At 72.0% G+C, this 115,343-nt stretch carries 89 protein-coding genes and 1 riboswitch (1 of these 90 running past the window's edge); of the genes, 50 read left to right on the forward strand and 39 right to left on the reverse strand.

The genetic code is table 11. The features are described from left to right. Positions 1–207 precede the first annotated feature (207 nt). Both ACZ6QO_RS01635 and ACZ6QO_RS01640 read left to right on the forward strand, forming a co-directional pair. Positions 208–2,136, forward strand: a complete 1,929-nt coding sequence (locus tag ACZ6QO_RS01635; RefSeq protein WP_465846621.1) for a xanthine dehydrogenase family protein molybdopterin-binding subunit — start codon at positions 208–210, stop codon at positions 2,134–2,136. 127 nt (positions 2,137–2,263) lie between these two features. Beyond that, complete coding sequence (locus ACZ6QO_RS01640; protein WP_465846623.1) at positions 2,264–3,184, forward strand: FAD binding domain-containing protein; 921 nt, start codon at positions 2,264–2,266, stop codon at positions 3,182–3,184. On the opposite strand, the gene ACZ6QO_RS01645 is transcribed toward ACZ6QO_RS01640, so the two are convergent. From ACZ6QO_RS01645 to ACZ6QO_RS01670, 6 genes are all read right to left on the reverse strand, one after another. Then, positions 3,144–4,220: a sirohydrochlorin chelatase gene (locus ACZ6QO_RS01645; RefSeq protein WP_465846624.1), complete on the reverse strand. Its 1,077-nt coding sequence runs from the start codon at positions 4,218–4,220 to the stop codon at positions 3,144–3,146. The genes ACZ6QO_RS01640 and ACZ6QO_RS01645 overlap by 41 nt on opposite strands. Beyond that, positions 4,202–4,930: a phosphoadenylyl-sulfate reductase gene (locus tag ACZ6QO_RS01650; protein WP_465846626.1), complete on the reverse strand. Its 729-nt coding sequence runs from the start codon at positions 4,928–4,930 to the stop codon at positions 4,202–4,204. Before ACZ6QO_RS01650 ends, ACZ6QO_RS01645 begins: the two co-directional genes overlap by 19 nt. Positions 4,931–5,006: 76 nt before the next feature. Continuing rightward, entirely contained in the window at positions 5,007–5,150 is a 144-nt protein-coding gene (locus ACZ6QO_RS01655) for an Insertion element protein (protein WP_380840495.1), read from the reverse strand. Between the two features lie 37 nt (positions 5,151–5,187). Next, positions 5,188–6,870 carry a nitrite/sulfite reductase gene (locus ACZ6QO_RS01660; protein ID WP_465846628.1) on the reverse strand — a complete coding sequence of 561 codons (1,683 nt, stop codon included), beginning with the start codon at positions 6,868–6,870 and terminating at the stop codon, positions 5,188–5,190. A 363-nt stretch (positions 6,871–7,233) separates the two neighbouring features. Beyond that, positions 7,234–8,037, reverse strand: a complete 804-nt coding sequence (locus tag ACZ6QO_RS01665; RefSeq protein ID WP_465846630.1) for a TIGR03084 family metal-binding protein — start codon at positions 8,035–8,037, stop codon at positions 7,234–7,236. Between the two features lie 263 nt (positions 8,038–8,300). Beyond that, positions 8,301–9,443 carry a TetR/AcrR family transcriptional regulator C-terminal domain-containing protein gene (locus tag ACZ6QO_RS01670; RefSeq protein WP_465846632.1) on the reverse strand — a complete coding sequence of 381 codons (1,143 nt, stop codon included), beginning with the start codon at positions 9,441–9,443 and terminating at the stop codon, positions 8,301–8,303. A gap of 156 nt (positions 9,444–9,599) precedes the next feature. On the opposite strand from ACZ6QO_RS01670, the gene ACZ6QO_RS01675 reads away from it, so the two are divergent. The 5 genes from ACZ6QO_RS01675 (at position 9,600) to ACZ6QO_RS01695 (ending at position 15,512) form a co-directional block, all read left to right on the forward strand. Then, positions 9,600–10,721, forward strand: coding sequence for an FAD-dependent monooxygenase (locus ACZ6QO_RS01675; protein ID WP_465846633.1), 1,122 nt, complete (start codon positions 9,600–9,602; stop codon positions 10,719–10,721). Positions 10,722–10,908: 187 nt separating this feature from the next. After that, the gene (locus ACZ6QO_RS01680; protein WP_465846634.1) at positions 10,909–11,940 is read left to right on the forward strand and encodes a YihY/virulence factor BrkB family protein; all 1,032 of its coding nucleotides are present in this window, start codon (positions 10,909–10,911) and stop codon (positions 11,938–11,940) included. Positions 11,941–11,945: 5 nt separating this feature from the next. Next, positions 11,946–12,029: riboswitch (ZMP/ZTP riboswitch) on the forward strand. Between the two features lie 22 nt (positions 12,030–12,051). Further along, entirely contained in the window at positions 12,052–13,305 is a 1,254-nt protein-coding gene (glyA, locus tag ACZ6QO_RS01685; RefSeq protein WP_465846635.1) for a serine hydroxymethyltransferase, read from the forward strand. Positions 13,306–13,541: 236 nt separating this feature from the next. Then, positions 13,542–14,651, forward strand: a complete 1,110-nt coding sequence (rsgA, locus tag ACZ6QO_RS01690) for a ribosome small subunit-dependent GTPase A (protein WP_465846637.1) — start codon at positions 13,542–13,544, stop codon at positions 14,649–14,651. A gap of 204 nt (positions 14,652–14,855) precedes the next feature. Continuing rightward, the gene (locus tag ACZ6QO_RS01695; protein WP_465846639.1) at positions 14,856–15,512 is read left to right on the forward strand and encodes a phosphoribosyltransferase; all 657 of its coding nucleotides are present in this window, start codon (positions 14,856–14,858) and stop codon (positions 15,510–15,512) included. Positions 15,513–15,751: 239 nt separating this feature from the next. On the opposite strand, the gene ACZ6QO_RS01700 is transcribed toward ACZ6QO_RS01695, so the two are convergent. The 3 genes from ACZ6QO_RS01700 to ACZ6QO_RS01710 all read right to left on the reverse strand — a co-directional run bounded on the left by ACZ6QO_RS01700 (position 15,752) and on the right by ACZ6QO_RS01710 (position 19,039). Next, on the reverse strand, positions 15,752–16,063 hold the full coding sequence (locus tag ACZ6QO_RS01700) for a WhiB family transcriptional regulator (protein WP_093171423.1): 312 nt from the start codon (positions 16,061–16,063) through the stop codon (positions 15,752–15,754). 120 nt (positions 16,064–16,183) lie between these two features. Next, positions 16,184–17,095, reverse strand: coding sequence for a sucrase ferredoxin (locus tag ACZ6QO_RS01705; protein WP_465846642.1), 912 nt, complete (start codon positions 17,093–17,095; stop codon positions 16,184–16,186). Between the two features lie 315 nt (positions 17,096–17,410). Beyond that, on the reverse strand, positions 17,411–19,039 hold the full coding sequence (locus tag ACZ6QO_RS01710; protein WP_465847225.1) for a glycerol-3-phosphate dehydrogenase/oxidase: 1,629 nt from the start codon (positions 19,037–19,039) through the stop codon (positions 17,411–17,413). 146 nt (positions 19,040–19,185) lie between these two features. Here ACZ6QO_RS01710 and ACZ6QO_RS01715 point away from each other — a divergent pair, with 146 nt between their 5' ends. Together ACZ6QO_RS01715 and ACZ6QO_RS01720 are read left to right on the forward strand one after the other, a co-directional pair. Continuing rightward, positions 19,186–20,781 (forward strand): FAD-binding oxidoreductase, encoded by a 1,596-nt coding sequence (locus tag ACZ6QO_RS01715; protein ID WP_465847227.1) that lies wholly within the window; start codon positions 19,186–19,188, stop codon positions 20,779–20,781. A gap of 157 nt (positions 20,782–20,938) precedes the next feature. Next, positions 20,939–22,579, forward strand: coding sequence for a metallophosphoesterase family protein (locus tag ACZ6QO_RS01720; protein WP_465846643.1), 1,641 nt, complete (start codon positions 20,939–20,941; stop codon positions 22,577–22,579). Between the two features lie 79 nt (positions 22,580–22,658). On the opposite strand, the gene ACZ6QO_RS01725 is transcribed toward ACZ6QO_RS01720, so the two are convergent. The 4 genes from ACZ6QO_RS01725 to ACZ6QO_RS01740 form a co-directional block, all read right to left on the reverse strand. Continuing rightward, positions 22,659–25,202 (reverse strand): serine/threonine-protein kinase, encoded by a 2,544-nt coding sequence (locus ACZ6QO_RS01725; RefSeq protein ID WP_465846644.1) that lies wholly within the window; start codon positions 25,200–25,202, stop codon positions 22,659–22,661. A gap of 137 nt (positions 25,203–25,339) precedes the next feature. Then, the gene (locus ACZ6QO_RS01730; RefSeq protein ID WP_465846646.1) at positions 25,340–26,722 is read right to left on the reverse strand and encodes a YlbE family protein; all 1,383 of its coding nucleotides are present in this window, start codon (positions 26,720–26,722) and stop codon (positions 25,340–25,342) included. Beyond that, a complete protein-coding gene (locus tag ACZ6QO_RS01735; protein WP_465846648.1) occupies positions 26,719–28,101 on the reverse strand; it encodes an FdrA family protein in 1,383 nt (460 codons plus the stop codon). Before ACZ6QO_RS01735 ends, ACZ6QO_RS01730 begins: the two co-directional genes overlap by 4 nt. A 373-nt stretch (positions 28,102–28,474) precedes the next feature. Further along, positions 28,475–29,374: an oxamate carbamoyltransferase subunit AllH family protein gene (locus ACZ6QO_RS01740; protein WP_465846650.1), complete on the reverse strand. Its 900-nt coding sequence runs from the start codon at positions 29,372–29,374 to the stop codon at positions 28,475–28,477. A 158-nt stretch (positions 29,375–29,532) separates the two neighbouring features. Between ACZ6QO_RS01740 and ACZ6QO_RS01745 the strand changes: the two genes are divergently transcribed. Continuing rightward, on the forward strand, positions 29,533–31,098 hold the full coding sequence (locus ACZ6QO_RS01745; protein WP_465846652.1) for a PucR family transcriptional regulator: 1,566 nt from the start codon (positions 29,533–29,535) through the stop codon (positions 31,096–31,098). A 155-nt stretch (positions 31,099–31,253) separates the two neighbouring features. Continuing rightward, complete coding sequence (locus ACZ6QO_RS01750) at positions 31,254–31,406, forward strand: hypothetical protein (protein ID WP_465846653.1); 153 nt, start codon at positions 31,254–31,256, stop codon at positions 31,404–31,406. Between the two features lie 60 nt (positions 31,407–31,466). On the opposite strand, the gene ACZ6QO_RS01755 is transcribed toward ACZ6QO_RS01750, so the two are convergent. Next, positions 31,467–31,799, reverse strand: a complete 333-nt coding sequence (locus tag ACZ6QO_RS01755; protein ID WP_465846655.1) for an STAS domain-containing protein — start codon at positions 31,797–31,799, stop codon at positions 31,467–31,469. After that, a complete protein-coding gene (locus ACZ6QO_RS01760; RefSeq protein ID WP_465846657.1) occupies positions 31,799–35,959 on the reverse strand; it encodes a SpoIIE family protein phosphatase in 4,161 nt (1,386 codons plus the stop codon). The genes ACZ6QO_RS01755 and ACZ6QO_RS01760 overlap by 1 nt, the downstream gene beginning before the upstream one ends. 455 nt (positions 35,960–36,414) lie before the next feature. Between ACZ6QO_RS01760 and ACZ6QO_RS01765 the strand changes: the two genes are divergently transcribed. The 3 genes from ACZ6QO_RS01765 to ACZ6QO_RS01775 all read left to right on the forward strand — a co-directional run bounded on the left by ACZ6QO_RS01765 (position 36,415) and on the right by ACZ6QO_RS01775 (position 38,676). Beyond that, positions 36,415–36,771, forward strand: coding sequence for an STAS domain-containing protein (locus ACZ6QO_RS01765; RefSeq protein WP_465846658.1), 357 nt, complete (start codon positions 36,415–36,417; stop codon positions 36,769–36,771). A 374-nt stretch (positions 36,772–37,145) separates the two neighbouring features. Next, positions 37,146–37,577: a hypothetical protein gene (locus ACZ6QO_RS01770; RefSeq protein WP_465846659.1), complete on the forward strand. Its 432-nt coding sequence runs from the start codon at positions 37,146–37,148 to the stop codon at positions 37,575–37,577. Positions 37,578–37,839: 262 nt separating this feature from the next. Then, positions 37,840–38,676: an oxidoreductase gene (locus tag ACZ6QO_RS01775; protein WP_465846660.1), complete on the forward strand. Its 837-nt coding sequence runs from the start codon at positions 37,840–37,842 to the stop codon at positions 38,674–38,676. Positions 38,677–38,704: 28 nt separating this feature from the next. On the opposite strand, the gene ACZ6QO_RS01780 is transcribed toward ACZ6QO_RS01775, so the two are convergent. Next, positions 38,705–38,890 carry a hypothetical protein gene (locus tag ACZ6QO_RS01780; RefSeq protein ID WP_465846661.1) on the reverse strand — a complete coding sequence of 62 codons (186 nt, stop codon included), beginning with the start codon at positions 38,888–38,890 and terminating at the stop codon, positions 38,705–38,707. A gap of 150 nt (positions 38,891–39,040) precedes the next feature. Between ACZ6QO_RS01780 and ACZ6QO_RS01785 the strand changes: the two genes are divergently transcribed. The 5 genes from ACZ6QO_RS01785 (at position 39,041) to cutA (ending at position 45,367) form a co-directional block, all read left to right on the forward strand. Next, on the forward strand, positions 39,041–39,721 hold the full coding sequence (locus ACZ6QO_RS01785; RefSeq protein ID WP_465846663.1) for a hypothetical protein: 681 nt from the start codon (positions 39,041–39,043) through the stop codon (positions 39,719–39,721). A gap of 484 nt (positions 39,722–40,205) precedes the next feature. Next, on the forward strand, positions 40,206–41,576 hold the full coding sequence (locus ACZ6QO_RS01790) for a uracil-xanthine permease family protein (protein ID WP_465846665.1): 1,371 nt from the start codon (positions 40,206–40,208) through the stop codon (positions 41,574–41,576). Continuing rightward, positions 41,573–42,469: an FAD binding domain-containing protein gene (locus tag ACZ6QO_RS01795; protein ID WP_465846667.1), complete on the forward strand. Its 897-nt coding sequence runs from the start codon at positions 41,573–41,575 to the stop codon at positions 42,467–42,469. The genes ACZ6QO_RS01790 and ACZ6QO_RS01795 overlap by 4 nt, the downstream gene beginning before the upstream one ends. After that, complete coding sequence (locus ACZ6QO_RS01800; RefSeq protein WP_465846669.1) at positions 42,462–42,980, forward strand: (2Fe-2S)-binding protein; 519 nt, start codon at positions 42,462–42,464, stop codon at positions 42,978–42,980. Before ACZ6QO_RS01795 ends, ACZ6QO_RS01800 begins: the two co-directional genes overlap by 8 nt. Continuing rightward, positions 42,977–45,367 (forward strand): aerobic carbon-monoxide dehydrogenase large subunit, encoded by a 2,391-nt coding sequence (gene cutA, locus ACZ6QO_RS01805; RefSeq protein ID WP_465846670.1) that lies wholly within the window; start codon positions 42,977–42,979, stop codon positions 45,365–45,367. The genes ACZ6QO_RS01800 and cutA overlap by 4 nt, the downstream gene beginning before the upstream one ends. 21 nt (positions 45,368–45,388) lie before the next feature. Here cutA and cydB read toward each other — a convergent pair whose 3' ends face one another. The 3 genes from cydB to ACZ6QO_RS01820 all read right to left on the reverse strand — a co-directional run bounded on the left by cydB (position 45,389) and on the right by ACZ6QO_RS01820 (position 48,678). Next, on the reverse strand, positions 45,389–46,315 hold the full coding sequence (cydB, locus tag ACZ6QO_RS01810; protein ID WP_465846671.1) for a cytochrome d ubiquinol oxidase subunit II: 927 nt from the start codon (positions 46,313–46,315) through the stop codon (positions 45,389–45,391). A gap of 9 nt (positions 46,316–46,324) precedes the next feature. Further along, positions 46,325–47,764, reverse strand: a complete 1,440-nt coding sequence (locus ACZ6QO_RS01815; RefSeq protein ID WP_465846673.1) for a cytochrome ubiquinol oxidase subunit I — start codon at positions 47,762–47,764, stop codon at positions 46,325–46,327. 179 nt (positions 47,765–47,943) lie between these two features. Beyond that, positions 47,944–48,678, reverse strand: coding sequence for a polysaccharide deacetylase family protein (locus ACZ6QO_RS01820; RefSeq protein WP_465846675.1), 735 nt, complete (start codon positions 48,676–48,678; stop codon positions 47,944–47,946). A gap of 531 nt (positions 48,679–49,209) precedes the next feature. Between ACZ6QO_RS01820 and ACZ6QO_RS01825 the strand changes: the two genes are divergently transcribed. From ACZ6QO_RS01825 to ACZ6QO_RS01840, 4 genes are all read left to right on the forward strand, one after another. Then, positions 49,210–50,055: a Crp/Fnr family transcriptional regulator gene (locus tag ACZ6QO_RS01825; protein ID WP_465846677.1), complete on the forward strand. Its 846-nt coding sequence runs from the start codon at positions 49,210–49,212 to the stop codon at positions 50,053–50,055. 110 nt (positions 50,056–50,165) lie between these two features. Then, positions 50,166–50,930: a hypothetical protein gene (locus ACZ6QO_RS01830; RefSeq protein ID WP_465846679.1), complete on the forward strand. Its 765-nt coding sequence runs from the start codon at positions 50,166–50,168 to the stop codon at positions 50,928–50,930. Positions 50,931–51,349: 419 nt separating this feature from the next. Next, on the forward strand, positions 51,350–52,054 hold the full coding sequence (locus tag ACZ6QO_RS01835; protein WP_465846681.1) for an SRPBCC family protein: 705 nt from the start codon (positions 51,350–51,352) through the stop codon (positions 52,052–52,054). Between the two features lie 110 nt (positions 52,055–52,164). Then, entirely contained in the window at positions 52,165–53,067 is a 903-nt protein-coding gene (locus ACZ6QO_RS01840) for a hypothetical protein (RefSeq protein WP_465846683.1), read from the forward strand. 116 nt (positions 53,068–53,183) lie between these two features. Here the strand turns inward: ACZ6QO_RS01840 and ACZ6QO_RS01845 are convergent, their stop codons facing one another. The 3 genes from ACZ6QO_RS01845 to ACZ6QO_RS01855 form a co-directional block, all read right to left on the reverse strand. Continuing rightward, complete coding sequence (locus ACZ6QO_RS01845; protein WP_465846685.1) at positions 53,184–54,560, reverse strand: glycosyl hydrolase family 28-related protein; 1,377 nt, start codon at positions 54,558–54,560, stop codon at positions 53,184–53,186. An 82-nt stretch (positions 54,561–54,642) separates the two neighbouring features. Next, positions 54,643–55,305 (reverse strand): thymidine kinase, encoded by a 663-nt coding sequence (locus ACZ6QO_RS01850; protein ID WP_465846687.1) that lies wholly within the window; start codon positions 55,303–55,305, stop codon positions 54,643–54,645. Between the two features lie 72 nt (positions 55,306–55,377). After that, positions 55,378–56,709: a hypothetical protein gene (locus ACZ6QO_RS01855; RefSeq protein ID WP_465846689.1), complete on the reverse strand. Its 1,332-nt coding sequence runs from the start codon at positions 56,707–56,709 to the stop codon at positions 55,378–55,380. 133 nt (positions 56,710–56,842) lie between these two features. Between ACZ6QO_RS01855 and ACZ6QO_RS01860 the strand changes: the two genes are divergently transcribed. From ACZ6QO_RS01860 to ACZ6QO_RS01875, 4 genes are all read left to right on the forward strand, one after another. Continuing rightward, positions 56,843–58,906, forward strand: coding sequence for a hydantoinase/oxoprolinase family protein (locus ACZ6QO_RS01860; RefSeq protein WP_465846691.1), 2,064 nt, complete (start codon positions 56,843–56,845; stop codon positions 58,904–58,906). Beyond that, positions 58,903–60,744: a hydantoinase B/oxoprolinase family protein gene (locus ACZ6QO_RS01865; protein WP_465846692.1), complete on the forward strand. Its 1,842-nt coding sequence runs from the start codon at positions 58,903–58,905 to the stop codon at positions 60,742–60,744. Before ACZ6QO_RS01860 ends, ACZ6QO_RS01865 begins: the two co-directional genes overlap by 4 nt. A 443-nt stretch (positions 60,745–61,187) precedes the next feature. Further along, positions 61,188–62,765, forward strand: a complete 1,578-nt coding sequence (locus tag ACZ6QO_RS01870) for a PQQ-dependent sugar dehydrogenase (protein WP_465846694.1) — start codon at positions 61,188–61,190, stop codon at positions 62,763–62,765. A gap of 189 nt (positions 62,766–62,954) precedes the next feature. Further along, positions 62,955–63,623 carry a cytidylate kinase family protein gene (locus ACZ6QO_RS01875; RefSeq protein WP_465846696.1) on the forward strand — a complete coding sequence of 223 codons (669 nt, stop codon included), beginning with the start codon at positions 62,955–62,957 and terminating at the stop codon, positions 63,621–63,623. Positions 63,624–63,696: 73 nt separating this feature from the next. Here the strand turns inward: ACZ6QO_RS01875 and ACZ6QO_RS01880 are convergent, their stop codons facing one another. Beyond that, positions 63,697–67,356, reverse strand: coding sequence for a WD40 repeat domain-containing protein (locus ACZ6QO_RS01880; protein ID WP_465846698.1), 3,660 nt, complete (start codon positions 67,354–67,356; stop codon positions 63,697–63,699). 880 nt (positions 67,357–68,236) lie between these two features. Here ACZ6QO_RS01880 and pip point away from each other — a divergent pair. The 5 genes from pip to ACZ6QO_RS01905 all read left to right on the forward strand — a co-directional run bounded on the left by pip (position 68,237) and on the right by ACZ6QO_RS01905 (position 77,042). After that, positions 68,237–69,202 (forward strand): prolyl aminopeptidase, encoded by a 966-nt coding sequence (gene pip / locus ACZ6QO_RS01885; RefSeq protein WP_465846699.1) that lies wholly within the window; start codon positions 68,237–68,239, stop codon positions 69,200–69,202. Between the two features lie 566 nt (positions 69,203–69,768). After that, a complete protein-coding gene (locus tag ACZ6QO_RS01890) occupies positions 69,769–69,909 on the forward strand; it encodes a hypothetical protein (RefSeq protein ID WP_465846700.1) in 141 nt (46 codons plus the stop codon). 79 nt (positions 69,910–69,988) lie between these two features. Further along, positions 69,989–70,711: a hypothetical protein gene (locus ACZ6QO_RS01895; protein ID WP_465846701.1), complete on the forward strand. Its 723-nt coding sequence runs from the start codon at positions 69,989–69,991 to the stop codon at positions 70,709–70,711. Between the two features lie 119 nt (positions 70,712–70,830). Further along, entirely contained in the window at positions 70,831–73,626 is a 2,796-nt protein-coding gene (locus ACZ6QO_RS01900) for an AfsR/SARP family transcriptional regulator (RefSeq protein ID WP_465846703.1), read from the forward strand. A 536-nt stretch (positions 73,627–74,162) separates the two neighbouring features. Continuing rightward, positions 74,163–77,042, forward strand: a complete 2,880-nt coding sequence (locus ACZ6QO_RS01905; RefSeq protein WP_465846704.1) for a glycosyl hydrolase family 95 catalytic domain-containing protein — start codon at positions 74,163–74,165, stop codon at positions 77,040–77,042. A gap of 171 nt (positions 77,043–77,213) precedes the next feature. Here ACZ6QO_RS01905 and ACZ6QO_RS01910 read toward each other — a convergent pair whose 3' ends face one another. Beyond that, a complete protein-coding gene (locus ACZ6QO_RS01910; RefSeq protein ID WP_465846705.1) occupies positions 77,214–77,684 on the reverse strand; it encodes an ATP-binding protein in 471 nt (156 codons plus the stop codon). A 177-nt stretch (positions 77,685–77,861) separates the two neighbouring features. After that, positions 77,862–78,764 carry a hypothetical protein gene (locus tag ACZ6QO_RS01915; RefSeq protein ID WP_465846707.1) on the reverse strand — a complete coding sequence of 301 codons (903 nt, stop codon included), beginning with the start codon at positions 78,762–78,764 and terminating at the stop codon, positions 77,862–77,864. Between the two features lie 673 nt (positions 78,765–79,437). Between ACZ6QO_RS01915 and ACZ6QO_RS01920 the strand changes: the two genes are divergently transcribed. After that, on the forward strand, positions 79,438–80,757 hold the full coding sequence (locus ACZ6QO_RS01920) for a hypothetical protein (RefSeq protein ID WP_465846709.1): 1,320 nt from the start codon (positions 79,438–79,440) through the stop codon (positions 80,755–80,757). A gap of 33 nt (positions 80,758–80,790) precedes the next feature. Here the strand turns inward: ACZ6QO_RS01920 and ACZ6QO_RS01925 are convergent, their stop codons facing one another. Continuing rightward, a complete protein-coding gene (locus tag ACZ6QO_RS01925; RefSeq protein WP_465846711.1) occupies positions 80,791–81,093 on the reverse strand; it encodes a hypothetical protein in 303 nt (100 codons plus the stop codon). A 119-nt stretch (positions 81,094–81,212) separates the two neighbouring features. Between ACZ6QO_RS01925 and ACZ6QO_RS01930 the strand changes: the two genes are divergently transcribed. Beyond that, on the forward strand, positions 81,213–81,680 hold the full coding sequence (locus ACZ6QO_RS01930) for a hypothetical protein (protein ID WP_465846713.1): 468 nt from the start codon (positions 81,213–81,215) through the stop codon (positions 81,678–81,680). On the opposite strand, the gene ACZ6QO_RS01935 is transcribed toward ACZ6QO_RS01930, so the two are convergent. Both ACZ6QO_RS01935 and ACZ6QO_RS01940 read right to left on the reverse strand, forming a co-directional pair. Next, positions 81,681–83,642, reverse strand: a complete 1,962-nt coding sequence (locus ACZ6QO_RS01935; protein WP_465846715.1) for a DUF6571 family protein — start codon at positions 83,640–83,642, stop codon at positions 81,681–81,683. A 309-nt stretch (positions 83,643–83,951) separates the two neighbouring features. Further along, positions 83,952–84,716, reverse strand: a complete 765-nt coding sequence (locus tag ACZ6QO_RS01940; protein ID WP_465846717.1) for a DUF2786 domain-containing protein — start codon at positions 84,714–84,716, stop codon at positions 83,952–83,954. A gap of 449 nt (positions 84,717–85,165) precedes the next feature. On the opposite strand from ACZ6QO_RS01940, the gene ACZ6QO_RS01945 reads away from it, so the two are divergent. The 3 genes from ACZ6QO_RS01945 (at position 85,166) to ACZ6QO_RS01955 (ending at position 88,561) form a co-directional block, all read left to right on the forward strand. Then, positions 85,166–85,321, forward strand: coding sequence for a hypothetical protein (locus ACZ6QO_RS01945; RefSeq protein WP_465846719.1), 156 nt, complete (start codon positions 85,166–85,168; stop codon positions 85,319–85,321). Between the two features lie 442 nt (positions 85,322–85,763). Further along, positions 85,764–86,921: a CaiB/BaiF CoA transferase family protein gene (locus ACZ6QO_RS01950; RefSeq protein ID WP_465846720.1), complete on the forward strand. Its 1,158-nt coding sequence runs from the start codon at positions 85,764–85,766 to the stop codon at positions 86,919–86,921. Beyond that, the gene (locus tag ACZ6QO_RS01955; RefSeq protein ID WP_465846722.1) at positions 86,918–88,561 is read left to right on the forward strand and encodes a carboxyl transferase domain-containing protein; all 1,644 of its coding nucleotides are present in this window, start codon (positions 86,918–86,920) and stop codon (positions 88,559–88,561) included. Before ACZ6QO_RS01950 ends, ACZ6QO_RS01955 begins: the two co-directional genes overlap by 4 nt. A gap of 112 nt (positions 88,562–88,673) precedes the next feature. On the opposite strand, the gene ACZ6QO_RS01960 is transcribed toward ACZ6QO_RS01955, so the two are convergent. Genes ACZ6QO_RS01960 through ACZ6QO_RS01985 form a run of 6 tightly spaced genes read right to left on the reverse strand, consistent with a single transcriptional unit; the run spans position 88,674 to position 93,161 of the window. After that, the gene (locus tag ACZ6QO_RS01960) at positions 88,674–89,897 is read right to left on the reverse strand and encodes a hypothetical protein (RefSeq protein WP_465846723.1); all 1,224 of its coding nucleotides are present in this window, start codon (positions 89,895–89,897) and stop codon (positions 88,674–88,676) included. After that, positions 89,890–90,402 (reverse strand): sigma-70 family RNA polymerase sigma factor, encoded by a 513-nt coding sequence (locus ACZ6QO_RS01965; protein ID WP_465846724.1) that lies wholly within the window; start codon positions 90,400–90,402, stop codon positions 89,890–89,892. The genes ACZ6QO_RS01960 and ACZ6QO_RS01965 overlap by 8 nt, the downstream gene beginning before the upstream one ends. Then, complete coding sequence (locus ACZ6QO_RS01970) at positions 90,399–90,827, reverse strand: hypothetical protein (protein ID WP_465846726.1); 429 nt, start codon at positions 90,825–90,827, stop codon at positions 90,399–90,401. Before ACZ6QO_RS01970 ends, ACZ6QO_RS01965 begins: the two co-directional genes overlap by 4 nt. After that, positions 90,824–91,282, reverse strand: a complete 459-nt coding sequence (locus ACZ6QO_RS01975) for a hypothetical protein (protein WP_465846728.1) — start codon at positions 91,280–91,282, stop codon at positions 90,824–90,826. Before ACZ6QO_RS01975 ends, ACZ6QO_RS01970 begins: the two co-directional genes overlap by 4 nt. A gap of 10 nt (positions 91,283–91,292) precedes the next feature. After that, positions 91,293–92,132: a carbon-nitrogen hydrolase family protein gene (locus ACZ6QO_RS01980; protein ID WP_465846730.1), complete on the reverse strand. Its 840-nt coding sequence runs from the start codon at positions 92,130–92,132 to the stop codon at positions 91,293–91,295. 9 nt (positions 92,133–92,141) lie between these two features. Further along, positions 92,142–93,161, reverse strand: coding sequence for a DUF418 domain-containing protein (locus ACZ6QO_RS01985; RefSeq protein WP_465846732.1), 1,020 nt, complete (start codon positions 93,159–93,161; stop codon positions 92,142–92,144). Positions 93,162–93,318: 157 nt separating this feature from the next. On the opposite strand from ACZ6QO_RS01985, the gene ACZ6QO_RS01990 reads away from it, so the two are divergent. After that, complete coding sequence (locus ACZ6QO_RS01990; protein ID WP_465846734.1) at positions 93,319–94,488, forward strand: pyridoxal phosphate-dependent aminotransferase; 1,170 nt, start codon at positions 93,319–93,321, stop codon at positions 94,486–94,488. Positions 94,489–94,616: 128 nt separating this feature from the next. Here ACZ6QO_RS01990 and ACZ6QO_RS01995 read toward each other — a convergent pair whose 3' ends face one another. After that, positions 94,617–95,291: a TMEM175 family protein gene (locus ACZ6QO_RS01995; protein WP_465846735.1), complete on the reverse strand. Its 675-nt coding sequence runs from the start codon at positions 95,289–95,291 to the stop codon at positions 94,617–94,619. A 63-nt stretch (positions 95,292–95,354) separates the two neighbouring features. After that, complete coding sequence (locus tag ACZ6QO_RS02000) at positions 95,355–95,693, reverse strand: hypothetical protein (protein WP_465846737.1); 339 nt, start codon at positions 95,691–95,693, stop codon at positions 95,355–95,357. 253 nt (positions 95,694–95,946) lie between these two features. Between ACZ6QO_RS02000 and ACZ6QO_RS02005 the strand changes: the two genes are divergently transcribed. The 10 genes from ACZ6QO_RS02005 (at position 95,947) to glgX (ending at position 106,245) form a co-directional block, all read left to right on the forward strand. Then, the gene (locus ACZ6QO_RS02005) at positions 95,947–96,855 is read left to right on the forward strand and encodes a carbamate kinase (RefSeq protein ID WP_465846739.1); all 909 of its coding nucleotides are present in this window, start codon (positions 95,947–95,949) and stop codon (positions 96,853–96,855) included. Between the two features lie 120 nt (positions 96,856–96,975). Continuing rightward, complete coding sequence (gene bar / locus ACZ6QO_RS02010; protein ID WP_465846740.1) at positions 96,976–98,082, forward strand: barbiturase; 1,107 nt, start codon at positions 96,976–96,978, stop codon at positions 98,080–98,082. A 150-nt stretch (positions 98,083–98,232) separates the two neighbouring features. Continuing rightward, entirely contained in the window at positions 98,233–98,826 is a 594-nt protein-coding gene (locus ACZ6QO_RS02015; RefSeq protein WP_465846742.1) for an SseB family protein, read from the forward strand. Positions 98,827–98,862: 36 nt separating this feature from the next. Beyond that, a complete protein-coding gene (locus tag ACZ6QO_RS02020; RefSeq protein WP_465846744.1) occupies positions 98,863–99,597 on the forward strand; it encodes a prepilin peptidase in 735 nt (244 codons plus the stop codon). A gap of 205 nt (positions 99,598–99,802) precedes the next feature. After that, positions 99,803–100,981, forward strand: coding sequence for a chorismate synthase (gene aroC / locus ACZ6QO_RS02025; protein ID WP_465846745.1), 1,179 nt, complete (start codon positions 99,803–99,805; stop codon positions 100,979–100,981). Next, on the forward strand, positions 100,978–101,484 hold the full coding sequence (locus ACZ6QO_RS02030; protein ID WP_465846747.1) for a shikimate kinase: 507 nt from the start codon (positions 100,978–100,980) through the stop codon (positions 101,482–101,484). The genes aroC and ACZ6QO_RS02030 overlap by 4 nt, the downstream gene beginning before the upstream one ends. Further along, positions 101,481–102,557: a 3-dehydroquinate synthase gene (gene aroB, locus ACZ6QO_RS02035; RefSeq protein ID WP_465846749.1), complete on the forward strand. Its 1,077-nt coding sequence runs from the start codon at positions 101,481–101,483 to the stop codon at positions 102,555–102,557. The genes ACZ6QO_RS02030 and aroB overlap by 4 nt, the downstream gene beginning before the upstream one ends. Before the next feature lie 79 nt (positions 102,558–102,636). After that, positions 102,637–103,071 carry a type II 3-dehydroquinate dehydratase gene (gene aroQ / locus ACZ6QO_RS02040; RefSeq protein ID WP_465846751.1) on the forward strand — a complete coding sequence of 145 codons (435 nt, stop codon included), beginning with the start codon at positions 102,637–102,639 and terminating at the stop codon, positions 103,069–103,071. A gap of 47 nt (positions 103,072–103,118) precedes the next feature. Continuing rightward, positions 103,119–103,880, forward strand: a complete 762-nt coding sequence (locus tag ACZ6QO_RS02045; protein ID WP_465846753.1) for an SGNH/GDSL hydrolase family protein — start codon at positions 103,119–103,121, stop codon at positions 103,878–103,880. A 259-nt stretch (positions 103,881–104,139) separates the two neighbouring features. Beyond that, positions 104,140–106,245 carry a glycogen debranching protein GlgX gene (glgX, locus tag ACZ6QO_RS02050; protein ID WP_465846755.1) on the forward strand — a complete coding sequence of 702 codons (2,106 nt, stop codon included), beginning with the start codon at positions 104,140–104,142 and terminating at the stop codon, positions 106,243–106,245. A 7-nt stretch (positions 106,246–106,252) separates the two neighbouring features. Here the strand turns inward: glgX and ACZ6QO_RS02055 are convergent, their stop codons facing one another. The 3 genes from ACZ6QO_RS02055 to ACZ6QO_RS02065 form a co-directional block, all read right to left on the reverse strand. Then, on the reverse strand, positions 106,253–108,961 hold the full coding sequence (locus ACZ6QO_RS02055) for an nSTAND1 domain-containing NTPase (protein WP_465846757.1): 2,709 nt from the start codon (positions 108,959–108,961) through the stop codon (positions 106,253–106,255). A gap of 186 nt (positions 108,962–109,147) precedes the next feature. After that, positions 109,148–109,504 carry a CU044_2847 family protein gene (locus ACZ6QO_RS02060; protein WP_465846759.1) on the reverse strand — a complete coding sequence of 119 codons (357 nt, stop codon included), beginning with the start codon at positions 109,502–109,504 and terminating at the stop codon, positions 109,148–109,150. Positions 109,505–109,742: 238 nt separating this feature from the next. Further along, positions 109,743–111,875: an ATP-dependent DNA helicase gene (locus ACZ6QO_RS02065; protein WP_465847229.1), complete on the reverse strand. Its 2,133-nt coding sequence runs from the start codon at positions 111,873–111,875 to the stop codon at positions 109,743–109,745. A gap of 577 nt (positions 111,876–112,452) precedes the next feature. On the opposite strand from ACZ6QO_RS02065, the gene ACZ6QO_RS02070 reads away from it, so the two are divergent. Further along, the gene (locus ACZ6QO_RS02070; protein WP_465846761.1) at positions 112,453–114,462 is read left to right on the forward strand and encodes a hypothetical protein; all 2,010 of its coding nucleotides are present in this window, start codon (positions 112,453–112,455) and stop codon (positions 114,460–114,462) included. Between the two features lie 60 nt (positions 114,463–114,522). Further along, positions 114,523–115,343 carry the 5' portion of a Na+/H+ antiporter gene (locus ACZ6QO_RS02075; RefSeq protein ID WP_465846762.1) on the forward strand. 778 nt of this gene lie beyond the right edge of the window, so only the first 821 of its 1,599 coding nucleotides appear in the window; it begins with the start codon at positions 114,523–114,525; its stop codon lies beyond the right edge, outside the window.

A 115,343-nucleotide genomic window follows, 5' to 3' on the forward strand; every position in this document is an offset into this window, starting at 1 on the left:
CACACCGCCACGGACACGGCCGCACACACCGCCACGGACACGGCCGCACACACCGCCACGGACACGGCCGCACACACCGCCACGGACACGGCCGCACACACCGCCACGGACACGGCCGCAGACACGGCCGGAGACGCCGCCGGAGGCACCGCCGCGGTCCCGGCCGAACACAGGACCGAAGACAGAACCGGGGACACCGCCGGGGAGGTGGCCGGGGGAACCGCCGGGGAGGCGACCGGCGTGGTCGTCGACCTGCTGCCGCCCGACCGCGTCGTCCGTTACGCGGGCCAGCCGATCGCCGCCGTCGCCGCCGCGGGCCGGCGCGAGGCGCTCGCGACCGCGGCGACCGTAGAGATCACCTACGAGCAGCTCCCCGCCGCGCTCGACGACGCGCCCGGCGCGCCGTCCGTCTACGACGAGGACGAGCGGAAGCGGGCGCCCAGCCATGCCGAGGGGATGACCCTGCCGGCCCCCTGGAACGGCAACGTGCACGGTCCCTTCACCCGGATGAGCAGGCGCGGGCGCACCGCGGCGCGGCGCGTCCAGGACGCGCGGGCGGCCGGCGACCCGCGCCTGGTGACCGGCGCGTTCACCACCGCCGTGCAGGTGCACACCCCGCTGGAGCCGCACGCGTGCGTGGCCCGGTGGGACGGCGGCGACCTGCACCTGCACGTCTCCACCCAGGCCGTGGGCGTGGTCGCCGAGCAGGCCGCCAAGCGGTGGAGCCTGGCGCCCGGCCGGGTGCACGTCGTCGCCGAGCACGTCGGCGGCGGGTTCGGCGCCAAGGTGGGGATGACCGTCGAGACCGTCGCGGCCGTCGAACTGGCGCGGGCCTGTGGCGCGCCCGTGCGCGTCGTGCTCGGCCGCGACGAGGAGCTCGCCGCCGCCGGCAACCGGCCCGGCACCCGCACCGACATCGCCCTGCTCACCGACGACGAGGGGAACCTCGCCGCCCTCACCATGGACGTGCACGGCCGCGGCGGCGTGGCCGTCGGGTCGGGCGTCGCGATGCAGGCCCGGCTGATGTACGGCACGGCGCCCCGCCGGCTCCGCGACTTCGACGTGGTCACCAACGAGCCGCCCGGCGCGCCGTTCCGCGGCCCGGGGGCGCCGCCCATGCTGTGGGCGCTGGAGCAGGCCGTGGACGAGGTCGCGCACCGCCGCGGCGAGGACCCGATCGCGCTGCGCCGCCGCTGGGACGGCAACCGTAAGCGGCAGGCCCTGTACGAGTGGGCCGCCGCGCTGCCGGTGTGGGCCGGCCGTCCGGCGACCGGCGCGCAGTCGGGGCGCTTCCGCCGGGGCGTCGGGGTGGCCGCCGCCAACTGGTTCTACGCCGTGGACCCCGCGACCGAGGTGGAGCTGAGCGTCGAGGACGGCGTGGTAGTGGCCCGCACCGCCACCCAGGACGTCGGGACGGGCGTCCGCGGCGTGATCGCCGCCGTGCTGAGAGAGGAGCTGGGACTGCCCGCCGAGCGCGTCCGCGTCGAGATCGGCAGGACCGGCGCCGTGCACGGTCCCCTGGCGGCCAGCAGCCGCGGCACGGCGTCCGTGGCGCCCGCGGCGCGCGACGCGGCGCTGCGGCTGCGCCGCCTGGGCCTGACCGACGGCGCCCGAGTGGTCGGCAGGCGGCGCCGTGACCGGTACGGCTACCTCACGCCGTTCCCTGTGGGCGGCGTGGCGCTCGGCCGGGGGCTCAGCGGCGCGGTCCACGTCACCGAGGTGGAGGTCGACACCCGTCTCGGCGCCGTCCGGCCGCTGCGCGTCTGGGCGGGCGTCGCGGTGGGCCGCGTCTACGCCGAACGCCTGGCGCGCGGCCAGTGCGAGGGAGGCGTCGTCCAGGGCATCGGCTACGCCCTGTACGAGGAACGCCACGTCGACCCGGTGACCGGCGTCGTCCTCACCACCAGTCTGGACGACTATCACATACCCGGCATCGGCGACTGCCCGGAGATCGCCGTGCACTTCCACCGCGACGGATGGGACCACGTCAACGGGCGCGGCGTCGGGCTCGGCGAGGTCTCCACGATCGGCGTGGCCGCCTCGGTGGGCAACGCCGTCCACAACGCCACCGGCTGGCGCCCACGCGACCTACCCATCCGCCCCGACCGCCTCCTGCAAGGACTCCAAGGCCGATGACCCCCGCCCCGGCCAGCCCCTGGAGAAGATCGAAGGTCGATGGCCCTCCGCCTCGACCGGCTCCTGGAAGGGATCCAAGGCCGATGATCCTTCGTCTCGACCAGCCCTTGGAAGGGATCGAAAGCCGATGACCTCCCTTACCGACATCGGAGGGGCGGCGCTGCTCGGTGGCGAGTTGCGCGCCGGCGGCACCGACCTGATGTCGCGCCCCTCCGCCGGCCCGCACATCGACCTGAGCGGCCTGCCCGAGCTGTCCGGCGTCACCTGGCGGGCCGACGGCACGGTCCGCGTCGGCGCGCTGACCACGATCGCCGACCTGGCCGCCGACGAGCGGATCGCCGCCGCCCACCCGTCCCTGGCGCTGACCGCGGCCGCGGTGGCCACCCCGCAGATCCGCCGGACGGCCACGGTCGGCGGCAACCTGCTGCAACGCAACCGATGCGCCTACTTCCGCAACCCGGCGTTCTCCTGCTACCAGAGCGGCGGCGACGGCTGCCCCGCCCGGCGCGGGCTCACCCTGCGCACCGCCGTCGTGCACACCGGGCCGTGCGTCGCCCCGCACCCGTCGTCGCTGGCGATGGCGCTGCTCGGGTGCGAGGCGACGGTCGAGGTCAACAGGGAGGATCCGTTCCCCGTCGAGCGGCTGTACGGGGACGGCGCCGACCCGACGCGCGATCACCTGCTCGCTCCGGGATCCGTCCTGCTGGCCGTCGTCCTGCCGCCGCCGCTACCGGGGGAGCGTGCCGCCTACCACCGGGCGACCTCCAGGGCGCACGGCGAGTGGCCGCTGGTGGAGGCCGCGGTGCGGCTGGTCGTGGACGACGGGCGCGTCACGTTCGCCCGGGTGACCGCGGGCGGCGTCGCGCGCGTGCCTCTGCGCCTGCCCGAGGTCGAGGACGCCCTCCTGGCCGGCGAGCCGCCGGACCGCGCGGCCTCCCTGGCCGCCGCCCGCTGCACCCCGGCCCCCGAGAACGCCTACAAGGTCACCCTGCTCACCGGGACCGTCCTCACAACCCTGGAACAGGCCTGGCCCCCGCCGGCGCGGTGAGGTCGCGCCCGAAGGCGTCCACAGCCTGGGCGTGGCGTTCGAGCAGGACGGTGACGAGTTCGGGGGCCGGGCCGAGGGGGGCGGCGACCGTGTGGGCGCCGGCGGCCAGGGCGGTGTGCCGGACCTTGTCGGCGAAGTGGCCGGGGGCGAGCAGGTAGGGGGCCACCACCACGCGGGACGGGCGTTCGGGACGGGCCGGGCCGAGGCGGTCGCCGCCGGGACTCGGCGGCGGGGAGCCGTGCGGGTCGTCGATGGGTGGCGGCGGGAAGCCGTGCAGGTCGCCGGCGGGCGGCGGCGAAGAGTCGCGCGGGTCGTCGATGGGCGGTGGCGAGGGCGGGTGGGTGGCCAGCAGGCGGAGGACGGCCTGTTCCGGGGTGGGGGAGGCCGCGGAGGCGTAGGCCGGGGTGACCGAGTGCCAGCCGCGGGCGCGGCCCCAGTCGCGGGCCATCGCGGCGATCACCGCGTTGGCGCCCGCGTCGCTGGAGCCCGCCGAGACCAGGACCACGGCCGTGCCCGGGTCGCCGATCTCGACGCCGGCCTCGGCGAGCCGCCGCTCCAGCGCGGTGATCAGCAATGGGTGCGGTCCGAGCGCGGCGCCCTGGTGGACCCGCAGCGGCGGACGCGAGCGGCGGGGACGGGCCGATTCCTCGCGCGGGAAGGCGCGCCGTTCGCACTCCTCCGGCGCGGAGGGAGAGACGCGGTACGCCGGTTCCCGCAGGCGGGCGGCGCGGCGGGCGCGTTCCTCGCGCAGGGCGGCGGGGATGTCGACGCGGGTGTGGTAGGCCTCGGTGAGCAGCAGGGGGAGCACGACGGCGTCGTCCAAGGGGGCGAGCGCCTCGCGCAGCGAGGGCCGGGAGTGGTCGAGGTAGGCCGCGTGGACCGCCAGGCCGGGACGGGCGAGCCGCACCCGTTCGAGCAGCGCCTCCACCGTGGCGGAGGCACGCGGGTCGCGTGACCCGTGCGCCACCGCCACCAGGGGCACGCGACCCGGCAGGACGATCGAGGACCGGGGGCCGATCAGAGGTGGATGCCGCATTCGGTCTTGCCCAGGCCGGCCCAGCGGCCGCTGCGGGCGTCCTCTCCGGGGGCGACGCGGCGGGTGCAGGGCGCGCAGCCGATCGAGGGGTAGCCGTCGTAGTGCAGCGGGTTGATCAGCACACCGTTGTCGGCCATGTAGTTGTCGACGTCGTCCTGCGTCCAGCGGGCGATCGGGTTGACCTTGACCATCTGGCGCTTGGCGTCCCACTCGACGACCTTGGTGCCGGCCCGGGTGGGCGACTCGTCGCGGCGGATGCCGGAGATCCACGCCAGGTAGGGTTCGAGCGCGCGGTTCAGCGGCTCCACCTTGCGCAGGTAGCAGCACAGGTCGGGGTTGCGGCCGTGCAGGCGCGGGCCCAGCTCGCGGTCCTGCTCGGGGACCGTGCGGGACGGCTTCACGTTGATCAGGTTGACGTCGTACACCTGCTGGACGGCGTCACGCGTGCCGATGGTCTCGGCGAAGTGGTACCCGGTGTCGATGAACAGCACGTCCACTCCCGGCTTGACCCGGCTCACCAGGTCGATCAGGAGGGCGTCGCTCATCGAGGAGGTCAGACACAGCCGGTCGCCGAAGGTGGCCGCGGCCCAGCGGATGATCTCGCGGGCGGGGGCGTCCTCGAGGAACTCGGCGGCCGACTCGACGATGCCACGCAGGTCGAGCACGCCGCGCTGTCGCTCCAGGCCGGCTTCTATCTCCACCAGTGTCATGACTCGCTCACTACTCCTCGGTCTTCAATGTGTGCGGGCGCCGCCGGGCACAGGGGTGCCCGGGGCTCGCCGCTGTTCATGAACGCACGCCGATGCCGAGGAACCTCAGCTTGAAGGCGCGGGCGCACGAGCGGCAGTACCAGCCGCCGTCGCCCTCATAGGGTTCGAGGTCCTCTTCGCCGCAGTACGGGCAGTGGAACGGGACCGCGCGCTCGGTCACGCGTCCCTCCCATCTGCGGCGGGGCGGTCGGGGGTCCTCACTTGAGGTCCGCCTCCTCGGCGCGCTGCACCCATTCGGCGAAGGTCTCGTCGTCGTTCTTCTGGCTCTGGTAGTTCTTCAGGACGCGCTCGATGTAGTCGGGCAGCTCGTCCGCCGTGGCCTTGAGCCCGCGCACCTTGCGGCCGAACCCGGCGTTCACGCCGAGGGACCCGCCGAGGTGGATCTGGAAGCCCTCGACCTGGTTGCCGTTCGGGTCGGTGACCAGCTGGCCCTTCAGCCCGATGTCGGCCACCTGGATGCGGGCGCAGGAGTTCGGGCAGCCGTTCACGTTGATGGTGAGCGGGTCGGCGAAGTCGGGCAGGCGGCGCTCCAGCTCGTCGATGAGGTTCGAGGCCAGCCCCTTGGTCTCGACGATCGCCAGCTTGCAGTATTCGATGCCGGTGCAGGCCATCGTCTGGCGGCGGAAGGTGCTCGGGGTGACCTGCAGGTCGGCGGCCTCCAGGTCGGCGACGATGCCGTCCACCTTGTCCGGCGCGATGTCGAGGATGACCATCTTCTGCTCGACGGTGGTGCGGACGCGGTCGGAGCCGTACCGCTCGGCGATGTCGGCGATGAGGTGCAGCTTGTCGCCGTCCAGCCGCCCGACCTTGGGCGCGAAGCCGACGTAGAAGTTGCCGTCCTTCTGCGGGTGCACGCCCACGTGGTCGCGGCGGCCGCCGCGCGGGAGCTCGGGGGCGGGCCCGTCCGGCAGCGTGTAGCCGAGGTACTCCTTCTCGAGCACCTCGCGGAACCGCTCGACCCCCCAGTCGTTGACCAGGAACTTGATGCGGGCGCGGTGGCGGAGCCGGCGGTATCCGTAGTCGCGGAAGATGCCGATCACCCCGGCCCACACCTCGTGGACCTGGTCGGGGCGGACGAAGGCGCCGAGCCGCTTGGCCAGCATCGGGTTGGTGGACAGGCCGCCGCCCACCCACAGGTCGAAGCCCGTCTCGCCCTGCTCGTTGACGACTCCGACGAAGGCGACGTCGTTGATCTCGTGCACCGTGCAGTGGGCCGGGCAGCCGCTCATCGCCGACTTGAACTTGCGGGGGAGGTTGGAGAACGCCTTGTCGCCGATGTAGCGGGCGACGGTCTCGTCGAGCTGGGGCGTCGCGTCGATCACCTCGTCGGCGTCGATGCCGGCCAGCGGGCAGCCGAGCATGACGCGGGGGGTGTCGCCGCAGGCCTCGGTGGTCGACAGGCCGACGGCCTCCAGGGCCTCCCAGATGGCCGGCACCGACTCGACCTCGATCCAGTGGAGCTGGATGTTCTGCCGGTCGGTGACGTCCGCCGTCCCGCGCGCATAGGTGTTGGCGATGTGGGCGATCGTGCGCAGCTGCGCGAGGGAGAGCTGCCCGCCGTCGATGCGGACGCGCAGCATGAAGTAGCGGTCGTCGAGCTCCTCGGGCTCAAGGACGGCCGTCTTGCCGCCGTCGATGCCGGGCTTGCGCTGGGTGTAGAGGCCGAACCAGCGGAAACGGCCGCGCAGGTCGGCCGGGTCGATGGAGTCGAAGCCCTGCTTGGAGTAGACGTCGATGATCCGCTGACGGACGTTCAGCCCGTCGTCGTTCTTCTTGTTCTCTTCGTTCTTGTTGAGCGGCTCGCGGTAACCGAGAGCCCACTGACCTTCACCACGCGGGCGCTTGTGGTGGCGGCTGGCTGGCCGGGGCGGGCTGGTCATGGGGCGTCCTTTGCCGAGAATGGTCGTCGGGTCGCACGGACGCTCGTGAGCAGGCCGCCTGACGTCTCAAGATGTGAGACGTGAGCGCATGGAAAAGGACGCCTGTCACGCGCCCGTGCTGGCGAGAGTCAACAGGGGGCGACGGTCAACAAGCGTCACAACAGATGGCACTGCGGACACGCAGGAAGTCGACGTGACGTCGCACGACGAGAAGCGGGTCCGCTGGCATGCCCCAAACGATACCCGCCGCGTGCGCGATGTCCAATATCGGGTCCACACTTTGGGATATGGTGCCCCTTTTGGTAGGGGTCACCACGTACAGGTAGGGGTGCCGGCACCCCACTGGGGTCGCCCGCCGGCCGATCAGGTGAGGGCCTGCGCCCGGCCCGGCGGGCGGCCGTCGCCGGGCGGGCCGGCGAACGCCTGGGCCACCGACAGCCACGCGGCCGCCGTGTCGCCGCGGATCTCCAGCGAGGTGTCGGCCAGGCCGCAGCGCTGGGTCACCAGCAGGCAGAAGTCGAGGACGGGGCCGCGCACCAGGTCCGCGGCGCCCTCCGGGCCGCGGTTCCACGGCGTGCCGTCCGGGAGCGTCAGCTCCACCCGCACCGGGTCCTCGGGCGGGTCCAGGCCGCGGACCGCGAAGCCGTACGGCATCGCGCGCACGCCGAGATCGGCCACGTGCCGCAGCCGGGCGGTCGGCACCCGTACGATGCCGAGCGCGTCCGCCACGTCCTGCCCGTGCGCCCAGGTCTCCATCAGCCTGGCGGTGACGAAGGACATGGCCGACATGTCGGGCCCGTACCACGGCAGCCGCGTCTTGGGGTCGAGCTCGCCGAAGGCGTCCAGGCTCCGGGCGCGCGCCGTCCTGAACCAGTCGAGGACCTGCTCGGGCGACAGGCTGCGCGTCGCGACGGCGATCTCGTCCACCGCGGCGTCCCCCCGGGCCGTCAGGGCCGGCAGCGCGGCGCGGAAGCCCTCGGGGTCGGTCGCGGCCGTGGTCGCCGCGTCGTCGAACCACGCCAGGTGGCTGATCTGGTCGCGCACGGCCCACCCCTTCGCGGGCGTCGCGAGCTCCCAGCCCGCCGCGTCCAGCGTCCGGATCATGGCCGTCAGCTCCGCGCTCTCGGCCCGGAGATCGGTCAGCAGCTCGGACATGGAGACGGCCACGGGCACCTCCGTGTTGCATGTGCTTGCGTCAGCGTAACCGAGTGTTGTTCTAGAAGGAACAGGAGGAAAATAGGGGATGTGATCTGCGAAGAATGCAAAGATCACCGGCACGACGACTGCCGGGGCGGCTCCTGGTGCGACTGTCAGCACCGGCCCGCCGACGAGCCCCGCGAAAGCATGCTCGTCTGGTCCCACACCAGCTGACACGACGACCAAGGCGGCGCGCCGCCTCCCCGCCGTACGGCACTCGCGCCGATGGCCGTTCACGTCGGCCCGGCGGGCTTCCCTTCCGCCCGGTGCGGCGCTGCGTGCTCAAGGACGGGCGCCAGTCCGTCGAGCATGGTGCGCAGGCCGAGTTCGAAGATCGCGTCGAGGTCGAGATCGTAGCCGTCCTCCGCCAAGGCCGCCATGAGCCCGGCGAAGGCCGGGTACCGGCCGCTGGCGGCGATGGAGCCCAGGGCCGGGCCGTGGAGGTCCATCCACTCCTGCTCCGACAGGCCGGTGGCGGCCTGGGCGTGGGCCTCCCGTTCGAGGTTCACCGCCAGGCCCTGCACATAGCTGTAGAGCAGCACCTGCAGGTTGAGCATGGTGACCGGGGTAAGGCCGTGCCCGTCGAGTGCGGCGAGGACCCGTTCGCCGTGCATCAGCAGGTTGGGCAGCGGCAGGGGTCTGGTGAGCGGGCTGAGCTGGGCGAGCCAGGGGTGGCGGCGGTGCAGCGCCCACATGGCGCGGACGCTCTCCTCCAGCAGGGCCCGCCAGCCCGCCGGCCGCTGCGGCGGATACACGTGCTCGCCGAAGGCCGTGTCGGCCATCAGCAGCGTGAGCTCGTCCCTTCCCGCGACATGGCGGTAGATCGACATGGTGGCCGCGCCGAGCCGGGCGGCGACGCCGCGCATGGACAGCGCCTCCAGCCCTTCGGCGTCGGCGATCTCGATCGCGGCGCGCACGACCCGCTCGCGGGTCAGCTCCTGCTCGGGACGCCACTGCTCTGGACGCCCCCGGCCGGGATGCGCCGGCGAAGGGGAGGGGCGCGCCTTGCGGGGCGACTCCGGCTCGGACGCGCCGCGGGCGCCGGGGTCCGTGGCGGGCGCGGTAGCGGGGCCGGACTTCGCGACGCGGGCGCCGGAGGTCGTGCCGGCGGCGCTGCCGGATGCACGCCCCGCGACGACGGTGCTGCCGGGGGTGGGCTCCGCGACGACGGTGCCGACGCGGGGTAGGGCGCGGACGACCCCTTCCTGTCTCAGGGTGTTCAGCGCCTTGGCGGCGGTGGCGAGCGCGACGCCCCACTGCCGGGCGATCTGCCGGGTCGAAGGCACGCGGTCACCGGGGGCGAGCCGCCCCTCGGCGACCCACTGGCGGATGTCGGCGACGATGCGCCGGTACGGCGGCTGAACGGCACTGGACACGACTCCGCACCTCCTCCTCTGTTCTAGAACAGATGCTAGCGGAAGGGGGCTGCCGCATCGCCTGTACTAGTACATATCAGCAGCTCAGGTGGTTGTCATGCTGGTGGCGTACGTTGTACATTCACATTCGCGTACAACGTGACAAGAGGAGAACAGATGACCACCGTGCTCATTTCCGGCGCAGGTGTGGCGGGGTCGGCGCTGGCGTACTGGCTGCACCGCCACGGTCTCGCCCCGACCCTGGTGGAGCGTGCTCCCGCCCTCCGTCCCGGCGGGCAGGCGATCGACATCCGCGGTGTGGCTCTGGAGGTGGCCGAGCGCATGGACCTGCTGGAGCCGCTGCGGCGCGTGCGCACCACGATGCGCGGCATGTCCATGCTGGACGCCGACGGCGCCGAGATCATGCGTTCCACCGAGCGCACCATCAGCAGCGGCCCGCTGGACGGCGACGACATCGAGGTGCTGAGGGAGGACCTCGTCGGGCTGCTGTACGAGCGGACGGCGGGGAACGCCGAGTACGTGTTCGGCGACTCGATCGCTGCGATCGAGCAGCGTGAGGACGGCGTGCGCGTCGAGTTCGAGGCGGGCCCGCCGCGCGTCTTCGACCTCGTGGTCGGCGCGGACGGGCTGCATTCGGCGGTGCGGCGGCTGGCGTTCGGCCCCGAGAGCGCGTTCGTCCACCACCTCGGTATGTACGTGGCCGTCTACACCACCGAGAACATGCTGAACCTGGACGACTGGCAGGTGTGGATCCGCGACGGCGACGCCGGTGGCGGCGTCTATCCCGCGCGCGGCAACACTGAGCTGCGGGTCAACCTCGGGTTCGCCTCGGAGCCGCTGACCTTCGACCACCGCGACCTTGACGCCCAGCGCCGGCTCCTCGCCGACCGCCTCGGCAAGATGGGCTGGGAGATCCCGCGGCTGCTGGAGGCCATGTGGCGGGCGCCGGACTTCTACTTCGACGCGATGGCCCAGGTCCGGGCCGAGTCCTGGGCGCGCGGGCGGGTGGCCCTGGTCGGTGACGCCGGCTACTGCGCCTCACCGCTGTCCGGCCAGGGCACCAGCCTCGCGCTGGTCGGCGCGTACGTCCTGGCCGCCGAGCTGGCCGCCGAGCCGGCCGCCGCCGGCGGCGACCACCGGCGGGCCTTCGACCGGTACGAGCGGCGCGTGCGTCCCTTCGCCGAGCTCAACCAGGCGCTGGCCACCGAGAACCCTGGCGGTCCCGCCGCACAGGAGTCCATCGACCTGGCGAAGAACGCGATCGCGCTGGACGGGTGAACCGCGCCGGGGGCTTGGCCGGGGTTGACCTGGGCTTTTCCGGCTATTCGCTGGAAATCGGCGGTTACCATTGGAGGTCGTTCATGCCTGGCAGATAGGGCGGCGCTTCAGGGGGTAGACGCCACGCTAGGAGATCGTTACACGGTGGGGTCGTGGTAGAGCCATGTTGCGAATACCTTTGGATGCCATGACGTCCACCGACGCTCCTACCAGGTCTCCCGGCACTTCCCGCCGGGCGACCCGCTGGAGGTTGGTCAGGGCCAAGGCCAGGCGCAACGCCGCCGCCGGCCTGACGGCCGTGCGCGGCTCCAGGACCTGGGGCCGGGGATCCAAGACCTGGAGCGCCATGCGCGAGTCGCGTCTGTGGGCTCTGGTCCGCGCCACCACGGTGGCCGGTTTCAACTTCCGCGTCACCGGCCTCGCCGGCGAGGCCGCGTTCTTCGCCCTGCTGTCCCTTCCCCCTTTCGTCCTCGGGCTCATCGGCCTGCTCGGGCACATGAGCGGCATCCTCGGCCCCGGCACCGTGGCCGAGACCCGCGGCTGGGTGCTGCGGCAGTCGCAGCTGCTGTTCACCGGCGACACCGTCGAACGGGTGGTGCGGCCGCTGCTGGACGACGTGCTGCGGGGCGGCCAGGTGTCGCTCATCTCGGTGGGCTTCCTGCTCGCGCTGTGGTCGGGCTCGCGGGCCCTGTTCGTCTACGTCGACCTGATCTCCATCGCCTACGGGCTCGGCGAGACCCGGGGCATCATCCGCACGCGCATCCTGTCGTTCGGCCTCTATCTGGCGGCGCTGCTCATCGGCCTGATCGTTATCCCGGTGCTGGTGGTCGGGCCGACGATCCTGTCCAACGCCCTGCCGCAGTACAGCGGCCTGGTGGGAGTCCTGTACTGGCCGGTGGTCGTGCTCGGCTCGGTGCTCGTCCTCACCGTGCTGTACCACGTGAGCGTCCCCGTGCGCACCCGCTGGTGGCGCGAGGTGCCGGGGGCGCTGCTCGCGCTGCTGATCTGGATCGTCTGCGCGGCGGTGCTCCGCGAGGTGCTGGCGGCCTGGTTCACGCCGCTGTCGATCTACGGTTCCCTCGCCGCGCCCATCGCCGTGCTGCTCTGGTTGTACATCACGGCGCTCGCGGTGCTCATCGGGGCCACGCTCAACGCCGAAGTGGACCGGCTGTGGCCGGGTGGCGGGCTCGGCAGAAACGGCGAGTCCGCTATCGTCTAATCGTCGAAACGCGACGTGACCGGCGCGGCTGGGTGGGGGCTACCACCAGGGAGCGAAGAGGTCGGAGGCCGGGCGCCTGGGTCTCCGCCGGAGCCAACGAAGGGTAGGGCCATGACTTCTCTTGCGGACGTCGACCCCCAGATCGCCGAGCTGATCAGGGCGGAGGAGCGCCGTCAGGCCGACACCGTCAAGCTGATCCCCTCGGAGAACTACGTCTCCAAGGCCGTTCTGGAGGCGACCGGCACCGTCCTCACCAACAAGTACTCCGAGGGCTACGCCGGAAAGCGCTACTACGAGGGCCAGCAGGTGATCGACCAGATCGAGACCCTGGCCATCGAGCGCGCCAAGTCGCTGTTCGGCGTCAACCACGCCAACGTCCAGCCGTACTCCGGCTCGCCGGCCAACCTGGCCATCTACATGGCCTTCCTCAACCCCGGCGACACCGTCATGGGCATGGGCCTGCCCTTCGGCGGCCACCTCACCCACGGCTGGTCGGTCTCGGCCACCGGCAAGTGGTTCAACCCGGTCAGGTACGGCGTTCGTCAGGACACCGGCCGCATCGACATGGACGAGGTGCGGGCGATCGCCCTGGAGCACCGTCCCAAGCTCATCTTCTGCGGCGGCACCGCCATCCCGCGCACGATCGACTTCCCGGCCTTCGCCGAGATCGCCCGCGAGGTCGGGGCCGTCCTGGCCGCCGACATCGCCCACATCGCGGGCCTGATCGCCGGCGGTGCGCACCCCTCGCCGGTGGGGCACGCCGACGTCATCTCGACCACCACGCACAAGACGCTGCGCGGCCCGCGCGGCGCCATGCTGATGGCCACCGACGACGAGCACGCCAAGGCGCTCAACAAGGCGGTGTTCCCCGGCCTGCAGGGCGGTCCGCACAACCACACCACCGCCGCCATCGCCGTCGCGCTGCGCGAGGCGTCGACCGACGGTTTCAAGGCCTACGCCCGCCAGGTCGTCGTCAACGCCAAGGCGCTCGCCGAGGAGCTCTCGGGCCGCGGCTTCGAGCTGGTCTCCGGCGGCACCGACAACCACCTCATCCTGATCGATCTCACCTCCAAGGGCGTCGCCGGCAAGCCTGCCGCGCAGGCCCTCGACCGGGCCGGCCTGGAGACCAACTACAACACCGTGCCGTTCGACCCGCGCAAGCCGTTCGACCCGTCGGGCCTGCGCATCGGCACCCCGTCGATCACCAGCCGCGGCATGGGCGAGAGCGAGATGCGGCAGATCGGCGCCTGGATGGACGAGGTCGTCACCGCGCTGGCCAAGGGGGACGCCGAGGAGGTCATCGCCCGCGTCCACGGCGAGGTCAGCGAGCTGACCGCCAAGTTCCCCGCCCCCGGCCTGAGCTGAGCCGCCGCCGGGGCGCCGCCGCGATGAGGGTTGGCGCGCCGCGGCGGCTAAATGTGTTGCCCGTGTGAGCCGGGTCCGCGATAAAGTGGGCCCGGCTTCGCCGTTCACAGGGGACGGCGGCACTGATCGGCGGGAGGTGAGGGTAATGCGGGTCTTTCTGATCGCCATGCCCCGATTCATTTCCTCCCGGGTGGCCGCCGCGCGCTGAAGCCGCAGGCACCCGGTTGTTCCGAAAGGTGCCTCAGTTGACCACCTCTGGTCATGAACTCTCTTTTCTCGGCTGGGACGACTCCCTGGCCGCAGAACTTCCGGGCGGCACCGTCCCCGCCCGGGTGGCCCGCGTCGACCGCGGCGCCGCCGACGTCATCACCGCCGACGGGCACCACCACGCCCAGTACGCCGCCCCCCTGCGGCGCGCGACGGCGGCCGACCCCGTGGCGCTGCCCTGCGTCGGCGACTGGGCCGCCGTCAACCGGCTGCCCGAGGGTCGCTACGAGCTGGAGGCCATCCTGCCGCGCAGGACCGCCTTCGTGCGCGGCGGCGTGCGGCGCGTGTCCAAGGACGGCCTGTCCGGCGACTCCCAGGGCCAGGTGCTGGCCGCCAACGTCGACGTGGTGTTCGTCGCCGAGCCCGCCATGCACGCCACCGACTTCGCCGACCTCGGCCGGGTCGAGCGGCTGCTCGCCCTCGCCTGGGAGAGCGGGGCGCGGCCCGTCGTGCTGATCACCAAGGCCGACCTGGTCGGCGAGCACCTCGCCGGCCTGCTGGACGACGTGGCGGCGGCGGCCCCCGGCGTCGACCTGCACGCCGTCTCCTCGATCACGGGGGAGGGGGTGGAGGTCGTGCGAGGGCACCTCGACGGCTCCCGCACCGCCGTGATCCTCGGGGCGTCGGGCGCGGGCAAGTCGACGCTGGTCAACGCGCTGGCCGGTGAGCAGGTGATGGAGACCCAGCAGGTGCGCGCGGGCGACGGCCGCGGCCGGCACACCACCGTGCACCGCGAGCTGATCCCGCTCGCCGGCGGCGGCCTGATCATCGACACGCCCGGCATCCGCCGTGTGGGACTGTACGAGATGAGCCAGGGCGTCGACCTGGTGTTCTCCGACATCGACGAGCTGGCCGAGCAGTGCCGGTTCACCGACTGCGCCCACAACAGCGAGCCAGGCTGCGCCGTCCTGTCGGCGCTGGAGTCGGGGGAGCTGCCCGAGCGCCGGCTGGAGAGCTGGCGCAAGCTCCAGCGCGAGGCGGCGTGGATGGCCAGGCGCGGCGACGCGCGCCTCCAGTCGGAGGCGACCCGCCAGTGGAAGATCGTCCACAGGTCCATGCGCGGCAGGAACCGTCCCTGACGCGAGGGGGCGCCGTTCCGTCGCGCGCGGCGCCCCTCGCGTGGGTGACGGCACGGTGCGGCGGCGACGGCTCCGGGACGGGACCGGTGGCGGACACGTGGAGATGCGCGGAGATGCGCGGAGATGCGCTCGGCGGGTCGTCGCCGCCGGGCGCGGGTGTGGCCGAGGGACGGGGGTGGGCCGGTGGAGGCGTAGGTTGAAGGTATGGGCGACGGCCGGCGGGTGTTCCTGCCCTTCGCCGACAGGGCGGAGGCGGGGATCCTGCTGGCTGACATCCTGGCCGAGGCCGGCCTCGCCGATCCGGTCGTGCTCGCCCTGCCGCGCGGCGGCGTGGCGGTGGCGGCGCCGATCGCCGAACGCCTGGGCGCGCCGATGGACGTCCTGGTCACCCGCAAGATCGGCCACCCCTGGCAGCCGGAGCTCGGCATGGGCGCGATCGCCGAGGGCGGAGAGCCGGTGTTCGACGCCGAGCTTCTGTCCCAGCTCGGGACCACCGCGGAGGAGCTGACGCCGGTGGTCGTGCGCGAGCGGGCCGAGCTTGCCAGGCGGGTCAGGGCCTACCGGGGCGAGCACCCGCTCGTCGCGACGGCGGGACGCGACGTCGTCGTCGTGGACGACGGGCTGGCGACCGGGGGGACGGCTCGGGCGGCGCTGCGGGCTGTGCGGGCGACGGGGCCGCGCCGGTTGCTGCTGGCGGTGCCGGTGGGGTCGTCGCGCACGGTGAAGGCGCTCGGCGAGGAGGCCGACGATGTCGTCGTGCTCGCCACACCGCCGGGCTTCCACGCCGTCGGACAGTGGTATGAGCGGTTCGACCAGCTCACCGACGCGGACGTCCTGCGTCTGCTGCGGCGTGAGCCGTGACAGAGGGACGGCGTGAGCCGCCGGGGGAGAACTCCTGGGGCGCGGCGGCGGTCCGGCCGGCTGCGCCGCGCCCGTTCGGAGCGACGATGATGGGGGCCGCCCGTCTCAGCGGGCGGGAGAGCGGTGGGCGTCTTCCGGGGGGAGGGCACCCGCATGATCATGCGGCAATTGCGGCCCTGGAGGCGTACAGGATCGGAGAAGCCGCATGATCATGCTTGAGGGATCATGCCGGTGGAGGTTCAGGCAGCACTGATGCCCGCGCTGGCGGCGCGCCGCATGCGCCGACGACGCTCGGACGCCCGCTCGTCCTCGTTGAGCCCGCCCCACGTGCCGTACTTCTCGGGACGTGAAAGGGCGTAGTCGAGGCACTCGGCGCGGACTGGGCACTGGGCGCAGATGGCCTTGGCCTTGCGCTCACGGATGTCGCGCTCCGGCTGACGCTCGCCGTCAGGGCCGAAGAACAGCACAAGGTCCTCTCCCCGGCACGCGGCGTCATCCTGCCATCCCCAACTGGGGCGCGGGCGGGCGATCTGCCGACGTACCTGAGACATGAGAAACCACCTTAGGTGAGTAGGTGAGAGGTATTTCGTGTTTGTGCCGCATTGGACGCATATGGCGTCCCTCGTTCCAACGCTGTGATAGGCCGAGGTGTTCCCGGCTCCAAAGGAGCCTCAGGTCAGAACGGGTGTGCCGCACTGGAAATGCTCCAGTGCCGCCAGCCGGTAGGTCGTGATCGTGTCGGCGCATGCCGTACCGCACGGCGCGAACACCGTGCGCTCGACCACAACCCGGAAGCCGACGTCCCCGTGGCGCACAATCGCCTCGGTGACGTCACCGTCCGACCTGGTGGATTCCACGGCCACTCCGCCGACCGAGAGATCGCCCGTGTGTGCGCGGACGAAATGCTCGGCGGCCTGCGATGGCTCAGGGATGCCTGCGCGTCCCCGGAAACGGTCGAGAACGATCTCACCGTGCCGGTACGCGTTTGCCGCCGCGATCGCGGCAGCCTGAGACATGCTGCCGTAGTAAAGCCCGTGTGGCAAGCACACGAGGTTAGCGGCGTAGCGATCGCCGCCCACATGAGTGGTTTCCCACACTCTTCCCGGCTGGCTCTCACCCAAAACCCGCGCGATGGGAAGGCCAATGCGGGCACAACACGCGTTGCGCCTGGCATGCGTGCAGACCAGGAACACCGGCTCCTTCACCAGTATGCAGGACTCCGGAACCACTCCGCGCACGAGAGATCCCAGGTCAAGATCGCCCGGGTCGTCGAAGAACCCCTCGGCCAGCCACGGGACCCGCGCCGTGGTATCGGCGACCATGAGCCGGAAGGGTGTGGGGGTGGCGCGGCGCTGGAGCGGACGGCGGATGAGCTGGGGCCGGACCCCGAGGTCGGCGGCGCGCCGGATCAGCGCGTGGACCGGCTCGGGCAGGTCGCAGTCGGCGAGTTCGGACGCCCACGGACCGGAGTGCTCGATGAGCAGCCAGAACCGCGCCTTGGTCGTCGCGCTCGCCAGCGTGGGCACCTCGCCCGTGTGGCAGCCTGCCGGGTGATCACACCCCCGTGCCCGCTTCGTCGTCACGCTTCCTCCCCCGATGACTTAGGTAAGGATAACCTAACGGCGCGAGGCCCCTCGCGCGAGGCCCCGTTTTCGCCCGCTGTCCGGTCGGCCAGTTGATATGCGGCTTTGTCGATGTGAGATAAATCACTGACCGATTTTCCTGGGCCCGGTTGCCTTCCGAGGCCCGGAGGCGTTAGCCCAGCGGCCGTGACCCCGGACCGCCAAGAGAGCGGACGCCGACGAGCCCGCGGTCACCAGGGGGACGCCGGCGGGCCCGCGGCGCCCGGAGGACGGTGCCGGCGGGGCCGGGGCGCCCGCGAACGGCGCCGGCGGGCGCTATTCGGCCGACGCCGGGGCGGCGTGCTCGCGCAGAACGCGTTCGGCCGCGGGCAGCGCGACGGCGCGGTCGTCCGCCACCAGCCCGACCCGGGTGCGCCGGTCGAGCAGGTCGCCGGCGTCCAGGGCGCCCTCGTGCCGCACCGCCCACACCAGCTCGGCCACCGTCACGCCCAGCGGCAGGGTCTCGGCGAAGGCCGGGTCGCTCAGCGCCAGGGCGTGCACGGCCGCCGCCTCCCACCCGTAGCGCTCGACCAGCCGCCGCGGTGGCCCGCCGGCGTCCACGCCCGTGCCCGCGTCGCTCGCCGTGCGAGCGTCCTCCGTCGTGCGCGCGTCCCTCGCCGTGCCCGCGTTCCCCGTCGTGCCCGCGTCCCTCGCGGTGGCGGCCGGTGACGGGGGCCGGGCGCCCACCAGGGGCAGGCGCGCGGTGCGGCTCGGCGGCGCGCCGGGGAACGCGGCGTCGACGGCGTCCTGCGCCATCCGCCGGTAGGTGGTCAGCTTGCCCCCCACGACGGTCAGGACGCCGTCAGGACCCGTGATGACCGCATGCCTGCGGGAGAGGTCCGCCGTGCGCCCGTCGCCGCTCAGCAGCGGTCTCAGACCCGCGTAGGCCCCCGCCACGTCCTCTCGCGCCACAGGAGTCCCAAGAACCGAGTTGAGGACCTCCAGCAGGAAGACGACGTCCGCCTCGGGCGCCTCCGGGACGTCCGGCACGGGACCGTCCACCGGCTCGTCCGTCAGCCCCACGTAGACCCGTCCGTCGGCCTGCGGGAGGACCAGCGCGAAACGGGCGCCCTGGCCCGGGATCGGCACGTGCAGGCTCGCCCCCGGCTCGCCGAGGACGCCCGGGCGCAGCACCAGGTGCGTCCCCCGGGACGGCCGAAGCGGCACCGAAGGCGACAACTGCCCGGCCCACACGCCCGCCGCGTTGACCACCTTGCGGGCCCGGACGGCGAAGACCTCGCCCGACAGTTCGTCGCGGACCTCGGCGCCGTCGCCGTGCAGCGACAGGGCGCGGCACCTGGTGAGCACCAGCGCCCCGTGGGCGGCCGCCGTACGCGCGATCGCGACGACCAGCCGGGCGTCGTCGACGACCCGCCCGTCGAACGACGCCAGCGCCCCGCGCAGGCCGTCGGCGCGCAGCGCGGGGAACAGGTCCCTGGCATGGGCGGCCGTCACCCGGGACGGGCCCGGCAGCAGCCGGCGGGGAGTGCCCGCCGAGGCCCGCAGCAGGTCGCCGAGCCGGTACCCGGCCATCATGGTCGCGGCCCGCGCGGAAGAGACCTCGGGCGTCAGCGGCAGCAGGTACGGCTGGGCGCGCACGAGGTGCGGAGCCGTGCGCGCGAGCATCGCGCCGCGCTCGACGGCGCTCTCCCAGGCCACGCCGATCTGCCCCTTGGCCAGGTAGCGGAGCCCGCCGTGGATCATCTTGGAGCTCCACCGTGAGGTGCCGAACGCCAGGTCGTGGGCGTCGATCGCGGCCACGGACAGCCCCCGCGACGCCGCGTCGAGCGCGACCCCGGCCCCGGTGGCGCCGAGCCCGACGACCAGCAGGTCCACGACGGTCTCACGCGCCGCGGCCAGCTCGCGCGCCCGCCGTCCGGCGTTCAGCGACGACCCCGGGTGCACCCCGGGAGACGACGGAGGCGTGCCGGGCGAAGAGCCGGGGGAGAGCGTCACGGTGCGGCACCTCCTGGAGGGTGCCCCGCCGGGATGCCACGGCCGGGCGTGTCACAGTGTAGGACGTGGAAACTCCGAAGACCGCGGCCGAACCGATGCTCTGGTCCGGCTGGGGCGACCCCGCCAAGGCCGCCGAACTCCCGCAGTCCGTACGCAAGCTGCTGAGCGAGCTACTCGGCGTGCGCGAGCCCGCCGAGCCGCCCGCCAGCTTCGGCGAGGTCAGGCTGGGCCCGGTGGCCCTGTCGCCGCTGGTGCTGGCCGACCTGCGCCGGGCCCTCGGCGCCGACCACGTCCGGTTCGACGACGACGCGAGGATCCGCCACACGCGCGGCAAGTCCACGCCCGACCTGCTGCGCATGCGCGCCGGCGACGGGTCGGAGGCGCCGGACGCGGTGGTGCTGCCGGGTTCGCACGAGGAGGTGCTGGAGGCGCTGCGCGTCTGCGCGCGCCACCGGGTCGCCGTCGTGCCGTTCGGCGGCGGCACCTCGGTGGTCGGCGGGCTCGCCGCGTCCCGGCAGGGCTTCGCCGGCGTGGTCGCCATGGACCTGGCGCGGCTGAACCGGCTGCTGTCGGTGGACGCCGAGTCCATGGTCGCCGAGCTGGAGCCCGGCCTGCGCGCCCCCCAGGCCGAGCAGCTCCTGGCCGCCCACGGCCTCACCCTCGGCCACTTCCCACAGTCCTACGAGTACGCCACCATCGGCGGCTTCGCGGCGGCGCGGTCCAGCGGCCAGGCGTCGGCGGGGTACGGCCGCTTCGACGACATGGTGATGGGCGTGACGGTCGCCACTCCGCGCGGCACGATGGAGTTCGGGCGCGCACCCAAGTCGGCCGCCGGGCCCGACCTGCGCCAGCTCGTCCTCGGCTCAGAAGGAGCCTTCGGCGTCATCACCTCGCTGCGGGTGCGCGTGCGTCGCGCGCCGACCGAGAAGGTCTACGAGGGCTGGAGGTTCCCCTCGTTCAAGGCCGGCACGGCGGCGCTGCGCCGCCTGACCCAGGACGGGCCGATGCCCACCGTGCTGCGCCTGTCCGACGAGACCGAGACCATGGTCGGCCTGGCCAAGCCGGGCGAGATCGGCGGCGTCCAGCCCGACGCCGGTTGCCTGGCCATCCTCGGATACGAGGGGGAGGGCGAGGACGTCGCCTACCGGCGCGAGCGCGCCGCCGGCGCGCTGTCGTCCCTCGGCGGCGTCTATCTCGGGCCCGAGCCCGGGGAGGCATGGGCGCACGGCCGCTTCAGCGCCCCGTACCTGCGCGACGCCCTGCTGGCGGCGGGGGCGACCGTGGAGACGCTGGAGACGGCCTGCTTCTGGTCGGGTATCCCGCGGCTCTACGACGCCGTGCGGCTGGTGCTGAGCGTGGCACTCGGACCCGCCGACGCGGCGGAGCAGGCGAACCCTCCGCTGGTGATGTGCCACCTGTCCCACGTGTACCCGACGGGCGCCTCGCTGTACTTCACGGTGGTCACCGCGCAGAGCGACGATCCGCTGGGGCAGTGGGAGACCGCCAAGCGGGCGGTCAACGAGGCCATCGTGCTGGCCGGCGGCACCATCTCCCACCACCACGGGGTCGGCAGGGACCACCGGACGGCCTACGCGGCCGAGATCGGCGACCTGGGAGTGGAGATCCTGCGCGCCGTCAAGCAACGCCTGGACCCGCCCGGCATCCTCAACCCCGGCATCCTGATCCCCTGACCACCCCATCCCCCTGACCACCCTGTCCCCTGACAACCTCGCCCCCGGCCGCCCCCGGCCGCCCCGGCCGCCCCCGGCCGCCCGGGGCGGGGTCGCGGGTTCGTTCCGGTTGGCGATTCTTCCCGTGCGATCCGGCAAGATCCGGAAAGATGGGGGCATGGTGGATGTGGATCGGGCGGCCGAGCACGGCAAGCGCGCCTCGTCGCGCGTCTCCGAAGAGGGCGCCGGGTGGTCCTGCCAACAGATCGGCACGTACCAGAAGCTGCGCCCTGACACGAGATCGTTCTCCTGGCTGAAGTTCGCGACGCTGATCCGCTCGCGCAACGAGATCCTCGCCCAGCTGTTCGGCGACCCGTCCAACGAGGTGCGCCGCCGGTGGATGGCCGCCCGCGAGGAGCAGGGCGCCGACCCCGACCACCGCATCGAGATCGACCCGGGACCCGAGTACAGCTTCCTGCTGCTCGGCGACACCGGCGAGGGCGACGCCTCCCAGTACGCCGTCGTTCCCGGCATGCTCGCCCTGAGCGCGGACACGTCGTTCGCCGTCATCGCCAGCGACGTCATCTATCCCACGGGCTCGGGCAACGAGTACGACGACAAGTTCTTCCGCCCGTACAAGGACTATCCGGCGCCGATCTACGCGTTGCCCGGCAACCACGACTGGTACGACGGCCTCGGCGGGTTCATGCGCGTGTTCTGCGACGCGAAGGCCCTCCAGGACGGGCGCCGCGGGTTCTCGCTCTCACCGGCGGGCCTGCGCGGCCTGCTGTGGAAGCGGCCCGAGATCATCGACGAGCCGCGCCTGGCCGAGGCGCGCCGCCGCCGGTCCCTGCCCGGCCAGCAGGCGGCGCAGCCCGGGCCGTACTGGGTGATCGACCTGCCGGGCCTGCTGCTGGTGGGCATCGACACCGGCATCCGCGGCACCATCGACCGCGACCAGGGCGCCTGGCTGCGACGCGTCTCCGCCGACCCCCGGCCCAAGGTGCTGATCACCGGCAAGCCCATCTACGACCGCAACGAGTACCACCCGTGCCCCATCGAGGACGGCGGCACGGTCGACGAGATCGTCCGCGACCCGGCGAACAACTACGTGGCCGCCATCGGCGGTGACACCCACAACTACCAGCGCTATCCGGTGTCCGTCGGCGACCGCGTCATCCAGTACATCGTGGCCGGCGGCGGAGGGGCGTTCATGCACGCCACCCACACGATCCCGCGGGTCGACGTCGGCGGCGTGCACGAGGACGACTTCAGGTGCTACCCGCTGCGCGGTGACTCGCTGTCGTTCTACAGCAAGCTCTACAGCGAGCGGTACGGCATGCGCTGGCTGTACCTCACGCCGGACGAGGGCCTGGTGCTGATGTCCGACCAGATCGGCAACATCCCGCCCCGCCGCGTCGGCACCGCCGACGGACCCGGCGCCACCCCGCCCCCGCCGCAGGGTGCCGCGCCGGCGGGCGGCCGGCCGGCTGCGGGCGGGGATGAGCCCGCGGTGGCCGGCCCGGACAGGCCGCGGCGGATCACGACGAGGATGAAGTGGGCCGCCAGGCTGCTCGGCGGGCGTTCGATGCCGTTCCGGCTGCCGGTGGGACGCACGTTCCACCGATGGTTCTCCGAGCTGTCCGACTGGGACGACCCGCCGTTCTTCAAGAGCTTCCTGCACGTGTCCGTCGAGGCGGGCGTGCTGCGCATCCGCTGCTTCGCGGCGACGGGCTGCCGGCTTCAGGAGATCCAGCCACCCCTGGAGGACGTGGTCGCCATCCGCCTGTCCCCGCTCCCGCCCACCGGCGATCGCTGACCCTCGCCCCCGGGAGCCGCCGCGAACCGGCCGACGGGAAACCTCCGTGTGGCACGGCGGGCGCCGGGAGCGGCGATCGTCAGCTCGCGGGTTTGAAGCTGCTCCAGAGGACGGTCATGGCCTGGCGGTTGTCCGCCTCGTCCCATTCGGCGTCGGGGGCGGTGAAGGTCACCTCGTAGGCCGACTTGTCGTCCAGGGCGACGTACCTGGTCACCGCGTGCGTCGTGACGTTGGTGAGCGCGGTGTAGGTGTACTCCCAGACGCTGCCCTGCCACTTGCCGTCGCCGAGCGGGGAGGACTCCAGCCGGGTCTGGGCGTAGTCGGTGAGCGTCGCCTCGTCCTTGGACTTGGTGAGCAAGTCGAGGCCGTCGTCGCCGGTCGGGGTGACCCGCTTGATCTGGATGCGCCGCCCGGTGTTCTTGGGCCCGGTGTAGGTCACCGCCTGATCCGACGCCGACACCGTCCAGTCCTTCGGGATCGACACCGAAACCCCGGCGGCGGTGTGCGTTCGGTACCCGTCGGGGATCACCGGCGCGGCGAGGGTGTCGCCGCTCTCGGCGGGCGCCGGCGACGCCGGTCCGGCGTCGCCGGCGGAGGTCACCAGCGGAGTCGCGACATTGCCGTCCGTCGGGGACCCCGTGGGCCAGAGCACGAACAGCAGCGCGGCCACCACGCCGATGACGCCGATGCCCGCGAGCACGAGCAGCACGGGGGAGCGGCCCTCGCGCGCGTCGTCGTCCCCGTCGAGCTCGGGCCTGGTGCGGCGCCCGCGCCCGTACGGGCCGCCCTCCGGCCGCTCGGACGAGCCGGCGCCCGGACCGGTCGCCGGTTTGGCGCCGGGCCCGCTGAACGGGTCACCGCCCGCGAGGTCCTTGGCGAGCTCGGCGGCCAGGTTCGGCGAGGCGCTGGGCGGCCAGACCCGCGACCCCGGCGTCCCGGCGACCAGCGAGCCCTTGTCAGGGTCCTGGGACGACAGGTCGCTCAGCGCGGCGTAGGGGCCCGACGGAGGGTCGGCCGGACGCAGCGCGTCGTACGGGCTGCCCGTCTGCGGGCCCGAAGGACCGCGCAACGCGTCATAGGGGTCGGGCGTGCCGTCGCGAGCACCCCTCTGCGGTCCCGAGCCGCTCCTGAGCGCGTCGTACGGCGCGGCCTGCTGCGGACCGGAACCGCTGCTCAGGGCGTCATAGGAGGCCGCTTGCTGCGGTCCCGAGCCGCTCTTGAACGCGTCGTAGGGCGCGGCCTGCTGCGCACCTGAGCCGCTCTTGAACGCGTCGTAAGGTGCGGCCGGCCGTGGTCCGGACTCGCTTCTCAGCGCGTCGTACGGGCCGGCGGGCTGCGGGCCCGTGGGGCTCCGCAGGGCGTCGTAGGGGTTCGGGCGCGGACCGGTCGCGTCGAGGCCCGCGTCGAACGACTGCGGCCCCGAAGGGCTCCTCAGCGCGTCGTAGGGGTTCGGCCGCCCGCCCGAGGGGCTCGCGAGCGCGTCGTACTCGGGCCGGGCCGCGTACGGGCCGGTGCCGGTCTGGAACAGGTCGGGGCGGTCGCCCGCCTGCGCGGCGGGGTTGCGGTCGACCGGCACGCGCACCGGGCCGGACGGGGTCTCGATGATGCGCGACGGCATCGGCCCGGACGGGGTGTCCAGCGGGGGCAGCATGTGCACCGGCGTGGTCTCGCTCTGCACCGGCAGGACGGCGCTCGGCCGCTCGCCGCCCCGCAGGGGCAGCCCTGAGCCGTGGGTGCGCAGCACCCGTTCGAGCAGGTCGGCGGCCTGGGCGGCGGGCATGCGGTCGGCGGGGTTCTTGCGCAGCAGGCCCTCGATGACCGGCAGAAGCGCTCCGGCGCGCTGCGGGCGGTTGGGCTCCTGGGTCAGCACGGCGCCGAGCACCGCGACCGCGTCGGGCCCCTCGTACGGCGGACGGCCCTCCACGGCGGCGTACAGCGTCGCGCCGAACGACCACAGGTCGGCCGCGTGAGTGATCGGGCGCCCCTGCAGCCGCTCTGGCGGGATGTAGGCGGGCGAGCCCATGAGCAGGCCGGTCTGCGTGATCGTGACGTCGCCCTCGATGGCGGCGATGCCGAAGTCGGTGAGCACCACGCGGTCGGCGGTGAGCAGCACGTTGCCCGGCTTGACGTCGCGGTGCAGGATGCCGGCGGCGTGCGCGTGCCGCAACGCGTCCAGCACGCGGATGCCGATCTCGGCGGCCTGCACGACCGGCAGCGGCCCGCTCTGGCGCACGGCCTGCTCCAGCGACCAGGCGCGCACCAGCTCCATGACGATCCAGGGGCGGCCGTCCTCCTCGACGACGTCGTGGACGGTGACGATGCCGGGATGGCTGAGCCGGGCGGCCGAGCGCGCCTCGCGCAGCATGCGGCGGTGGGCGACCTGCTTGCCCGCGCTGTCAAGGCCGAAGGGAAGGATGAGCTCCTTCACCGCGACGTCGCGGTCGAGCAGCACGTCGTGCGCGTGCCAGACCATGCCCATGCCGCCACGGCCGACCGGCGAGAGCAGGCGGTAGCGCCGGCCCACCAGCCGTCCCTGGCCCTCCGGCGCGACGCCGGCATCCCCCAGGGGACTCTTACCCTCGGCCATGGAGGGCGCCCTCCCGAGCGCGCCATCGGTCGTCATACCGCGGTCCCCAATTCACGCTCGTCCGCGTCATATCCCCATTTGTGGATCATGTAAAGGTCATCGGCATCGTCTGGACTGTGAGACTGGCCACTGATATTAGGGTCAAAGTCGGGTCAATGGGTATTCGTTCAACTTTAAAGTTCCATGAGAGCGGCGAGGGCCTTGGTGAACGCCTCGGCCGGCGGAGTCACCAGACCGGCTCCGACCTGCCCGGTTCCGGCCACGCGGCCGGCGATGCCGGTGTTGACCACCGGCAGCTGCCCGGTTCTGGCGATCAGGGCCACGTCGATGCCCGTGGGCGTGCCCCGGAAGCCCAGCCCGGGGATCTGGTACGCCGGATGCTCGGCCAGCGTGATCTCGTACATGGAGCGGGTCGCGGCGACGGCGTCCGACACGTCGCCGCCGACGAAGCGGACGATCGCGGGGGCGGCGGCCATCGCGAACCCGCCGAGCCCGGAGGTCTCGGTGATGGTGGAGTCGCCGATGTCGGGATTGGCGTCGTCCGGCCCGTACGCGCCCAGGTAGAGGCCGTCGGGGACGCCCGCGGGCCCGGTGAACCACCGGTCGCCCAGCCCGGACACCTGGACGCCGAAGTCGGTGCCGTTGCGCGCCATGGCCACCACCAGCGACGACCCGGGGACGTCGCGCGCGGCGTCGGCGCTGACCTTGCCCGCGGCCATGCCTGCGTTGAGGAAGAAGTGGTCGTTGCCGTTGATGAAGCGCAGCACGGCGGCGGCGTGCTCGGGCGAGGCGTCCACCACCGAGGGGGCGAGCTCGCGGGCGAACAGGGAGGTGGCGGCGCGGTTGCGGTTGTGCAGCTCGTCGCCCATCTGCAGCGCCTGGGCGATCAGTGAGCGCAGGTCGATCGGGCCGCTGAGGGCCAGGGCGGCGGCCAGCACCGGGCCGAGCACCTCGCCCATCCAGCGCAGCCGCTCGATCACCTCGGTCCCGTACGCCCCGTAGCGCAGCACCTTGCCGAGGCCCTCGTTCAGCGAGCAGTACGCCGTGCCGCCGTGCTCGTCGTCGACGACCTCGAACATCCACATCGACGGGCTCACCACCCCCGCCATCGGCCCGACCGTGCGGTGGTGGTGGCAGGAGTCGAGCCGCACGCTGCCCGCGACCAGCAGGCGCTCGGCCTCCTCGGCGTCCGCGGCCAGGCCCTCGAAGACGGCGGCGCCGATGAGCGCCCCGCGCATCGGGCCGGAGGCGCGTTCCCACTCGATGGGCGGCCCGGCGTGCAGGAACGTGCGGGGCGGCAGGTCGAGCACCTCGCGGGCCGGGCGCACCCCCACCAGCTTGGGCCGGGCCGACACCAGCCGCCCGACGGCGACCTCGTTGGCCCGCTCGCGGCGCGGATCGGCCAGGAGCTTCGCCAGGGCCTGCGACGTGCCCGGCAGCGGGGGCCGCCAGTCGACGCCGAGGCGGGGGACGGCCTGCTGGTCGAGCGCCTCGGCCAGCACGGCGGCGCCGACGCTGATCACCTGCGGCTCGCCGTCGAGCATGGACAGCCTCACAGTGCCCTCCTGACCAGGCTCGCGGCGTGCCGGGCGGCCGCCGCGTTGGAGGTGAAGACCGAGGCCCCGGCCGCGACCAGGGCGTCGGCCTGCCGCCGCAGCCCCTGCGGGTCGGCGCCGGTGCCGACCAGGGCCACGACCACCGCCACGCCCCGCTCGGCCGCCCGGCCGACGGCGGGCGCCAGCCGCGCCGAGGGGTCGGGGTCGGCGGCGTGGCCGAGGACGACGTCGAGCAGCACCACGCCGGACGCGGCTTCGAGCGCCTCAAGGCGCACGGTGGGGTCGATCATCGGGTGGGGGCGGCCCAGGGTGTACTCGTCGTCGCCGAAGTCGGTGAACGTGCCGGCTCCCGCGATGATCTCGGCCTCGGCGCACAGGGTGCCGCCGGAGTACAGCCCGCACAGCTCGGCCGGGCGCGCCTCACGCGGGACGACCCAGCTCGGCCACTCGGGAACCGGCAGGCCCAGCGCCCGCAGGGCCTTCTCGGCGGCGGCGGTCAGGTCGTCCTGGCCGGGGCCGAGCAGCGCGGTGACGACCGGGGTGGACAGCTCGCCGACGGCACGGCGCACGACCTCGGCGACCTCGGGGGCCGGCGGCTTGGAGATGAGCACGATGAGCTCGGTGGCGGGGTCGGCGTCCAGCGCGGACAGGGCCGCGAGCGTGGAGGCGCCGCCCACCGCCGACGACAGGTCTCTGCCGCCGACGCCGAGGACGTGGCCGACCCCGGCGCCCGCGTGGTCGAGCAGGCACGTCACCTGCTGGGCGCCGGTGCCGGAGGCGGCCACCACGCCGACCGGGCCTGGACGCAGCACGTTGGCGAAGCCCAGCCCCACGCCGCCGACGACCGCGGTGCCGCAGTCGGGACCCATGACCAGCACGCCGCGCTCTCTGGCCCGCTCTTTGAGCAGGACCTCCTGCTCCACGGGCACGTTGTCACTGAAGATCATGACCGACAGCCCGGCCTCGACGGCGTCCATGGCCTCGGCGAAGGCGTGCTCGCCGGGGACCGAGACCAGCACCAGCGAGGCGTCCCACGACCGGGCCGCCGACCGGGTGGTGCGCGGCGCGCTCTGGCCGCCCGCGTCGGCCGCCGCCCCGCCCTTGGCGAGCGCGGCGAACTGGCGGTCGAGCTCGGCGGCGGCGTCCTCCAGCGCGGCGGGGCTCTCGGCGCGGACGGCGACCAGCAGGTCGGTCGGCCCGGCGGCGGGGACGGCGAAACCGGCGTCCCGGGCGAGTTCGAGGTTGAGGTCGGTGGCCATGGCCACCACGGCGACGGTGACGCCGGGGCGCGAGCCGAGCGCCTGGCTGACCCGCATCAGGCTCACCGAGTCGTGATAGAGCCCGGCGCGCACCTCGACCCGATCAGTGCTCGTCGTCAACGGTCGCTCACCGCCCCTCGCATGACGTTCGCTCCACTCTCAATGGTCGCTCACCGCATCTCAGCCGATTTCTCACACGATTTCTGACAGGTTTTGTGGCACGAAGTCCGTCGGGACGGCCAGACGGCGACGGTGCCGCCGCCTCAGCCGCAGGCGTCCGCCCGGCGCGGCCCCTCCGCCGCGGGCCTCACGGTCGTGCTCGTCGTCGTGGTGGTCTCTGGCGCCGCTCGCGGGTCGCGGCGGCCACCCCAGGGTGCCGTGCCGCTCGTGCCCGTGGTCGCCGGTAGGTCGCCGTGGTCGATTGTGCGTCGCTCTGGTCGCTCAGGTGGCTCTGGTCGATTGTGTGTCGCTGTTCGCTTGTGCGGAGCCGTCGTCAAAGGGTCGCGGACGGCTCCGCGCCGCCCAGGCGCAGCACCGCCGACATCCCGGCCCGCAGGCCCCAGGCGAGGTCCGCGCCCGAGGTGTGGCCGAGCCGCAGCAGCCGGTGCACCGCCGGTTCGAGCGGCTGCCGGCCCGCCACCGCGCGCAGCACGGCCAGCGCCTCCGCGCACGCCTGGCCCTGAGCGGCGCAGTGCAGCAGCGTCGCCGAGATCGGGGTGGTGCGGGTGCGCGCGTCGAAGGCGACCGTCGCCGCCAGCCAGTCGGCCAGCCACACGGCCCGCTGGACGCCCGCCGCCCCGCCGAGGCGCCGCAGCGCGACCAGCATGCCCGCGAGCATGTCGTCGCCGCTCGGCGTCAGGCCGGGGCCGAGCCCCATGAGCCGCTCCGCGGCCGTGATGGCGCTCAGGAGCGAGCCGGAGGCGCAGCCCTCCGCCAGCAGAGCCCCCGCGCCGCCGGGATCGAGCCCGGTCTCCCGTACCGAGGCCCCGCACACCTCGCCGAACGACGGCAGGGCCGCCGCCACCTGCTCCAGGTCGACGGGACCGAGCGCCGGAGCGGGGTCCCACCAGCGGCGGACGTGCACGGTGACGCGGCCGATCTCGACGCAGCCGTCGCCCACGGCGGCCTCCTCGCCGCCGGAGACCTCGGGTAAGGGGTCGCCCACCACCACGGCGTTGGGCAGCCGGGTCGCGTCGCCGGTGACGACGGCCACCACGAACGGCTCGACGTCGGTGCGGATCTCCAGATAGAGGCCGCGAGGGAAGGCCGCGAGCACCCGCGCGGGCCGCCGGGGCGACTCCAGCGCAGGGCGCAACGCCGTGCTCGCCGCCCCGAACGCCTTGGTGCGCGCCGGCGGGCGATGTCGGATCGATGTACGCGTCCCCACTGTCACTACTCGGCCTCCCCGCGAGTCTGGGGAGAACGTAGAACGGTCCCGAAGCCCGACGTACGGAGAAAGCTGACAACACTTCTGCCTGTAGTTGGCTCTTGTTGACAGGAGAAGTGTTCCGTCAGAATCACTGAAAAGGCGTTTCACCCTGGAGCATGACCATGACTGCTGACCCATCACCCCCGGCGATGCGATTGGCCTCCACGGGCACCATCATTCACGGCATCTCCGTGGGGGAGGTGCTCGGCGTCTCCACCCTGGCCGGAGCCCGCCTGATCGGCGGCAGGAAGGGCCTGGACCGCATCGTCCAGCGGCTCAACGTCATGGAGGTCCCCGACATCCTGGCGTGGGTGAAACCCCACGAGCTGCTCCTCACCACCGGCTACCCGCTGCGCAACACCCCCCAGTCGCTCGGCAGGCTCGTCGCCGACCTCGACGAGCGCGGCCTCGCGGCGCTCGGCATCAAGCTCGGCCGGTACGTCGACGAGTTGCCCGGCGAGATGGTCGAGCAGGCCGACCGCCTCGGTTTCCCCCTCATCCTCCTGCCCAACGACGTCGGCTTCGACGACATCCTCAACCAGGTTCTCACCGACATACTCAACCGCCAGGCGGCCCTGCTCGCCCGCACCGAGGAGGCGCACAAGGCCCTGGTGCAGATCGTGCTCGCCGGCGGGGGGCTGCGCGAGGTCGTCGCCGAGGTGGCGGGGCTGCTGGACGTCGCCGTGGCCGTGGTCGACTCCTCCGGCCACGTCCTGTCGGCCTCCGGGGACGCCGCCGCGCTGCGCGCCGCGCCGCCCGTGTCCGGCGGCGACTACACCGTCGTCCCGGTCGTCGCCGGCGGGCACCACCACGGGCGCATCGTCGCCCACAGCCCGGCCGGCGCCATGCGCGACGGCGACATCGGCATCCTGGAACGCGCGGCCACGGTGGCCGCCCTGGTGGTCACCCGGCAGGAGGCCGTCACCGCCGTCGAGAGCAAGTACCGCGCCGACTTCCTGCGCGACGTGCTGACCGGGCGCGGCGGTCCCCGCGTCGCCACCCGCGCCCGCGCGTTCGGGTGGGACCTCGAACGACCCGTCGGCGTGCTGGTGGCCGAGATCGACCCCGAGTGGGACATCCCGCCCGACCGGCTGCTGTCCGCGTGGGTGACCGCGTTGCGCCGCCATGACCCCAACGGGGCCGTGGCCGGGTTCTCCCACGAGGTCGTCGCCGTCGTCGGCTCGGGCGTCGACATGGCCCGCCTGGCGAAGGACGCCGTGGCCTCCTTCGCCGACTGCCGTCCCGCGACCTTCTCCACCGGCATGAGCAGAGTCGCCCAGGGCGCCGACTCGCTGCCCGACGCCTACGGCCAGGCCCTCAAGGCGGCGCGGGTGGGCCGCCAGCTCCACGGGCCCGGCGCGGTCGCCCACTTCGACCAGCTCGGGGTCTACCGGTTGCTCTCGCTGGTCAACGACACCGCCGAGCTGCACGCGTTCGTCAGGGAGACCCTCGGCCCGCTCGCCGCCGACGAGGACGCCGAGAACGCCGACCTGCGCCGCACCCTGCAAGTGCTGCTGGAGACCAACCTCAACGTCGCCGAGACCGCCCGCCGCCTGCACTTCCACTACAACACCCTGCGCTACCGCATCGGCAAGCTCGAACGCATGCTGGGCAACTTCACCGAGGACGCCCACCTCCGCCTCAACCTCACCCTCGCCCTCCACGTCCTGCGAATGCGCGGCATCTGAACCCCCACCGCGCCCGCGACCGGATGGGTGCGCGGCCGGAAAAACGATCGCGAACACGAAGAAGAACGAGCGCGAACACGAAGGTGGACACGCCGGGGCGCGTGCCCGATTCTGATCGTGTTCGCGATGGGCCACCGTTCGACGAGGAGAGTCATATGAGGACCCGCGCCTGGATCCGCCGCGCCGCCGCTTCGGCCGCCGCGCTGACCGCCGCACTGGCCGCCGTCCTGACGCTGACCGGCGCGCCGGCCAGTGCGGACGACACCCCGCCGACCTCGGACGCGCACATCGTCCGCCTGCCAGAGTGAGACCGGGGCCCGGCCGGTGCCCAGGTCCCGCCACTTCCCGCGCCCACCGTGACACGTGCCTCAGCCGGGCACCGGGTCATTCCCGTTCGAGGGCGCCGGAGCGGGTTCTTCGACGGTGGTGAGCTCGGTGAGGCCGGAGATGTCCAGGACGGGGGTGAGCAGGGGGCCGGCGACCAGGCGGATGCGGGAGGCGTGGGCGAACAGGACGGCCAGGCCGGCGCTGTCGAGGTAGCCGACCTCGCTGAGGTCGACCGTCAGCGGTCCGTCGCCGGTTGACCGGGTCAGCGCCTCGTCCAGGTCGTCGGCGTTGCTCATGTCGATCTCACCGGTGACGGCGAGGACCGGGGTGCCGTCGGGGCGTTCCGCGGCGACCAGGGTCAAAGGGGTGGCCATCAGGGGATCCTCGCATGCATGTCGACGGTCGTCCCGGCGACGCCGGGGCGGATGGTGACCTCGTTCATGAGAGCGCGCATCAATGCGATGCCCCGGCCGCGATGAGCGTCGGCCTCGAATCTCGGCGTCTTCCAGCGGCCGGTGTCGGCGATGGTCAGGCTCAGGCCGCTGACGGTGGCGACCGCCCGCAGGTGGATCATGCGGCCGGGGGAGTGGCGGTGTCCGTGCTCGATCGCGTTGGCGCAGGCCTCTCCGGCGGCGACCAGCACGTTCTGGATCAGCGACGGGGCGAGCTGGCAGCGGGTCAGCCAGTCGCGCAGGGCCCCGCGCACCGAGGCGAGCTGCCCGGACTCGGCGGGGAAGGTCACCTCCAAAGGGGCGGGCTGGCGGTACAGCAGCAGGGCGACGTCGTCGGAGAAGCCGCCGTCCGGCGCGAGCATGGTCATGACATCGGCGGCCAGGTCCTCGATCGGGGTGGCGCGGCCCTCCTGGAGCGCGCGGCCGGCCTGGGCGATGCCGGCGGTCAGCGGACGCCGGCGGCGCTCGACCAGGCCGTCGGTGTACAGCAGCAGGGTCGACCGGGGTGGCATGGCGCACCTGGCCTCGGGCCGCGGAAGCCCCGGCCGTACGGCCAGCGGGACGGAGCGGCCCTCCTCCAAAAGCAGCGTGGCCCCGTCGGCGTGGGCGACGATGCCGGGGGGATGACCGGCGCTGGAGTAGAGCAGTTCACCGGTGACGGTGTCCAGGACGCCGCAGAAGACGGTGGTGCACTTGGCGCCGGGGACCAGGGCGGCGAACCGGTCGAGGGCGGCCAGCGTCTGGGCGGGGCCGGTCTCCTGCAGCAGCAGGGCGCGGCAGGCGCTGCGCAGCTGCCCCATGACGGCCGCGGCCTTCAGCCCCCGGCCCACGCAGTCGCCGACCACGATGCCGATGCGTCTCTCGTCGAGCGGCACGATGTCGTACCAGTCGCCGCCGACCTCCAACGGGCGGCCGGCCGGTTCGTAGCGCACGGCGAAACCGTCGGGGAGCTGGGACGGGCCGAGGATGGCGCGCTGGAGGGCCACGGCGGTCTCGCGCTGCTGGTCGAACTGGTGGACCCGGTGCAGGCCCTGTCCGAGATGGCCGGCCAGCAGCGCCAGCAACGTCTGGTCCTCATCGGTGAACGGCCGGTTCTGTCCCAGGTCGACCCAGATGGTCAGCAGTCCCTCGGGGTGCTCCAGGGTGACGCCGCCCGCGCCCGCCCCGGCGGCGACCGGGCGCAGCGGCGGCCGCTCACGCAGGGCCGCCAGTGCCTCGCGCACCTGGTCCGGCAGGTCGTCGTCCGGCGCGCCGTTCCCCGAAGGCACGCGGACGACGTCCGGCGGGATGTCGCCGTTCCAGACGGCGGCAAGGACGCTGCGCGCGTTCCAGACCTCCCGCAGCGCGTCGAGTCCTCCGTGAAGGGCGTCGGACACGGAGTCCGCCTGGGAGACGCGCATGCTGAGAGCCGCCAGGGCGCTCTCGCGCCGCACGAGGTAGTGCTCGGCGGTGACGTCGTGCAGGGTGCCCACGACGCGGTGCCGGCCGGTGTCGGGATCGGCGATGTCGTTGAAGGTGGCCGCGATCCAGAGCCGGTGCCCGTCACGATGGGTCACCGGGACCACGCATCTGCCCTTGCCCTCGCCGGCCAGCCGGTCGAACGCCTCGGCGGCCATGGCGTGGGCCTGCGGGTCGGCGTGCTCGTCCGGCCACCAGGGATGCGGGGCGGCGTAGGGCAGGCCCTCCGGCCCGTAGCCCATGATGTCGGCGAACGCCGAGTTGATCTCCAGGACGGCGCCCTTCTCGTCGGTGACGAAGAACGCCTCCTGCAGCGAGTCGATCATGGCGTTGCGCCACCGGGCGTGGCGGTTGCGCATCCGGGCCAGCTCCACGTTCGCCCGCACCCGCGCGAGCAGATCGGCAGCCGAGAACGGTTTGACCAGGTAGTCGTCCGCGCCCGCCTCCAGGCCCTCGATGGAGGCCTCCTGGCCGGCGCGGGCCGACAGCAGCAGCACCGGCACGCCGGCGGTACGGGAATCGGCCCGCAGCGCCGCGACCAGCGCCAGGCCGTCCATGCGGGGCATCATCACGTCGCTGACCACGAGGTCGGGAGCGTCCGCGCGGATGGCGTCCAGCGCCGCTCGCCCGTCGCCGACGGTGTCGACGAGGTGACCGGCGCCCGTGAGCAGACGGCGGAGATAGTCGCGCATGTCGGCGTTGTCGTCGGCGACCAGCACCCGGGCCGGCGCGCCGCCGCCCGTCGCCGCGGACCGGGCGCCGGCCGGGTCGCCCTCGGCGGCCGTGCCGTCCCCGGGCAGCCAGCGCAGGGCTTCCTCGACGAACGGGCCGGCGGTGACCGAGACCGCCTCCGCCGCTCCGGCCGCGACCAGGCTGCCGGACGGCAGATGGCCGGAGCCGAAGGGCAGCCGGATGGTGAAGCAGGTGCCCTCGCCCTCGACGCTCGCGGCGGTGATGGTGCCGCCGTGCAGGCCGACGAGCTGCTGTACGAGGGCCAGCCCGATGCCGCTGCCCTCGTTGGAGCGCGACCGGGCGCTCTCTATGCGGTGGAACCGCTCGAACAGCCGCGGCACCTCCTCCGCCGGGACGCCGATGCCCGTGTCGGCCACGGTGACCACCGCGTGGCCGTCCTCGGCGCGCACCGTGACGCCGACCGAGCCGTCGAAGGTGAACTTCAGCGCGTTGCTGAGCAGGTTGAGGACCACCTTCTCCCACATGCTCAGATCGACGTACACCGGCTCGACCGGCGAAGGGCAGTCCACATGGAAGGCCAGGCCGGCCCGGTCGATCGCCGAACGGAACACGCTGGCCAGCTCGGCGGTCACGGCGGCCAGATCCACCGGCTCGTACCGGGCCTGCATGCGTCCGGCCTCGATGCGGGAGAAGTCGAGCAGGGTGTTGACGAGCTTGCCCAGGCGCAGTGCGTTGCGGTGCACCACCTCAAGGTCCTCGCGCACCTGGTGGCCGGCGTCGGCGAGCGCGGTCCGCAGTTCCCCCACCGGCCCCATGATCAGTGTGAGGGGGGTGCGGAACTCGTGGCTGATGTTGGAGAAGAAGACGGTCTTCGCGCGGTCGAGCTCGGCCAGCTCCTCCGCCCGCCGCTGCTGCGCCTGGTAGTTGCGGGCGCTCGCGACGCCCGCCGCGACATGCCCCGCGGCCAGTTCGACGAACCCGCGGTAACCGTCGTCCAGGGGCCGGTACCGGTTGAGGGCCGCCACCAGGAACCCGTACGGCGCGCCGCCCTGCTGGAGCAGCGGCACCACCAGGGCCTCCGCCGGCGGCTCGGACCAGCCTCCGGACGGCAGGCCGGTGAACGGGCCGCCGTCGAGCGTCACGAGCACCGGCTCGCCCCGGGCCGGCGCCGCGGCCAGCCATACCGCGTCCGGATCATCGAGCGCGACGGTGGCGGGGGCGGCCGGATGCCCGGCGGCGATCCCCGTCGTCTCCGCCAGCCGCGCCCGGCCGTCCTCGTCGAACAGGTAGGTCAGCGTGAACGGGAGGTCGTACGGGTTGCGGCCGAGCTGCCGGCAGGCGAAGGCGAGCATCTCCTGCTCGGTGCGGACCACGCTTGGATCGGAGCCGAGATCGCGCAGCGTCGCCATGCGCCGCTCGCCGATGACGCGGTCGGTGTCCTCGCTGACGACGCACAGCATGCCGACCACCGCGCCGTCGTCGTCCCGCAGGGGACTGTAGGAGAAGGTGTGGTAGGTCTCCTCGGGGTAACCGGCCCGTTCCAGGAACAGCAGCAGCGCCTCGTCCCAGGTCGCCTTCCCCGTGGCCAGGACGGCGTCGATCCGCGGGCCGATGTCGTCCCAGATCTCCGCCCACACCTCGCCGGCCGGCCGCCCCAGCGCCCACGGGTACTTGCGGCCCAAGGTGTTGCGGCGGTACGCGGCGTTGCAGAAGAACGTCAGCCGCTGCCCCCACGCCATCCACATGGAGAACCGGGACGACAGCAGGATGCTCACCGCCGTCTGCAGGCTCTGCGGCCACTCGCCCGGCGGCCCGAGCGGGGTCGCCCGCCAGTCGACCTTCGCCAGGTCGCGGCCGACCTCGTCCTCGACGGTGAAGATCTCGGCGCCGGCCGCTCTCAGCGGGCCGCGCTCCGCGTCGTCACGCATCATCCTGGGCCCTCCCGCTCGACGCACAGCTCCGCCACGCGCGGCCGTCTACCCCGCGTCCGGCACGTCACACGCCCTGCGCCGCGCCGTCGTCCGGCAACGGCGTCCGGGCCGATCGCCGCGTCGGCGGGGCCGCGTCGACCGGCCGCCCCAAGGGTCTTCTCTCGTACCCTGCCGCTCATCGTCTCGCCCGTTTCCGCGGGAACGCGCCGACATTCTCACAGTCTGATGAGGCAGGTCATGCGAGAGTTCAACGGTTACGTAGGATATGGACGATCGCTCCGGAGCCCTGCGTCCGCCCCGGGTGGCGAGGCCGTGGTGGGAAGGAGCCGACGTCACCACCTCGACGGAGAACGCCCACACGCGGCCGCGTGCCGCCATGACGTGCCGGACGACGCCGCGGTGCCCGCCCTGTCCGTTCCCGTCCGCTCGACGGCCGTCCTCCCCCAGGAGCCTCGGTGCAGCATGACGACGGCCTGACCGTCACCCTCCAGCCGCATTCGGAGCGCCTCCACGTGCTGGCCGTGGCCGGTGAGCTGGATCACCACTCCGCCCCTCGTCTGCGGGCGGTCCTGGACGAGTTCACGTTCGCCCCCGGCGGCGGGCTGGTCGTCGACCTGTCGCGGATGACGTTCTGCGACTCGACCGGCATCTCGTTGCTGGTCGCGGCGCACCAGCGTGCGCGGAACGCCGGCGCCGGACTGGCCCTCGCGGGTCTCCACCCCGACATCGGCCACGTCTTCGACATCATGGGCCTGAACCAGCTGTTCTCCTCCTACGACACCACCGAGAAGGCCATAACCGCCCTACGGTGAGCCCTCGGGCGTCAGGTGCGACCAGCAGGCGATCGGCTCCGGGCGCCTGACAGCCTCTTCGAGGGATCGCCGGCGACGGCGGTGGTCGGCGGTGGGGCTTCCGGCGTTGGTGAACGTCCGCTTCCGGCCGGTGGCATCCGGTGGCCGCGGGTCTGTCCGAACGAGATCGTTCCGCCGGAGAATCCCTGGGCTCCGGGCCGTTTCCAATCAGAGAACGTCCTCGTTAGAGGGTGGTGGGAAGCCTGAGGGAGCCGCGTTCGCGCGAACACGGAAGCCAGGGTCCGGCCGGTGGAGGAACGCGGTCCGGTCCGCTGCGGCTGTCCCGTTCGTGGTTCGACGCGGGGACGCGATCCCTCGGCTGCGGCATGACCGTGGTGATCGTCCTGCTGTCCGCGGTGGCAGGAGCGTTTCTGGATAATTTCCTCGTCCTGCGGGCGAGGCTCGACTGTGGTCTCGGCGGAAGCGCGTCAGGAGCGCTGGACCTCCCGCAGCGGTGGGAACTCTCCGGTTTCCTGGTGACCCGGCTGATCTGGTTTCCCATCGTCGCGCTTCTGTCCGGTTGTCTTTCTCTGGTACTCAACCCGCTGGCCCTCTGGTCGCCCCTGGGCCGATCGCGGATCATGGGTTTCGCCCTGGTCGTCGCCGCGGTGCTGGTCGGTGCGATGGGACCCGCCCTGCTGATCGTCCACGACGTCGCCACGATCGGCACGCCGGCCGCCCATGCGGCCGGAGCTCACCCGGGCGACGCCGCCCCGTGCCGTCCAGGCAACGTCCCCCCGTGGTGGCCCTCCTGGCTGCCTTCCTGACGGTCGCCGCACCGAGTACGGCCGTATGGCCGGCACGATCGCGACGCTCGCCGTCGTGGACCTCGACCGGTGGGCGTTCTGCTTGCGGGTGACGAGGTTGTGTCGGCGCGGGGGTGGTCGGTGCCGGGGAAATCGCTTACGGTTTGTGACGTCCGCGAACTCTGCGTCGATGGACCGGTTTCGCGATCTTGCTCTACGTGCGAGAACTTCGGTTCGGCGTGTCCCTGCTCTGCTCCGGTTCCGTAGCGGAAGGCTGCATCGCATGTCGAAGGTCTGGTTGATCACGGGGAGTTCTCGTGGCCTCGGGCGCGAACTCGCCGAGGCCGTGCCGGCAGCCGGTCATCGGCTCGTGGCCACCGCGCGCAGGCCCGAGGTGCTCCACGATCTCGTGGCCCGGTACGGCGGCCAGGTCCGCGCGGTCGCGCTGGACGTCACCGACGCCGCGGCCGCCCGTGCGGCCGTCCAGACCGCGGTCGAGGAGTTCGGCCGCCTGGACGTGGTGGTGAACAACGCCGGGTACGGCGTCGTGTCGGCCATCGAGGAGACCTCGGACGACGACTTCCGCGCGCAGATCGAGACGAACCTGTTCGGCATCGTCAACGTGACCAAGGCGGCTCTGCCGGTACTGCGCGAGCAGCGATCCGGTCACATCATCCAGGTGTCGTCGGTCGGCGGGCGCGTCGCGGTCTCACCGGGCATAGGCGCCTACCAGACGGCGAAGTTCGCCGTCGCCGGCTTCTCCGAGTGTCTGAGCATCGAGATGAGACCCTTCGGGGTCAAGGTGACGATCGTCGAGCCGGGCGCGATGCGCACCGACTGGGTGGCCGACTCCATCAGCGGCGCACGGGGCACCGAGCACTACGGGCAGACGGTCGGCGAGATGACCCGTTTCTTCGCCGCCTACGTCGGCAACGAGGGGGGAGACCCGGCTCGCGTGGCCGGCGCGATCGTCGACCTCGCCGGCGTGGAGGACCCGCCTTTGCATCTGCTGCTCGGTTCGGACGCGGTCCAGATCGCCGAGCAGGCCTCCAGCGCTCGCGCGGCCGAGGCCGAGAAATGGGCGGCCGTGAGCAGGTCCGTCGACTTTCCGGTGCACTGAGCCGCCGCGACGGAGGGCCGGCGTATCGTCACCTCGCCCTGAAGTAGGGGCGGTCGGCTCGGACGCGGTCGGTGAAGATGAGCGTCCCGTCCGAGATGACGTGGGTCAACCCGTCGGTCTTGGCCTTCCGTAAGGCCTGGGTGAGCTGGGACGAGCGCGCCGACAGCGGCATGACGGTCTCCTGCACGTACCGCCAGGCCGTCGACGCCGACACTGCGAATCCCGCAAACCAGAGCGCTACTCAGCCACTACCGCAACCACGGTCACGCCATCCCGCCGAATCTGCGAGTGTAGTACCGGGTCCATGAATCAATTTCTTCGACCTGTTCATGGTCCACGCCGTCGACCAGTTGAAGGATGTGAGGTGATGAGGAACGAAAATGGCCATGGCGCAGTGCTGGGGCGCGTTAAGGTCGTTCTTCTCGTGCTAGCTGGCGCGTTAATCGCATCGGCATGCGGAGCAGTCGCCTCCCAATCGGTCGCCGTCGGCGCCAAGGGTTCGATGGGCGAGCGAGCGGTCCCCGTCGAAACGCTTTTCGTTGATCAGACTGAACTGCCGGCTGCCATCGCGGACCGCTACTCGCTCCACCAGAGAGAACCAGATGTTCACCAGATGCCGGTACCGCAGGCGTGGCCCGACGTTGATCAATACGGGTCGCGAGCGTGGACCGACGAGCGCCAGTGGTTGCTCAGTCAGGAGGTTTTCCGCTTCCCACGGTCCGTCGAAGCCCGCAAAGAGTACCGCGCGGCACCATATGGAAGGACCTTCCACCTGGTCGACGGCGTCGAAGCGACCGAGATCCCATGGACCGGGGCCAGTCCGAGCGCGGATGAAGAGGTGATCTTCTGTGCGGAGGGCGAAAGCGCCGGCCGGCCGCTCGAGCAGTGCTCGAAGTGGGGGTTTCGAGGGCGATATGGCCGCTATGTCGTCGATCTGGCCTTCCGGGCTGATAAGGACATCGGACATCCACGGCTGAAGACGACCGATTTCATGGACATGGTCAGAATCGTGGACGGGCGTGTGGCGAAGGCCCTTCGTGACTGAGTCACCAGGCGCTATGGAGGGCTTTGCCCAGGTGCCGCCGACCAGACGATAGCGCCGGTAGTCGGTAGTCCTCCAGCTCCCCGTGAGAATCATCGGCGATACGCACAGCACGGTTCGGAGGGCGCTTCCGCACTTCAGAAGAGGGTGACCGCCGGTAGATGTGGAGACGTGGACGGGGCCGTTGCGGCGTCGCCGTCGTGGTTCGGCGCGGGGTCTCGGCGGGGGTTCACTGGCTGGTGCGGGCTGTGGTGCGCAAGAGGACCGCGGCCTCAGGCTGCAGGTTTGGCAAGTCCTTACCATGTGGGGCGGAGTTCGCTGCTCTAATGTGCCCGCAACAGGAAGAGGATCTCCCGCCGCTCGGCGCGGGTGGCGGGTAGGTCCTACTCGACCCTGGCACGTCTGAGGTACGTCAAGGTACGACGCCGCGGAGGTCCGCCTGCGGGGTGGCCACCGACCGCCCGGCCCGGTCAGTGAAGGGGCTCTCATGGCCTTCGGTTGGAGAATGCACGGGGACGGGCGCGGCCTGACCCCAGGTGAGGTGGTCAGGCCGGACGAGCGGCTGAGCTGGCCTCGCATGGTGGGGTTCGGCGCGCAGCACGTCATCGCCATGTTCGGCGCGACGTTCGTCTTCCCCCTCATCATGGGGCTGAACGCCAACGTGGCGATCATGATGTCGGGTGTCGCGACGATCCTGTTCCTGCTCATCGTGCAGGGCAGAATCCCGAGCTATCTGGGCACCTCGGCCTCGTTCGTCGGCGGCGTGGTCGCGATCCGCGCGGCGGGCGGCGACAGCGGGACGGTCACCGGCGCCATCCTGGTGGCCGGCGTCGTGCTCGCGCTGTGCGGCGTGGCCGTCCACTACCTCGGCGTCGGAGTGATCAACCGCGTCTTCCCGCCGGTGGTGACCGGCGCGGTGGTCATGCTCATCGGGTTCGGCCTCGCCTACGTGGTCGCCGACGTGTACTGGCCGCAGGACCCGTGGATCGCCCTGATCACCATGCTGGTCACGGGTGTGATCCTCGTGGCGTTCAAGGGGTTCGCCGGCCGCATCGGCATCCTGCTCGGCCTGGTCGTCGGCTTCGTCCTGTCGTGGATCGCCGACAAGGCGTTCGGCGCCATCACCGCCTTCAACGCCGGCGCCGGCAAGGTCGACACCCACCCGCGCGTGAGCTTCCAGGGCGTCCAGGACGCCTCCTGGTTCGGCTGGCCCGACCTGCACGCGCCGAACTTCACCGTCTCGGCCATCGTGCTGGTGCTCCCGGCGGTGATCGCGCTGATCGCCGAGAACATCGGGCACGTCAAGGCCGTCGGCGAGATGACCGGCACGGACGTCGACCCGTACATGGGCCGGGCGATCTTCGCCGACGGCGTCGGCACCGCGGTGGCCAGCGCGGTCGGCGGCTCGCCCACCACCACCTACGCCGAGAACATCGGGGTCATGGCGGCGACCCGGGTCTACTCCACCGCCGCGTACTACATCGCCGCCGTCGTGGCGATCCTGTTCGGGTTCATGCCGAAGTTCGGCGCGCTGGTGGCGGCCACGCCGGGCGGCGTGCTCGGCGGCATCACCGTCATCCTGTACGGCATGATCGGCCTGCTGGGCGCCAAGATCTGGATCGAGAACCGGGTGGACTTCGCCGACCCGGTGAACATGGTCCCGATCGGAGCGGGCATCATCCTGGCGATCGGCCCGGTGGCGCACCAGATCACCGGCGACTTCTCGCTGGCCGGCATCGCGCTCGGCACCGTCGTGGTCCTCGGCGGGTACCACCTGCTGCGGGCGCTGTCCTGGCGGCGGACGGCGTCCGGCGAGACGGCGCCGGCCGCGGCCGAAGGGAGAGAGACCAGCGCGTGAAGCCTCCGGCTTTCGACTACCACGCCCCCCGCGACCTCGGCGAGGCCCTCGCGGTCCTCGCCGGGGTGGGGGCGCACGGCAAGGTGCTGGCGGGCGGCCAGAGCCTGATCCCGCTGCTGAACATGCGGCTGGCCGCGCCTTCGCACCTGGTCGACATCAACCGCGTCGCCGAACTGGACACCATCGAGGTGCGGGGCGGCGGCGTGCGCGTCGGCGCGCTGGCCAGGCACGCCGCCGTCGAGCGGTCGCGGGCCGCCGCGCGGGCGCAGCCGCTGCTGCGGGCCGCGCTCAGGCAGGTGGCCCACCCGGTGATCCGCAACCGCGGCACCGTGGTCGGCAGCCTGGTGCACGCCGACCCCTCCGCCGAGATGCCCGCCGTGCTGACCGTCCTCGACGGCTCGGTGCGGCTGGCGCGGCACGGGGGCGGCGAGCGCGAGGTGCCGGCGGCCGAGTTCTTCGTCGGGCCGCTGGAATCCGCCGTCCAGCCGGGTGAGCTGGCCGTCTCGGCGTTCTTCCCGTCGCTGCCGCCCCGCGCGGGCAGCGCGTTCTGCGAGGTGGCGCGCAGGCACGGCGACTACGCGCTCGCCGGGGCCGCCGCCGTGGTCGTCCTGGACGAGGACCTGCGCATCACCTCGGCCCGGGTGGCGTGCGTGAGCGCCGGCCCGGCGCCGGTCTCGCTGGATGTGTCGGAGGTGTGCGCCCGCCGGCCCGCCGCCTCCGCCGACTGGGCCGCCGTCGCGGCGGCCGTGCGCGACCGCGTGGATCCCGAGGGGGACATCCACGCGACCGCCGGCTACCGGCGGCATCTGACCGGGGTGCTGGCCGAGCGGGCGCTGCGCGTCGCCGCCCAGGAGGCCGCGGGAGACAGAACGGGGGAGTTCGCCGATGGGTGAGGCGCTGCACGAGATCGCGCTGACGGTCAACGGGGTGGTGCGCGAGACGGCGGTGCCGGCCCGGCGGCTGCTGTCGGACTGCCTGCGCCACGATCTCGGCCTGACCGGCACCCACGTCGGCTGCGAGCACGGGGTCTGCGGGTGCTGCACGGTGCTGATGGACGGCGAGCCCGTGCGCTCGTGCCTGACGTTCGCGGTGACCGCGGACGGGCACGAGATCACCACCGTGGAGGGGCTGGCCGCGCCGGACGGGACGCTGTCGCCGGTGCAGCGGGCGTTCTCGGAGTGTCACGCGCTGCAGTGCGGCTTCTGCACCCCCGGGTTCCTGTGCACGGTCACCGCGCTGCTGCGCGAGACGCCGGCGCCGACCGACGAGCAGGTCGTCGAGGGCATCTCGGGCAACCTGTGCCGGTGCACCGGCTACCAGAACATCGTGAAGGCGGTCCACCGCGCGGCCGAGCTCATCGCCGACGCGGACGAGGCCCCGGCGGGGGCGGGTGGTGCGGCGTGACGACCAGACTGTTCGGCGAGCGGGTACAGCGCAGGGAGGACCCGCGGCTGATCACCGGCCAGGGCCGCTACCTGGACGACCTCGGGCACGACGCGCTCGCCGCCGCGTTCGTCCGCTCGCCGCACGCGCACGCCCGTGTCCGCGACATCGACGTGTCGGCCGCCCTGGACGTGGACGGCCTGGTCGCGATCTACACCTGGGAGGACCTGCCCGAACGGGTCCGCGACCCGCTGCCGCTGCTCATCCCGCATCCGGCGCTGACCCACGGCCGCACCGCCTACCCGCTGGCCAGGGACGTCGTCCGGCACGTCGGCGAGCCGGTCGTCATGGTGGTGGCCCGCGACCGCTACGTCGCCGAGGACGCCGCGGGGCTCATCGAGGTCGACTACGAGTTCCTCAAGCCGGTCGTCGGCATCGAGGAGGCCGCCGATGGCGTCCACCTGGTGCACGAGGACGTGCCCGGCAACGTCGGCGCCCACCTGGTGCAGGAGGTGCCGTCCGCCACCGGGCAGGGCGCGCGCGAGGCCGTCGAGGCGGCGCCGCACACGCTGTCGTTCCGCCTGGACTTCGAGCGGAGCGCCTCCATGCCCCTGGAGGGGCGCGGGGTGTACGCCCGGTGGGACGCCGACGACCGGTCGCTGCGGGTCTACAGCTCGACGCAGACCTCGACCAGCGTGCGCATGGCGATCGCCGCCAGGCTCGGCCTGCCGCTGCCGTCGGTCGAGGTGATCGCCCCCGACGTGGGCGGCGGGTTCGGCGTCAAGATCGTCCACCCCTGGCCGGAGGAGGTGCTGGTCCCCTGGGCGGCGATGCTGCTCGGCCGGGAGGTCAAGTGGGCCGAGGACCGCCGCGAGCACTTCGTCTCCTCCGCCCACGAGCGCGGCCAGGTGCAGCACGTGCGCGTCGGCTTCGACGACGAGGGCCGCGTGCTCGGCCTGGACGTGACCATCCTGCACGACCACGGCGCCTACACGCCGTACGGCATCATCGTGCCGATCATCACCTCGACCCAGCTGCTCGGCCCGTACCGCATCGGCGCTTACCGCGTCGAGTTCTCCTCGATCTACACCAACACCGTGCAGGTCACCCCTTACCGGGGCGCGGGGCGCCCGCAGGGGGTGTTCTGCATGGAGCGCACCATGGACCGCATCGCGGCGCACCTCGGCCTGGACCGGGCGGCGGTGCGCGCGGCCAACTTCATCCAGCCCGGCGACTTCCCCTACGACCAGGGGCTGATCTTCCAGGACGGCCGGCCGCTGATCTACGACAGCGGCGACTATCCCGAGTCGCTGCGGATGCTCAAGGAACTGATCGGCTGGGACGGCTTCCCGGCGATGAAGGCCGAGGCGGCGGCGCGCGGCAGGCGGCTCGGCATCGGCCTGGGCTGCTACGTCGAGGGCACCGGTGTGGGCCCGTACGAGGGCGGCCACGTGCAGGTGACCTCCGACGGGCGGGTGCACGTCTCCACCGGCCTCACCTCCCAGGGGCAGGGGCACGAGACGGTGTTCGCGCAGATCGCCGCCACCGAGCTGGGCGTGCCGCTGTCCAGCGTGTCGGTGGTGACCGGGGACACCCGGCGCTTCGGGTACGCCGTCGGCACCTTCGCCTCGCGGGCCGCGGTGATGAGCGGCAACGCGATCGCCCTGGCCTGCCGCAAGGTCCGCGACAAGGCCCTTCGCATCGCCGCCGAGGCGCTGGAGGCCGACCCTCGCGACCTGGAGATCGAGGACGGCGTCGTGCGCGTGGTCGGGAACCCGGAGGCGTCCCTGGCGCTGGCGACGGTGGCGGTGCTGTCCAACCCGCTGCGGTACGCCTTCGACGAGGAGGCCGCGCGGGCGACGCAGTTCGCGGGGCGGGCCCCGATGGACCGGCCTCCGGTCGAGGAGGGCGAGGAGCCGGGGCTGGAGGGACGCGACTACTACTCGCCGGTGCGCTCGACCTTCGCCTCCGGCATGCACGCCGCCATCGTCGAGACCGACCCGGACACCGCCGAGATCCGCATCCTGCGCTACGCCGTCGTGCACGACTGCGGCAGGCTCATCAACCCCATGATCGTGGAGGGGCAGATTCACGGCGGGGTGGCGCAGGGGGTCGGCGGGGCGCTGTACGAGCGCATGGTCTACGACGGCCACGGTCAGCTCCTCAACGCCTCCTTCATGGACTTCCTGATGCCCTACGCCACGGAGGTGCCGGTCATCGAGACCGCCCACCTGGAGACGCCCTCGCCGCTGAACCCGCTCGGCATCAAGGGCGCGGGGGAGGCGGGGGTGATCCCGGTGTCCGCGGTGATCGCCTCGGCGGTCGAGGACGCCGAGGGACTGCCGATCGACCGGATGCCGATCTCCCCGTCGGAGCTGTACGAGCTTCGCCGCTCCGCCGGGCGCTGAGCGGGCGCCCGGCGGGGTCCCTCAGGCGGTGACGCGCCTGCGGAAGACCCAGTAGGTCCACGCCTGGTAGCCGAGCACGAACGGCAGCGCGACCAGCCCGATCCAGGTCAGCACGCCGAGCGTGTACGGGGCGGAGGCCGCCTCCGCCACGGTCAGGCCGGGCAGCGGCGCCCGCCACAGCGTGGCGAACAGCGTCACCGTGGCCAGCACGATCGAGCCGGCGGTCGCGGTGAACGCCCACCCCTCGCGGCGGCGCCAGACCAGCGCGACGGCCGCGGCCAGGGCGGCCATCGCCGCCAGGGCCGCCCACGGCAGCGGGCCGGCCGTCCAGCCCGCGCCCGCCGACCCGGCGGACGGGATCCCCGGCAGCGCCACGACGGCCACCGGCAGGGCCACGGCGGCGACGGTCAGCGCGGCGCTGCGGGCCCTCGCCCGCAGCGGCCCGGTCGTCTTCAGCGCGAGGAACACCGCGCCGTGCACGACGGCCAGGGTGAGCGACAGCGCGCCGCCGAGCACGGTGGCCGCCGCCGTGCCGTACAGCAGGTCGCCGAAGATCGCGCCCCACAGGAACGCGGTGAGCGCGCTCCCGGTGACGATGCCCGCGTCGCACAGCGCGCGTTCCCTGCCGGTCACCTTGCCGCGCCACTCAAGGGCCACCCCGCGGACGATCAGCCCGGTCAGCACCAGCACCAGCGGCAGGTAGAAGGCGCTCAGCAGGCCCGCGTACCAGGCGGGGAAGGCCGCGAACATGGCGCCGACGGCGGTGATCAGCCATACCTCGTTGCCGTCCCACACCGGGCCGATCGTCTGGAGCATCTGCCTGCGCTCGGCCTCCCCGCGCGCCAGGACGGGGAGCAGCGCGCCGACGCCGAAGTCGAAGCCCTCCAGCACGAAGTAGCCGGTCCACAGGAAGGCGATGACCAGGAACCAGACAGTGGTGAGTTCCATCGCGGTCTCCTAGTACATGAGGGTCGGCGTGCGGCGGGCGGCCCGGGCGTCGACGTCGCCGGGCAGGCTCGGGCCGGGCGGCGCGGCGACGGGTTCGGGCCCGGCCTTGACGTGCCGCAGCAGCAGCCGCGCCTCGGCGACGGCGAGCGCGCCGTACAGGGCCGTGAAGACGGTCAGGGAGATGGCGACCTCGCTGAGCGCCACTCCGGGGGACACGCTGGCGGCGGTGAGCAGCTCGCCCTGCACGGTCCACGGCTGCCGGCCGATCTCGCTGAGCAGCCAGCCCGCGATGATCGCGAGCGGCGGCAGCGGAAGAGCGTACAGGCAGGCGCGGGCGAACCACCCGGGGATGGGACGGCGGCGCCGGGTCAGCCAGAGCCCGAGCAGCGACAGCGCCACCGTCGACAGCCCGAAACCGATCATGACGCGGAACGACCAGAAGACGACGGGGACGTTCGGCCGGTAGTCGGCCGGCCCGAATCGGGCCGCGTAGCGCCGCTGGATGTCCTCCACGCCCTGGATCGGCGCCGCGGGGTCGTGCGCGGCCAGCAGGCTCAGCAGGTTCGGCACCTCGACGCCGGGGACGACGGAGTACGGCGCTCCCGCGGTGTCGTGCCGGAGCCCTTCCGCGGCGGCCAGCTTCATGGGCTGCTGCTCGCGCAGGTACTGGGCGGACAGGTCGCCGCTGCCCGCGACGACCGCCCCGGCGATGGCGGTCATGACCAGGGCGGCCCGCAGGGCGGAGCGCCACATGGCGGGCTCGCCCGGAACTCGGGCGGCGGCCTGGCCGAGCGGGTCGACGGCGTCCCCGGCGGCGGCCGGACGCCGTTCACGGATGATCCGGTAGCCGCACACCGCCAGGACGAAGCCGCCGGCGACGACGAACGAGGCGGCGACCACGTGCGGCACCTGGGCCAGGGCCGTCGGGTTGGTCAGCACCGCCCACAGGTCGGTCATCCGCGCCCGGCCGTCCACCACCTGGTAGCCCACCGGGTGCTTCATCCAGGCGTTCGCGGCGAGGATGAAGTACGCCGAGATGTTGGACCCGATCGCGGCGGCCCAGATGCACGCCAGGTGCACCCGCTTGGGCAGCCGCTCCCATCCGAAGATCCACAGGCCGAGGAACGTCGACTCCAGGAAGAACGCCAGCAGCGCCTCCAACGCGAGCGGCGCGCCGAACACGTCGCCGACGAAGGTGGAGTACTCACTCCAGTTCATCCCGAACTGGAACTCCTGCACGATGCCGGTGACCACGCCCATCGCGAAGTTGATCAGGAACAGCTTGCCGAAGAATCTGGTCAGCCGCAGGTAGTGCTCCTTGCCCGTGCGGTGCCAGGCCGTCTGCAGACCGGCGACGAAGACCCCGAGGCCGATCGTCAGGGGTACGAACAGAAAGTGGTACACGGTGGTGACCCCGAACTGCCACCGAGCCAGATCCAACGCGTCCATGCGCCCCTCACCAGGTCCTCAGCTCTACGCCCTGTAGTTCTACTCAAAGTAGTACTACAGCTTGTAGAGTAAATGCCGCGCGGAGGTCCTGCCATGCCATGCGATCTTCGTCACACCCCCGCCGCCGCCAGGCCCCCTGGCGACGCGTCAATGATGGGCCGCCGGCACGGCCCGGGACGTCACCCCGCCGGCTGATTCCCCCCTACGCCGCCCGGCGGAGCGGGAAGGCGGACTCCGGCCGCCCTGACGTAGGCGTCGAGGTCGCCAAGCTCGAAGCCGCGTCGCTCGATCTTGTCGAGCAGGACGCGGAAATCCCTGGCCAGATTCGCCCGGAAGTGCATGAGCAGGATGTCGCCGGGATGCAGACGCTTGTCCGGCGTCTGGTAGGAGATCTTCCCGCCCGGCTGCACCGTCGCCGTCCACAGCAGTACGGCCGGCAGCCCGCACGATTCGGCCGTCCGCAGCGTGGTCGCGGTGTAGTTGCCGAACGGCGGCCGGAACAGCACGGGCCTGCGGCCGATCTCCCCGGCGATGGCCTTGGCCGAGCCGCAGATCTCCTTGCGCTGCGCCTGGGCGCCGAGATTCCACAGGTTCGGGTGGGTGAGCGTGTGGGCCTCGATCGGCACGCCCAGATCGCGCAGTTCGCGGAAGTAGGACCACTTGCCCGCGCCGACGTACCGCCCGCCCGCCGCCGCGGGGTCGGGCACGCCCCGGGCCTCCACCGCGTCACGCATCGCGAAGACCGTGATGGGAACGGCGCGCTCCCTGACCAGGCGTACGAACCCCGGATCCTGCTCCCAGCCGTCGTCGATGGTCAGGAAGACGACCTTGCGCCGGGTCGGGATGGAGCTGATGACCGGCACCGCCTCGCCCGCCCGCGCCCGGACGCGGCCGACCTCTCCCGGACGCGGCATCGCCCCCGCGGGCCGCGCCGGGACCGTCCCGGCCGAGGGCCCAGGGGTGACGGATGTCGCCGGGGCCGGTATGCCTGGGCCGGGGGAGGACGCCGGGGGAGCGGAGGATGCTTCGGGAGCGGAGGGCGTCGAAGGCGCCTGGCATGAGGCGACGCCGCCCACCGAGCAGATCACCAGAAGTCCCAGCCCTGCCGCCGCGTGTGACGCCTTCCGTCCCCAGACCATGACCGGCAATCTTGCCATCTCGGTGATCCCTTGCTGAAAACGCGCGATTCGCCCGGCCGTCCCGGTCACCGCGCCGCAAGCTCTCTGCAAGGTCCCGGGCGGAAGGTTGGGGCAGCGAACGGGAACGGCCGCGCCGCGGGCGTGCCCCGGGCGCGCGAAGCCGCGGGGAAGGGCGTGGCGGCTTCGCGCGGCTCCGGGCGAGCGCGCCGCGGGCAGGCGGCCGGCGCCCGCGCGGCAAGGCACGGGTGGGGGCCCGGGCACGGATCTCCGGCCCTGGACGGCCGGCGTGAGTCGAAAGGAGCGCCCATGACCGGCCCCGTACCCGGGCGGACCTGCGTGATCCGCAACGTGGGCGAGTGGCCCCGGCGCGGCGTGCTCGGCGGCCTCACGGCGGAGGCCAGGGACGAACTGCTGGCGCTGGGAAGACCCTGGCAGTACGCGGCGGGGACGGCGCTGGTCACCGAGGGCGAGTGGTCCGACGGCGCGATCCTCCTCCTGGACGGCTGCGTCAAGCTCACCGCGGCCGGGGAGGGAGCGCCGGCGCTGGTCGGCGTCCGCGTCGGCGGGGACCTCGTGGGGGAGGCCGCGGCGCTGGCCGGGCGGCGCCAGGATGCCACCGCCACCGCGACGGACGCCTGCCTGGCACGGATCGTCCCGCCGCGGGAGCTGGCCCGCCTCGCCGTGCGATTCCCGGAGTTCGCGAAGATCCTGTACGGCGCGGCGGCCGAGCACCGTGCCGCCGCCCGCCGGTACGCGGCGGACGCCGGCTCGGCGATGGGACGCCTGGTGCGCGTCCTGGTCGAGCTGGCGCGGTTCTACGGGGAGCCGGTGCCGGAAGGCGTCATGATCGGGGTCACGCTCACCCGGCCCGAGCTGGCTGCGCTCGCCGACGCCGCCGAGCCGGCGGTGTACCGGGCCCTCACCGTGCTGCGCAGGACGGGCGTCCTCGGCACCGGCTACCCGCGCATCGTCGTGCACGACATCCGCAGGCTGCGCGCCTTCGCCGCGACGGGCGACGCGCCGTCCGGCGACGCGCGCGTCTCGCCCCCGGCGGACGACCCGCCGGGCCATTGGTGCGATGTGCCGCACTACGAGGACGCCCCGGTGCGCGGCGACCGGCGCGGTCCGGAGGGCGGCGGGGCGCAGGGGTGATCGGGGTAGGACACGCGGCGGCGGCCGGGGCGCCGCCGGTTCGAAGGGACGCGGCGGCGGCCGGGGCGCCGCCGGCTCATGGGAACGACCAGATGGGAGGGAGAACACTGGTGAACCACCTGGGGGAAGAAGTACGCCGGCTGTGCGTCGCCGTCGACGCCGAGCCGGGCGGGCGGCGGGCGGGCGCGCGGCACAGGGAGATGCGGCGCCGCCTCGCCGAGGTGATCGAGGAGGCCGCCGGAGCGGCGGGGCTCGACCGTCTCCACCTCGCCGAGCCCGGCCCGCCCGCGCCGCCGCGCGTCGAGTACGGCCTGCCCGTGCCGCCGCGCGCGGAGCACGGCCTGCCGGCGCCGTCGCGCGCCGAGTCCGGCGTGTCCGTGCCGGTGCGGCCCGGCGCCGGCACGGGGGCGGGCGCCGGGCTGCTCCTGGTCCTGCCGCCCGGCGTGAACGAGACGCGGGTGATCGCCGGACTGGTCGGCGAGCTGCGCGCCGCCCTGCGGCGGCGCAACCAGCGTCCGGGCAAGGACGCCCCGGCGCGCCTGCGGCTTCGGATGGCGTTCCACCAAGGGCCCACCCGGGTGGAGGACGGCGGGTTCGGCGGCAGGGCGGTGGCCACGGTGTGCGCCATGCGCGACAGCGACGAGCTGCGGGCGGCGCTGCGGGAACGCCCGGGCGCCGACCTGGCCGTCGCCATCTCGGCGCCGCTGTTCGAGGACGTCGCCGAGCACTCGCACCGCGACCTGGTGCGGCACATGTTCCATCCGGTGACCCCTCGGTCCGCGGACGTCGCGGCGCGGATGTGGATCAGCGCGCCGGACGCCGTCCAGAGTTCCTGCGGCACGCGTCCGGCGGACATGCCCCTCACCGCCGGCTGACACCATCGGCCGGCGGCGCCGGGAGTCCGGGTGACCGGTCCGGGGCACGGGAGGTCCCGGTGGGTGCCGGAAGGCATCGGCGGGCCGCGAGTGCCGGCGGGTGCTGGGCATCCCGGGACCGGGGGCCAGGGATGCACCGGCGTTGGAGCAGGCCGGGTACCGGGAGGTCTGGGGAGAGCCTTCCGGTGCCCGGCCGTTCGCGCGCCGGGCCGTGTCGTCCGCGCGCCGGGCCGTGTCGCGGGCGCTCTCGGTCCGTGGCGTTCCGGCCGGACCCCGGCGCGGTGTTACCGTGACCTTGACATGGGACGGGCGCCCGGGACGGCGGCGAGTTGTGACGACGCCCGGCCGGTCGAGCGGGCAGAAGTTGCCCTTATGCGGGCCGGGGACCCGTCCCTAGTCTCTCGGCATCGGAGGTGTCCATGAAGGTCGTCGGCAGTGCCGTCGTAGGGGTCGACCGCAACCGCGTGTGGGCCGCGCTGCGCGACCCGGCCGTGCTGGTCCGCACCATCCCGGGCTGCGAGCGGCTGGAGGCCACCGGCGCCGACACCTACCGCATGACGGTCAGCGCGGGCGTCGCCTCCATCAAGGGCGTCTACCAGGGCGAGGTCGCCCTGTCCGACCCCCGCGAGCCCGAGGGGTTCACCCTCCGGGCCCGCGGCGCCGGCGCGCCGGGCACGGTGGACGCGACCGTTCTCATCCGGCTCAGCGAGGTCGACGGCGGCGCGACCCGCGTCGACTACGACGCCGAGGCCGTGGTCGGCGGCATGATCGGCGGCGTCGGGCAGCGGATGCTGGGCTCGGTCGCCAAGCGGACGGCCGGCGAGTTCTTCAGCGCCGTCGAAGAGCACCTCCAGGTCACCCCCGCCGCGACCCCGGTCGCGGCCGCGCGAACAGTTGCGCCGGGTGCCACGGCCGTGGACGCCGCGTCCGCCGCCGGCCTGCCGGCGGTCGTCGCCGGTCAGGTGTTCGAGCGGCCTCGCGCCGAGGCGGGACGGGCGGACGGGCGCGCACGCGGCGGCGCGCCGGTGTGGCCGGTGCTGACGGCGTTCGGCATGGGCGCGGGCGTGGCGCTCGGCAGCGCGGTCATCGGCTGGCTGCTCGGCCGCGGCGGCCGGGGGCGCTGACCCGGCGACACGCCACATCTGCCCAGGTCAGATGACATATCACACTCCGGAGTGTTCCAGGAGCGTTACAACGTCTCGCGGAAGAGGATCTCCCGGCGTAACGTGGGCATATGCGAGAGTTCCGTGCGGAGGACGCTCGATCGGAGGCCAGGCGGCTCATCCACGACCTACTGGGTGAGCGCCACCCGACGACCGCGTCGCTGCTGGGTGACGCCGCCACCGTACTCGGCGAAGAGCGCACGGCCCGCTGCGCGGAGCTGGCGCAGGGGGCCGCGCTGACCAGGCGCTCCTCCGAGCTGGCGGCGATCGCCGGCCTGCTGGTCGGCACCACGATTCTCGGCTCCGGCTGGTGGACCTCCGGCCGCGAGGGCAAGATCCCCGCACCCGACGAGGTGCTGGCCGCGAACACCGCCATCGAGCCGTGGACCGACCTCACCGTCCTTGAGATGCTCGCCGCCTGGATCGCCGACGACAGCGCCGACGCCGCGTGGGGCCCGGCGGTCGCCTCCGTGGACCTCAACTCCTGGCAGGTGGAGGACCGCATAGAGCTGCCCGCGGACGTCATCGCGGGTGCGCGCCTGGTCGTGTCGTTCGACGCCGGCGGGCGGCTGGACGCCGTGGTGGTCGAGCGGCCGGACGGCGAGCTCGGGACCAACCTCGACCTCGCCTCGCTGCGCTACTCGCGGGCCGCCGAGGCCCAGTGGAGCTGGGGCGTGGCCGCCGGCCTCGGCCCCCACCCCCTCCCCGGCGAAGACCCCGACCCCTACGCCGTCACGGTCGACCAGCAGGCGGCCGAGTACCTCCGCCAGTGGGCGCTGCGCCACGGCGCCACCGCCGAGCTGGTCGGAGCCCGGTGGCAGGCCAAGGGCGACGTCATCACCGCCGTCGAACGCGTCGACTGGATGTGGCGCAGCGGCGAGTGGTTCGCCTGGTGGCGGGCGACGTCGGCGCTGGTCGGCGGCGACCCCGTGCAGCTCGCCTCCCGCATGGACGACATCGCCTCCGCCTCCTGAACCCGTCCGTTCCGAACGCTCGGCGGGCCGGAGTCCGTGCCGCGCGCTGGGCCACCGGTGTCCGTCCCGAGCGCTCGGTCGCTGGGTCGGCCGGCCGCCCTTGACCCGCGTCGTGCTCAGCCGGAGACGTCCGGGGTGGACCAGCCGTCGCGGAACGCGTACCGGGCCGGCGCGCTCGCGTACCGCAGGAACGCGGTGGCGCCGGTGCCGGCGACGCCGACGGCGGTGGACGTGTGGTGCGTGCGGCACCCCTCGTAGATCATCTTCCCGTTGGTGAGCGATGTGCCAGTGCCGTTCACCGAGTGGAAGCCCGCCAGCGTGCAGTCCTGGTAGCGGACGATCGGGATCCGGTTCGAGCTGGGGGTGTACAGGTGGTAGTTGTACGCGGCGCCGTTCGAGCCCGACACCGACGCGATGTCGGAGCAGGACGTGAAGGTCACCGACCCCAGGTTCCAGGCGCACTCGATGATCTTCTGGCCGGCGCTCGCCTTCGGCTCGAACCGGACTCCGTTGACGTTCAGCCTCGACGCGGTCGCGTCGCCGTTACTGGTCGGCATGTAGAAGTACCGCGCGGCGTCCGTGCTGGTCATCGACCACGACCCGCCGAACACGTTGATCGAGCCGCCCCGGTCGAAGCGGAAGAAGTTGCCCGACTGGAGCGCGAAGTTGCAGGACAGCATGAAGTAGTTGAGGAACTGGTTCTGCTGGCTGTTGCCGGACGGGTTCGTGATGCCGCAGTGCAGGAAGGCGTCGGTGTACCTGGACACGGTGTCGGTCGAGCACATGATGAAGTGGTGCTCGCTGTTGTTGTTGGCCTGGGAGTCGCCGTCGATGCCGATGACCCGGTCCCAGGTTCCCCGCCATTCGACGTTGCGGTAGACGAAGTACTGGTTCTGCCCGGCCCCGTACTGCGGGTACACCGAGGCGCCGTCGACCTGGTCGACCGACCAGTAGTACGCGAACCGGTTGGCGCCATTGGTCGAGCGGAAGCTCATGTCCTCGAAGTGGGTGTAGCGCAGGCGCACGGCGGCGGTGATGAGGTTGTTCTCGCGCGGGTCGGAGTTCGCGGTGAAGTTGGTGGCGAAGTCGATGTTGGTGACCCGCGGGCCCGCGCCGCGGAAGCGCAGCCCGAAGATCTGGTCGGCGGAGCCGGAGGTGGGCGACCACATCAGGGTGTCCTTCTTGGTCACCTTGTAGTTGCCCGGCGGGAAGAAGACGTCCTTGCGGACGATCCCGGACGCGCGGCCCGAGATGGCCGCCGCCACCGCGGCGCGGATCGCGTCGGAGTCGTCGGTGACGCCGTCTCCCTTGGCGCCGTAGTCCTTGACGTCCACGGTGAAGACCGACGGGTCGGTGTTGGCGGACGCCGGCCCCGCCGACAGGAGTTCGAGGGCTCCCGCGCCCGTGGCGGCCAGGCCGCCCGCCGCGCCGAGGGCGAAGGCCCTGCGGCTCACCATGCTGGTCCGGTCGTCGCGGTCGTGGTTTTCAGGCATGTCGAAACGCTCATTTCGGTCTTGATCGCCGGGGGGATGATCAAGGTACCGCAGCCGCCCGGGGCCGGGGGAGAGTTTTCGATCAAGCGCTTGAGGCGGCGAGCGGGGTCGTGCGCGATTCGCCGAGGTCGCCGTTGCGGTAATGGCGGCGGCACAGCACGCGATAGTGCACCTGCGCGCCGTCGGTGTCGGCGATGACGACCTGCTCTCCGGTGCGGGCCATGACCCCGTCCACGACGCGGGCGTTCAGCCTGCCCTCGCGCCCGCACCAGCACAGCACCTCCACCTGCAGCCGGGACACCTCGTCCGCGAGCTCGAACAGGCGCTGGGCCGCCGGGAACATGCGCGAACGGAAGTCCGAGGCCAGGCCGAAGGCGTAGACGTCCACGCCGTGCTCGTCCACCAGGTCGGCGAGCTGCTCGATCTGCGCCACGGTGTAGAAGCACGCCTCGTCGCAGATGAGGTAGTCGACGCGGTCCTGAGCCAGCACCAGTCCGACCAGGTCGAGACCGTCGACGACCTCGACCGCGGAAAGGCCGAGCCCGATGCGGCTGGTGACGCGCGGGCCGCCCGAGCGGTCGTGCTTGGTCAGCACCAGGCCGCGCCTGCCCTGGCGGCCGTGGTTGTAGTTCATCTGCAACGCGAGCGTGGACTTGCCGCAGTCCATCGGGCCGTGGAAGAACCTCAGCACGGCGTCGCGATGAGGGGGTGCGGGGACGGTGGACAAGGCGGACGTTTCACTCACGGGGCGTCAGCATACAGTTCGGCCCCGCACGCGAGCCCCGTGACGTCTCACATGGCGGGCCGTGCGGCGGCGTCAGGCGGCGGGGCCCGCGTGGCGGAGGAGGGAGAGGCCGGGAACCGACAGCCGGGCCGCCGGCGGGGCGTCGCCGCTCTGCCCTTCCCCGCCGTCGAACCGCAGGACGCCGTCGGTCACCCCCACGTAGACGCCCTCCCCGTCCGGCGTCACCACCGCGCCGCGCGCGGGCGACGGCAGGCGCCACTCGCCCCGCACGGCCAGCGAGCGCGGGTCGACGGCGCGTACGGACGGCCCGGCGGCCAGGTACAGCGAGCCGCCGGAGGCCGCGAAGCCCGACGCGGCCATCGCGCCGACGGAGGCCGACGCCGGCGACGAGCCCGCGGCGGGGGACGCGCCGATCGTCGCGGTGCCGACGATGGTGAGCGATTCGGTGCTCGCGCGCACGAGCGTCCCCTTGCCGTCCTCGTACACGTACAGCCCGCCCGTGGTGACGGCGATGGCGTGCGCGGCGGCCGGGGCCCTGCCGAACGGCTCGGGCAGGTCCAGGCAGTAGGCCCACCGCTGGTTGAGGTCCAGCACGTGCACGAAGGCGTGCACCCCCGTCGTGCGCCCGGCCACCAGGTCACGGGTGTGCAGGTGGTCGGGCTGGTGCGTGTACAGGGTGTAGAGCCGCTGGTGGGAGGGGTCGAGCACGGCGGCGCGCCCGTCGCCGCGCATGGTCTCCTCCGCGCCCTCCGGCACCGGCTGCTTGTCCCGGGTGTACAGCGGCCACAGCTCCGCGTTCTCCATGTCGTACACCTTGACCTTGTAGCTCTCCGGCGCTTTGGCGGGCAGGTACTGCAGGACGAACAGCCCGTCGCCGATGCCGGTGAACCCGTCCGGCTGGAAGTTGCCGTTCAGGCGCACGGTCTTCGGTCTCTGCCGTCCGTCCGGCGAGACGACGACCACGGTGGTGCTGGTGCGTCCCGGCCCGCCGTACGGGGAGGCGGGGGGAGGGTCGGTCAGGGCCACCGCGTTGCCCAGCGAGGACACCACACGTGGGATCACACCCCGTGGGACGGTGGTACGCGCGGTCACCTCGCCGGACAGGGCGTCCAGCGTCACCAGGTCGCCGGCGGGGGAGACGGTGTACAGCCGCCGCCAGTCCGCCGAGGGCACCGGCCGGTCGGCGGTGAACAGCGTCGTCCCGGTCCCGGCGTCGACGGCGGCCAGGCGCGCCGAGACGTCGGCGTAGACGATGTGCCGCGCGGGCGCGGGCGAGGGCGTGGCCGCCGCGCCCGGCGCGGAACGGGGGGAGGCGGGGGCGCCGGCCCGGCCGTCCGTGCAGGACGTGAGCAGGCCCGCGCCGGCGAGCCCGCCGGCGAGCATCAGGAAGTGGCGTCGCTCCATGCCCTTCTTACCGCCGCCGCGCCTTTGAGGTTCCGCCTTTTCCGCCGCGGGCGTAAGGTGCCGACGGATGCCCGTTTTGTTGGCGGATCTCGCTGGTTCCGGAGCAAGGAGCGGTTCAGTAAACACTGGAAGCATGCGCAGCGTCCGTATCGGCGTCGACACCGGGGGCACGTTCACCGACGTGGTCATGGTGGACGAGCAGACCGGTGAGATCACCACGACCAAGACCCCCTCGACACCGGGCGACCCGGCGGACGGGTTCATGAACGGCGTGCGCAAGATCCTGGCCGGCCGCGCCCTCGCCGACGTCGCCGGCATCGTGCACGGCACGACCGTGGCGACCAACCAGCTCTTGGAGGACCGCCCCGTCGACCTCGGCTTCGTCACCACCGAGGGCTTCGAGTTCATCCTGGAGATCGCCCGGCAGAGCGTCCCCGACGGGTACGGCAACTCCTACTTCTGGGTCAAGCCGCCGCGCATCGTGCCGGTGCACCGCGTCAAGACCGTCGGGGGGCGGCTGGACCACCTCGGGCGGGAGGTGCGGCCGTTCGACGAGGAGCGGGCCGCCGAGGTGGCACGGTGGTTCCGCGACCACGGGATCACCGCCGTCGGGGTGTGCTTCCTGCACTCCTACGCCAACCCGGCGCACGAGCGGGCCATGCGGGACGTGCTGGAGCGCGAGCACCCCGGCGCGGTCGTCTCACTGTCGAGCGACGTCCTGCGCGAGTACCGCGAGTACGAGCGCTCGGTGACGACCCTGGTCGACGCCGCCGTCAAGCCCATCATGCGCCGTTACATCGCCGGGCTGTCCGCGCGCCTCGGCATGCCGTTCTCGGTGATGAAGAGCAACGGCGGGGTGCTGTCCGCGGCCGAGGTCGTCGACCAGCCGATCACCACGGTGCTGTCCGGCCCCGCCGCGGGCGCGCTCGGCGCTGCGCTCATCGCCGGCGCCGCGGGCCGCGGGTCGGCCATCACGCTCGACGGCGGCGGCACCTCGACCGACGTCGCCGTCGTCGTCGACGGCGAGCCGTCCCTGACCACCGAGGGGTCGGTCGGCCGGTACCCGTGCAAGATCCCGATGATCGACATCGTGACCGTCGGCGCGGGCGGCGGCTCCATCGCCTGGATCTCCCCCGAGGGCACGCTGAAGGTCGGGCCGAGGTCCGCGGGAGCCGACCCCGGCCCCGTCTGCTACGGCAAGGGCGGCACCGAGGTCACCGTCACCGACGCCCACGTCTACCTCGGCCGCGTGCCGCCCCACCTGCTCGGCGGCGAGATCCCGCTGGACGCCGCCGCGGCCGGCGCCGCCGTCGAGGCGCTGGCCGGCAAGCTCGGCCTGTCCCCGGAGCGCACCGCCGTCGGCATCCTGGAGATCAGCGCCTTCAACCAGTCCAACGCCATCCGGCAGATCACGGTCAAGCGCGGCCTGGACGTGCGCGACTTCCCGATGGTCGCCTTCGGCGGCTCGGGGCCGCTGCTGGTGTGCCGCCTGGTCGACATCCTGTCCCTGCCGGCCGTGATCGTGCCCGCCAACCCCGGCAACGTCTCGGCGTTCGGCCTGCTCACGGTGGACGTCAAGAACGACTACGTGCGCACCCACGTGACCCGCGAGCTGTCGCTCGCGACGGCGGCGGACATCTTCGGCGACCTTGAGGCGCAGGCGGCCGCCGCGCTGCGCCGCGAGGGCTTCCCCGACGGGCGGCACGTCTACGCGCGCAGCGCCGACCTGCGCTACTACGGCCAGGCGTACGAGGTGCGGGTGCCCGCGCCGTCCGGCCCGCTGGACGAGGCGTGGCGCGCCGAGGTGCTCGACCGGTTCCACCAGGCCCACCACAGGCTCTACGGGTACGGCTACCGCGACGACCCCCGGCACGCCGTCGAATGGGTCAACCTACGCGTCTCCGGCATCGGCCCCATCACCCGCCCCACCCTCCCAGAACTACCCGAACCACCCGACCCGACCCGACCGTCCCCCGCCCGCAGGAGGGTCTACTTCGACGAGGACCCGGACTCGCCCCTGCAGGAGGGCGGCTGGTGGACCGCGCCGGTCCACCAGCGGGGCGACCTGTGCCGCGGCGACGTCGTCACCGGTCCCGCGGTGATCGAGGAGTACGGCTCCACCCTGCCGCTGCACCCCGGCTTCACCGCCGAAATCGACGCCCACGGAAACCTCGTCGTGAAGGGAGCGGGCGCATGACCGTCGCGGACCCGGTGCTGGTCGAGATCGTCGAAGGCACGCTCGCCTCCGTCGAGATGGAGGTCGAGACGGCCATCGCCCGCACGGCGCGCTCGCCGATGATCCGCGACGCGCACGACTTCCGCGCGGGGATCCACGACGCGCGGCTGCGCAAGCTGACCGGCCGCTCCTACTCGGCGCTCGTCCAGCCCATCGTGCGCGACTTCCCCGTGGCCGAGATGAACCCCGGGGACGTGTTCTTCCACAACGACGTCTACCTGTCGGAAGGCGGCATCGGGCACCTGCCGGACCTGTGCGTCACCGTCCCGGTCTTCCACGACGGCGAGGTCGTGGCGTTCGTGCAGGCGTTCGGCCACCACGACGACATCGGCGGGGCCGTCCCCGGGTCGATGCCCTCCCACGCGCGCAGCGCCTTCGAGGAAGGGCTCATGGTCCCGCCGATCAAGCTGTGGGACCGCGGCGTGCCCAACCGGGCCGCCCTGACGATCATGACCCGCAACTCCCGCATGCCCGACTCGCTGGCCGGCGACCTGGACGCCGAGTGCTCCGCCTGCCTGATGGGCGCGCGCCGTCTCGCCGAGCTGTTCGCCCGGTACGGCAGGGCCGCGGTCGAGGCGTGCTTCGACGCGATCATCGCCAAGACCACCGAGACCTTCCGCCGCGAGCTGCTGGCCAAGATCCCCGAAGGCGTCCACGTCTGGGAGGACTACGCCGAGCACGACGGCGTGGACGAGCCCCGGCTGCACGCCCAGCGCATCACGCTGACCGTCGACCACGGGGCCGGCAAGCCGCTGGTCATCGACTTCACCGGCACCTCGCCGCAGGCCAAGGGCCCGATCAACCACGCCGGCGACTACGCCGACGGGGTCTTCCTGAAGAAGTGGCTGGCGCCCATCCTGCGCAACCTCGCCGACACCCCCGAGCGCATGGCCGAGCTCGACGTGAACGAGGGCGTCGTGCCGCTGATCGAGATGAGGTTCCCCGGCAAGGGCACCCTGCTCACGCCGATCTTCCCCGCGCCCACCAACGCCCGCACGTTCGTCATCCTGCGCCTGCTCGGCGTGCTCGCCGGCGTGCTGGCCAAGGCCACCGGCGGCCGGATGCCCGCCGACCAGGAGACCATCCGCTACACCGGCGTGTACGGGGAGGACGACGAGGGCCGGCCGTACCTGATGCGCGAGGTGCTCGGCGGCGGGTCGGGCGGGCGCTGGTACGCCGACGGCGAGGACACCATCCACGTGGTCCCCGACTCGCGCAACATCCCCGTCGAGTTCGCCGAGGCGCGCTGGCCGTTCCGCGTCGAGCGGCTCGGCCTGGCCCGCGACTCCGGCGGCCCCGGCCTGTACCGGGGCGGGCTCGGGTACGACAAGCACATCCGGATGCTGCGCGACGCCTCGTTCATGTCCATCGCCGACCGGTCCATCCTGGCCTGCTGGGGGGTGAACGGCGGCCGGGCCGGGCGCCCGTTCCTGGTCACCGTGGCCGGCCGCGAGATGGAAGGGCTGGTGGACGACTTCCCGGTCAAGGCAGGTGAGATCGTCAGGGTGCGCACCACGGGAGGCGGCGGATGGGGCTCGCCCTACGACCGCGACCCCGAACTGGTGGCCGCCGACGTCCGCGACGGCAAGGTCTCCGCCGAGGGCGCCCGCGACGACTACGGCGTCGTCCTGCACGGGCCGGCGGACACCCCGCGCGTGGACGCCGCCGCCACCGAGACCCTGCGCGCCCGGTTGCGCGCCGCTCCTTCGGTCCCCTTCTTCGACCGCGGCCCCGGCTACCCCACCCTGTCCGGCGGCAAGCCCCACGCCGACGTCGACCTCCTCGACGGCGCCCCGTAGGCGAATCGCCTCGGCGGAAGGCAGGCGCGAGCGGAGGACAGGACGGGGAGGAGAGGGCGGACGGAGGAGAGCCGGAGCCGTTGCCCGCCCGGTCCCTGCCCGTCCCTGCCCGGACCGCGGCCGGCGCGGTCGGGTCCCGCGGGCGATGTACGTTTCATGCGGCCGTCGGCGGGCCGCGCCGGAGGACTTCCGCATCTTCCATGGTCAGGACGGAAAGCGCGGCCAAGGCGGCCCGTCGTCGCCTCCCGGGACGGAAGGCCGCGGTCGCGGGCCTGGTTGTGACGGCGGCCGAGCCGATACCGTCGGTCGGGCGCGTCAGGGCATGGAACCTGTTTGGTCGGCGTCGCACTCCGGTCGCTTCGCGGCGGAATGCGACCGGGTCGGGCGTGTTGTGAGCACGGATGCGCTCCGGACCTCGACGAAGCCCGTCCCTGGAGACCGACTTGTCAGGAAATCGCTGGGCGGCCCGTGTGCTGCTCGCCTTGTCTCTGCCGCTGCTCGCCCCTGTGACCGCACTCATCCCACCGGCCGCCGCGACGACATCCCCATCGGTCCCGGCCGCGTCCTCGTCCGTCCCGGCCGGCGGCGCGCGGGCGGCGCAGGCGTCCAGCGTCCCGCTGGCGGAGATCAACGCGACCACCACCCAGGTCGCCTTCGGACTGCGACGTCCCGTCGCCATCGCGGCACCCGACGACGGGACGAACAGGCTGTTCATCGTCGAGAAGCGCGGCACCGTGCGCGTGTACCACCCGGACACCGGCCTCGCGCAGAACCCGATCATCGACATCACCGCGTCGGTGGACGAATCCGACAACGAGCGCGGACTGCTCGGCATCGCCCTCGCGCCCGACTTCGCCCAGAGCCAGGACCTCTACCTGGCGTACACCGCGCTGCCGGACGCCGCGGTGACCCTGGCCCGGTACCGGCTGGACGAGGGGCGCCTGGAGCCGCTGCTCTCCCAGGAACACGCCCAGTACGGCAACCACAACGGCGGCCAGCTCACCTTCGGCACCGACGGCTACCTGTACATGAGCATCGGCGACGGCGGCGCCGCCGCGGACCCGTTCGACTCCGGGCAGCGCCTGGACACCCTTCTGGGCAAGATCCTGCGCGTCGACGTGAGCCGGACCTGCGGATCCCTGGCCTACTGCGTTCCCGCGGACAACCCGTTCGTCAACCGGGCGGGCGCCCGCGGGGAGATCTGGATGTACGGCGGGCGCAACCCCTGGCGCTTCTCCATCGACCAGGCGGACGGCTCGATCTGGATCGGCGACGTCGGTCAGGGCAGGTGGGAGGAGATCGACCACGTCAAGGCGGGGCGGCAGGCCGGCGCGAACCTCGGCTGGTCCTGCTACGAAGGCTTCGAGGTGTTCGACCAGGCCCAGTGCCGGTCCGACGTCCAGTACACCAAGCCCGTCTTCACCTACTCGCCGTGGACCGGCGGCTGCGCGGTCATCGGCGGAGTGGTGTACCGCGGTGCGAAGTTCGCCAACGTGGTCGGGGGCACCTACATCGCCACCGACTACTGCTCGTCCACCATATGGGCGCTGCGCGAGGACGGCCGGGGCGGCTACCTCCAGGCCGAGATCGGCGAGACGCCCACGCAGGTCACCGCGTTCGGCGCCACCCCGAACGGCGACCTCTACGTCGTCAACGACCTTCCCGGCGGGCTGCACCGGATGTCGTTCGAGCGGGCCACGCCCACCTGCCGGATCAAGATGACCCCCCAGAGCTGGGGCACCGGCCTGAAGGTCGACCTCACCATCACCAACACCGGCACCACGGCGATCGACGGCTGGTCACTGGTGTTCCCCCTGTCCCGGGGGCAGACCGTCATCGGGGACTGGAACACCGACCTCACCCAGGGCGGCGACATGGTCACCGCGGTGAACGCCGCGCACAACGCCTCCATCGCCCCCGGCCAGAGCGTCACCATCGGCTACCTGGCCAGCCACACCGGCGACGCGTCCCCGCCCGCCAGGTTCTCCCTCAACCGAGACGCCTGCGCCATCGCCACCTGACCACCACTCACCCGCGGACACGCACCCCCGGACCACCACCCAGCGACCCCCAGGACCGGCCCCAACGTGCGGCCCACACGAGAACGACCGGAGCGTCCCCTGAATCTGACCATCTTCGGCCAAGATGGTCAGATGGGAGACGATCCGGCAGGGATAGTCCAGGGCACTCGTGGTGAGCTCATTCGCCGGGTGGGTGAGGCGATCAGTTCTGTCATGGTCGCGCACCCGGTGCGGGTCGCCGTGGACGGGCCGCCCGCCTCCGGCAAGACCACGCTGGCCGACGAGCTCGCCGTCGTGCTGCGCGCGCAGGGCCGCGAGGTCATCCGCGCGACCGTCGACGACTTCCTCTTCCCCCGCGCACAGCGCTACCGGCGTGGCCGGTATTCGGCCGAAGGGTGCTACTTCGACGCCCACGATCGCGCCGCGCTGTGCCGGGTCCTGCTCGAACCGCTGGGTCCGGGCGGAGACCGGCGGTTCCGGCACGCAATCTACGACAGCGACGCCGACACCCCGTCGTCCCCGCCGGCCCATACCGCCGCCGCGGACGCCGTGCTGCTGTTCGACGGCGTCTTCCTCCTGCGCCCAGAACTGATCGACCGGTGGGACCTGCGCATCTTCGTGTCCGTCCCATTCGAGCGGACGGTGGATCGCGCCCGGGACCGAGGTGCGGCGTCGGCCGGGTCCACCGCCGACACCGCCGAGATCGAACGGTCGTGGCGCGACCGCTACATCCCCGCCCAGCAGCTCTACTTCGCCACGGCCCGCCCAACCGACCACGCCGACATCATCGTGTACAACGAGCAGCTCCAACGGCCGACCTGGGAAGTGCGGCCACACTCGTCGGTACACAGGATCTGACGACCGCTCGACACGGTCGGCCGCGTGGTTCACCGTCGATCGGCCGACAGTGGAGCGAGCTTTGCGGGGCTTTCTACGGGAGGGGGTGGCCGGCGAGGATGCGGTCCACCTGGTGCAGGAGGGTGGGGATCGGGGCGCAGGCGTCGCAGTTCCACACGCGTACGGTGCCGTCGTCGTGTGAGGTGAGGATCCGCCGCCCGTCGCGCGCGAACGACACGCTCTCGACGCTCGCGCCGAAGCCGGAGAAGGTGAGCGGCTGCCCGTCCGCGTCGGCGCGCCACACGCGCACCGTGGCGTCGTGCCCCGCCGAGGCCACCCAGCGGCCGTCGGCGCTGAAGGCCACGTACCAGACCATGCCCTGGTGAGCGCGGTGCACGAGCGGCGTTCCCCGGCCGTCGGCCGGCCAGACGCGGACGGTGCCGTCGCTGCCGGCGCTCGCCACGCGCCGGCCGTCCGGGCTGAACGCCACCCCCCACACGAGCCCCTGGTGGCCGTGCAGGACCACCGGCGCGGCTTCGCCGGTGGTGTCCCACACGCGCACAGTGCCGTCCTGTCCGCCGGTGGCGATGTGGCGCCCGTCCGGGCTGAAGGCGGCGAATCTGATCTGGCCCTCGTCGGCCTTGCGGACCAGCGCGACGCCGGCGCCGTCGGCGGGCCACACGCGCAGCGTCCCGTCGATGCCTGCGGTGGCGATGCGGCGCATGTCGGGGCTGAAGGCCGCCGTCCACACCACGCCGCTGTGCCCGCGCAGGACGACCGGCGGCTTCTCCCCGGTCAGGTCCCAGATGCGCGCCGTGCCGTCCCGTCCGGTGCTCGCCACGTGACGGCCGTCCGGGGCGGCGGTGACGCCGAGCACCTCGCCGTCGTGGCCGCGCAGCACCTGGCGCCGCCCGGTGTCGAGGTCCCAGACGCTGACGTCGCCGTCCATCCCGCCGCTGACGATCCGGCGCCCGCCGGGCAGGAGGTCGGCCGACCACACCGCGTCGCGGTGGCCGCGTAGGACGGTGGAACCGTCGCGCAGCGACCAGACCCGCACGGTGCCGTCCTCGCCGCCGGTGACCAGGCGCGCCCCGTCCGGGCTGAACGCCGCGCTCCACACCACCCGCTGGTGGCCGCGCAGCACCAGCGGGTGCCCGGCGCCCGTCGGGCTCCACACCCGCACGGTGGAGTCGTCGCTCGTGGTCACCAGCCAGTGGCCGTCCCGGCTGTAGTCCAGGCCCTCGACGGTGCCGTCGTGCCCGCGCAGCACCACGGGGTCGCCGTGCCCGTCGGCCGGCCAGACGCGCGCCGTGCCGTCGATGCCGGCGCCGGCGCTGGCCACCCGCTTCCCGTCCGGGCTGAACCGCACCGTCTTGACCGCGCCCTGGTGGCCGCGCAGCACCGACGTGGCCTTGCCCGTGCGCGGGTCCCACAGGCGGACGGTGCGGTCGTGGCCGCCGCTGGCCAGCCGGCGGCCGTCGGGGCTGAAGGCCACGCCCACCACCGGCCCGTCGTGCCCGCGCAGGACCTTCGCCTCGCCCTTCCCGTCGGCGTCCTGGACGCGCACGGTGCCGTCGTCGCCGGCGCTGGCGACGCGGCGTCCGTCCGGGCTGAACGCCACGTTCCACACCGTTCCCCGATGCCCGTTGAGCACCCGCGGCGCGGCGCCGCCGTCCAGGGACCACACCCGCACCGTGCCGTCGGCGCCCGCCGTGGCCAGCCGACCCCCGTCCGGGCTGAAGGCCGGGCTGAACACGCCGCCCTGGTGCCCGGTGAGCACGAGGGGAGCGCCGGACGGCAGCCCCGCCGCGTCCCGCGTCCAGACCCGTACGGTGCCGTCCGAGGCGCTGGCCGCCACGTGCTTCCCGTCCGCGCTCCAGGCCACCCCGTACTGCCTGCCGGTGAGGCCCGGCAGGGACACGAGCATCCGGTGGTCGATGAGCGCCTGCCGCAGCGCGGTCTCGGCCTCGCTCGTGGGCCGGACGGCGTACGCCCGGCGGGCCTGCCGCAGCGCGTGCTCGGGGTCGAACTGCGACTGGCTTCGCGACTCGGCCGCGAGCTGGCGGGACACCGCGATGTCGCGCTGGGCGCTGATCTGCCCGGCCTGCATGAGCGCCATGGCGGCGAGCACGCTCACCGCGATGACGGCGCAGGTCAGGCCGCTGAGCGCGAGGACCACCCGCCGCCGGACCGCCCCTCGCTCCTTGGCCTGCTGCACCCGGCCGGCCGTCAGGAAGTCGCGCTCCAGGTCGTTGAGCCCGTCCAGCGGCCTGCCATCCCAGTGCGCCAGCCGCGCCCCCCGGTACAGGAACGCGGCGTCGCGCCCGTGCTGGTCCCATTCGGCGGCCGCCTCGGTCAGCTTGCGGTGCGCGCGCAGCAGTTCGCGGTCCTCCGCCAGCCATGATCGCAGCCGGGGCCAGGTGCGGATCAGCGCCTCGTGGGCGATGGTCACGCTGTCCTGGTCGGCGGTCACCAGCCGCCCCTCGATCAGCCTGTCCAGGACGGCCGCCACGGCGGCGCCGCCGGGCCCGTTCACCAGCTCGGCGCGGCGCGCCCGCCGCCGGGTGTCCTCGGTGCCGTCGCCGGGCGCGATCAGGCGCAGCATCACCTGCCGCACCAGCGGCCGGCGCTCCTCGGGCAGCTCGCCGTAGACCCGTTCGGCCGTCATGGCGATCGCGCCGCGCACGCCCCCCGCCGCCCGGTACCCGGACACGGTCAGCGACGCGCCGCGCCGCCGCCGCCAGGTCTCCAGCAGCGTGTGCGAGATCAGCGGCAGCGCGCCGGACTGCTCGCCCGCCTCGGTGAGCATGATGTCGACGAGCTCGGGGGTCACCTTGCAGCCCACCCGCTCCGCCGGCCCCGAGATGGCCAGCCGCAGGTCCTGCTCCTCCATCGGCCCGACCAGCACCTGACGGTCCCGCAGGGCCGCCACCAGGTCGGCGTGGCCGGCGCAGTGCGCGTAGAAGTCGGCCCGCACGCCCAGCACGACCCGCGTCCGCCGCTCGCCGCCCATGCCGAGGAGCAGCGAGACGAACTCCGCGCGCTCCCGCTCGTCCCGGCAGAGGGTGAACACCTCCTCGAACTGGTCGACCACCACCAGCAGCCGCGCGTCGTCCGGCCGGTCGGCGAGCACCCGCGCCACGGCGAGGTCGACGGCGGCGGGCGTCGCGCTCTCGGCGGCCAGCCGCAGGCTCAGCGCCTCCAGCGGGTGCTCGCCGGGGGTGAGCAGGACGACCGGCCACTGCTCGCCGCCGGGAACCGCGCCGGCGTACACCGCCGGCAGCAGGCCCGCGCGCAGCAACGACGATTTGCCCGCCCCGGAGGCGCCGAAGACGGCCAGCAGCGGCGAGGTGGCGAGCCTGGCGCACAGATCCGCCACCAGCCGCTCGCGTCCGAAGAACAGGTCGGCGTGCTCGGGGCCGAACGTCGCCAGCCCTCGGTAGGGGGCGTCGTCGGCGGACCCGGCGGGCTCGGCGACGTCCTGCCTGGCCAGCTCGTCGGCGAGCCTGTGCCAGCGGTCCTCCCACTCCTGGACGTCGCCGCCGCAGGCCCGCACGTACGCGAGGGTGACGGCCAGGCTCGGCAGGACGGTGCCGCCGGCGGCCTCGGACAGGGCCGTCACCGAGAAGTTCGCCTCGGTGGACAAGCGCCGGTAGCTCGGCTTGCCGGCCGCTTCCCGTAATCGCCGCAGCTCGAAGGCGAACGCGTGCAGCAGGTCCTTGTCCGGATCGAGCTCGCGTTCCGGACGTCCCATTTCTGCGCTCCCGGTACACGTTGTTTGTCCAGTGGCGCAAACCCTCGCTGGACAACCCATTGGGAACTATACCCATAGGCATGCCGCTAGCCGGGAGTAATCGCACGCGGTGCTGGGTTCGATGTGAACCGGAATGGGAGGCGAGAAGACCACCATGCGAATGAGGGGGATTGTCGCATTCATGCCCGGTTTCACCTTAGTGTTCGCGGCATGTTCCGCCGGGGCCGGCGAGATCGCCTCCAAGCGTCCCGGCTGCCGCGCCCATCGCGCTGCCCGTCCCGCTCCCCGGGCCGGGCCGAGATGCGCGATCCCGCGCAGAGCCCATCGGCATCGTCCGCGCCCTCAGACGGGCTCGGCCTGACGTGAAACCCATGACACGTTCCACTCCAGCTCACGGAGCGAAGGCGGGCGCCGTCCCCGGCAGCCTTCGCGCAAGGGGCCCGTGTGCCGGACGCCGTGCCGACGCAGAGCACGGCGGTGGAACAAGGTGCCGCGGCGGCCGCACCTAGAACGGGACCGTCCACCGGAGAACAACCCCTCCCGGTGCCGCACCACGGGCCAATCCCCTCCTGCCCTGCGGTGCGCGCAGGCGAACGGAAGGCGCGGTGCCCGCCCTCGCTCCCGGCCAGGCCGGGGGCTTCCCCCAGGGCGGCCCGCAACCCGTTTCCGTCCGCCTTCATATGGTCCCGCCTTCGGCCTCGACCCCCCGAGAACCGGGGGCGGGACCATATGACGTTTTCGCGTGCCCGCACCCGTCGCCCCATGGAACATGATTCCTGCCCATGTTCGGCGTCTCGGTGGCGGCACCGCGAGTGAAACCCGCCCGCGCACGCATGTCCGATTGCGGCGACCGGGCCGTCCGCTGCCAAAATGGCTGGTCATGAGGACGCTCTACCCACCGCTCGAGCCCTACGACTCCGGCATGCTCGACGTCGGCCACGACGACCGCGTCTACTGGGAGGTCTGCGGCAACCCCGCGGGCAAGCCCGTGGTCATGGTGCACGGAGGGCCGGGCGGCGGCTGCACCGCCGACCACCGGCGCCAGTTCGACCCCGGGGCGTACCGCATCGTGCTGTTCGACCAGCGCAACTGCGGGCGCAGCCTCCCGCACGCCAGTGACCCGGCCGTCTCCCTCGAACACAACACGACGTGGAACCTCGTCGCCGACATGGAACGCCTGCGCGAGCACCTCGGCATCGACCGCTGGCAGGTCTTCGGCGGCTCCTGGGGGAGCGCGCTCTCCCTCGCCTACGCGCAGACCCACCCCGGCCGGGTGACCGAACTCGTCCTGCGCGGCGTCTTCACGCTCCGGCCCATGGAACTGCGGTGGTTCTACCAGGAGGGCGCGTCACTGGTCTATCCCGACCTGTGGGAGGACTACGTCGCGCCCATCCCCGCAGATGAGCGCGCCGACCTGATCGCCGCCTTCCACACCCGGCTGAACGACCCCGACCCGCGGGTCCGGGTGCCCGCCGCGCACGCCTGGAGCGTCTGGGAGGGCTCCACGATCACCCTGCGCCCCGACCCCGGCATCATCGCCACGCACGAACGAGACGACTACGCCGTCGCGTTCTCCCGCATCGAGTGCCATTACTTCGTCAACAACGGGTTCTTCGACGACGAGCAACTGCTGCGGGACGTCGGCAAGATCAGGCACATTCCCTGCGTCATCGTCCAGGGCCGGTACGACATGTGCACCCCGGCCAAGACCGCCTGGGACCTGCACCGGGCCTGGCCGGAGGCCGAGTTCCACATGGTCGACGCGGCGGGCCACGCCTATACCGAACCCGGCATCCTCGACCGCCTCATCACCGCCACCGACCACTTCGCCCGCCGCGCCGGCTGACCAAGGCCCCCGGGACCGGGTGCGCCGCGTGCGCCGATGCGCGTTCCGAAGACGTCCCGAAGACGTCCCGAAGATATTCCGAAGCGTTTTCGAAGCGGCTCGCGACACCCTGACCGGGAAGGTTCCGCCATCCGAGCACTGGAGGATTCAATGGCGCACGGTCAGATCACGGGTAAGCGAAGCAGCTCCGAGACCCAGATTCTGCGAGACGCGCTGACGGTCCCCATCCGCATGAGCATCGTCTGGAGCGCCCCCCGCAGCTCCGACGAAGTCATCTTCATGAGCGCCGAGCCGCGCTGACCCGCGGGTCTCCGGCCGAGGCGGCCCCAAGACCCGACACCGGAGACCCGACACCGGAGACCCGACACCGGAGACCCGTCCCGCCCTCTCCAGCCTTTCCGCCCCGACCCCTCTCTCGCCCCCGACTCCTTCCCGTCCGCGGGCGCCGCGACGGCGCCGGCTCCCCCTCGGCGCTCGGCCTCGGTGAAGACTCTCCGCAGCGTTTTCGAAGAGCCGCGCGGCGCCCCGGACGGAGAAGGCCCCTCACCCGAACCACAGGAGGATCCATGGCGCATGCCCAGCCGACGGACAAGCGGAGCCCGGAGACCCAGGTCCTGCGAGACGCGCTGACGCTTCCCATCCGCATGAGCATCACCTGGTCCGCTCCGCGCAGCCCGCAGGAGCTGGTCTTCGCGAGCGTCAAGTAGCACCGATCCACGGTTTCCGGTCCCGGAGGCCGCCGAGCCTCCGGGCCAGGAGCCCTCACCTTGTGAAGGCCCGCCCGTCATGACGTCCTTCTCGTTCCGCGCCTGCTTCGACGGCGTCGTGCCCCCGACGGCCGCCGACCCGTCCGTCCTCGGCACGCCGCCGTTCCGCGCGGTCTCGTACTGCGAGCCGTTCCGCGCCGCCTCCGGCTTCGGGTGGTACCTCTACCCGCCGGTGGACTGCTACATCAAGTGGGACGGCGCCGCCTTCCACTGGCTCATGGAGAGCGCCGACGACTGGATGCCGCTGACCAACGTCGCGGCGCAGACACTGATCCGCCTGCTCGGCGGCGAGCCCGCCGACGACGCCTTCCTCGGGCTGCCGGTCTTCTCCACCCCGCCCGAGCCCGGCCTGCTGCAGATCTGGACCGGCCTGGTCGCGGTGACGCCGCCGGAGTGGAGCCTGCTGGTACGCGGCGTCCCCAACCTCCCGGGCAGCGTCACCTACGAGGTGCAGGACGGCCTGCTGGAGACCGGCTGGTGGCACGGCCCCCTGCTGGGCAACCTGCGCTTCAGGCGCTCTGACGAGGTCATCCAGCTCTCCCGCAGGATGCCGCTGTTCGCGGCGCAGCCGGTGCCCCGCGAGGCATACCAGAGCAAGCTGCTCCGGCGGACGGAGTTCGTCCCGGCGAGCGCCGAGAGCCGCGCGGAGACCGCCAAGATGATCTCTGACGCGTTCTCCGTCCGCAGCGACGAGAGCCCGGGCGGCTACCGCCGCGAGGTGTCGCGCCGACGCCGCGCGTAATCCGACGGTGCACGTGATCCGAACGCCGTATCCGATCTGCCGCCGGACATGATGTGACGCCGCACATGATCCGCCGCCCCCAGTAGCCTTGGCGCAGGCCGAAAGAGGGGGCTCACCGGGTGCGTTTCCGTTATCAGCTGCTGGGTCCTGTCACGGTGACCGTCGGAGACGGTCCGGCGCGCCTCGGCGGTCCCAAACAGCGGGCGGTGCTGGCCGCACTGTTGCTGGGCGCGAACCGCGTGGTGCCCGAGGAGGCGTTGTTCGACCGGGTGTGGGGCGAGGCCGCCCCGCCCAGCGTCCGCGGGCAGCTCCACGTGCACATATCCGACCTCCGCAAGATCCTCGGCCGGGACGCGATCGTCCGGCGCCGCCCCGGCTACCTCCTCCAGGTGCGTCCGGGCGAGCTCGACCTGGACGCCTTCGACGGCGCCGTCGCGCAGGCCCACGCCGAACTGTCCGCGGGCGCGGCCGACTCCGCCGCGCACCGGCTGCGCGCCGCGCTGTCGATGTGGCAGGGGCCCGCGCTCGGCGGCGTGACCGAGCCGCTCCTCGCCCTGGAGGGCCCGGGGCTGCGGGAACGGCGGCTCACCGCGCTGGAGGACTACTTCCACGCCCAGCTCGAAGCCGGCTGGCACATCAACGCCGTCGGCGAGCTGCGCGGCGCCGCCGAGGAGAACCCGTTCCGCGAACGGCTCCAGTCGCTGCTGATGCTCGCGCTGCACCGCTGCGGCCGCACCCCCGAGGCGCTGGAGGTGTACGCGGGCGCCCGCAACCGGCTGACCTCCGAGCTCGGCATCGAGCCCGGCACGCTGCTCCGCGAGACGCATGTGCGGCTGCTCCGCCACCGCGACCGCGACCGCGAGAGGGACGACGACCTGCCCGGCTCCGTCAGCGCCGCCGTCACGCCCCGGCAACTGCCCGCCGACGTCACCTCCTTCGTCGGACGCGCCGGCCAGCTCGCCCGCCTGGACGCGCTGCTGCCGCCCGCTGGAGCGCCGTCCTCCGCCGTCGTGGCCGCGATCGGCGGCGGCGCCGGAGTGGGCAAGACCTCACTCGCCGTCCACTGGGGTCATCGCGTCCGCGACCGCTTCCCCGACGGGCAGCTCTACGCGAACCTGCGCGGCTTCGAACCCGAAGGCTCGATGATGAGCCCGGCGGAGGCGGTCTGCGGGTTCCTGGAGGCGTTCGGGGTGTCCGGTCAGCGCATCCCGACCAGCGAAGCCGCCCAGTTCAGCCTGTACCGCAGCCTGCTCGCCGGCAGGCGCGTGCTGATCCTGCTGGACAACGCGCGGGACGCCGAGCACGTACGCCCCCTGCTGCCCGGCGACCCCGGCTGCCTGACCGTCGTCACCAGCCGCGACCAGCTGGCCGGGCTCGTCGCCGTCGAAGGCGCCCGGCCCATCACCCTCGACCTGCTGTCCGCCGCCGAGTCCCGCGAGCTGATCGCCCGCCGCATCGGCGCCGGCCGGGTCGCCGCGGAGTCGCGGGCGGTGGACCAGATCGGCGCCCTGTGCGCGCGGCTGCCGCTCGCCCTCGCCATCGTGGCCGCCCGCGCCGCCACCAACCCCACCTTCCCGCTCGCCGCCCTCGCCGAGGAGCTACGCGAGGCCCACGGAGACCTGGACGCCTTCGACGGCGGCGACCCCGCGAGCAACGTGCGCGCGGCGTTCTCCTGGTCGTACCGCACCCTCAGCTCGGACGCGGCCCGGCTGTTCCGGCTGCTCGGCCTGCACCCCGGACGGCACATCGCCACGCCCGTCGCCGCCAGCCTGGCCGGGCTGCCCGCCCGGCGCACCCGCCTGCTGCTCGCCGAGCTGACCCGCGCGCAGCTCGTCACCGAGTACAGCCCGGGACGGCACACTCTCCACGACCTGCTCCGCACCTACGCCGCCGAGCTCGCCCACACCAACGACCCCGAGGCCGACCGGCGCGCCGCGACCCACCGCATGCTCGACCACTACCTGCACACCGCCCACTCGGCGGGCCACCGCTTCTCGTCCCAGCCGCCCATGACGCTCGACCCGGCCCTGGACGGCGTCGTCCCCGAGAACCTCAACGAGCAGCAGGCCGTCGACTGGTTCGCCGCCGAGTACCCCCTCCTGCTCGCGGCCATCGACCAGGCCGTCGACGCCGGGTTCCACACCCAGGCCTGGCAGCTCGTCTGCACCCTCACCACCACCTTCTTCCACCAGCGCGGCGGCTGGCTCAACGAGGCGATGACCACCTACGGCAGGGTGCTGGACGCCGCCGAGCGCCGCGGCGACCAGACCGGCCAGGCCCACAGCCACCGGGGCCTGGCCCTCCTGCACGCCGGGCTCGGGCACATCGACCAGGCGGACGCCCACCTGCGGCGCGCCGTCGACCTGTTCGGCCGCCTCGGCGACCTCGCCTACGAGGCGGACGCCAACCAGGGCCTCACCTGGGTGAACGACCAGCAGGAACGCTTCGACCGGGTGCTCCACCACGCCGAGCGGGCCCTCGAACTGTTCACCGCCGCCGGCCACCGTCCCGGGCAGGCCGTCGCGCTCAACAACGTCGGCTGGGCCCACGCCCGGCTCGGCGACCACGAGCGCGCCCTGTACTACTGCGAGAAATCGCTCGAACTGTGCGCGGAGTTCCCCGACCAGATCGGCGAGGCCACCATCTGGGACAGCCTCGGCTACGCCCACCAGCACCTCGGCCACTACGAGGAAGCCGTGGCCTGCTACCAGCGGGCCCTGGAGCTGTACCGGCGCAGGGGCAGCATGTACTACGAGACCCGCACCCTCGACCGCCTCGGCGACACCTACCAGGCCATCGGCGACTCCGCCGCCGCCCACCACGCCTGGCGCACCGCCCTGCGGATCCTCGACGACCTCACCCACCCCGACGCCACCCAGATCCGCCGCAAACTCCAAACCCCTGCCAACCGCTGATCCCCACCGCCGCCCGGTCTCCGGCCCGGTGCCAAGGATTCCCGGCCGAGGTGATCGGAAGTCGAACGAGAAGACCGCGGCACTCTGTTCCCTCGACAGAGATGGGATGTTTCCCCTGGCCGCCGGGTGCGTCCACAGCCGGACGGCGGAAGGGGCCCGCGAGGCGCACATCGCGCGGCGACCGTCCTGTCACCCGTTCCTTCGCTGGTGAAAGTTTCACGGACGTCCGGCAGGGCCGCCGGTCATCCCGCGATCCGGGGCCGGATCGTGCGACATGCCAAGGGGTCCCTTGACGCCAGACATAGGACGTCATACGTTGCGGCGAAACCAATTCTCTGCACCGGATGCCTTCTCGCGTTGACGCACCACTTCGATCTCTCGCGGCCGAAGGAGACGTCCTACCCGCATGCTCCGCATCAGGATGTCTCGTGGTACGGCGGCTGACACCGGGGCGATGAACCGACCTTGCCGGCACAGGTGACATCAGGCCGCGACCATCACCCACCTCGTCATCGGGAGTCTGAATGAACATGCCGATGAACCGCCGACACTTCATCGCCACCACCGTGGCCGCCGTAGGCGCTGCCACGCTGCCCTCGACGATCTTCACCGGCCGGGCGGCCGCCGCCGTGCCGCCGCAGGTGACGCTGCCGCAACGCGGCATCTACGACACGGCCGCGGCCGCGAGCTGGACCGATGCCTTCCTGACCGGCAACGGTGAGTACGGGGCCATGCTCTACGGTGCGCCCGCCCTGGAGAAGGTGATCTTCACGCATCACCGGTTCGTCCTGCCCAACGGCACCCGCAACGTGACTCCGCCAGTGCTGTCGGGCCGGCTGGCGGGGGTCAGGGACAAGGCGCTCGCCGGCGACTTCGGCGGCGCCACCGGCGACTTCACCTCCGGCTGGTCGCTGCGCTGGACCCAGACCTTCCACCCGGGCTATGAGCTGCAGATCAGCACTCCAGGGATGACGACGGTCGGCGACTACGCCCGGATCACCGATTTCAGGACCGGTGAGGTCACCTCGACCTGGACCGACTCTTATGGTGCGTGGACGCGCCGGGCCTTCGCCTCCCGGGCCGACCGGGTGATCGTCCACGAACTCACTCCCGCGCCGGGCAGGACGATCGACGCCACGTTCAGCGTCAACACGGGCCTGAGCGGCGTGCCGGGGTCGGTCGGTTTCACCACCCTGGCCACGGTGAGCAACGGTGACGGCTACCTGAACCTGCGGGGCAGATATCCCACCGGACAGGGGGCGTTCGGTTATGAGGGCGTCACCCGCCTGGTCGTGTCCGGCGGTTCGGCACGGGTGAGCGGGGCCGCCATCGTCGTGGCCGGGGCGGCCAAACTCGTGCTGCTGACCGCACTCGACCGTTACGAGTCCTCCACGGCGTGGGACGCCAAACCGCTGCACACGGCGCTGGCCGCGCTGAACGCCGACTACGCGGCGCTGCTCACACGGCATACCGCCCTGCACAGCCCGCTGTACGACCGCTCCCGCCTGGACCTGAACGTCAGCGCCGCCGATCGGCAACTGCCGACCAGTGAACTGATCGCGCGGCAGAATTCCAACCGCAATATCATCGACCTCGCGTTGCTGGAGCGGATGTACGACTCCGGCCGTTACCTCTTCCTCTCCTCCAGCGGCGTCCTGCCGCCGCGGCTGACCGGCCTGTGGACGGGCGCCTGGGACGCGGCGTGGGCCGGCGACTTCACCACCGACGCCAACGTCAACTTCCAGGTCGCCGGCGGCAACATCCTGTCCCTCACCGAATCTATGGACGGCTACTTCAACCTGATCCTCGGCCAGATCAACGACTGGCGCACCAACGCCAGAAACCTCTACGGCACGCGCGGCCTGCTCGCTCCCTCCCGGACCGACGGCGAGTACGGCAAGATGCTGCACTTCGACGGCGGGTTCCCCGGGCACACCTGGATCGGCGGCGCCGACTGGCTGCTCTATCCGCTGCTCGAGTACTACCAGGTCACCGGCGACGCCACCTTCTACCGGACCAAGCTCGCCCCGGTCCTGATCGAGCTCGCGTCGTTCTACGAGGACTTCCTCACCCGCACCGACGCCAACGGCAAGGTCATCTTCGTGCCGTGCTTCTCCATGGAGAACAGCCCCGGCAACACAGGCAGGCAACTGTCGATCAACGCGACCGGCGAGATCGCCGCGGGCAAGCATGCGCTGCAGGCCGCCATCGACGCCGCCAACTTCCTCGGCACCGAGCAGGGCTCAGGCCAAGGCGTGCAACGCTGGACCGCCCTGCTGGCCAAGATGCCCGATTACCGAATGAACGGCGACGGGGCGCTCGCGGAATGGTCGTGGCCCAGCCTGGCCGACCGGTACAACCACCGTCACGTACAGCACATGTACCCGGTCTGGCCGCTGCACGAGATCAACCCCGAGGACAAGCCCGACCTGGTCCGCTACGCGAGCCGCGCCCTTGATCTGCGAGGGGACGAGGCGGGCGAGGCCCACGGCGCCATCCACCGCGGCCTCGCCCGAGCCCGGCTCAAGGACGGCGCCGGCATGTACGGCAACCTGCGGAAGATCCTGGGCAACGACATGATCTTCCGGTCGCTGATGACCTCGCACAACCCCAACCTGGCGATCTACAACGCCGACGCCGCCAACTCGCTGCCCGCGATCCTCGCCGAGGCGCTGATCTACACCAGGCCCGGCATCCTGGAATTGCTGCCCGCGCTGCCCGATCAGTTCGCCAAGGGCACGATCACCGGCGTGCGCGGCCGCAACCGCATCCGGATCGAGTCACTCACCTGGGACATCAGCGCCCGGACCGTCACCGCCACCGTCATCTCCGACATCACCCAGACCGTGACGCTCATCTGCCGGCGCGGGATCGCCTCCATCACCACCAGCGCGGGCGTCGCCACCTCACCGCTGGGCGGCCACGCCCGGCAGGTGTCGCTCACCGCGGGTACGACGACCCGGATCACCGTCGAGCTGAGTCCGGGCGGCCCGTCCACCGGCGTCGTCCGCCTGGTCAACCGCAACAGCGGCAAGGTGCTGGACGTCTACGGCGGCTCCACCGCCGACGGCGCCGCCATCGTCCAGTGGCCCTGGACCGGCGGGACCAACCAGCAGTGGCGGATGTCGCAGAACTCCGACGGCTCGTTCCGGCTGGTCGGTGTCAGCAGCGGCAAGGTCCTCACCAGCCCGAACGCCAACCAGGGCGCCGCCCTCATCCAGGCGACCGACAACAGTGGCGCGAACCAGCGGTGGATACTCGTCCCGGCGGCCACCAGCGGCTACTCCCGGCTCGTCAACGCCGGCAACGGATTGTGCGCGGACGTCGAAGGGGGCTCCACGGCCGACGGCGCCCGGATCATCCAATGGCCCGGCAACGGCGGCGCCAACCAGGAATGGCAGGTCGTCACCGTGTGACACCCGGGACCCACCCGCGTTCCGTCGCACCGACCCGGTGACCCGCATCGACGCCGCCCTCGCCGCAGGGAGTCGCGTGCGACCGCCCGTCCGCTTTCCGCCCTCTTACGGTAGGGCGGAGCGGGCCGGGGGGCGCGCGCCCTCGTGACACACCGGGCTTTGCGACACGCTCTAGGGGCGCAGGCCCGGTCCGGCCGGCTCGCGGCGGACGCGCAGCGTGAACCAGACGACGCACCGAGGCCGCTCCTCGATGAACCCCCACTGGTCGGCGATGGCGCGTACCAGGCGAATGCCCCGCCCCGACTCCGCCAGGTCGGCGGACTCCACGGGCTCCGCCGGTCCGGCGGATGCGTGGCGGCAGACGCACGGCGACGTCTCCGCCCCCTTGTCGACCACCTCGATCTGCAACAGCTCGTCGTCGCCGAGCAGCAGGACGACACCGACCGCCGCCGACCGGGTGTGCAGTACCGCGTTGGTGACCGTCTCCGACAGCAGCAGCAGGGCGTCGTCACGGCGCGGATGACCGTCGATCAGCTTCGCCGCCCACCGCCTGGCCTCCGGGACGGAAGCCTCGCCGGCGGGGAACACCGCCCTGTCGAGCAGCCGGATCACCGGCGTGGTGCTGACCGCTTCGTCGCGCATCGGATGCCTTGCCCTTCTGGGGGAGGACTGCTGAATGGTGTTTCCGGCGCCTCAACGGCGCGGCGACGCACGTTCCACCGCCGCCGGGAGCGCCCGCCGTACCGCCGCCTGGGGCGGCGCGGCAAAGCTACGGCCACCGGTCCGGCCGCCGGCAGCCCGCCGACGTCCCATCGGCGGTCACCGGCCTGTCGGCCGCGCGTCATGCCCGTGTCGTCGTCCCCGGCGGATGATCGCGCCCCGCCGCGCCGGGGCGTAGGTCCGCCGAATCTTCCTGCGCTGCCTGTTCCACACGCTCCGCGTGTTCGGCGGGAGGGACGAGATCGCAAGGAGCACCGCCGTCGCGATGAGTACGACGACCGCCGCCACCCCGCCCGGACGCACGGTCAACGCCATGGCGTCGCGCTCAGGACGGAGCCCTCCCGCCACGAAACCGAGCCGGCCGACCGATGCCAACGTCAGGATGAGGGACAGCAGGACCCAGCCGCCCACGAACCGGTCCGGCTCGCTCGCGACCAGCAGGAGCAGAAGGCAGGACACGATCAGCAGCGTCAGCGCCGTCCCGGCGGCCGAAGTCACCTCGTCGCTTGCGTACGCGTCCGCCAGCTCCCACAAGGACAACGCACGGCCCCTGTCGTCGGCGCCCTTGGAGGACCGGTGCAGGCACATCCACGGCAGCGAACTCGCGACCAGAAGCAGAATCGAACACATGGCTCCCCGGGCCGCCCTGGCCAGCCTCCGCCCGGCCTCCGGAGACCACGCGGAGCCCGCCGCCCGTTCACCGACGGTTGCCGTCGCCCGGCGCACGGAATCGGTGGCGTCCGCGGTGTCCACCAGTGCCAGCAGGCCGAGGCCCAGTATCAGCGCGAACGTCTCGCCGATGGCCGCGGCAACGCCCGGCGCGGGTGTGATCGAGTTCTGAACCGCTTCCATGCCAGGGCCGCCATGCCCACCGGTCAGGGCCTGATGCAGCCACATGGTGTTCAGGAAGCTGAGCATCGCCGAGAGCAGCGCGCCGAGCACCAGAGCGCGCACTGGCCGGAGCGCCGTGAGGAGGGTGAGCGAGATGGCGAGCAGCAGCATGCCGAGCGCACTGGTGCCGTGCTCGCTGACAACGCGGCTGTCGGAGTCCGGCAGGTCCCACAGAGAGACCACCGCCATCTCGGCCCCGGGTCGTACATCGCGCACCCACGGCCGCATGCTCGTGATCAACAACATGAGGGACAGACCGGCGCACCAAACCGCATACCGGATCCGCTGAACGGCGTCGAAAGGCTCGACGGGAGTCGGTGAGTTGGACACTTGAGTCGAATGTCGCTTTCTCGTCGGGGGAGGACGGTCACCGACGCCAAGGCCGCCCTGCCATCCACGTCCGAGACCGACCGAGCAACAGATCTCGGCTCCAACCGAGACCGGGAACGCTCGACGCCCTACGTCGGAGATGAGCACCTATGGCGTGCGCGGACATGAGCGCCTTGCGCGGCATCGGTCGCGGCCGAAAACGCTCGGCCGCCCGCATTTCTCATTCGCCGGCACGCTAAGCGGCTCCTGCGAGTAGCCGGAGTCGTCCGCTCGTGTCGCGGAATGCCGCCGATACGTCCTCCACGTGTCTTCTCCGTGGCGTTGCAGGCAGAGCAGCGAAATCAAGAAGACCTGAAGCCATCGATGACGTACCGTTACTGCGTAATCACGTAAAGTTGTCAAGCGCTCGCGGAAGGTGGTGTTGGGTGTGCCGGGTCGGCAGACGTTGCTGAAGGTGCTGTTGCTCAAGCGTCACCAGGAGTCGCATCGGGCTTTCTGCCTGGAGTACGAGAAGGTCGCGCGCACCATCGACCGGTGTCTCATCGGGTCCTCGCCCAGCCGGGAGGCGTTCGGCCGCTGGCTGAAGGGTCATCTGAAGACCAAGCCGCACGCCGATCACTGCCGTGTCCTGGAACGAATGTTCCCCGGCCACACCGTTGCGGAACTGCTCACCCCGTACGACCCTGAGAGTAGAAGCTCCGGCGTTCCCTCGACGCGCCCCGACCACCGGGAGGCGGCCACGAACCGGCGAGAAGTCTTCCACCTCGGCGCCACCACCATGGCCCTCGGCCTCAGCGAAAGCATCTGGCGCGGCCCAGACCTGCTCGAACAAGCCCTCGACGCCACTTCCGTAGGAGAGGATCGCATCGTATTTCTCGAGGGTGAGGCCGATCGACTGGGGCAGCGCATCGAAAAGGTGATGCCTGTCACGCTGCTTGCGGAGACCTTGTTGCACCTGACCAGCGTGCGCGAGTTGCTGGGCCGAAAGCAGCCGATCGACGCGCAACGACGCCTGGCGCGTGTTGGAGCGCGGCTTTCCATCGTTGTCGGAGAAGTCCTGTTCAATCTCAGCCACTTCCCTCTTGCTCGCCGTTGGTACGCGGCGGCGGGAAGAGCGGCCGATGAGGCAGGCGACAGGTATATCTCCGATCTCGCCCTGGCCAGCAGCATCTTGATTCCGACCTACTCCGGGAACCACAGAGACGCGCTGAATCTTGTGACTCCTCGACTCGAACAGGCCAACGGAGCAACTCCTGCGATCGCGTGGATGTGGGGTTTCGCGGCTCTTGCCCACGCATCTCTTGGAGATCGCGACGCTTTTGAGCGGGCGATCAACCGGAGCCGGAACACGTTGGACCGATGCCGACCTGACCTGGTGCGACCGGGGATCCTTTCGTTCCAGCCTGAGAGACAGGCTTTCTATGAGGCGCGCGGCTGGGCCGATCTGGGCAATGTCGACGGCGCTGCGAGCGCGACCAATCGGGCCTTGGCCGCCTATGATCCAACTGTCTCAAGCGATCCGGCGCTGGTGCGCTTCGCGCATGCGACCGCGCTTGCGAAATCCGGTGAGATTGAAGAAGCATGTCGCCTTGCCACCCTCGCGCTCCGGGACCCCCACACGCTCCCGATCATCAGCGTCGTGGTGCGTGCTTACGAGTTCGACGCCCTGCTGAGTTCCCTCGGCTCGACAACCGCTGACTGGCGAGAAGCGCTGGCGGATGTGCGTCCTCCCGACCCTTCTGCGCTTACCGATCCCGCATACGGCAGGGTCTAAGCGGTGTAACGATCAGGCTGTTAGGTGGCGGTACTACCCCCAACCGCTCATGCTCCCGGCCGCTGCGCGTGAAACCTTGCTAGGAGTGGTGCGCAGTTCTTCCTCAAGCTCGGCGAGGACATGCTGTACAGCTGTCTTCATCCGAGCCCGCCGGCCGTGCAACTCCGCACCGAACACGCGTGCTGTCGGTCCGACCCACACGGCCTGACCGCCGAAGGTGGCACACGCGGGATCGAGGACCGTCTCCAGCACCCGGACATGCGCCCGCACGACGGCCAGCGCCGCCTCCAGGTCTCGATGCCGAGGATTCGGCACCAGATCGTCGTCGAGGAGCAACGTTGGACTCCAACTATGTGAAAGTCTTGAGTACGGATGTAGATACTAGGAGGTACAGAGGTTCTCACTGAGATTATGTGGGGCGCGACCGGGTCCCGGCCAGACGTGGAGGCGAAGCGATGTGCGACCTGTCCAGCTCCAAAAGCCTCAGTCTCAAGGCGCTCATACTGGTATTACTCACACTAGTTGCTCTAGTGGCATGTACACCAGACGGCGGCCCCACTGCCGCCGAGGCCGGTCATACGTTGAAAAATCACATTCTGCAGCTGCTCGAAGAGCGCGACGCATTGGACGTGAAGATAATTGATGCCGGCGGAAGGAACGTTCCGTGTGGAGATGGAAAAGTAAAGCAAACCTTCGCTGCCACTGGGGCGGACCTGTCGCGGGAAACGACCCCGTACGTTATTCGGACATCCATGCTCGGGGCGTTGGAGCGTGTGGGAAATTACAAAATCATTGGTCTGCCGGCGGCGACCCAAGCAGTTCGCGTTGCAGATACCCTCCACAAGACCGTTCTAGTCATCGATTCTCCGATGAGCGGCGTCTATCTGGTCAGCGGTGAGACCGAATGTCTCTCCGCATCATGATCACTTGTACCATTCCGCTTGCGCTTCGGCGGTCACTTTTCCCCCATTGAAGGTGTCGGCGAGCTTCTTGGCCAACTTGGTCGGCGAATTTCCTTCGCGCCCCAATCCGTTCTCGATGAACCAGCGGTCGAGGGCGATGATTCCTTCTTTTCCAGACTTGAGGATGTCCGCGAAGGGAAGTAGGCGGCCATGCTCGTCTGTGATCGAGACGCCGGGCGGGCGGGTAGCCTGATAATCGCGAGGGGATATCCTCGCCTTGAACCCAGCATCCAGAAAAGACTGCACAATGGCGTGCTTGCGGCCGAGCGTCTCCCGTGTCTCGGCCGTGACGATCTTATTCATCTCCTTAAGGTCTTCGGGTTTGAACGTGTCGAGGGCGGACCATGCGGTACTCAGGGCGGTCCATGTTATTGGTATGGACGCGAGGGGTGGAGCCAGTCCGCCTATTCCCATTCCTGTACCTATCGCGAAGCTTCGTACTTTGCTGTACTCCTCTGCGGCGTCATCTGCGGCCTGAGCAAAGGTCTTCCGAGCGGCTAGCTGAAAGCCTCGGACATTACCAAGTGCGGCGAAGGTTTCGTCCATATGGGTGTCGCTCTTACTGTGAGAGGTCACTGACACGCCTTCCTTGATAAGGCGGGTGGTGAGAGCGTCCATACCTGCTTGGAACGGGAGCTGGTTATCCAGCTTGTCGGCGAAGGTTTTGATGAATTTGTAGGTGTCTTCGGGGCTTAGTCGGAAACGAGGTGTCAATCCATTAATCTGGGATTTCACTTGCTCGAAAGCGCTGGGCAGCACTTGGTTAGTGTCTCCCAGGTTGGCTCCTTCGGTTATCTCTGTTGAATATGCGCCAGCTACCTCTGCCAGGTGTATGCGGCTGGCTTGGCCGATTTTTAGATCTCCCAGTGTGGTCATGACAGTGAAAGCGAACGCTGCTGCGTCTTGGCTGTGTTCGCCGTCTCTCTCGTCGTAGGCGCCGGAGGCGGCGGCAAGCATGCGGCCGAATGCGTCTGCGTCGCCGGTGATCGCGGACGCGCTGCTGGTCCATTTTGTGTAATCTTGCAGAAGTGCTTTTAATGTCGGTTGTCCTGCAGCGTTATTGTCGGTGACCATGCTGATTGCGAGACGAGCGGCGGCGGGGTTGTTTCCGAGGGCGTAGAGGTATCCCGCGTCTACTTTGCGGGGGTTCGCCAGCCCGCGTGCCGCAACTACCTGGGCCAGCCACTCTGAGGGGAAAGCGCCCGAGCTGAGAAGAAGGCTCCCGCCGAAGGCATCGCTGCTGGGTAGGTGCGAGTCGCGAAGGGCGTTCTTGACCTCTTCCATCCCGGGCAGGGTGGATCCTGCGGAGATCGCGGTGCTGAAGGCTTGGCTCACCGTGCGGAGGATTTCATCGTCGGGGCGAGGTGATGCCACAGTTCCTTCACCGGGTGGTCCGAGGTTCTCGCGGAGGACGACGGGAAGTTGCAGCGCTTGTTTGCCAAGGGCCGCGAAGAAGGCGCTGGTGAAGTTGGGATCGTGGGCATGCGCAGCGAGCTGGCTGAGGACCTTTTGGTACTTTTCTGGCCGGTTGAGACTCAGGATGCTGTTATCGATCTTCAGGTACTCGGCTGCGGCCTCGCGGCCGAGTCGCTGAGCCTCCGCTGCGGGCAGGGCGCTCTTTTCCTCGTACGGAATCAGGGTGCTGTTGGTGCCTGGAGACCAGTTGGGGAGGTTGCTGGTGTTGCGGGCTATTTGTACTCGGTGGCGGAGGTTAGGGAGGTGGGTGTCGATCCAGTGTTCGACCTCGGCTATGGGGGTGAGGGAGGTCGTAGGGATGCCGTTGGCGGTGAAGACGCGGCGGATGGCTGCGGTGTGTTCGCCGATGAGACCTCGGGCGTGGTCGATTTCAGTGATGAAACCATCCATGAGGTTCGGGTCGATGCCGGTGAAATCGGGTGACAAAGGGCCGGTTCCGGGTGGCATGGATCCTGTTTCCTGTGTCACGGTCTCGGCCCTCCGACGCCCCGGCAACCCCCGTCACTAACGTAACGCAGCCCGATGCCGTGGACGCGTGATCGGCCGGAAGTGCTCAATCGGTTCGAGGGTTCGACGCCGGGGACCTTTCGATCTTGCGGTCGTCTTCTGGACGATTGATCTTCTCGTCGTGAGTGCCGGTGGGTGTGGTGACGCTGGGGAGTGCGGGCTTCTCCGTCGAGTTGGTGGTCTGGTGGAGCCGGCGCGTTGGGGCGTCGGCTGGTCAGGTTCGCCAGTTCGCCGGACGGTGTGCCTCGGTCAGCGGGGGAGGCGGGGGAGAGGGAGGTCGGGGAGGGTGCGGTCGGTTAGGTCGGCGGATTGGCCGGCTTTGTGGCCGGTGTGGTAGCCGTCGGCGTCGAGTGTGGTGGCGCGGGCGCGTCTCAGGCCGGGGAAGCGGCGCTGGAACTCGGCCTGGACGAGTGCCGAGCGGTCGAGCAGTACGAGTTCGGCGCCGGTGCCCTTCACCTGGTCGGCTATCTCGGCGACCCGGTCGCGGAGTTTGGCCGAGACGCCGGAGCCGAAGCCGACATAGAAGGCGCGGCGGAAGTCGGATGTGAGCCGGGCGCGCCGGTCCTTGCCGGGGACGGCTTCCAGTTCACGCGCGGTGAAATGCCGCAGTGCGGGTCGGACCTGGTTCTCCATCTGCAGGGTTATGGACGGGAGCAGCACGCGCAGGGTGTCGAGGACGGGGTCGGGGCCGACGACGGTCATCGTGACGTGTCGCGCGCCGCGGATGCCGCGTCCCCGTACGCCGGTCCAGTGCTGCGCGCCCTTGCAGCCGAGGGCGTCGCAGATGAGGTGGAGCGCCCAGCAGCGTTCCCGGGCGTGGCCGCCGCGGTTGGACACCTCGAACTCGATGCCGTCGATCTTCTCGGAGCGCCCCGTGGAGGCCCGCCGCACGGCGGCGGCGTCGAGCCCGTGCCGCAGCATGAGGGCGGCCGCGTGGGCGGAGGCGAGCGCCGCCTCCTCCTCGCCGGTGTTGGGGTGTTCCGCGAGGTCCAGCAGCCGTCGGACCCTTTCCATGATCTTGGCTCTGGACGTCGCGTCGGTGCTCGTCAGGGGGTGTCCTCCCTTCGATCGCGCGTTCGTGCGTCTCGTACGGTGCCTCATCCGGCGGCGCGGACGGCTGCGGTGGTTCGGCGGGGGCACCAAACTAACGCACGTCGTGAGACGGGGAAGGAGGACCCGCGTTGAACGGCCGGGGCAAGGCAGCTGGTCGTTGGTGGGTCGGTTCGCCGTGCTGGGGCGCCGTGCTTGATCGGTCGGGAGGATTCGAGCGGGCGGTTTCTGAGGACTTTGTCGGGATAAATGCTGAATTAGTCATGCGACGATAAGTAATCAGGCTGCGTTGTCCCTGGCAATCGTCATGCCTTGTCCTGTTTTTCAGGGTTGCAAGCGCAATGGGTGATTGGCGGGGGATGTCGAGGGTAGCCGTTCGGTGGAAACGGCGATCGATAGACGGTGGTGAGACGATGGCTTCCATGATGGACCGCATCAAGGAGTATCTGCGCAGCCCGAAGGGGCATGAGCGCGTCGAGAGGGTCAAGACGATGGCCAAGGATCCGCAGAACCAGCGCAAGCTGCGTGAGGTCGTGGATCGGTGGCGGACGCGCAGGACCCACCACTAGACGCGGCTCGCGCGTGCGATTCCTTTGATGGACGCGGCATGCCAGGCTGGGAAGGCCCCTCCCGGCCGGCATGCGGCAGGGGATCTGGAAAGTCCTGAGCCTTTCTGGCAGCGGATCCGCGAGGTTTGATCGGGCAGGGCGGGTGCCCGGCGAGGCCCCGCGGCGTCGGTGAGGAAGGGGCAGAGGGCGAGGATCGATCGGCCAGGGGCGGGAGGCAGCGCACCCGGCGGAGGTGAAGCGGTCACCGGCACACCGGTACCAGGCAGGGTCTGTGATGTCCGGCAAGGGGTGGAGGCGAGGCGGCCGTGGTGTGGTGATCGGGAGGGCGGGGTAAGTAGGGGCGGTTCGGGGAGCCACCTGGGTGTCGGGAGGCCGGTGCCACCTGGCAGGCTTGCCTGTGGACCGGAACGTGTTCTCCCCCTGATCCCCGTGGAGGCTGACCTTGCAGGGACCGCTCAGCGACATCGTGGTCCTCGACCTGTCCCGGGCGCTGGCCGGGCCGCACGGAGCGCAGATGCTCGGCGACCTTGGCGCCATGGTGATCAAAGTGGAACATCCCGACGGCGGCGACGAGTCGCGCGGCTGGGGGCCGCCCTTCGTCGGGCCTTCGGGGGACATCTCGACGTACTTCCTGGCGGCCAACCGGAACAAACGGTCCATCACCCTGGACCTGAAGTCCGAGGAAGGCGCCGCCCTGCTCACCCGGCTCGTGCGGCAGAGCGACGTCCTGATCGAGAACTTCCGCACCGGCGTGCTGGACCGGCTCGGCTTCCCCGTGGAACGCCTGCACGAGCTGAACCCCCGCCTGGTCATCCTGTCGATCACCGGTTTCGGCCATGACGGGCCCGAAGGCGGGCGCCCCGGGTACGACCAGATCGCCCAGGGCGAGGCGGGCCTGATGAGCCTCACCGGTCCCTCGCCCGACGAGCCGTACCGGGTGGGCTCGTCGATCGCCGACCTGCTCGCCGGCATCCACGGCGCGTACGGCGTGCTGGCCGCCCTGTACGAGAGGGAGCGCACCGGCAAGGGGAAGGTGGTGCGCACCTCGCTGCTGGCGTCGGTGGTGGGCGTGCACTCCTACCACGGGACGGCATGGACGGTCGGCGGCAAGGTGCCGGTGGCCGGCGGCAACCACCACGCCTCGATCGCGCCGTACGGGGCGTTCCGCTGCGCCGACGGGATGATTCAGATCGCCGTCGCGAACGATGTCCAATGGCGCAGGTTCGCGCCGATCGTCGGCATCGACCCGCAGGCGCCCAGGTACGCGGTCAACAGAGAGCGTTTCGCCCACCGCGACGAGCTGATCGCCGACATCGAGAAGGCGCTGCTCGCCCACGACCGGGCCCACTGGCTCGCCGCGCTCGCGGAGGCCGGCATCCCGGCCGGGGCGATCCGCACCCTCGACGAGGTCTACGCCTGGGAGCAGACGCGCTCGCAGCGGATGGTCGTCAGCGTCGACCATCCGGTGCTCGGCGCCATCGAGCTGCCGGGGTCGCCTCTGCGGTTCGACGACGCGCCTCCCCCCGAGCACCTTCCGCCCCCTGCCCTCGGCCAGGACAACGAGACCGTCCTCGCCTGGCTGGCGAAGCGGGAAGCGTGAGCGCCGCCGCCCGGCCGGACGCGTACACGCTGATCCGCACCGTTCTGGACCCCGGGTCGTGGAAGTCGTGGGACGAGCCGACCGTCGACCCCGCGCCCCCCGGCTCGCCGTACGCCGAGGAGCTCGCGGCGGCACGGGCGAGGACGCCCTACGACGAGTCGGTCGTGACCGGCGAGGGGCTGCTGGGCGGCCGCCGGGTGGCGGTCATGGCCTGCGAGTTCTCCTTCCTGGCCGGCTCGATCGGGGTGGCCGCCGCCGAGCGGCTGGTGCGCGCCGTGGAGCGGGCGACGGCCGAGGGGCTGCCGCTGCTGGCCGCGCCCGCGTCGGGCGGCACCCGCATGCAGGAGGGCGCGCTCGCCTTCGTCCAGATGATCAAGATCAGCGCCGCCGTGTCGGTCCACCGCGCCGCGGGCCTGCCCTACATCGTGTACCTGCGCCACCCCACCACCGGCGGCGTGTTCGCCTCGTGGGGGTCGCTCGGGCACGTCACCGCCGCCGAGCCCGGGGCGCTGATCGGTTTCCTCGGGCCCAGGGTCTTCCAGGCCCTGCACGGCTACCCGTTCCCCGAGGGCGTGCAGGTCGCCGAGAACCTGTTCAAGCACGGCCTCATCGACGCCGTGGTGTCCGCCGAGAAGGCCCGCGAGGTGGCGATCCGCGCGCTCAACGTCCTGTGCGCCCGGATGGACGCCGCAGGCCGCGCGGACGCCGCTGGCCGTCCGAGTGATGCGGGCCGTCCGGGTGATGCGGGCCGCTCAGGCGACGCGGGCGACCGTGCGGACGCCGCGGGCCGTCCCGGCGACGCGGGTCAGCAGGGGGACGCCGCCGGAGAGGGGCTCGCCTGGCGTACGGAGCCGGAGGAGCGGGTCGCCCAGGTCGACGCCTGGGAGGCGATCAGCCGTTCGCGGCGCGACGACCGTCCGAGCGTCAAGGCGCTGCTCAAGCTCGGCGCCTCGGACGTGACCCCGCTGAACGGCACCGGCGCGGGGGAGAACGATCCCGGCCTGCTGCTCGCCCTGGCCAGGTTCGGCAGCGCGCCCGCCGTCGTGCTCGGCCAGGACCGCAGGCAGAGCTCGGGCCGGCACCTCGGCCCGGCGGGGCTGCGCGTCGCCCGCCGGGGCATGGACCTGGCCGCCGAGCTCGGCCTGCCGCTCGTCACCGTGATCGACACGGCGGGGGCGGCGCTGTCGAGGACGGCCGAGGAGGGCGGGCTGGCCGCCGAGATCGCCCGCTCGCTGGCCACCCTGGTGACGCTGGACGCGCCCACCGTGTGCCTGATCCTCGGCGAGGGCGCGGGCGGCGCGGCCTTGGCGCTGCTGCCGGCCGACCGGGTGCTGTGCGCCCAGCACGGCTGGCTGTCGCCGCTTCCGCCGGAGGGCGCGTCGGCGATCCTGTACCGGACCATCGACTTCGCGCCCGAGATCGCCAAGGCCCAAGGGGTGCAGGCCCGCGACCTCAGGCGGGACGGCATCGTCGACCGCGTCATCCCGGAGTTCCCGGACGCCGCGTACGAGCCCAGGGCGTTCTGCGAGCGGGTCGCCGCGACGATCGAGCACGAGATCCTCGGCCTGATGGACCGCCCGCCCGAGGACCGCCTGGCGGCCCGCCTGGCCCGCTATCGCTACTTGGGCACGCCGAGCTGACCTCTGGCTCCGTCACCGTCGTCCCGGCTGGCGGCCGGTCCGTCGCCGCCGTTCCGGGCCGGTGGCTGGTGGCCGGTCCGTCATCGTCGTCCGAGCGACTCGCGGCGGCCGCTCATGGCGCCGGTGTGGACAGGGGGATGTCGGTCCACCGGGGCGGATGGGGAGGCTCCTTCTCCCGCCAGATCTCCTTGCCGCGGGCGTCGAAGCCGACCATCGTGTACCCCTCGGCGTAGAGGTCGTCCTCGCACCCGCAGGGGGCCGAGAACAGCGCGAGACCGCGTTTCCACGGATCGCGCGTCGTGGTGGCCCGGACGGGTGGGCGCTTCCCCGCGATCAGTTCGACCTTCGCCGTCCCCTCTGTGGCGACGCCGAACCAGCGGCCGCCCCCGAACTGCCAGTTGCGGATCCGGGCCCGCCGGCCCACCGTCGCGCCGGTCGTCATGATCTCCGTCGCGGCGACCGCGACCCCGTCGCGCAGCCAGGCCAGCGTCTCGTCCTGGTACATACGCGCGGTGAGCCCTCCGGGCATGACGACGGTGGGCGTCAAGGGCCTCGCGCTCGACGGGAAGGGCACGGGGGGAGCGGGCGTCACCCGGAGGAGGACCTTGCCCTTGGCGTCGCTGAACTCGAAGGTGCGCACCCGTGCCCGCGCCGGGTAGGTCACCGCCCACACCGCCGCGGGGGCGCCCCTCGGGCGGTAGATCACACCGGGCAGCCGGGTCCCGTCCGCGGCGATGGCCGACACCCTCCCCACCATGGAACGGGCGACGCCGTAGGAGATCAACGTCTCCCCGCGCGACCAGTCGGCCGCCGTGCCGCCGACGTACCAGGCGTACTCGCCTGAACGGCGGAGGTCGGCGTCGATCACCGGGCAGCCCGCGTACGTCAGGCCGCGCTGGCCTGACTGCATGGCCCAGCAGAGGACGACGTACGTGGGCGCGCCGGGCGGCACCGGCTGGTCGAGGCCCCGCTGCTGCGGCTTCCTGCTGAACCAGAGGCGCATGGGCCGGCCGTCGGTGGGGTTGACCAGGGTCACTGTGTCACCGATGGGAGGACTCTCTCGTGACTCGCTCTCGAAGGCGTCCTCGCGCTCCTTGGACGGGGCCGCGGTGGCGGTCGCGCGGGTGGTGGAGGCGCGGTCGTACCCGGCGTCCGAGAGCACCAGCGGCACGCCGGCGGCCAGCGCGGCCACCGACAGCGAGGCGGCCGCCAGGGCGGCGAACCTGCGACGCCGGCCCGCGCCGAGGCGCCGCTGGACGCCGAGCCACGCGTGCGGACCGATCTGGTAGGTCGAGGCGCGGGCGCGCAGGGCCGCGCGGAGGTCGTCGTCAATCATCGCTGCTCTCCTGGAGTGCACGGCCGAGGGCCGCGATGGCGCGGCTGGCGTGGCTCTTGACGGAGCCGGGGGACACGCCCATGGCGTCGGCGATCTCGCGTTCCGACAGGTCGAGCCAGTACCGCAGGACCAGGGCCTCGCGCTGGCGGCGCGGCAGCCGGTCCACGGCGGCGAGCAGGTCGCGATGCCGTTCGGCGATCAGGAACGCCTCCTCGCCGCTGCCCACCGCGGGCGGAGGATCGGGCCTTCGCAGGCGTGCCAGGCGAAGGTGGCGTACCCGGTTGCGGGTCAGGTTGCAGACGATCGCCCGGAGGTACGGCAGGGCCGCCGTGTCATCGCGCAGGCGGGGCAGCCGCCGGTGCAGGCGCGCGAAGGCCTCCTGCGCGATGTCCTCGGGATCGTCCGCGCCCAGCAGGCCGGCCAGCCGTACCATCGCCGGATAGTGCGCGGCGAAGATCTCGGCGAAGGACGGCCGGCCCGGTGAGATGACGGAGGCTTCGGTCACACTCCAGAGACACTTGCGCCCTGCGTCGGTTGACAGGGGATCGGGACGCGTTCGACGCGGATGGAGTGGACCTCCTCGTGCGGCACGACCACCTCGTAGGCGCCGTGGTCGACCATCCAGTAGCCGAGCGTTTCGGCCTTCAGCCCGCTGTGGCCGGTGTAGGCGATGTGCAGGCCGTCGTCGTCCTCGTCGAGGACCACGCACGGCTCGCCGCCGAACGCGCCCACCGTGCGCAGCAGGACCAGCCACTGGAGGTCCTCGCGGCGGACCTGCCGCCGCCAGTAGGCGCCCGCCCGCTCGAAGCCCTCGCGCGGCTCCTCGCTGAACAGGGTCACGTCGTCGGGACCCGGGCCGAGGGCCGCCGCGTAGGTCTGGTCGTGCTGGTGGGCGATGAAGCCGAGGCCGACGGGTTCGATGTCGCTCATGCGGCCGGCCGCCAGGTCAGGCCGTCGTAGTCGGCGAAGCGCCGCTCGCCGCGGCCGGTCAGGTGGCGGATCTCCGCGCCGGCCGGGATGGGCATGGGCGGGGTGTGGAACTGGGGCACCACGTGCTGGCGGGACGTGGTGAACCCGTTGCCCGCGAAGGGCGGCGAATCGTTCCAATCTCCGCCCATGTGAGGGCCGTAGGGGACGACGTAGGTGTCGGTGTCGCGCACCTGCCAGCGCAGTATGTACAGCTCGGGAACCGAGGGCGTGAGCTCGGACCCCTCGAAGGTCAGGTCGAGGGCGGACACGAGCTGCTCGGGAGTGGTCAGCCGCGAGCAGTCTTGGACGCGGTAGACGTAGCCGGAGATGATGGTGCGCTGGCCCGCGAGGTAGGGCACCAGCAGCCGAGGTGGAATGACCTTTTGCATCTGGGTGCTTGGTGCCGGCTCGCTCACATCCCGCATTTTACGATCTGCCGACCTCGGCATTCGGCATGGAGCGATAAATATCTGGACGCCGGTGCGAAAGGCAGGGCAGCGTGGCGCGCACGCGCTCGGTCTCGGCCGGGTCTACCTCGACGACCTGGACCGCGCCACGGGGCCCGAGATCGGCACGGACCACGCCCAGCGGGTCGACGAGCATGCTGCGCCCCACCCCGAAGCCGTCTTTGGCGTCGGGGTCGGGGGCCTGGCCGACGGCGACCGTCCACATGGTGTTCTCTATGGCGCGCGCCTTGACCAGGGTGGCCCAGTGCTCCTCCTTCATCGGGCCCGACCCCCAGGCGGCGATCACTGCGAAGGTGTCCGCGCCCTGGTCGACCAGCGCGCGCGCCAGTTCGGGGAAGCGCACGTCGTAGCAGGTGATCAGGCCGAGGCGCAGGCCCTCCAGCTCCACGACCACCGGCGTGTCGCCCGGGGCGACCAGGTCGGACTCGCGGGCGCCGAAGGAGTCGAACAGGTGGATCTTGCGGTACGCGGCCCGCAGCCGGCCGCGCCGGTCGAGGGCGACGGCCGTGTTGTACACCCGCCCGTCGCCGGCGCCGTCGTCGCCCGCGGGTTCGAACGTGCCGAGGACGACGGCGATCTCGTTGGCCCGCGCGGCGTCGGCCACGGCGGTCACGAAGGGGCCGTCGAGCGGCTCGGCGGACTCGGCGATGCCCTTGCCGAACCGGGTCAGCGTCGCCTCGGGGAACACGGCGAGCGTCGCGCCGCGCGAGGCGGCGCGGCCGAGGGCGTCGCGCACGCGCTCGAGGTTGGTCTTGGGGTCGGTCGACACCGGGATCTGGCACAGGGCGATGCGGGTCACCGCACCAGCCTAAAGGCCGGGACCCCCGGCTGCCGAGATCCGCGGGCGGCGGTTGGGCACCGGTTCCCACCAGGTGATGCACCGCCAGGCCCACTCCAGCGGGCCGTACCTGTACCGGGCCGTCCACCAGCGGGCGAAGGCGGCCAGCGCGACGACGGCGGCGGCCGAGACGGCGAGCACGCCGGCCCGGCTGCCGTCCCTGGTGAGCAGCGGCAGCGTCGCCAGGGTGATCAGCGTGCCGGCGACGTAGGCGGTGAGGGCGAGGCGGCCGAGCGGTTCGAGCACGGCCATGAGCCCGGGGAGGCGGTCCAGCACGAGCAGCAGGCCGGTGCAGTACGCCGTGGCCGCGGCCAGGCCGGCCAGCGGGTACACGCTCAAGGTGAAGGGGAGGCGGAGCGTCTCCTGGTGCGCCCACAGGTACTGCCAGGCTCCGGTGAGCGTCACGGCGAGCGGCGCGCTCACCAGGAAGGCCGCCCGCAGCGCGCGGGGCCCGGGGGCGTACTCGATCACGGCCATGCCGAGCAGGAACAGCCCGGGGATCAGCCAGATCCCTCCGCCGTGGAACAGCGCCGCCCACGCGGTGGCGGCGGTCCCGGCGGCCAGTACGGCCCATCGGCGCAGGTAGGAGGCCGGCAGCAGGACCAGCGCGCCGGTGAGGGCGTAGGGGAGCAGCACCTCGCCGGGGGCGATCAGCCGGTGCAGCAGCCCGAGCGCGACCAGGGCCGAGAGCCTGCGGAGCAGCACGATCCGGGGGTGGGCCGTCCGGCGGGCCGCGGACCGCAGGAACAGCACGAAGCTGATGCCGAACAGGAAGGAGAAGATCGGGAAGAAGCGGCTCTGCAGCAGGTTCTCGACCAGCCAGTCGGTGGGGGTGGTGGTGCCGCGCCGGACGGCGCCGGAGACGTGCTGCCAGGTGTTGACGATCGTGATGCCGCAGACGGCGAAGCCGCGCAGCGCGTCCAGCTCCCGGATCCGGGCGGGGGCCGGTTCACGGCGCTCCTCAGCATTGCCGACAAACCTGGCGACCACCCCAGAAGGCTAACGCGGCGACACGACGGACGTCCCCTGCATGGTCCTGCAATTCCCCTGGAAATTACTTATTTCGGGATATATCCCCTTCGGGGAGGGGGCACGGAAACGATCTGCCGGTGGGCCGGCGACAGGGCGGCTGGATAGGCTGGCCGGCGTGAACGAGCCACTGGTCGCGCGCATGCGTGAGTTCGGTACGACGATCTTCTCCGAGATGACGGCGCTCGCCGTGCGCACCGGGTCGATCAACCTCGGGCAGGGTTTCCCCGACACCGACGGGCCCGACGCCATGCTCGAACGCGCGATCGCGGCGATCAGGGCCGGCGCGAACCAGTACCCGCCGGGTCCGGGCCTGCCCGAGCTGCGGCAGGCCGTCGCCGAGCACCGCAAGCAGCACTACGGCCTGCTGTACGAGCCGGACGGCGAGATCCTGGTCACCGTGGGCGCGACCGAGGCGCTGGCGGCGTCGATCCTCGCGCTGTGCGAGGCCGGCGACGAGGTGATCATGTTCGAGCCGTACTACGACTCCTACGCCGCCGCCGTCGCGCTCGCCGGGGCGGTCCGCCGCCCGGTGGCGCTGCGCCCGGTGGAGGGCAGGTTCACCTTCGACCCCGGCGAGCTGCGCGCGGCCGTGGGCCCGCGCACCAGGGCGATCCTCGTCAACTCGCCGCACAACCCCACCGGCACCGTGTTCACCCGCGACGAGCTGTCGCTGATCGCCGCCGTCTGCCAGGAGCACGACCTCGTCGCGATCACCGACGAGGTGTACGAGCACCTCGTCTTCGACGGCGTGGAGCACGTCCCGATGGCGACGCTGCCGGGCATGCGCGAGCGCACCGTCATGATCTCCTCGGCGGGCAAGACCTTCTCGGTCACCGGGTGGAAGGTCGGCTGGGTGTGCGCCCCTGCCCCGCTGGTCTCGGCCGTCCAGTCGGTCAAGCAGTTCCTCACCTACACGGCGGGCGGCCCGTGGCAGATCGCCGTCGCCCACGCCCTGCGCGAGGAGCTCGGCTGGGTCGCCGGGCTGCGCGACTCGCTCGCCGCCAAGCGCGACCGGCTCATGACCGGGCTGTCGGCGGCCGGGTTCGGCGTGTACCGGCCGGAGGGGACGTACTTCGTGCAGACCGACATCCGGCCGCTCGGCTTCGCGGACGGCGCCGAGCTCGCCAGGCGGCTGCCGGAGCTCGCCGGCGTGGTGGCCGTCCCCACGCAGGTGTTCTACGACCACGCCGAACTGGGCAGGCACTTCGTCCGCTTCGCCTTCTGCAAGAAGGACGAGATCATCGACGAGGCCGTCGCGCGGCTCGCCCGCCTGCGCCGGTCCTGAAGGGCCTCACAGATCCTTACGCCTCACAGATCCTTACAGGGCCTTGAAGAGCCTTGAGGAGCACGGCCGGACGACCTGATGTGGACGACCATGCTCACCGGGTCCGGGGCCGTGGTCGCGCGCCGGGGTCAGGGCTGCGGGTCGGCCGGGCCGGCGGGGGAGGGGACGGGCCGTCCGCGGACGCCGCGGGCCGCTCTGACCAGCGCGAAGGCCAGCACGGGCGTCAGCATCCACAGCAGGGGCACCACCCCGGCCATCACCCAGGCGAGGGCCGCGGTGAGCGCCCAGTAGACGCCGATGCCCCAGTAGACGACCGCGTGGACGCCCAGGCGCGCCGGGTCGGCGTCCGGCGTGTACAGCCCCTGCCTGACCACCAGCGTCATCAGCGTCGCCAGGCACAGCATCAGTATGGCCTCGGTGCCGGCGAACATGCTGATGGCGATCGGCTCGCCGGACGCCTCGCCGAAGATGCCGGTGGGGTAGGGCAGGAAGGCGGCGAACAGCAGCAGCGGCAGGTGCACCGTGACGACCGCCCGCGAGACCCTGCTGACCTGGTCGAACAGCGTGTGGTGGGCCCGCCAGGCCGCCCAGAGCATCCCGAAGGCGATCACGAACGCGGTGAAGGCCCCCTGCTGCTCGCCGATGAAGGCCGGCAGATGTTCCAAGTCGTGCTCGTCGGGCCGCTTGATGTCGATGACCAGCAGCGTGATGGCGATGGCGAAGACGGCGTCGGTGAACATGCCCACGCGCTCGTGGGTGAACCCGGGCGAGGGCGCGGCGTCGGACGATGGCGCGGTGACCACAGCGATCTCCGTTCGAGTGGGGGGAGATCATCATCCCAGGCGGGGCGTCCTCGCGTGCCCTGGTCAGTCTCTGCGGCGGCCGGAGATCCTGCTGAGCGCGTAGGCCAGGTTGATCGCGGCGATGAGCGCGAACACCAGCAGCAGCGGCACGGTTGATTCCCCATTGCGGGTCACGACCGCCGCCAGCGGGATCGACATCGCCAGCGAACCCAGGCCGAGGGACATCTGCGCCCAGTCGGGCCCGGAACGCCGGGCCGGGGTCTTGGCGAGCCTGGCGTCGATCACCGCGTTGACCCGGTCGACGAGCGACTCGGCGAGCTCCAGCTCGTACTGCGGGCCGAGCTCGCGGCGGGCGGCCATGGCCGCGGCGACTTCGTCTCGCTCTAATCTCTGGGATTCCACGCCCTGATTCTGCCCTGTACGCCCGCCTTTTGGCGGGCTCGCGGCCAGCCGGATATGTCTCGTTCGCGCGGCGATTCCGGCGCGCCCGTATGGCGCCCCGCCGTGACCGGATGCGCACCGCCGTGACCGGATGCGCACCGCCCGGGACTGCCGGCCCGCAAGCCATCGAATCAGCGGATATATCTGAAGAAAGTGGTGTTCGTGGGCAAATATCGCCAATGAGAAGCAGGGGGCCGCTGGATAGCTTCGGGCTGTGGGTGAACGCGTACTGATCGCTCTCGGCGGCAACGCGATGACCGCGCCGGACGGAAGCGCATCCCCGCTCGACCAGCGCCGGGCCGTCGAGCGCGCGATGACGCACGTCGCCGCGCTCATCTCCCAGGGCCACCAGGTCGTCCTGACGCACGGCAACGGCCCTCAGGTCGGCAACCTCCTGCTGAAGAACCAGCTCGCCGCCGACGTCGTGCCGCCCGTGCCGCTCGACTGGTGCGGCGCCCAGACCCAGGCCACGATCGGCGTGCTGATCCTCAACGCCCTGGGGCACCGCGCGGCCGTCGTGGTGACCCGGACCCTGGTGGACCTCGCCGATCCCGCGTTCGCCGATCCGGTCAAGCCGATCGGCAGGTACTTCACCGAGGCCGAGGCGCGCAGATTCGAGCGGCTCGGGCAGACCTGGCGCGCGTTCCCCGGCAAGGGGTTCCGGCGCGTGGTCGCCTCTCCCGAGCCGCTGGAGATCCTCGACGCGCCCGCCGCGATCGCCCTGATGGAGTCCGGGTACACCGTCGTCGTGGCCGGTGGCGGCGGGGTCCCCGTCGCCCGCCGGGCCGACGGCTCGCTCGAAGGCGTCGAGGCCGTGGTCGACAAGGACGCGGCGGCCGCGGTGCTCGCGGCCGCCGTACGGGCCACCGTGCTCGTCGTCGCGACCGACGTGCCCGCCGCCGTCGCCGGGTACGGCACCGGCCAGGCCCGCCCGATCGGCCGCACCACCGTCGCCGAACTGCGCGAGCTGCACGCGGCCGGGCACTTCGCGAGCGGAAGCATGGGGCCGAAGGTGCGCGCCGCGCTGCGGTTCGCCGAGGGCGGCGGCCGGGCGGTGATCACCTCGCTGGAGCACCTCGGCGGCGCGATCGACGGCGACGCCGGCACGGTGGTCGGCTGGTGAACCTGGCCGGTCGAAGCGGCGTGCCCTGCGAAGGGCGCGGCGCGTGGCTCCACGGATCCGGCGTGGCGGGTGGGCACGATGAATCGACATAGCGGATGGAACGACCGAAAGGCGGGAGACATGCCGGATCCGATCGAGGTGCGCAAGGTCGCCATCGAGAGCGTCACCGACGCCTCCGGGCTGGAGAGGCTCATCGACGACGGGGTGATCGAGGCCGACCGGGTTCTCGCCGTGATCGGCAAGACCGAGGGCAACGGCGGCGTCAACGACTACACCCGCATCCTCGCCGACCGCGCCTTCCGCGAGGTGCTCGTCGCCAAGGGCACGCGGACCCCCGAGGAGGTCGCGCAGGTGCCCCTGGTGTGGTCCGGCGGCACCGACGGCGTGCTCAGCCCGCACGCCACGATCTTCGCCTCCGTGGACCCGTCCCGGGTGGAGCCGTCGGACGAGCCGCGCGTCTCGGTCGGGGTCGCCATGAGCGAGGTCATCCTGCCCGAGGACATCGGCCGCCCCGCCATGGTGGAGAAGGTCGCCGCCGGCGTCCGCGAGGCCATGAAGATCGCGGGCATCGAGGACCCCGCCGACGTCCACTACGTGCAGACCAAGACCCCGCTGCTCACCCTCGCCACGATCACCGAGGCCAAGTCGCGCGGCCAGGACGTCGTGATCGAAGACACCGGGCCGTCCATGGACATCTCCAACTCCACGACCGCCCTGGGCATCGCCGTCGCCCTCGGCGAGATCGAGATGCCCGCCGCCGGGCAGATCCACAAGGACCTGTCGCTGTACTCCAGCGTGGCCTCCTGCTCGTCGGGCGTCGAGCTCGACCGCGCGCAGATCGTCGTGGTCGGCAACGTGCGCGGCGTCGGCGGCCGCTACCGCATCGGGCACAGCGTCATGAAGGACGCCCTGGACGCCGACGGCATCTGGGAGGCCATCCGCGACAGCGGCATCGAACTGCCGGACCGCCCCCACCCGAGCGACCTCGGCGACCGGCTCGTCAACGTGTTCATGAAGTGCGAGGCCGACCCGAGCGGCCGGGTGCGCGGGCGCAGGAACATCATGCTCGACGACTCCGACGTGCACTGGCACCGGCAGATCAAGGCCACGGTCGGCGGGGTGGCCGCGAGCGTCACCGGCGACCCGGCCGTGTTCGTGTCCGTCGCCGCCGTCCACCAGGGCCCCTCGGGCGGCGGCCCCGTCGCGGCGATCGCCGACCTCGGCTGATCGCCCCCGCGCGAGGACGCGCACGCCCCTGCCATGTACAGGCCGAACCGGCCTGTACATGGCAGGGGCGTGGCCATCCGGTCCAGCATGTCCTGGCCGGCCGTAGATGAGACCGGCCTGTGCGTGCCAGGAGCGGAGGCGGAGCCGGCGATGGGTAGGGTCGGAACCGTGCCGAGCATTCCGCAGCCCCTGGTCCCCGACGACGACGGCGGCGCCGACGCCTCCGTGACGGCGGCGCTGGCCGCCTACGCCGCCGGCACGGCCGACGCCGCCGAGGTGGCGTCGGCGCTGAGCACCGCGCGCCTGCTGGTGCCGGTGGTGGCGTTGCTCACCGAGGCGCAGGTCGGCGAGCACGGCCTCAAGCAGGAGAAAGAGAGCGAGATGGCGCTGCCGGTGCTGGTCGGCGCCGACGGCAGGAAGGCCGTCCCCGCCTTCACCAGCGCCGAGTCGCTCCGCCTGTGGCGCGCCGACGCGCGCCCGATCCAGGCGGTGACGCCCCAGGTCTGCCGGGCCGCGCTCGGCGAGGACGCCGCCGCCGTCATGGTCGACGTGGCGGGGCCGGTGCCGTTCGCCGTCCAGGGCGGCATGCTGCACGCCCTGGCCTCCATCGGCCGCGTCCCGTCGCGGGACGACGGCCTGGAACCTCTGCTGCGCGAGCTGTCCGAACACGCCGAGGTGACCGTCGCCCGCGTCCCCGACCGCAGACGCGGCCTCCTCACCCGCCTGCGCCGCCACCCGCGATGACCGCCGCGCCGATCTGACGCGCACTAGGGTCGGCGGGTGAGCTTCATCGTCGCCGGCGCGGCGGTCGCGGGCCTGGTCGCCGGAGCCTACGTGCGCGTCCTGGCCGGCGGCTTCCACCCCGACTCCGCGAGATCGCCGGACGAAGCCCCGGCTGATGACCGCGCCGGATCGCGGGAGGAGGCGACGGCGCTGCGGCGGGCGTACCGCGCCGAGGCGCGGGAGGCGTTCCGCCGGGCGTCGCGGGCCGTTCCGCTGCCGGCGTGGCCACCGGCGATCGAGGTGACGACGGCGGCGGTGTCCGCGCTGGTCGCGTGGCGGCTCGCCGGGACGGGCCTGCTCGCCGCCTGGCTGTACATGGCCGTGGCCGGGTGCGCGCTGGCGGTGGTCGACTGGCGGACCCGGCGGCTGCCCGACGTCCTGACCCTGCCCTCGTACCCGATCGTCGCCGCGCTGCTGGTCCCCTCGGGGCGGGTGGGGGACGCGGTGCTCGGCGGCCTGGCCCTGGCGGGCGCGTACGCGGTCATGTGGTTCGCGCGTCCCATGGCGCTCGGCCTGGGTGATGTGAAGCTCGCCGGGGTGACGGGGATGCTGACCGGCGCCCTGGGCTGGGACGCCTGGCTCGTCGGGGCGTTCGCCGGGCAGTTCCTCGGAGCCCTGTACGCCGTCGGCCTGCTCGCCGCGCGCCGGGGCACGCTGAAGAGCCAGTTCCCGCTGGGCCCGTTCATCCTCCTCGGCGCCCTCACCGCCCTGCTGAGCCGGCCGTTCTTCTGATCGCGGCGTCGCGGTGGCGCCGGGGTCACCGCCGTACGGAGGCGCCGGATCCGCCGTACCCTTGCCCGCCGCCGCGCCCCGCCATGCGGCCCGGTGATGGGGGCGGTGTGGGGCGGCGGCCGTTGGAGCGGGGGTGGCGCTTCGGATGATCGGTAGGGGGGCGGCGGGGCGAGGGCAGTGGGCGGTGCATGGAAGACTTGTCATCATGTTGCGCTGGCTGACCGCAGGTGAATCCCACGGCCCCGAACTCGTCGCGATCCTTGAGGGAATGCCCGCCGGGGTGGCCGTCACGACCTCCGACGTCGAGCAGGCTCTGGCGAGGCGCCGGCTGGGGTACGGCCGGGGGGCGCGCATGAAGTTCGAGAAGGACGAGGTGACCATCGTCGGCGGCGTGCGCCACGGCCGCACGCTCGGCAGCCCCGTGGCGATCAGGGTCGGCAACACCGAGTGGCCCAAGTGGGAGACGGTGATGGCCGCCGACCCGGTCGACCCCGACCTGCTGGCCGCCCAGGCCCGCAACGCGCCGCTGTCGCGCCCGCGCCCTGGCCACGCCGACCTGTCGGGCATGCAGAAGTACGGCTTCGACGACGCCCGCCCCATCCTCGACCGGGCCAGCGCCCGCGAGACGGCCGCCCGGGTCGCGCTCGGCCAGGTCGCCCGCAACTTCCTCAAGCAGGCGCTCGGCGTCGACATCCTCAGCCACGTGGTGTCCATCGGCACGACGGAGGCGCCGGCCGGGGTCATCCCCGCCCCCGGCGACCTGGACGCCGTCGACGAGCATCCGGCGCGCTGCCTGGACGAGGACGCCGGCGCGGCCATGATCGAAGAGATCGACGAGGCCAAGAGAGAGGGCGACACGCTCGGCGGCGTCGTCGAGGTGGTCGCCTACGGGCTCCCGCCGGGCCTCGGCAGCTACGTCCACTGGGACCGGCGCCTGGACTCGCGGCTGGCCGGGGCGCTCATGGGCATCCAGGCGATCAAGGGGGTGGCGGTCGGCGACGGCTTCGAGACCGCCCGCCGCCGGGGCTCCCAGGCCCACGACGAGATCGAGAACACCGGCGAGGGCGTGCGCCGCGTCACCAACCGGGCCGGCGGCGTCGAGGGCGGCATGACCAACGGCGAGCCGCTGCGGGTGCGCGCCGCCATGAAGCCGATCTCCACGGTGCCCCGCGCGCTGTCCACGGTCGACGTGCTCACCGGCGAGCCCGCCAAGGCGATCAACCAGCGGTCCGACGTGTGCGCGGTCCCCGCCGCCGGTATCGTCGCCGAGGCGATGGTCGCGCTGGTGCTCGCCGACGCGGCCGTCGAGAAGTTCGGCGGCGACTCCGTGGAGGAGGTCGCCCGCAACGTTTCCGGCTACCTGTCCTCGATGGTGATCAAGTGACCTCTCCCAGAGTTGTGCTGATCGGCCCGCCCGGGTCGGGCAAGTCCACCATCGGCCGCCTGCTGGCGGGCCGTCTCGGCGCGGGCTTCCGCGACACCGACGAGGACGTGGAGGCCGTGGCCGGCAAGCCCGTCTCCGACGTCTTCGTCGACGACGGCGAAGACCGCTTCCGCGAGCTGGAGGCCGAGGCCGTGCGCCGGGCGCTGTCCGAGCACGACGGCGTGCTGTCGCTCGGCGGCGGCGCCGTCCTGCGCCAGGAGACCCAGGAGCTCCTGGCCGGGCACGCGGTGGTCTACCTCCAGGTCGGCCTGTCCGACGCCGTGCAGCGCGTCGGCCTGGCCCAGGCGCGCCCGCTGCTGGTGCTCAACCCGCGCAGCCAGCTCAAGAAGCTCATGGAGGAGCGCCGCCCCATCTACGAGCGGCTCGCCTCGCTCATCGTCGCCACCGACGGCCGCGCGCCCGAGGAGATCACCGACGAGATCGTCAAGGGGCTGCCGGCATGACGAGCACCCGCGTCACCGTCAAGGGCGAGCGCCCCTACGACGTGGTCGTCGGCACCGGCGTGCTGGCCGAGCTGCCCGGGCTGGTGGGCGAGGGCGTCGGCACCGTCGCGGTGGTGCACCCGGCCGGCCTTCCCGAGATCGCCCGGCCGGTCTGCGGCGCCCTGTCGTCCGCCGGGTTCTCGGTCGTGGCGCTGCCCGTCCCCGACGGCGAGCGCGCCAAGTCGGTGGAGGTCGCCGCCGAGCTGTGGTCGGCGTTCGGCCGGTACGGCGTGACCCGCTCCGACGCCGTCGTCGGCGTGGGCGGGGGGGCCACCACCGACCTGGCGGGGTTCGTGGCGGCCACCTGGCTGCGCGGCGTCAAGGTCGTGCAGGTGCCCACCACGCTGCTCGGCATGGTGGACGCCGCGGTGGGCGGCAAGACCGGCATCAACACCCCCGAGGGCAAGAACCTCGTCGGCTCCTTCCACCCGCCGGCCGGCGTGCTGTGCGATCTGGCCACCCTGGTGTCGGTGCCCCGGGAGGACTACGTCGCCGGCCTCGCCGAGATCATCAAGGGCGGCTTCATCGCCGACCCGACGATCCTGCTGCTGATCGAGGACGACCCCGAGGGCGCGCGGGCGCCCGACGGCCCGCACACCCGCGAGCTGATCGAACGCAAGGTCCGCGTCAAGGCGGACGTCGTCGGGGCCGACCTGCGCGAGTCCGGCGTCCGCGAGATCCTCAACTACGGCCACACGCTCGCGCACGCCATCGAGCGCGTCGAGGACTACCAGATGCGGCACGGCGAGGCGGTGGCCATCGGCATGGTGTACGCCGCCGAGCTGTCGCGGCTGGCCGGCCACGCGACGGCCGCGCTGGTGGAGCGCACCCGGTCGATCCTCACGTCGGTGGGGCTGCCGACGTCCTACCGCTCCGAGGTGTGGTCCGAGCTGCGCGACCACATGCGCGTCGACAAGAAGAACCGCGGCGCCCGGCAGCGGTTCGTGATCCTGGACGACGTCGCCGAGGTCACCCGCCTGGAAGACCCGCCCGAGGAACTCCTCGAGGCGGCCTTCCGCGAGATCGCGCGATGACGGCGGGCACGCGCGGGGCGCTCGCGGCGCCCCCCTCCAAGGGCGCCGTTCACGTGAAAGGGCAGGCGGCGAGGGTGAGATGAGAACGGTCTACGTGTTCAACGGTCCCAACCTGTCGCGCCTCGGCACGCGCGAGCCCGACGTGTACGGGGCCGACACCTTCGACGACCTGGCCGCCCTGTGCCGCCAGACCGGCAGGGAGCTCGGGCTGACGGTCGACGTCCGGCAGACCGACGACGAGGCCGAGCTGGTGTCGTGGATCCACGAGGCCGCCGACGGGGCGATCCCCGTGGTGCTGAACCCGGCCGCCTTCACCCACTACTCCTACGCCCTGCGCGACGCCATCGCCCAGCGCACCGCGCCGCTGATCGAGGTGCACATCTCCAACCCCGCGTCCCGCGAGGAGTTCCGGCACACCTCGGTGGTCGCCGCCGTGGCCACGGGCACGATCGCCGGCTTCGGGCTGCGCTCCTACGAGCTGGCCCTGCGCGCCATCGCGGAGGGCGAGCAGTGAGCACGCGCGGCCCTCTCCCACACCCATCGGTCCGCGGAGGCCGGCCGGTGAGGCAGTACACATCCTTCGTCGCGGTCGGCGACAGCTTCACCGAGGGGCTCAACGACCCCGGGGCCGACGGGCACTTCCGGGGCTGGGCCGACCGGGTGGCCGAACGGCTCGCCGCGCTGCAGCCGGGCTTCCGGTACGCCAACCTCGCCGTGCGCGGCAGGCTGCTCGACCAGATCGTCGAGCAGCAGGTCCCGGCGGCCATCGAGCTCAAGCCCGACCTGGTCAGCCTGTGCGCCGGCGGGAACGACCTGCTGCGGCCGGGCGCCGACCCCGACCGCATGGCCAAGACCCTGGCGCGGGCCGTGCGCGACCTGCGCGCCGCCGGCGCCGACGTCGTGCTGTTCACCGGCGTGGACGTGCGGGACACGCCGCTGCTGCGCCAGGCCCGGGGCCGCTGCGCGGTGTTCTACCTGCACATCAGGTCCATCGCCGACCTCTACGGCTGCCACCTGGTCGACCAGTGGTCGATGCAGTCGCTGCGCGACTGGCGGGCGTGGAGCGAGGACCGCCTGCACATGAACGCCGAAGGCCACCGGTTCGTCGCCGCGAAGGTGTGCGAGGTCCTCGGCGTGCCGTCGGAGGACGACTGGCGCCACATCTGGCCGCCGCGCGAGCACGTCGACCGCAGGGCCAAGCTCCGCGAGGACCGCCTGTGGGTGCGTCAGTACCTGCTCCCGTGGATGGGCCGCCGCCTGCGCGGCACCTCCTCCGGCGACACGGTCACCCCCAAACGCCCCGGCCTCGACCCCTACGTCTGACCGGCGGAACGCCGCGCACGCCACCTCCTCCGCGTACCGGGGCGGCCTCCGCCTGACCCGCTCACACCCTGAGCACTCCGCAGAGGCACCGGTGCCACCACCCTTGGAGACGGCGGGGCACGGCAGCAGATCGGCGCAGATGAGGTCGGTCGGCAGAGTGCTCATGAGATCGTGGTGCGGTATGGCGTTCGCGGCGCGCTTCGACACGAGCCGAACCAAAGAGACTCCGCATGGCAGGCGGCCCGGGTGAGGAGGCGGTGTGCACGAGCAATGGCCCGGCGACCCGTACCCCCTAGGCGCGACATACGACGGTGTGGGCACGAACTTCTCGGTATTTTCAGAGGTCGCCGAAAGGGTCGAGCTCTGCCTCTTCGGCGACGGGGGCGAAGAGCGTGTGCTGCTCACCGAGGTCGAGGGGTTCACCTGGCATTGTTACCTTCCGGGGGTCGGACCGGGGCAGCGGTATGGCTACCGGATCCACGGCCCCTACGAGCCCGTCCTCGGACGACGGTGCAACCCCGCCAAGCTACTGCTCGATCCTTATGCCAAGGCCATCGAAGGCCTGCCACAGTGGGACGACGCGCTGTTCGGAGATGAGCGTGGCTTTTCGCGCTATCGGCCCAGTCCCGTCGACAGCGCCCCGTACACCATGAAATCCGTGGTCATCAACCCATTCTTCGGCTGGGGCCACGACCGCCCCCCGGCGACGCCGTACCACGACACGGTGATCTACGAGGCGCACGTCCGGGGGCTCACCATCCAGCATCCGCGCATTCCCGAGCGCATCAGGGGCACCTACGCCGCCCTCGGGCACCCGGAGATCATCGACCACCTGGCGATGCTCGGGGTGACGGCGATCGAGTTGATGCCCGTGCACCAGTTCATCACCGACGACACGTTGCAGCGGCGCGGCCTGACCAACTACTGGGGTTACAACACCATCGGCTTCTTCGCCCCGCACAACTCCTACTCGAGCGCAGGGCAGCGCGGAGGGCAGGTGCTGGAGTTCAAAGCCATGGTCAAGGCCCTGCACGAGGCGAACATCGAGGTCATTCTCGACGTCGTTTACAACCACACGGCTGAAGGCGACCACCTCGGACCCACGCTGAGCATGCGCGGCATCGACAACCGGACTTACTACCGGCTCGTCGACGACGACCCACGCCACTACGTCGACACCACCGGTTCCGGCAACTCCCTCAACGTCCGTTCCCCTCACACATTGCAGTTGATCATGGATTCGCTGCGTTACTGGGTCATCGAGATGCACGTGGACGGGTTCCGCTTCGATCTGGCGGCCACGCTCGCCCGCGAGCTGCATCAGGTCGACCGGCTGTCGGCGTTCTTCGACCTGGTCCAGCAGGACCCCGTGCTCAGCCAGGTCAAGCTGATCGCCGAGCCGTGGGACGTCGGGCCGGGCGGCTACCAGGTGGGCAACTTCCCGCCCCGCTGGACCGAGTGGAACGGCCGCTACCGCGACACCATCCGCGACTTCTGGCGTGGGAAGGGCACGCCCTCACCGGAATTCGTCACCCGTCTCACAGGATCGGCCGACCTGTTCCAGGACGCCGCGCGCAGGCCGGCTGCCTCCATCAACTTCGTCACCTGCCACGACGGTTTCACCCTGCGCGACCTGGTGTCCTACGACCACAAGCACAACGAGGCCAACGGCGAGGGCAACCGCGACGGCACGGACGACAGCCGCTCGTGGAACTGCGGCGAGGAAGGCCCTGGCAGCGTCGCGGTGGAGGCGTTGCGCGAGCAGCAGAAGCGCAACTTCCTCACCACGCTGTTCCTGTCGCAGGGCGTGCCGATGCTCTCCCACGGCGACGAGCTGGGCCGCACCCAGCTCGGCAACAACAACGCCTACTGCCAGGACAACGAGATCAGCTGGGTCGACTGGTCCGACATCAGGGAGAACCGGCTGCTGCTGGAGTTCACCCAGCGGCTGGCCCGGCTGCGGCGCGACCACCCGGTGTTCCGGCGCAGGCGGTTCTTCTTCGGCCGCGCGGTGCGCGGGTCGGGCGACGAGCTGCCCGACATCGCCTGGCTCACCACCGCCGGGGTGGCGCTGACCGACGCCGACTGGAACAACGGCTACGCCAGGTCGCTGTGCGTGTTCCTCAACGGCGAGGCCATCACCGAGTCCGACCGCAGGGGACGGCGCATCATCGAGGACTCGTTCCTGCTGATGTTCAACGCCCACCACGAAAGCATCGGTTTCGTCATCCCCAAAGACTTCGGCGACGTCTGGGTTTCGGAGATCGACACTGCGGTTCCTATCGAGATCAGCTCCAAGTTGTACCGGGGTGGCGAGGTGGTACCGGTGACGGACAGGTCCGTGCGAGTACTGCGCCGAGGCTGAGAGCGAGTCAGTCCATGTCCTCTGCGCCGACGTAGCGCCGCCACTCCTGCGGCGTCAGACTCCGGCCCGCCGCTCGCCTGGCCCAGCTGGCCAAGGTGCTGCCGCTGATGGGAACCCTGCCTGCCGACCGCTCCCTGCTGCCGACGATCAAATGATCCTGCTCGCCTGTGAACGCGACCCGCCTGATGTCGGTGTCGGAGCGAGCCTCGGCCTCCAACTCCAGTGTCAACAGATTCCATACAAGGATCCTTGTTCTTGTGAGCGCCGCTCCGCGGGTACCGTCCACACTGATGTCGACGTCATGCACGAAGCCGGCGCAGGGCACGCGCACCACCTCCTCAAATCCACCGGCGGTGTGCAGGAAACGTATAACCTGGTCATCGCAGCCGACCGCCAGCAAGTCGGCGCTGTCGTTCAGAGCGACACATGTGACGGGAACGCCAAGAGTGCGCCTGCCGATGATCTCTACGTTGTCGGTGACCCGGCAGACGAGCAACTCGCCGGTTTCCTCCGTGGCCAGGCACATCACCCCCGCTTGGGGCGAATGAGCCGCGGTGACCGCGGGGCCGGACATCGAGATGGTGGTCGTCTTGCCGTGGTCCCATACGACGCCTGCTCGGCCGCGCTCGTCGATCAGCACTGCGTAGCCGTCACCGGTGAGCCGCCAGTGCCCCGCCAGGCCGGGTCCCCTGCCCCAATCATCGAGCGTCAGCCGATCGCGAGCTCTGCTGAAGCCGCTGTCGTGATCCGCGTCGCTGCTGACGGGCTCTGTCTCCCCCACGCGCAAGCGCTGTAGGCAGGTGCGGACGAGACGGTCGGCTGTGGCATCCGAAGATCGCTCCAGCGCCTCGACGGCGAGCAGGAGAGAGAGCACTCCGTCCGTCACGGCCTCGGCCGCCGCTGCGAGCGTCCGCGCCAGCGACCGGCGATAGAGCAGCCGGTAACGGTACTCGGCCTCATCGCGCTTGACTCTGCTCGCTTCTATGAATCGGCGCTCTTCGAGACTTACATCGCCAGGCCGCTCCTCTAGCCACCGCAGCGAAGCCGCGAGCATCGGGCCGGTGAGCAATTCCGGGTCCTGCTCACCAGGCTGCGGCTCCATGGCGTAGCGCAACTGGCGTCGCCACTCGCGAAACGGCTGCTCGACGTCAAGCCAGGTATGCAGCCTGCCCCAGGCGCGCAGTAACGCCTCGTGGACGACCTCTACCGTCTCATGACCGTCGTCACGGCGACCGATCGTCAGCAACCGCTCGTTGGCCAAAGTAACGGCGACCGGCCAGTCTCCTGCCGGAATATCGGCCCTGCGGGCGACACGGCGGAGGTCGACGCGTTCGGACGAGATGAGGTGGTTGAGGAAAAGGCTGGGCACAACGGTCCTGTCGGTCTCGGTGAGCGAGTCGAAGACCTCATCGGCATGGCGCGCCAGCGCCCCGTCTAGACCGCCGATCTCCTCATAGGCGTCGAAGGACAACACGCTCTGGCCGGGTCCTAGAGTCCGCCACATCTGATCAAGTGAGAACTCCAGGAGCGGCAGTGCGCCAGGACGCTCGGCCACGGCCTTGACGAGCCTTTCGACCAGACGGTCGGCGATTGTCACCCCTCGCAAGGCGGCGGGAGCACGGACGGCTTCGGCCAGTTCTTGGACGTCCATGCCCCGGAGCGCGATGGCGTTCCTACGCAAGCATTCCCCGAAGCGAGCATGCCGAACAAAGAAGGTGCCGAAAGCGTCCTCCCGAAGAGCCAGCACGGCGGTGAGCGTGGGATCTCGTGCCTCCGACAGTTCGGCGAACTGGAGCAGCAACTCGTCGTTGTCGGGCGGTTCGTTCTGAAGGACCTCCTCGAATTGGTCGACGACCAGAAGGAGACGGTCGTTCTCGCCGGAGGCGCGCGCCATATCGCTCGCCCCCCTGAATCCGTCTTGATGGATACGGCGCCGCCAAGCCTCGAGATCATTCGGAGGGACAGGAACGCGTGCCCCTGTCATTCGAGCGAACCCGGCGGCAAGCGCCATCGACAGGTTCGGTTGCGGCCGTACCGTCACGATGCTCCACCGTGCCGCCTGAGCCTGGAGTCGCGGGATCAACCCGGCCTGAACCAAGGACGACTTGCCGACCCCAGAAGCCCCGACGAGCGCGACGAGGCCCTGCCGCGCCACAGCGCGTTCAAGTTCGTCCGCGCCTGTGCTCCGGCCGAAGAAAAGGTCTCGATCGCCGACTCCGAATGCCTCCAACCCCTTGTACGGGGAAGGGGGGACGGATGCCAGCACCGCGGGCCACGCTGAAACGAGGCTGGCCAACGGGATGGCATAAACGTCGGTGTCCTCCCTCCCGGTCGCGGTGGCCACCAAGAGTCCCGCCATGTGACCGGTGGCCTCCTCCACCACGGGGGTGCCACTGAATCCAGGCCGGGCTGCGAACGCACCCCTTATCTGCTGTTCGATTTGCTGGCGGTGCGGGGCGACAAGGGGGAGCATCCGGGCACGCACCCATCCGCCGGGGCGATCGGTGACGGAGCCGTACAGCAAGACCTCGGTCATTGTGTCCCGGTCATGAGACAGGGGCATCGGTACCGCGCCTCCCGGCCGGAGTTCGCTGACCAGAGTCAGGCCGGCCACGTCAACCCCATCGAACGCGCCGCCCGGCTGCGCCCACACATCAACGCGTGCTCGTCGTTCTGGGGGCACGGAGGCGAGCCGCCCTGCGGCGGGGAATTCCACGCGCAGAATCTGCCCAGACGGGTCTTCTGGACTAGTGAGCGGACGCCCCAGGGCGGCGTTGATCACATGAGCGCAGGTCACAAGGTGTTCGTCGTCGACGAGAACACCATGGCCCACGACCTCACCCGTAGCAGCCGAGCGGAACCGTGCGATTCCGGCCCCGGAAGCGACTGTCACGTCCCCTCACTAAGCCGTTCGTTCAGTAGCGGTGCTCTCCTCCGTTGAACGTCTCCACTCCAGATTCACCGTGAAGTTCACCTCTGCGGTCCCTTTGGCCAGGATGACTCCGGTTTCCCCGCCGAGCTTGAGGCCGAACTCCACAGTCACCGCATCGGGGCCGCAGCCTTCGAGCATGCGGACGAGGCCAGTGATCGCTGGGCGGATAGACTGCAAGCTCGCTTCCAGGCTGTGCGTCGCCTGGCTGATCGCCTTCCCCGGCTCCGGGGCCGCCAGGACCACGGCGTCCGCGGGAATGTCCGAACGGTCCACCTCGGCGATGATCGCCTCACCGTCGTTCAGCGGGATGCGGACCAGTTCCGTCACACCGTCTCCCCTGTCCAGCCCATCACCGGCAAGCAGTACTGATATCGGGACATCCCCAAAGGACCACGGCATATCTGAGCTGTCAATGATCGCCAGGGAGCGCTCCAAGCCCTGGCTTCGCGGCCGCAGCGGTCCGACGGAACCTCCTCCGGCCGTAACCGGCGTGGTCGGCGTCGCGGAGCCGTCCTTGTGCGTTGCAGCGAAAGGAGTGGAAGAGCGCTGCGCGGGACTTCCGGGGTTAAGAGGGGGTGGCGGTGAGGCGGCGGAGGGCGGCGCGGACCTTCTGGGGGTCGGTGGTGGCCCAGAACGGCGGGAGCGAGTCGCGCAGGAAGCCGGCGTAGCGAGCGGTCGCCAGCCGGGGGTCCAGGACGGCCACCACGCCCTTGTCGTCCTGGCCGCGCAGCAGCCGTCCCGCGCCCTGGGCCAGCAGCAGCGCGGCGTGCGTGGCCGCGACCGCCATGAACCCGTTGCCGCCCCGCGCGGCGACGTGCCGCTGCCGGGCGGAGGCCAGCGGGTCGTCCGGCCGGGGGAACGGGATGCGGTCGATGATCACCAGGCTGAGCGATGGGCCGGGCACGTCGACCCCCTGCCACAGCGACAGGGTGCCGAACAGGCAGGTGGCGGGGTCCTCGGCGAACTGCTTGACCAGCAGCGAGGTGGAGTCGTCCCCCTGGCACAGCAGGGGCGTGCCGAGCCGTTCGCGCAGCGCCTCGGTGGCGGCCTTGGCCGCCCGCATGGAGGAGAACAGGCCGAGCGTGCGCCCGCCCGCGGCCTCGATCAGCTCGGCGATCTCGTCGAGGTACTCCTTGGGCAGGCCGTCGCGGCCGGGCTGGGGGAGGTGCCGGGCGATGTAGAGGATGCCGCTGCGCGCGTGGTCGAACGGGGAGCCGACGTCCAGCCCCGTCCACGCCTTGCGCTTGGGCTCCCCCTCCTGCGCGGGCGCCCGCCGCTCGTCCGCGGACGGGGACTCGCCGCCGTCGTGCCCGGCGCCCGCTCCGCTGCTCCGGTCACCGCCGGTCCGGCCGGTCGCCTCGTCCCGGCCGGGCGCGGTCTCGCCGGCGGGAGCACCGGGCCGGGCGGGGCCGAGGCCCCACTGGCGGGCCATGCCGTCGAAGGTGCCGCCGAGGGCGAGCGTGGCGCTGGTGAGGATGACGGTGCGGTCGGCGAAAAGCTTGTCGCGGAGCATCCCGCCGACGCTGAGCGGCGCGACCTTCAGTACGGCGGGGCGGCGGTCGGTGGCCCCCTCCAGCCAGACGACCTCGGCCCGGTCGACCTCGGAGTCGCCGCCGAACGCGTCCAGGATGCGCACGGCAGTGTCGTGGACGTCGTCCAGCGCGGTGAACGCCGCCTTGCGCTGCCCGGCGGCCTCGGGGTCGTCCTTGTCGCGCCCGCCGCCCCAGCCGTCGCCGCCGCGCGAGCCCATCGCGGTGATGCAGGCGAAGGCGGCGTCCCGCAGGACCGACAGCGTCACGCCGAGGATCTGCGGGAGCTGGTCGAGGCGTCCGGGCGGCGCGGCCGCGAGCAGCGCCTTGAGATCTTCGCCCGCCTCCTGGAGGCGGTCGGCGACGCCCTGCTCGATGAGCCGTCCGACGCGGCGCACGGCGGACGCGACGGCGGCGTCGGACAGCTCGTCGGTGACCACGCTCGTGACCCGGTCGACGAGCTCGTGGGCCTCGTCCACCACGACGACATCGTGCTCGGGCAGGACGGCGAACTCCTCCATGGCGTCGATGGCCAGCAGGGCGTGGTTGGTGACCACGACGTCGACCTGGCCCGCCCGCTCGCGCGCCTGCTCGGCGAAGCACTCTGCCCCGCTCGGGCAGCGCTGGGCGCCCAGGCATTCCTTGGCGCTGACCGAGAACTGCCGCCAGGCCTGCTCGTTGACGCCCGGGACCAGCTCGTCACGGTCGCCGGTCTCGGTGTCCTCGGCCCACTCCTGGATGCGCTGGACCATGCGGCCGGTGGCCCCGACCTCGCGGGGGTCGAAGAGCTGTTCGCCCTCGTCCTCCGGCCAGGCCGCCGTCAACTTGTAACGGCAGAGATAGTTTCTTCTTCCCTTGAGGATGGCGAACTGCGGCTCATGGGGAAGGTGGTCGGCGAGCGAGCCGGCCAGCCGGGGCAGATCGCGGTCCACGAGCTGGCGCTGGAGGGCGATGGTGGCGGTCGAGACGACGACCGAGCTGTCGGACTCGATGGCGTGCCTGATCGCCGGCACCAGATAGGCGAGGGACTTGCCGGTGCCGGTGCCGGCCTGCACGGCGACGTGCTCGTCGTGCTCGATGGCGTCCCGCACGGCCTTGGCCATGGTGACCTGCCCCGGCCTCTCGGCGCCGCCCACGCCCGCGACCGCGGCCCGCAGGAGATCTTCCACGGGCGGCAGGTCGTCGTCCTCCTCGAACTCCTCCGCGTCCTCGTCGTCCTCCTCGTCGAGATCTTCCCCGCCGGAGGACCCGTCCTCGGAGCCCTCCGCGTCGAACTCATCGAGATGAGCGAGATCTTCGAGGCCTTCCTCGCCGGAGCCGGGGCCGCCGGCAGGGCCGCTGACCGGACCGCTGACAGAGCCGCTGACAGGGCCGCTGACAGGGCCGGAGTCGTGGCCGTGGCCGGTGACGTCTTCGGGGACGCCGTCGATGGCGCTGAGGGAGTCGTCGAGCACGGCATGCAACGCTACCGGCCTCCCAGGGGTCGCCGTGCCCGGAGCGCACAGCGGCCCGCGGTGCGTTCCGGGTGCATCTCGGCATTCCGGAACCCGGGCGGCGGACGGCATGGCAGACTGGCGGGGCCGGATCTCGGGGGTCGAGGACGATCCGACGTTCGCCCGCCCGCTCTTGGGGCCATTGCGCGAGATGTTACCGACGTGGTCTGCGATGACGGCGACATGTACGGTTCGGTAGGGTTTATCGAGGTTGAGTGGACGAATAAAGGCTGGTCATAGCACGATGTCTGCCATGTCGGAAGTTGTCCCACTGCCGTCGTTCGGTGAGGTGTTCTTCGACGCCCGGGGCCAGGAGCGCGTTCTCCGGGTCACCTGGCACGAGGGCACGCTCGTCCTCAGCCTGTGGCGAGGGGAGATGTGCACCGCCAGTTTCCGCATGCCGATGGAGGACGTCGGCCGCCTCCTCGACACGCTCGACGAGGGGTACGCGGAGGCGGGCGGCGACTACGCGGAAGGCGAGGAGGACTACGGGGACGAGGCCGAGCACGCCGAGTACCCGCAGTATCCGGGCACCGGGCAGTACGCCAGGCCGGCCGGCGCTCCGGGCGAGGACGGCTATCCCGCCGAGGACGACTACGCCGACGACCACGCCTACCCCGACGAGCAGGGCTACGCCGAGGCCGCTCCGTATCCGGGCGAGCACCCCGAGCACCCGCACGGCGGCGCCGACGCGTACCCGCGTGAGGACGCCGCGGGCCTCCCGGTGGGAGCCCACGGCCCCAATGACGTCCTCGTGGCGCGCGGCACGGTGCCCGTGCCCGACAAGCTGGTCGCACCGCGCCCCCGCCGCGGCGACGACGACGCGCGCGGCGGCGGCCGTCCTCAGCGGCCCGTCCCGCGGGGAGCGCGGCAGGACGACTACGCCCAGCAGGCGGCGGCCCAGGTGGAGTACCCGGCCCAGGGGCTCGACTACCCGGCTCAGAGCCCTCAGGGCGAATACCCCGGTCAGGGCACTCAAGGCGAATACCCCGGTCAGGGCTCGCACGGCGACTATCCGGCTCAGGGTTCGCCGGGCGATTACCCGGCGCACGGCGCGCAGGGCGACTATCCGGTACGTCCTGACTACCCTGCGCAGCCCGACTACTCCGCGCAGTCCGAATACGCGCCGCAGGCCGACTACCCGGCCCAGGCCGGCTACCCCGCCCCCTCCGACGCACCCGCCGGCTCCGGCCGTTCCGGTCGCGCGCCGCGCGGCGAGCGTGCCCGCCGCGCGAGCGACTACCCCGCGCACCCCGAGCCGCTCGGCGGCGTTCCGGCCCAGGCGGCCCAGCGGGGGCACTCCCCGGCCGTCCACCACGGCCCGGGGACGGGTCCGAGCACGGGTCCCCAGCCGGTGTCACCGGCGCTCGGCGCCGATCACGGCGTCCACCCCGACTACACGCCCCCCAGCGGCTTCCCGACCTACCAGGACGATTACCCTGCGCCCGCGGGCGGCGTCCCGCGGGCCGACTACGGGGTGAGCGCCGCCCCCGCGTCGCCCTCAGGCGAGTACGGCGAGTACGGCGGGCGGCGCGACCACGCCGGCGGCGCCGAGGAGTACGGGGCGGGCACGCAGTACGGAACCGGCGTCGAGTACGGCCGTGGCGCCGAGTACGCAGGCGGAGGCCCGGTGGAGTACGGGACCGCCGAGTACGGCGCCGCCCCCGGCTACGGCGACGGCTCCGAGTACGGGTCCGCGCCCGGCTACGGCGCCAAGCCCGAGTACGGATCCGTCCCCGAGTACGGATCCGTCCCCGAGTACGGCGCCGCACCGGAGTACGGGGCCGCGCCGGACTACGGGACCACCGCCGAGTACGGGCGGCCCGCCGGCTACGTCACCCCGCCGCTCGACTACTCGGCCCCGCCCGTCTACGGGTCCACGGGGGAGTACCCGCCGCCCGCCGAGTACGGAGGGTCCCGCTACGGCGCCGGTGACGTGGACGCCGTGCCGAGGGAGAACCTCATCGTCAACGACTCCCTGCCCTACGGCCAGGCGCCGGCGGGGCGGGCGGACGCGGCGTACCGGCCGGCGGGGGAGGCGCCCGGCTACGGCGAGGTCCCGCCGGCGGCCGTGGACCCCTCCGATCCGCTGGGCCTCGGGGTCATGGGGCAGCGCCCGGCCGACTCCACCGACCCCGAGCTGCCGCGCCCGTACGTGAACGACGACATGTACACCACCGGTGAGCGCGTCAGGCCCGACGGCCGGCCGCACGCCGACGACCGGGGCCGTCCCTACCCGCAGGAAAGCGGCCGCGACTGGTAGAAACCTGGCCGCCACTGGCAGGAAACCTAAGGGTTTGCGCACGGCATATCCTTGTGATCAATGAACATTACGATAGCGCTCCAGCTCGTGCTGCTCCCGGCCGGCGCATTGGCGGTCGCGGCGATCGCGCGCTGGCGGGGCTGGTCCACGCCGCTGCTGCTGGTGCTGGCCGGGCTGCTCGCCGGGCTGGTCACCTCGCACATCCGCGGCGTGCCCGAATACCGTCTCGACCCCGAGATCGTGCTGCTGGTGTTCCTGCCGCCGCTGCTGTACTCCGCCTCGCTCGACAGCTCCTACCTGCGCCTGCGCGCGGTCCGGCGGCCGGTCGGGCTGCTGTCGGTGGGCCTGGTGCTGTTCACCGCGATCGTGGTGGGCCTGCTGGCCCACGCCATGATCCCCGGCCTGCCGCTGGCGGCGGCCCTCGCGCTCGGCGCCATCGTGGCCCCGCCGGACGCCGTGGCGGCCGTCGCCGTGGGCCGCAGGCTCGGCCTGCCCCGGAAGATCATCACCATCCTCGTCGGCGAGAGCCTGTTCAACGACGCCACCGCGCTGACGGCCTACCGCGTGGCGGTCGCCGCCGCCGTCGGGGTGACCGTCAGCCCGCTCGTGGCCCTGGGTCAGTTCCTGTACGCCGCGGGCTGCGGGCTGGCCATCGGCCTGGCGCTCGCGTTCTGCGTCGTCAAGCTGTTCGACCGCCTGGTGGACCCGCTGATCACCAACACGGTCTCGCTGCTGGTGCCGTTCGTGGCCTACCTCACCGCCGAGGCGGTGCACGCCTCAGGGGTGATCTCGGTCGTGGTGGTCGGCGTCCTCCTCGGTCACCGCATGAACCGCACCAGCTACGGCACGCGGCTGGTCTCGCACTCAATGTGGAAGGTGCT

This window comes from Sphaerisporangium sp. NPDC049457 (assembly GCF_055586705.1).

Coding starts and splice junctions, on each gene's coding strand:
- ACZ6QO_RS01640 (WP_465846623.1), top strand. CDS start 2,264: ATGACCTCCCTTACCGACATCGGAGGGGCGGCGCTGCTCGGTGGCGAG.
- ACZ6QO_RS01645 (WP_465846624.1), bottom strand. CDS start 4,220: ATGCGGCATCCACCTCTGATCGGCCCCCGGTCCTCGATCGTCCTGCCG.
- ACZ6QO_RS01650 (WP_465846626.1), bottom strand. CDS start 4,930: ATGACACTGGTGGAGATAGAAGCCGGCCTGGAGCGACAGCGCGGCGTG.
- ACZ6QO_RS01660 (WP_465846628.1), bottom strand. CDS start 6,870: ATGACCAGCCCGCCCCGGCCAGCCAGCCGCCACCACAAGCGCCCGCGT.
- ACZ6QO_RS01675 (WP_465846633.1), top strand. CDS start 9,600: ATGACCACCGTGCTCATTTCCGGCGCAGGTGTGGCGGGGTCGGCGCTG.
- ACZ6QO_RS01680 (WP_465846634.1), top strand. CDS start 10,909: ATGACGTCCACCGACGCTCCTACCAGGTCTCCCGGCACTTCCCGCCGG.
- glyA (WP_465846635.1), top strand. CDS start 12,052: ATGACTTCTCTTGCGGACGTCGACCCCCAGATCGCCGAGCTGATCAGG.
- ACZ6QO_RS01695 (WP_465846639.1), top strand. CDS start 14,856: ATGGGCGACGGCCGGCGGGTGTTCCTGCCCTTCGCCGACAGGGCGGAG.
- ACZ6QO_RS01700 (WP_093171423.1), bottom strand. CDS start 16,063: ATGTCTCAGGTACGTCGGCAGATCGCCCGCCCGCGCCCCAGTTGGGGA.
- ACZ6QO_RS01715 (WP_465847227.1), top strand. CDS start 19,186: ATGCTCTGGTCCGGCTGGGGCGACCCCGCCAAGGCCGCCGAACTCCCG.
- ACZ6QO_RS01720 (WP_465846643.1), top strand. CDS start 20,939: ATGGTGGATGTGGATCGGGCGGCCGAGCACGGCAAGCGCGCCTCGTCG.
- ACZ6QO_RS01725 (WP_465846644.1), bottom strand. CDS start 25,202: ATGACGACCGATGGCGCGCTCGGGAGGGCGCCCTCCATGGCCGAGGGT.
- ACZ6QO_RS01745 (WP_465846652.1), top strand. CDS start 29,533: ATGACTGCTGACCCATCACCCCCGGCGATGCGATTGGCCTCCACGGGC.
- ACZ6QO_RS01750 (WP_465846653.1), top strand. CDS start 31,254: ATGAGGACCCGCGCCTGGATCCGCCGCGCCGCCGCTTCGGCCGCCGCG.
- ACZ6QO_RS01755 (WP_465846655.1), bottom strand. CDS start 31,799: ATGGCCACCCCTTTGACCCTGGTCGCCGCGGAACGCCCCGACGGCACC.
- ACZ6QO_RS01760 (WP_465846657.1), bottom strand. CDS start 35,959: ATGATGCGTGACGACGCGGAGCGCGGCCCGCTGAGAGCGGCCGGCGCC.
- ACZ6QO_RS01775 (WP_465846660.1), top strand. CDS start 37,840: ATGTCGAAGGTCTGGTTGATCACGGGGAGTTCTCGTGGCCTCGGGCGC.
- ACZ6QO_RS01790 (WP_465846665.1), top strand. CDS start 40,206: ATGGCCTTCGGTTGGAGAATGCACGGGGACGGGCGCGGCCTGACCCCA.
- ACZ6QO_RS01800 (WP_465846669.1), top strand. CDS start 42,462: ATGGGTGAGGCGCTGCACGAGATCGCGCTGACGGTCAACGGGGTGGTG.
- cydB (WP_465846671.1), bottom strand. CDS start 46,315: ATGGAACTCACCACTGTCTGGTTCCTGGTCATCGCCTTCCTGTGGACC.
- ACZ6QO_RS01815 (WP_465846673.1), bottom strand. CDS start 47,764: ATGGACGCGTTGGATCTGGCTCGGTGGCAGTTCGGGGTCACCACCGTG.
- ACZ6QO_RS01820 (WP_465846675.1), bottom strand. CDS start 48,678: ATGCCGCGTCCGGGAGAGGTCGGCCGCGTCCGGGCGCGGGCGGGCGAG.
- ACZ6QO_RS01825 (WP_465846677.1), top strand. CDS start 49,210: ATGACCGGCCCCGTACCCGGGCGGACCTGCGTGATCCGCAACGTGGGC.
- ACZ6QO_RS01835 (WP_465846681.1), top strand. CDS start 51,350: ATGAAGGTCGTCGGCAGTGCCGTCGTAGGGGTCGACCGCAACCGCGTG.
- ACZ6QO_RS01840 (WP_465846683.1), top strand. CDS start 52,165: ATGCGAGAGTTCCGTGCGGAGGACGCTCGATCGGAGGCCAGGCGGCTC.
- ACZ6QO_RS01845 (WP_465846685.1), bottom strand. CDS start 54,560: ATGCCTGAAAACCACGACCGCGACGACCGGACCAGCATGGTGAGCCGC.
- ACZ6QO_RS01855 (WP_465846689.1), bottom strand. CDS start 56,709: ATGGAGCGACGCCACTTCCTGATGCTCGCCGGCGGGCTCGCCGGCGCG.
- ACZ6QO_RS01860 (WP_465846691.1), top strand. CDS start 56,843: ATGCGCAGCGTCCGTATCGGCGTCGACACCGGGGGCACGTTCACCGAC.
- ACZ6QO_RS01865 (WP_465846692.1), top strand. CDS start 58,903: ATGACCGTCGCGGACCCGGTGCTGGTCGAGATCGTCGAAGGCACGCTC.
- ACZ6QO_RS01880 (WP_465846698.1), bottom strand. CDS start 67,356: ATGGGACGTCCGGAACGCGAGCTCGATCCGGACAAGGACCTGCTGCAC.
- pip (WP_465846699.1), top strand. CDS start 68,237: ATGAGGACGCTCTACCCACCGCTCGAGCCCTACGACTCCGGCATGCTC.
- ACZ6QO_RS01890 (WP_465846700.1), top strand. CDS start 69,769: ATGGCGCATGCCCAGCCGACGGACAAGCGGAGCCCGGAGACCCAGGTC.
- ACZ6QO_RS01895 (WP_465846701.1), top strand. CDS start 69,989: ATGACGTCCTTCTCGTTCCGCGCCTGCTTCGACGGCGTCGTGCCCCCG.
- ACZ6QO_RS01905 (WP_465846704.1), top strand. CDS start 74,163: ATGAACCGCCGACACTTCATCGCCACCACCGTGGCCGCCGTAGGCGCT.
- ACZ6QO_RS01910 (WP_465846705.1), bottom strand. CDS start 77,684: ATGCGCGACGAAGCGGTCAGCACCACGCCGGTGATCCGGCTGCTCGAC.
- ACZ6QO_RS01915 (WP_465846707.1), bottom strand. CDS start 78,764: ATGCTGCTGCTCGCCATCTCGCTCACCCTCCTCACGGCGCTCCGGCCA.
- ACZ6QO_RS01930 (WP_465846713.1), top strand. CDS start 81,213: ATGTGCGACCTGTCCAGCTCCAAAAGCCTCAGTCTCAAGGCGCTCATA.
- ACZ6QO_RS01935 (WP_465846715.1), bottom strand. CDS start 83,642: ATGCCACCCGGAACCGGCCCTTTGTCACCCGATTTCACCGGCATCGAC.
- ACZ6QO_RS01940 (WP_465846717.1), bottom strand. CDS start 84,716: ATGGAAAGGGTCCGACGGCTGCTGGACCTCGCGGAACACCCCAACACC.
- ACZ6QO_RS01945 (WP_465846719.1), top strand. CDS start 85,166: ATGGCTTCCATGATGGACCGCATCAAGGAGTATCTGCGCAGCCCGAAG.
- ACZ6QO_RS01960 (WP_465846723.1), bottom strand. CDS start 89,897: ATGATTGACGACGACCTCCGCGCGGCCCTGCGCGCCCGCGCCTCGACC.
- ACZ6QO_RS01970 (WP_465846726.1), bottom strand. CDS start 90,827: ATGAGCGACATCGAACCCGTCGGCCTCGGCTTCATCGCCCACCAGCAC.
- bar (WP_465846740.1), top strand. CDS start 96,976: ATGCCGGATCCGATCGAGGTGCGCAAGGTCGCCATCGAGAGCGTCACC.
- ACZ6QO_RS02015 (WP_465846742.1), top strand. CDS start 98,233: ATGGGTAGGGTCGGAACCGTGCCGAGCATTCCGCAGCCCCTGGTCCCC.
- aroC (WP_465846745.1), top strand. CDS start 99,803: ATGTTGCGCTGGCTGACCGCAGGTGAATCCCACGGCCCCGAACTCGTC.
- aroB (WP_465846749.1), top strand. CDS start 101,481: ATGACGAGCACCCGCGTCACCGTCAAGGGCGAGCGCCCCTACGACGTG.
- aroQ (WP_465846751.1), top strand. CDS start 102,637: ATGAGAACGGTCTACGTGTTCAACGGTCCCAACCTGTCGCGCCTCGGC.
- ACZ6QO_RS02070 (WP_465846761.1), top strand. CDS start 112,453: ATGTCGGAAGTTGTCCCACTGCCGTCGTTCGGTGAGGTGTTCTTCGAC.